This is a genomic window from Actinopolymorpha sp. NPDC004070 (assembly GCF_040610475.1).
In the GTDB taxonomy this organism is placed as follows: domain Bacteria; phylum Actinomycetota; class Actinomycetes; order Propionibacteriales; family Actinopolymorphaceae; genus Actinopolymorpha.
The window spans coordinates 1-115,343 of record NZ_JBEXMJ010000006.1 but is presented as its reverse complement, the minus strand read 5'-3'; the positions used below and the strand labels follow the sequence as shown (position 1 = coordinate 115,343).

Here is a 115,343-nt window from a genome sequence, read left to right as displayed (position 1 = left end):
CGCTGCCGAGGACGGAACCGCCACGTGTCCGACCAGCTGATCATCCGCGGTGCCCGCGAGCATAACCTCAAGGACGTGTCCCTGGAGTTGCCGCGTGACGCCCTCATCGTCTTCACCGGCCTGTCCGGGTCGGGCAAGTCGAGCCTCGCGTTCGACACGATCTTCGCCGAGGGCCAGCGCCGCTACGTCGAGTCGCTGTCGGCCTACGCCCGGCAGTTCCTCGGCCAGATGGACAAGCCCGACGTCGACTTCATCGAGGGTCTGTCTCCCGCGGTCTCCATCGACCAGAAGTCCACCTCCCGCAACCCCAGGTCCACGGTCGGCACGATCACCGAGGTCTACGACTACCTCCGGCTTCTCTACGCCCGGATCGGCCACCCGCACTGCCCGGTGTGCGGGCGCCCCATCGCCCGGCAGACACCGCAACAGATCGTCGACCGGGTGCTGGAGTTCGACGAGGGCACCCGCTTCCAGGTGCTCGCACCGCTGGTGCGCGGCCGCAAGGGCGAATACGCCGACCTGTTCCGTCAGCTCACCACCCAGGGCTACTCGCGGGTCCGGGTCGACGGCGAGGTGTATCCGCTGGGCGAGGTGCCCAAGCTCGACAAGCAGCGCAAGCACACCATCGAGGTCGTTGTCGACCGGCTCGGGCTGAAGAGCTCGGCCAAGCGGCGGCTGAACGACTCCATCGAGACCGCGCTGCACCTCGGCGGCGGGCTGGTCACCCTCGACTTCGTCGACCTGCCGGAGAACGACCCCCACCGCGAGCGGGTCTGGTCGGAGCACCTGTACTGCCCCGACGACGACCTGTCCTTCGAGGAGCTCGAGCCCCGGTCGTTCTCGTTCAACTCTCCCTACGGTGCCTGCCCGGACTGCACCGGCCTGGGCACCCGGATGGAGGTCGACCCCGACCTGGTGGTGCCCGACCCGACGAAGAGCCTGGACGAGGGCGCGCTGGCACCGTGGGCGGGTGCGCACGTCACCGACTACTTCGGTCGGCTGATCGAGGCGCTGTCCACCACCATCGGGTTCCGCACCGACACCCCGTTCGAGCGCCTGCCGGCGAAGGTCCGCAAGGCGCTGCTGCACGGCTACCCCGACCAGGTGCACGTCCGCTACCGCAACCGCTACGGCCGCGAGCGTTCGTACTACACCACCTACGAGGGGGTGATCTCCTACGTCTCCCGCCGGCACTCCGAGGCGGAGTCCGACTCCAGCCGGGAGCGGTTCGAGGGCTACATGCGCGAGGTGGCCTGCCCGACCTGCCAGGGCTCGCGGCTGAAGCCGATCTCGCTCGCCGTGACGATCGGCGACCGGTCCATCGCAGAGGCGTCCTCCCTCCCGATCGGCGACGTCGCGGAGTTCCTGCGCGGCCTGGAGCTCAGCCCGCGCGAGAAGCAGATCGCCGAGCGGGTGCTCAAGGAGATCGGCGAGCGGCTGCGGTTCCTGCTCGACGTCGGGCTGGACTACCTCACCCTCGACCGGCCCTCCGGCTCGCTGTCCGGCGGTGAGGCGCAGCGCATCCGGCTGGCGACCCAGATCGGGTCCGGGCTGGTCGGCGTTCTGTACGTGCTGGACGAGCCGTCCATCGGCCTGCACCAGCGCGACAACCACCGGCTGATCGAGACCCTGGTGCGGCTCCGCGACATCGGCAACACCCTGATCGTGGTGGAGCACGACGAGGACACCATCCGCACCGCCGACTGGGTGGTCGACATCGGCCCGGGTGCCGGCGAGCACGGCGGCCAGGTGGTGCACACCGGCTCGGTCCAGGAGCTGTACGACCACCCCGACTCGATGACCGGGCAGTACCTCTCCGGCCGCCGGTCGATCCCCATCCCCGACCTGCGCCGCCCGATCGACCCGAAGCGGCAGATCACCGTGCACAAGGCGTGGGAGCACAACCTCCGCGACGTCACGGTGTCGTTCCCGCTCGGCACGTTCATCGCGGTCACCGGCGTGTCCGGCTCGGGGAAGTCGACCCTGGTCAACGACATCCTCTACACCTCGCTCGCCAAGCAGATCTACGGCGCGCGTGAGGTGCCCGGCCGGCACCAGAAGATCACCGGCACCGACAACATCGACAAGGTGATCCACGTCGACCAGTCGCCGATCGGCCGCACACCGCGGTCCAACCCGGCCACCTACACCGGCGTGTTCGACCACATCCGCCGGCTGTTCGCGGAGACGCCGGAGGCGAAGATCCGCGGCTACCTGCCGGGCCGGTTCTCGTTCAACGTCAAGGGCGGGCGCTGTGAGGCGTGCTCCGGCGACGGCACGATCAAGATCGAGATGAACTTCCTGCCGGACGTCTACGTCCCCTGCGAGGTGTGTCACGGCGCCCGGTACAACCGGGAGACCCTCGAGGTCCACTACAAGAACAAGACGATCTCCGAGGTCCTCGACATGCCGATCGAGGAGGCGCTGGACTTCTTCGAGGCCATCCCGGCGATCTCGCGGCACCTGCGCACGCTGGTCGACGTGGGCCTGGGTTACGTCCGGATGGGTCAGTCCGCACCCACGTTGTCCGGTGGCGAGGCGCAGCGGGTCAAGCTCGCGTCGGAGCTGCAGAAGCGGTCGACCGGGCGCACGCTGTACGTCCTGGACGAGCCGACCACCGGGCTGCACTTCGAGGACATCCGCAAGCTGCTCGGGGTGCTCGGCAGGCTGGTCGACCAGGGCAACACCGTGATCGTGATCGAGCACAACCTCGACGTGATCAAGACCGCCGACTGGCTGATCGACCTCGGTCCGGAGGGCGGCAACCGCGGCGGTGAGGTGATTGCCGAGGGGACGCCGGAGGAGATCGCCGCCGACGACACCAGCTACACGGGGCAGTTCCTGCGACACGTGCTGCCCGCCTCGTCGGTCGACGCGGGCAGGGGGTCGGTGCGGGCGGCGTCCGCGGCGAGCCGGTCCACCGGCGCCGCCCGCGGCACCACCACGTCGACGGCCACCAAGGCCGCCTCCAAGACCGCGACGAAGTCGACGGCGACCAAGGCCGCCACCGCAAAGGCGACGGCTTCCAAGGCGGCCGCAGGTAAGTCGACCGGCGCCCGCAAGGCGACGAAGAAGGCGGCCCCCGCCGCCAAGCCCGCGGCGGGTGCCCGGAAGACGGCAACCGTGAAGAAGGCTCCGGCGGCGAAGAAGGCGGCAAAGACCAGGAGGGCGTAGGAAGGCGGGAGGCACGTCCGGCCGGGCGCCGCGCCACCACGGCGCGGGGCCGGACGATCACTTGGCCGTCGGTAGGGTCGAACGCATGTCTGCACCCATCGACACCCAGGCCACCGACCACCTGCTCACCACCACCCGGGCGGTCCGCAGGCGACTCGACCTCGACCGCCCGGTGCCGCGGGAGGTGCTGCTGGACTGTCTCCGGCTCGCGATCCAGGCGCCGACCGGCAGCAACCAGCAGGGCTGGCGCTGGGTGATCGTGACGGACCAGGACAAGCGCGCCCGGCTGGGCGAGCTCTACCGCTCCGGCGGCGCCGCCTACATGCGCGCCGTCGGCCAGGCGGAGTCGCGCGGCGCCCAGCAGGACCGCGTGCAGGATTCGGCTCGCTACCTCATGGAGGTCATCGACCGGGTCCCCGCGCTGGTCATCCCGTGCATCGAGGGGCGCATCACCGACGTCCGGCACGCCGCCGGCTTCTTCGGCTCGATCCACCCGGCCATCTGGAGCTTCCAGCTCGCGCTGCGCTCGCGCGGCCTCGGCTCGGCGTGGACGTCGTTCCACCTCGCCCACGAGGAGGAGACCGCGGAGCTGCTTGGCATTCCGCCCGACGTCACCCAGGCCGCCCTGCTGCCGGTCGCCTACACCATCGGCGCCGACTTCAAGCCGGCGAAGCGCCGCCCGGTCGAGGAGATCACCTACTGGGACAGCTGGGGCCACCTGGAGAAGTGAGCCCGGGTCACGCCGTGGCGACTGTTGCCCGGCGGTCGCGCGGCGTGACAAGGTTGCCGGGTCGCCGGAGTCGGGACGGGCGCTGTTCCACCTCGCTGTCACGGCTCGCTGGTCCGACGCGTTTGTCTGCGCCTCGTTTGTCTGTCTCGTCCGACAGGAGTGGTCGACGTGCCGCGGTTCACCCCGGACCCGACGTTCTATCCCTCGCCGCGTGACGCGGCCGCCGCACCGGTGGAGAAGCTCGCCTACGTCGCGGCGTTCGCCCGTCCGGCCGACAAGCCCGACGCGCTGGCCGTGCTCGACGTCGACGAGACCTCCGCCACCTACGGCGAGGTGGTCGGCTGGACGGAGCTGCCGAACCTCGGGGACGAGGTGCACCACTTCGGCTGGAACGCTTGCAGCAGCGCGCTGTGCCCGACGGCGGCGCACCCCCACGTCGAACGCCGCTATCTCATCGTCCCCGGAATCCGCTCGTCCCGGATCTACGTCATCGACACCCGCGACGACCCGACCAGCCCGCGAGTCGTCAAGGTGCTGGAGGCCGACGAACTCGGCAAGCGGGCCGGTTACTCCCGCCCCCACACCATCCACTGCGGGCCGGAGGGCATCTACGTGTCCGCGCTCGGCGGCCACGGCGAGGAGGGGCCGGGCGGGGTCGCGATCCTGGACCACACCACGTTCGAGGTGCGTGGGCCCTGGGAGTCCGACCGCGGCGACCAGTACCTCGCCTACGACCTGTGGTGGCACATCGGCCACGACGTCGCGGTGACCAGTGAGTGGGGCACGCCGTCGATGATCGAGAACGGCGTGGTTCCCGAGCTCCTGCTGGCCAACAAGTACGGCCATCGGCTGCACTTCTGGGACCTGCGCAGACGACGCAACATCCAGACCGTCGACCTCGGCGCGCAGCACCAGATGGCGCTGGAGCTGCGGCCCGCCCACGACCCGAGGAAGCAGTACGGCTTCGTCGGCGTGGTGGTGAGCACGGAGGACCTGTCCGCGTCGGTCTGGCTGTGGACGCGTGAAGGTTCTGCGTTCGCGGTGCGGAAGGTGATCGAGATCCCGGCCGAGCCGGCGGACGCAGCCGACCTGCCGCCCGCCCTGCAGCCGTTCGGTGCGGTGCCGCCGCTCGTGACCGACATCGACCTGTCGGTCGACGACCGGTTCCTGTACGTCTCGGCCTGGGGGACGGGGGAGTTGCTGCAGTACGACGTCACCGACCCCGAGCATCCGCGGAAGACGGGATCGGTCCGGCTCGGAGGTGTCGTCCGGCGTACGCCACATCCCGCCGCGCCGGAACTCGCGCTGTCCGGCGGTCCGCAGATGGTGGAGGTCAGCCGCGACGGCGCCCGGGTGTACGTCTCGAACTCCCTCTACGGCGCGTGGGACGACCAGTTCTATCCCGACGGCGTGGGCGCCTGGGTGGCCAAGCTCGACGTCGACCCGCGCACCGGTGGGCTGACCCCGGACGAGCGGTTCTTCCCGCACGACTCGGACTTCCGGGGCCGCCGGGTGCACCAGATCCGGCTGCAGGGCGGCGACGCCTCGTCGGACTCCTACTGCTTCCCCTGATGACGGCCTGTTCCGGTGCCTGAGTCGATGCCTGCTGTGATGCCGTCCCCGATGTCTGCTCCGGTGCCGCCCCTGCTGCCGAACCTGCCGAGGAGTGCCGCCGCCGACGACCGTCGGGCCGCACTGATCGCCGTCGTCGCGATGACCAGATGACACTGGGAACGACCCTGGCCCTGGCAGGCCTCGGCGCCTTCCACGGACTCAACCCCGCCATGGGGTGGCTGCTGGCGGTGGCGATCGGGCTGCAGGAACGCAGCCGATGGGCGATGGCGCGCTCGCTGGCCCCGATCGGTGCCGGACACCTCGCCTCGATCGCCGCGGTCGCGGTGGCGGTGACGGTTGGTGCGTCCACCTGGACGACCCGGGTGGTGGCCGTCGCGGGCGGTGTGGCGCTGGTCGGCATGGGAACGTGGCGGCTGCTGTCCAAGCGTCACTTCGCCTGGGTGGGGATGCGGCTGTCCGCCTGGCAGTTGGCGTCGTGGTCGTTCCTGATGGCGTCGGTGCACGGCGCCGGCCTGATGCTCGTACCCGTCCTGGCCTCCGGCGGACGTGCGGGTCCGGTGCCTCACCTGGGGCACGCCACGGCAACGGAGCCGGCGGTCTCGGCTGCCGGCTCCGCTCAGCGCACCGCTGGCCTGGGGGAGGCAGCGGTGCACGGCCTGCTGGCGGCCGGTGTGCACACCGCGGCCATGCTCGCGGTCGGCGCGGTGATCGCGTTCGTGGTCTACCAGTTCGTCGGCCTTGCCATCCTGCGAACGGCCTGGATCAACCTCGACCTGATCTGGGCGGTGGCGCTGCTGGCCGCCGGACTCCTCACCCTGGTGGGTGTACTGGTCTGACGCCCGGTCAGTCGGTGCGGTCAGCTGGGCCGGTCGGTGTGGCCGGTCGGTGAGACCGGACAGGGCCCGGGCAGGCCCTGTCCGGACATCCGGTTCATCCGGCCATCCGCTCAGCGGCGGGCAGGCAGCGGGGGCAGCGGTTCGGCCTTTCCGACGATGAACGCGTAGGTGAAGGCACCGATCACGGCGATGATGGCCGCCACCAGGAACGACGGCAGGTAGTTGCCCTCGTACATGTCCAGCAGGACGCCCATGACGTACGGGCTGATGATGCCGGCGATGTTGGACGCGAAGTTCTGGATCCCGCCGATCGAGGCGACGTGCCGGGAACTCGGCGCGACGTCGCCGGGCAGCGACCAGATGCCGGTGGCGGCGACCGCCAGGCTCGTGTAGGAGAAGGCCAGGAACACCAGGGCCAGATAGATCGACGTCGCCATCGCGGCGAACACGATGACCGCCCCGCCAAGCAGGCCGCCCACCATGACCGTCTTGCGCACGCGGGTGACGTCGGCACCCCGCTGGACCGCCCGGTCACCGAGCCGTCCGGCCAGCCAGCCGAGCAGCACCGCGCAGATGCCGGGCACCATGCCGAGCGTGCCCATCTGTGCCAGGTCCATCCCGCGGGCGTCCTTGAGGTAGGTCGGGAACCACGTGAGGAAGAAGTAGATGACGAAGTTCAGGCAGAAGAAGCCGAGCATCATCCCGCGCACCGTGCGGTAGCGGAACAGCGAACGCCACTTGACCTGTGGCGCGTCGGCGTCGTCGGTCTCGTCCAGTCGGGCGCCGTTGGCCAGGATGTACTCGCGCTCCAGGTCGTTGGCGCGGGGGTGCTCGGTGGGGTCGCGGTAGAAGCGGTACCAGACGCACGCCCAGATCACGCCCACCACGCCGAGCACGATGAACGAGAAGTGCCAGCTGACCAGGGCGATCAGACCGGTGACGATGGGCAGCGCGAGAGTGTTTCCGACCCGCGACCCGGAGTCGACGACCGCTGCGGCGAAGGCGCGCTCGTGCCGGGGAAACCAGCGGGAGTTGGCCTTCGTGGCCGCCGGGTAGGCCGGGCTCTCACCGGCGCCGAGCAGGAAGCGCACCGCGAACAGCGACCAGAAGCCGCGGGCGAGGGAGGTGAGGATGGTGAAGATCGACCACCACACCGCCGCGAACGTCAGGGCCCGCCGTGGCCCGGCCCGGTCGGCGAACCAGCCCGCGAGCAGCATGAACCCGTCGTACGCCCAGAAGAACGCTCCGAAGATCAGTCCCTGCTGGGCGTGGCTGAGCTCGATGTGCATGCTGTCCTGCATGAACGGCAGCGCCACCGCGAGGTTCGCCCGGTCGAGGTAGTTGAGCGTCAGTCCGGCGAACGCGATCCACAAGACCATGTAGCGCGCCCGGCTGGCGCCGGCGGGCGGCTTGGGGGCCGTCTCCGTTCTCTGCTGCGAAGACGTGGCCATGCATCCTCCGAACTTCCGTACGGACACTCGAGCGCTGTCGCGCAGATTCAGCTGACCATCAGATGAACCAAAGGAAAGCGGCCGCCATTCTGGATCCTGTCGCGGGGCGCCCGTCAACCAGGCGACGCTCAGGCGGAAGAAAACCTGACCGAATGTGGACGGAATGTAGTCAAAGAGAGGTAAAGAAGGAACTCCTCCGGGCGATCAGGCCCGAAGGAGGTCCAACGCCGCTCCGGTGGTGGGGCCGCCCTCGTGATCGAGGTCGGCCCCACGAGATCGGTTCAGCCCGTGCGGTCGGTGCGGGTTCGGATCAGTCCTTGCCCCAGGTCACCTTCTCCACCTGGCCGGACACCACCGAACGTGCCGCCGTCTCGGCCAGCGCGAGACTGGCCAGGTTGCGGCGCCCGGAGCTCTCCGGCTCCTCGCCGGCCTCGATGGCACGGGCGAACTCCGCCAGCGATCCCGCCCGGCCGATGTAGGGCACGTCGAGCATCGTCACCGGCTCGGCGGTACGGCCGTCGTCGCCGCGCCGGGTCACCCGGATGTCGTCGCCCTCGGCCGAGCCCGCGGGCCCGTCCCGGCCCGTCCAGTAGATCTCGCCGTCCTCGCACTCCAGGTGCCACACACCCGACCAGGGCGTGGGCTCACCCGAGCTCACCCAGCTGCCGCGGTAGCTGACCACGCTGCCCCCGTCGAAGGCGACGGTGAGTACGGCCGATGCCTCCTCCTTGAACCGGCTCCACGGCGGGTCGGTGACCTGCGCGTACACCGACACCGGGTCCTGGCCGAGAACCAGCCGCATCAGGTCGAAGTGGTGGATCGCCATGTCGTACAGCAGCGGATGGACGAGCCGGTAGTGGCGGTGGCCCGCTTCCGGCGCGCTGTTTGCCCACTTGCGGAAGTCGATGTGGACCGTGCCCAGCCGGCCGAGCGCCTGGTCGGCGACCAGCCGGGCGGCGGTGCGGGCAGCGGGGTAGAAGCGGTAGTTCTGGCTCACCATCACGGTGCGGCCGGCCTCTTCCGCCGCGGCGAGCACCTCGTGCGCCTCGGCGACCGTGGGAGCGAACGGCTTCTCCACCAGCACGTGCTTGCCCGCGTGCAGCGCCTCGACCGCCAGCGGGACGTGTGCTCCGACCGTCGCGGTGACCAGCACCGCGTCCGCCTGCACCTTGTCCATCGCCTCACCCAGGGAGGTGAAGCACTGCTCCTCGGGTATTCCGGCTCGCTTGCGTGCCTTGGCCAGCGCGGCCGGATCGGCGTCGACGGCCGCGACGCGTTCGATGGTGGGTACGCGCGGAACGGCGTTGACCGCCCAGTCGCCGCCCCACCCGCCGATGCCTACATGAATCAACCGCAGTGCCACGGTGATGCGCTCCTCGTGTCGTCCGTCCGTCGAGCGGAGCAGCCGCCCGACCGGTCACTGGGCCTGCCAACGCGGGCAGCCCCTACGAGCCTGACGAGGAGTCGGTGCCCAGGGCGAGCCGATGCCCGATGGTGGCCAGCCGGGACGGCACGAGGAGGTAGCGGTCAGGCCCGGCCGTACGCCCTGAGTACGCGCAGTGCGCCGAGTGTGACGATCCCGCGCCACTCCCGGGTCGCCGTCTCACCCGGCGCGTCCCAGGAGATCGGCCAGCCGCCGTCGGCCTGCTGCGCCGCCGCGAGCGCGTCCAGATGCGCCTCCACGGCGTCGTCGGGGAAGAACCGTCGGCGAGGGCTGTCCGGGTGGGGTGCGAACTGCAGTGGCGTGAGGCCGTAGCCGCTGCCCGGCCACAGCTGGAACAACGCGAGCTCGCCCAGCCGGGCACCCAACGCGTCGTAGGCCGGCTCGGCGCGCCCGCGGTCGGGTTCGGTCTCCAGGAACCGGAGCACGCACAAAGCCGTGTGCGCGTCGGCCACCGCGGCGGGGTCCTCCAGCTGCCGCCAGCAGAACGCGGCGGAGTCCTCGACCCAGGGATGGTCGATCCCGAGCGCGCGGAACCGCCCGGCCAGCGCGGCGGTGGGATTGAGCCCGGCCGGGAACTCACCCGCGCCCCAGTGCTCGGCCCGCGCGTGGGCGGCCACCGTGGGCAGCACGATGGGTACGCCGCCGCCGTCCGTGGCCACCTTCGCGAGGTAGCCGCCGGTGTCGGCGAGCAGGTCGCGAGCCGGGTCCGGGTCTCCGGTGGCGACGGCGAGGCCGTCCAGCACGTCGAGGGCGAAGTCGGCGAACAGCGGCTGGCTGTCCGGAGTGCGGGCGTCCGGCTCGAGGGCGTGGCCGAAGCCGCCGTCGGGGTTGAGGTGGGCGCGCAGAGCGGCGATGACGGCGGGTGCGGCGGACCGGTCGGCGTCGAGGTGGACCTGGGCGAGTCGGCGTTCGAGGATCCGGCCCTCGGACCCGATGAAGGCCCGGGCCCGGTCGAAGTCCACCGCTGCCGAGGTGCCGGCCTGGGGATCGGTTGGCGAGGTCATGGCAGGAAGTTATCGTTCGGCGCCGACGCCCGCCTTGTACGAAACGGACGTCCTGCCCGAGCCCAGGTCGAGCCCAGGGTTACGCCTCGGATCCGGGCCGCGAGCCCGGGCCGGAGACGGCGTTCGGATCCAGGTGGGGCCGGGCCGGAGCAGGGCGCTCGGCGTGGCACCGGCCAGCCCCCGGCAGTCCCGGGCGAGGTGCGCCTGGTCGGTGTAACCGGCCGTGGCGGCGAGGTCGGCGAGCGTGGCCCCCGGGTGCAGCCGCGCAAGGTCCCGGACGCGTACCAGCCGGGCGACCCGGGCGAACATCGCCGGTCCGTAGCCCACCGCGGCGCTGAACCGCCGCCGGAACTGCCGCTCGCCCAGCGGGCGCCCCGCCAGGGCATCGTGGACCCGCCGCCCGCCCGCGCCCAGCACCCGCACCACGTGATCGACTTCCCGGTCCGCCTCGCGGATCCCCGAGCCGCCGAGCCGCCGAGCCACGATCTCGGTCAGGTGGCCCGGATCCTCGACCAGCCGCGCCGCTGCCCGCGCACCGGCCGCACCCCACAGGTCGGCGAGACCCACCCGCTGGTCCCGAAGCTCCTCAGCGGGCACGCCGAGAACCCGGGCTGCCCGCCCGATCTCGAACCGCAGTCCGTGCACGGGAGCGCCGAGGTCGTACGGCGACTCCCAGGGCCCGGTGTCGGGGCCGGCCACAATCACCTCGCCGGGCGCGACCACGATGTCCAGGCACCCGTCGGGAAGGATCGGCGAAGTGCCGCCGAACGACGACCGCCACAGGCAGCGCACATCGCCCGCGAGGGCGGCCGGTGCGGGAACCTCGGTGTACGTCGTGCTCACGGCCTCACGCTAACGCCGACCACCCCCAGGCCCCAGGGAGGCGGAGGCCCGCGCGGACCGGGCAACCTTCGCGGACCGCGTGGTCCGGCTGTACAGACAAGCTTGGTGGACCGCGTGGACCGCGTGGGCCGCCCGGGTCGGCGGCACCGGTCCGGATGAACCACACTGGGGCCATGGCTCTCCCCGGCTGGCTGTCCGACCCGATCCGAGGCCTGGTCCGTGGCCTGGGCGGAGACGGCGACCGGGCTCGCCCGCCGGACGCACACACCCGGTCGGCCGCGTTGGCCGCGCTCGGCGGGGACGGCTGCGCGGTGTGCCGGATCGCCTCCGAGGCCGGCCAGCGGTGGTTCTTCGCGTACGAGAACGACACCCGCGTCGATCTCGGCCTCCGCGAGCGCCTGGAACGCTCGTTCGGGTTCTGTGCGCCGCACACCCGGCACCTGCTCGACCTCGGTGCCTCGACCTCCTGGCTGGCCCGCTGGGTGTTCGCCGACGTGGCCCGGGCCGCGGTGGGTGCGCTGGCGGCGCCGGAACCGCCGGCGCCCGGGCCGTGCCCGGCGTGCGAGGCGGTCGAGCGGGCCGTACGGGACGCGGTGCGCAACCTCGCCTCCGGGCTGTTCGACCAGGACGTCCGTGACCTGCTGCTCGCCGGCGACGGCTTCTGCCGCGCCCACGGCCTGGAGATCCTGCGCCGCACGGGACGCGACCAGGCCCGGCTGGTGGCGATGATGCTGGACGAGCGGCTGAGCAAGGATCCGGTGACCGCCCGCGACGTGCTGGTCGGCACGCAGCCCGACGCCCCGCGGCGGCGCAGGCTTCGTGAACGCGCCGCCGCGAGCGTGCTCGCCGCGGAGGAGGCGGGCAGGACCGCCCGGCCACTGGGCGACGCCGACCTCGTACTGGACTGGCCGTGCTGCCCGATGTGTGCCGCCGGCCACCTGGTCGAGTGGCGTTACCTGCACTGGCTGGTCGACCTGTCCGCGGAGGAGGCAGCCGAGCTGCGCGGCGGTGCGACCCTGTGCGCGGAGCACCTGGCCGACCTGGCCGGGGTGCGGATCACCTCCGGTGACGTGGGCGCGGTCCGGATCACCGAGGACGGCCTCCTCGCCCCAGTGGCACAGGTGCTCGACCACGTGGCGCAGCTGTGGAGCAAGGACCTGCGCACGTTCGTCGGCCGCTCGGACGGTGCGTCCGCCGGCGCGGCACGGGCCGCCGCCGCGGAGGTCGGGCAGTGGATCCGCTGCCACCTGTGTGAACGGCGAACGGCGGCGGTCCAGCGCACCGAACGCCTGCTCGGGTTGGTCGCCGCCGACCCCGCGTACGCCGAGCGGCTGCGTGACGCACACGGTGTCTGCCTGCGGCACGGCCTGCGCACCCGGCTTCCGGCTGGGTGGCAGCAGTTGCTGCGGGCCCGGACCGGACTGCTCTGCTACGAGCTCGACGAGGCCGAACGCAAGGCGGGCTGGGACGCGCGGTGGGAGATCCGCGGTGCCGAGATGGCCGTCTGGCGGCGGGCGCCGTACCTCCTGGACGGCCAGGTGCTCGGCCCCGCGCTCCCGAACGTCGGCGACAGCAACCAGGGATGAGCACGCAGCGTCGTGCCGGCGCCGGTCAGAACACCGGTTTCGTGGCGTGCACCCGGATGCGGCGGTAGTCGATCCACCAGCGGCCGTCGCGGTAGAGGCTTCTGCGCATCGTCTCCTCGAGCTTGGCGAAGAACGCGGCCTGGTCGGGCACTTCGGCGATCAGGTCGGAGTAGAACATCCGCACCCAGTTGGCCAGGCCGTCCGGACCCTCCAGTGGGGTGGGACGGTCGAACAGCCAGGCGGCGTCGACCTGAAGCTCGCCCCTGTCCTCCAGCAGGAAGGCGTATTCACCGATGGTCGGGAAGTACCACCGGCGACCGGTCGAGGAGATGTCGAGCCCAACCCTGGTCAGGCCGACGCCGACCTCGATCTTGGCGATGTTGCCGTGTCCTCCGAACTCGGTGACGAACCGGCCGCCGGGCCGCAGCGCGCGGGCGATCGACTCGGTGGCGGCGACCTGATCGGTGACCCAGTGCAGGGTGGCGTTGCTGAAGACCGCGTCGAACTCCGCGTGGTAGTCGAGCGCGCAGACGTCGGCCACCTCGAACGGATGGTCGGGATACTTCTCCCGGGCGCGCGCGACCATCTCCGGGCTGGCGTCGACCCCGATCGCGTCGACGCCGCGGGCGCGCAGTGCCGCCACGTGGTCGCCGGTGCCCGAGCCGACGTCGAGGACGCGCTCGCCGGGCTGGGCGTCGAGGAGATCCAGGGCCTCACCGCCCCGGGCAGCGACGAAGCCGTGCTTGCCGTCGTACAGATCTGCGTTCCACTTCACCGTGGTCATGGGAGGAACCTACTCCTGGAAGTCCATCATGCGAGACTCAAATCTCGCCATTCGGTCAAGGGTCGAAAGGGGAAGCCGTCAGCTCAGGTGGCGCAACGCAGGAATCGCCAAGCCCACTTGGCGATCCGCGTGGAGGCTGGCCAGCGGGTGCCAGGCGACGGCTGTGATCACCTGGGCGTCCGCGGCGAGCTCGGGATCGAAGCCCGGCGTCGCGACCGCCGCGGAATCCACCTTCACCAGGAAGCAGGTCTCCGTCGCCGGCACGCCGTCGATCGTTCGATGGCGCCGAACATAGAGCAGCCCGCCGACAGCCCCGATGAGCCCGGTTTCCTCGCGTACCTCACGGAGTACGGCCTCCTCGAGGGTCTCGCCTTCCTCGACACCTCCACCGGGCAGCGTCCAGTACGCGCGGGTGCTCTCCACGTGCCGGACCATCAGCACCTTCGGTGCGGCCGCGTCGCGGAGAATCACCGCGCACACCCGCCGGCGCCCCGGTTCGGGATCCGGCAGAAGGTCGTCGTGCTCGGCCACGGGCGAGGTCTCAGCCGGGCCAGACCAGGCCGCCGACCGCGAAGCCGAGGAACGCCGCGCCCAGGCCGGCCAGGAGGTTGGCGCCGACGTTCGCGGCGGCCGGGAGAAACGCACCGTCCTCCACCAGGCGCAGGGTCTCGAAACCGAACGTGGAGTAGGTCGTCAACGCGCCACAGAAGCCGGTGGCCAACAGCGCGTACGTGACCGGGCCGAGGATGTGCGCCGCACTGCCAGCGGCGAGCACACCGAGCACCAGGCTGCCGACGACGTTGACGGTGAGCGTTCCCCAGGGGAAGCCGGACTCGTGGCGTTGCTGCACCAGCCGGTCGAGGTGGTAGCGCAGGGGAGCGCCCACCACTCCGCCGGCCAGCACCGCGAGCACCACGCTCATGCGCCCGGCCCGTCCGCGCAGTCCTGTGCGGCGCGACCGACGTACCGCACCACCTCGACGTCCTCGACGATGACCAGACCCTCGGTGACCAGCTCGTCCAGCTGGGGGAGGAACGCCTCGATCCTTTCCGCCGAGTCGACGATCACGATCGAGAGGGGAAGGTCCTCGGACAGGCTGAGGAACCGTCCGGTGTGCAGGTGCCGCGACGCGCCGTACCCCTCGATGCCGCGGACGACGGTGGCGCCGGCGAGTCCGGCGTCCCTGGCCCGGTGGACGATCTCGGCGTAGACGGGCTTGTGGTGCCAGCGGTCGTCCTCGCCGACGAAGACCGTGAGCCGCTTGGCCGGCCCCTTGAGTGGGTTCATCGGGCGTCACCTCGCTGGTTCGCGGTGTGCTGGGACGAGGACCCGGACGTGGTGTCCGCGGCGGCGGTGTCCTCCGCGTCCTCCTCCGGTGGCGAGTCGCGCGCACGGTCGCCGCGGGAACGCCGCGGATACGCGCGTACGGCGGCCCGCGTCAGGTGGGTGCCGAGCCACACCGCCACCAGGGCGGCCGCGACGGTGCCGAACATGTAGAGGAGCCCGGTAGCCGCGTGCCCGGCGTCCAGCAGCCCGCGCGTCTGCACGGCGTACGTCGAGAACGTCGTGAAGCCCCCGAGGAAACCGATGCCGAGGAACGGCCGCCACAACCGGTGCGCCACCCACACCTCGAGCAGGAGCGCCATCAGGACGCCGATCAGGGCGCAGCCGGCGATGTTGACGAAGAACGTTCCCCAGGGAAAGGACCCCGGCCCGTCCCGGACCACCGAGGTCAGCCCGTATCGGGACAGGGTGCCCAGTGCGCCGCCCACGGCGATCGCCGCCGTGGTGCCGGGATGTCCGGTCGCGGTGCGTGTGGTGCGCCTGCTCATCGTTCCTCCTATTGCGCGCGGATACTGCGCAACAGGGACCGTTGGCGGCGCCGGTGCCGCGGTTTGTGCCGGCGAGCCCCACCGCCGGTTGGACCGGTCCTCAGGATAGGGCACGCCGGCACGTCCGGGTCACCAGCCGCGTCACCGGCGCCAGAGCACCGCCGAGGGCTGGTCGGCGGTCAGCGCCACGTCGCCGGACCAGGACACGAACGACGGCTGGGGGAGGTAGTCCTGCCCCAGCAGGAAGCCGCGCTGGATGCCGGTGACGTGGATGGTGGCGCCGGAGTCGGTCCCGACCACCACCCGCTGGGCGGTGATCTCGGCGATGTCGTCCTGCGTCGTGCCGGCCGGCAGTTCCACGGTGGTCGCGGCGGGGTCGTCGCGCTGCAGCGACCAGTCCGGCCGGCCGTGGTGGGACAGGTAGACCGTCTCACCGGACCTCAGGCGTACGCCCAGCGCGACGCCCACCCACGACGAGCCCGAGTTGGGTCCGTCGGTGGACTTCTTCACCACCGCGTACAGGTAGTTGCGCTGGTCGCTGACCTCGGGCGTGGACGGCGTGCCCGGCGACGGCGGTTCGATCTTGCCCTCGCGGATCATCTCCTTGGCCATCACGAGGTAGGTCCAGGGATTGGCGTCCATGACCGCCTCGCGGGCCCGGCCGTCGGGCCTGGTCCCGAGCGCCGAGGGGAAGAACCGCATCGGGTTGTCCACCGCGTCGCAGACGTTGTTGTTGGAGGTGCACGTCTGCAGCTGCGGGTGGTCGCCCTCGTAACTGCCCTGGAAGTGCAGCGTCTGGTGGTTCGGCGCCTGGTAGGTGTCGCTGCCCGGCACCCGCTCGCCGTTCTGGTCCAGCTCGACCGCGTAGATCCACTCGATGTCGGTGGTGCGCCCCCAGCGCGCCATCAGCGCGGGGGTGTTGGTGCCGCCGTCCTCGTTGCTCCAGATGATCGAGTACGTCAGCCGGGTGTGCCCGGGCTGGGCGGCCGACGAGGACTCGTGCCAGGCGATCAGCGGGGTGTCGGTGGTGGCGTTCTGGTTCGCGTCGCCGTACTCCGCGAGGTCGCGGCCGTGCAGGATCGGCGCGAACCGAAGCGCGGAGTAGTCCGCGTCGGAGCGGCCGTGCACGTCGAGGGCGAAGTGGGACACGTCGACCCGCCGCGCGGCGTCCGCCGAACGCTCGTCGGCGAACCTCAGCTCGACGATGTGCGCGCCCCGGTTCAGGTGGCCGAGCGCGACCTGCTGCGCGACCGGAGCGTCGCCGGTGACCACGACGTCGGTCTCGTACCGGCGGTCGACGTACACCGACAGCAGGGCCGACTCCTTGCCGCTCACCGCCCAGTCGGTGCCCGGCGCGGCGACGGTCAGGTCCAGCAGGGCCTCCCCGGAGGTGGCCGCCCGCACGGGGACCCGTACCGGCCGGCCGTCCCGGTGCACCGCGAACGACGACGGTTGACGATCCGACTGGCCCGCCCCGGCGGCGGGTGCGACGGCGGATTCGGCCTTGGCGGCCGGGCCGGCCAGCGCGCTCGCCGGGGCGGCGAGGCAGGTGAGGGCGGCGAGGGACGCTGCTCCCACCGCCGCGGTGAGGACACCGGAACGACGAACACGCATCTGCTTCCTCCAAGCCGGGTGCAAGCCCGGGTTCGAGCCCGGGTCGAGCCGGGCTCCAGGCGGTTGATGCCAAGATCGGGTGAGGGTCACCAGCTTCGTGGGAATCCTTCGGCGGAAACAGCGGACACGGGACGAACTTCTGGCCAACTCCGGTTGCCGCACCGCTACACACGGTCGAGCGCGGGTGCCCCGGCTTCCCCGCCCTCCCGACCTAGGTCGGGAGGTGGAGGGGAATGGGGCCGTATTTCCGATGGGCGTCGGGGGTGGTGCCGGATACCGTGGCTCATCGTGAGTGCATCCAGGACCCCGGCCGCAGCCGTCCCCCAGACCCCCGAGGACCAGACCACCTCCGCCGGGCCGAAGGACAGCATCCTGCGTCCTCCCTACCGCGCACTCACGATCGGCATCGTCGCCCTGGTCCTGCTGGTCGCGTTCGAGGGCATGGCGGTCGGCACAGCCATGCCGGTGGCGGTCAAGGACCTCAACGGCCTGGCCTTCTACGCCTGGGGCTTCTCCGGCTTCATGACGGCCAGCATGTTCGCCACCGTGATCTCCGGGGAGCTGTGCGACCGGCTCGGCCCGCGGATCCCCTTCATCGTGGGCACGATCCTGTTCGGTGCCGGCCTCCTGGTTGCCGGCGGGGCGCCCACGATGGCGCTGTTCGTCCTCGGGCGGATGATCCAGGGGCTCGGCGGCGGCGCGGTCGTCGTCACGCTGTACGTCATCGTCGGCCGCGCGTTTCCCGCACGGCTCCGTCCCCGGGTGTTCGCCGCCATCTCCAGCGCCTGGGTGCTCCCGTCGCTGATCGGGCCGGTGATCGCGGGCACGGTCACCGAGCACTTCACCTGGCGGCTGGTGTTCCTCGGTCTGGTGCCGCTGACGCTGCTGCCCCTCGCCCTGGTGATTCCCCGCCTGAGTGGGCTTCCGACGGTCGAGCCGACGGCCGCGCGTACGGGCCGCAAGCGGCGCGCGCTGGGTGCGGCGGTCGGCATCGGGCTGCTGCAGTACGCCGGTCAGGAACGCGCCTGGTGGAGCCTGCTGCTGGTCGTGGTCGGCGTGGCCGCGCTGGCACTGAGCCTGCCGAGGCTGCTCCCGCCGGGCACGCTGCGGTTCGCCCGCGGCCTGCCCGCGGTGGTCGGCATGCGCGGCATCTTCGCCGGCGCCTTCTTCGGCTGGCAGTCGTTCGTCCCGCTGATGCTCGTGGAGCACCGTGGGCTGTCCACCACCATCGCGGGCCTCACCCTCTCCCTCGGCTCGTTCGGCTGGACGGCGGGCTCGTGGTGGCAGAGCAGATCGTCCCTGCGCGCATCCCGGCCCAGCCTGGTCCGGGCCGGCGCGGTGTTCGTCACCTGCGCGATCGGGGTGTGGATGTTCATCGTGCTGCCGTTCGTCCCGGCCTGGCTGGCGGTCCTCAGCTGCATGCTCGGCGGCCTCGGCATGGGGCTGGCGACGGCCAGCCTGTCGGTGCTGGTCCTCGGATACTCCCGTCCGGAGGAGCACGGTGCCGCCGGTGCGGCCGCCCAGATGGCCGACTCCTTCGGCAACGTCGCGCTCGTCGGGCTCGGCGGCGTCATCTTCGCCACGTTGCACGCACACGCGACGCCCGCTGTGGTGTTCGGCTCGATCTACGCCGTGATGCTCGCCGTGGCGGCGGCCGGGATCGTGCTGAGCCGGCAGGTACGCACGGACACGAACACCGCCCGGCACAACGGCTGAACTGTTCGGCCGGCGACCGGCGACGGAAACTGTCCCCCGTCCGGCCACCGACAGAAACCAACCGACTCACCGATCGGTTTCTGCCTTACCCCGAAGCGATCGCTCCGGATGAGGAGTCGGGCTGCCAGCCCGCGAGCCCCGTGCAATCGTGGGAGTTCCGGGGGGTTGCCGATGAGGCTCAGAACGGCGGTTCAGTTGGCCGTGGCGGCTGTCGCGGTTTCCCTGATCCCTGCTGCCGCCAATCAGCCGTACAACAGTTTCGCCGACATCCAGGGCAGCCAGTCCGCCGCCAACGGTCAACGAACGGCGATCACCACCGTCGAGCCGCCAGGGAGGTCCACGGGCATGGCCCCGCCGTCGGAGTTCGGCATCCCGGGAGTGGTGCTGCAGGCCTACCGCTCGGCCGCCGTCCGGCTCGCCGGAACCACGCCGGCATGCCGGCTGACCTGGCAGATGCTGGCCGGCGTCGGCAAGGTGGAGACCAACCACGCCCGCAACGGCGCGGTCGACGGCGCGGGCACGGCCGTGCGGTCGATCCTCGGCCCGGTGCTGAACGGCCGCAACTACGTCGCGGTCGCCGACACCGACCGGGGCCGGCTGGACGGCAATGCCATCTGGGACCGCGCCGTCGGCCCGATGCAGTTCATCCCGGCGTCGTGGGCGCGGTACCGCGCCGACGGCAACGGCGACGGCGTGGCCGACGTCAACAACGTGTACGACGCGTCGCTGGCCACCGGCAACTACCTCTGCACCGGCCGCCGGGACCTGTCCAACCGGATGGAGCTGGCCACCGCCCTTTACAGTTACAACAACTCCTCGCAGTACGTGCAGAAGGTCCTGTCCTGGATCGACGCGTACACGGCCGGCCGGTCGGCGCCGCTGCCCGGCAGCGACCAGGGCCAGGGTCCGCTGGCCGGTGCGCAGCTGCCCACTTCGGCGCCGACGGGGGTGCCTGCTCCCTCGCCCACGGGGGTGCCCGCGCCCGTACCGACGGCGCAGGCGCCCGTTCCCGTCGTTCCGGGTCAGGTGCCCGTGCCCGTGCCCGCTCCCACCGCTGCTCCCACGACGCCACCGGGCCTGGTGTACCCCTATCCCTATCCGTACGGCTATCCGAACTACCCCGCCTATCCCTATCCCGGCAATCCCTACCCGTACCCCTATCCGTATCCGTACGTCCCGGCGCCGGGGCAGACGTACCCGCCGGCGCCCGGGCAGCCGGGTCAGCCGACGGTGCCCGTGCCCGTCCCGACCGTGCCCGCTCCGGCGCCCGACCCGACCTCGACGGGGCATCCGAGACCGACCGCCACGTCCGACCCGCCGTCGACTCCGCGCCCCACCGTGACACCGACCAGACGGCCGACCGCCAAGCCGACGGCAACGGCGAAGCCGAGCAGGAGACCGACCGCGCGACCGAGCCGCACACCGAGTTCCACACCGAAACCGACCGCGAAGCCCAAGCCCAAGCCGACGGCGACCCCGGAACCGACCCGCAAGCCGGCGCGCACGCCCCGGCAGACGTACACCACGACGCCGACGGACACTGCGACCCCGACGCCGACTCCGACCTCGTCAGCAGGACCTATGTGTACGCCGGACGGGAGCCGCTCGCCGACGCCGACGGTCTCGCGAAGCCCGGGGAGGCGCACGCCGGCACCGGCACCACGTCCCACCGCCACACCGAGGCCCGAACACCCGACCGGGAAACCCACCCCGAAGCCGACGACGAGGCCGACCGCGAAACCCACGCCGAAGCCGTCACCGACACCGACCGGGCACGGCTGTGCGTCGCCAACGGAGAGGGCCCCGGTCAGGGAGTCCGCGCGCGGACCTCGTTGAGAACCTTCTGCAGCGTCCTCTTGTCCTCCGGCGCGCCGGTCAGGCGTACCGCCACATGCTGGTCGACCGGCCCGCCGCGGGTCGCGGCGAACACGTGGCTCATCGCCACCGAGACCTGAAGCTCGGCACCGGCGCCCACCGACCACTCGGCGTAGGTCGTGCTGTCGTCGGTACGCCGCCAGTCGGTCTGCGGGCTGGGCAGTTGGTCACGCAGTTTCGCCCAGGCCGTCCCGTCGCAGGGTGCCGGGCAGCGGCTGACCTCGATGATGCCCCCGGGCGGGGTTCCGGTCCTTCCCGACAGGGCGTAGGAATCGTCGACGCACACCCAGCGCACCACGCCCTCGCCGCTGCGGGGGCTGCGCAGACATCCCCACGAGCCGGGTACCCGGAACTCGAACGGCAGTCCGGCGAGGTTCATCGTGACGGTCGGCTCGCCGGCTCCGAACGTCGGTCCGGCGACCGGTCCGTCAGGGCCGTCCGCCCCGGTCCAGGTCGGCTCCGGCGACGGCGTCCGGGGCCACACCGTGGGAAACGCGCTGGGAACGGCAGTGGGAACGTCGGCCCCCGGTGACCCGCGCGGGTAGCTCGGCGCCGGGGCGGTTCCGGCGGAGCGAACGTCCCGGTTGCCCAGCCAGAGATTCGCGGCGAGTGCACCGCCCACAATGACGGCGAGCCCGGCCGCCACCGCGACGGCGAGGATCGCCAGGGACCTTCGCGTGTTCGCCGGAGGTACGGCATCGGCCGGGGCGCCCGGTGCCGCGGGTGCGGGGCGGCCGGGGGAGGCGAGGGTGTCCGCGGCCACTGTACCCGTCCAGTGGGGCGCGAACTCCGGCCCGCTGGACCGGCCCCACGACCCGCCGCTCGCGACGGCGCCGGGCTGCGCCGCGGCCTCCAGCAGCCCGAGGGCGGGCCCACCCGCCTCGGCAGGGCGGGCCGCGCCCGGACCGGCGTCGGCGACCGCCGCCCACGGCAGCTGTGTGCCGAGGTCGGCCGCGAGTATCCGGCCGGGCTCGCGCACGGAAAGACCGTCCACGGCACGGGCGAACCGCGTGCGAACCGCCGGGTCGGCCGCCGCGCCCGCGTGCAGAACGGTGACCGCCACCGGGCGCCCGGCAGGGTCGTACGCCGCGAACACCACGCCTGCCGCGTGCTGCGCAAGTCGGCCACCTACCCCGAACGGCCCGAACTGCCGCGGGTCGCTGGAGCGCAGCGGGTCGGTCATCGAAACCCCCGTGGTGATCGAGGCCGCCTGGGAAGGGTGCTCGGAAGGGTGCGGAAAGGGAGCGGGCCGGGTGCGGCGCGCGAAGTGATGGCACGCTTGGTCGCGTGGCAGACGATACCGACGTCCCCACGCCCGGAGAGGAATCGCCACATGACGACGCCTGACCGCAGCGAGGCCGAAAGCCAGCCCAAGTCTGACGCCGATCGCCCAACCGGGCATTCCACCGGGCATCCGACCGGGCACCGAACCGGACAAACGTCCGGGCAGGACGTCGCGGGGGCCCCAAACCACCGAAGTGCGCACGAGCCCGCCCACACCGGGAACGGCGCGGCGCCACGCGGCACCGGGGTGCCGGGGGTCGAGGCGTCCCTCGTCGCCGAGGCGCTGGCGGAGATCAAGCGGGTCATCGTCGGCCAGGACCACATGGTCGAACGCCTGATGGTCGCACTCCTGGCTCGCGGGCACTGCCTGCTGGAGGGCGTGCCGGGCGTGGCCAAGACGCTCGCGGTCCGTACGTTCGCCACGGTGGTCGGCGGCGACTTCGCCCGGCTGCAGTTCACTCCCGACCTGGTTCCGTCCGACATCGTGGGCACCCGGATCTACCGCCCGAGCAAGGAGTCGTTCGACGTCGAGCTCGGACCGGTCTTCGTCAACTTCGTGTTGGCGGACGAGGTCAACCGCGCGCCGGCCAAGGTGCAGTCGGCGATGCTGGAGCTGATGGCCGAACGCCAGGTGTCGGTGGGCGGGCGGACGTTCCCGCTGCCCTCGCCGTTCATCGTCATCGCCACCCAGAACCCCCTCGAGTCCGAAGGCGTGTACCCGCTGCCGGAGGCGCAGCGCGACCGGTTCCTGGTGAAGGTCGACGTGCACCTGCCCGACGCCGAGCAGGAGTTCCGGATCCTGGAACGCATGAGCGTCGACCCGCCGAAGCCGCGCAGGGTGCTCGACCCCGAACGCATCATCGCGCTCCAGCACGCCACCGACCAGGTCTTCGTGCACCGACTGGTCGCCGACTACATCGTCCGGCTCGTGCTGGCCACCCGGCGCCCGGTGGAGTACCACCTGCCCGAGCTCGCGCCGGTGATCGAGGTGGGCGCGAGCCCCCGTGCCTCGCTCGGGCTGGTCTCCTCCGCGCGGGCGCTGGCGCTGATGCGGGGCCGCGACTACGTGCTTCCGCAGGACGTGCAGGAGGTGGCCTGCGACGTGATCCCGCATCGGCTGGTGCTGGGCTTCGACGCGGTCGCGGACGGCGTACGCGCGACCAGCGTGGTCGAGCGGGTCCTGTCCGTCGTACCCCCTCCTCGGCCGGTGTGGCGGCAGGAGCCCGGCGACACCGCCGAGCACAACCACCGGTCCGGTCACGCCCCGCAGAGCCAGCAGCCGAACCAGCAGCCGAACCAGACCGATCAGCCCGACCAGACCGCCCAGCCGGGCGACGACGGTGACGTGGGCAACGGCGGTACGCGGCGGCCGGAGTTCCGGTGACCCAGCGGGTTTCCACCAACGAACGCGGTGAGCTCAGCCTGGCTCACCTCGCGCCCGAACGCGCCCTGCGCCGGCTGGAGCTCACCATCGTCCGCCGGCTGGAGGGGTTCCTGCACGGTGAGCACCTCGGTCTGCTGCCCGGCCCGGGCACCGAGCTCGCCGAGGCGCGCGTGTACCGGCCGGGGGAGGACGACGTACGCCGGATGGACTGGTCGGTCACCGCCCGTACCACCACTCCGCACGTACGCGACGTCATCTCCGACCGGGAGCTGGAGACCTGGACCCTGGTCGACATGTCGGCCTCGATGGATTTCGGCACCGCCGCACTGGAGAAGCGCGAGCTGGCGGTGGCCGCGGTCGGCACCGTCGGCTTCCTGACCCACCGGCTGGGCGACAGGTTCGGCGGGGTGGTGCTGCGCGGCGGGCGGGTGCGGCGCTGGCCGGCGCGTTCGGGCCGGCTGGCGTTGTACGGCCTGCTGCGGTCGCTGCTGACCGAGCCGCGCACGCCCGTGCACGAGGCCGATGACGACTTCTCCTCCGCGCTGGACCGGTTCTCCCGCACCAACCCGCGGCGAGGGCTGCGCGTCGTGGTGTCGGACTTCCTGGACGGGTCCGGCGACGATCCCGGCACACCGCTGGCGTGGGAACGCCCGATGCGGCTGCTGTGCGCCCGGCACCAGGTGCTGGTGGTGGAGGTGCTCGACCCGCGTGAGCTGGAGATCCCCGACGTCGGCGTGGTGTGGCTGACCGACCCCGAGACCGGTGACGTGCAGGAGGTGAACACCGGCGACATCAGGCTGCGCGCGAGGTACGCCGAGGCAGCCGCCGCGCACCGTGCACGTGTGCGGACGGCGCTGCGCCACTCCGGTGCGGCCCACCTCACCCTGCGAACCGACCGGGACTGGGTCTCCGACACCGCGCGCTTCGTCCTGGGCCACCGGCGGGTGGCCCAGCGGCTGCATGCCCCGCCCGCGAGAGGAGCAGGCGTATGACGTTCCTCGCCGGTGAGCGGCTGTGGCTGCTGCTGATCGTGCCGGCCCTGGTGGTGGCGTACCTCCTGCTGCAGCGGCGGCGCCGGCGGTACGCGCTGCGGTTCACCAACCTCGCGTTGCTGTCCCGGGTGGCGCCGAGGCGCCCGGCCTGGCGGCGGCACGTGGCGCTGGGGCTGAGTCTTGCGAGCGTGGGGCTGATGGTCACCGCGTTCGCCCGGCCGGAGGCCACGGTGCGCGTGCCCCGCGAACGCGCCACGATCGTGGTGGCGGTCGACGTGTCGATCTCCATGCGAGCCGACGACGTCTCACCCACCCGGCTGAAGGCGGCGCAGGAGGCGGCGAACGCGTTCGTCACCGACCTGCCGGAGAAGTTCAACGTCGCGCTGGTGTCGTTCGCGGGTACGGCGAGCATCCTGGTCCCGCCCACCACCAACCGCGACGACGTGGAGCGCGCCGTGAACGGCCTGCAGCTCGCCGAGTCGACGGCCACCGGCGAGGCCATCTTCACCTCGCTGGACGCGATCAAGCAGGTGCCGTCCGACCCCGACCACCCGCGGGACCCGCCGCCGGCGCGGATCGTCCTGTTGTCCGACGGTTACCGCAACGTCGGCCGCGGCGTGGACGAGGCGGTGTCGGCTGCCAAGGCGGCGAAGGTCCCGATCTACACCATCGCGTTCGGTACGCCGTTCGGGACCGTGGACATCGAGGGCCAGCGCACACCCGTTCCGGTCGACGAGGACACCATGCGCCAGATCGCGCAGGACACCGGCGGCCGCAGCTACACCGCGGAGTCCGGCCAGGAGCTGGAGCAGGTCTACACCGACATCGGTTCCTCGGTGGGCTACACCCGGGAGAAGCAGGAGATCACCTCCTGGTGGACCGGGGTGGCGCTGCTGATGGCGCTGTGCGCCGCCGGGGCGTCGATGCTGTTCCTCGGTCGCCTGCCCTGACGGCTGCTCGGGCGACGCGGCCCGCCGGCGCGCCAGTGAGCCCGCAGTGTCCTAGCGTCTGGTGATGACGGTCCGAGCCTGACCGTCAGGACGTGATCGGGCCTGAGGGGAGTGCGCGCGGATGCCGATCCTGGTGGGGACCTGCGGCTGGATGTACCGCGACTGGCGGGCGAGGTTCTACCCGGAGAAGCTGCCGCAGCGGCTGTGGTTGGAGCACTATGCCGAACGCTTCGCCACGGTCGAGCTCGACAACGCGTTCTACCGGCTGCCGTCGTACGAAACCTTCGAGGCGTGGAACCACCGGCTGCCCGCCGACTTCCCGGTGTCGGTCAAGGCGAGCCGGTTCCTCACCCACATCAAGCGGCTGCGCGAACCGGAGGAACCCGTCCACCGGCTGATGGACCACGCCCGCGGCCTGGCCGGAAACCTCGGGCCGATCCTGGTCCAGCTCCCGCCGAACCTGCGCGCGGAGCCCGAGCGGCTGGACGAGTGCCTGTCGGCGTTCCCGGCCGGTGTCCGGGTCGCGGTCGAGCCGCGGCACGAGTCGTGGTGGACCGACGACGTACGCCGCCTGCTCGAACGCCGCGGCGCGGCGCTCACCTGGACCGATCGGCTGGGCCGCCCGCTCACCCCGCTGTGGCGTACGACGGACTGGGGCTACGTCCGCTTCCACGAGGGGAGGGCGCGCCCGTGGCCGCGGTACGGCCGGGCCGCGCTGAAGTCCTGGGTGGAGCGAATCGCGGACGTCTTCGACGACGGCGCCGACGTCTTCGCGTACTTCAACAACGACCCGGGCTGCGCCGCGGTGGTGGACGCCACGGCCTTCGCCGGGCTGGCCGCGGCCGCCGGCCGGACCGTCACCCGCACGCCCGATCCGCGTTCCCTGGAAGGGATCTGAGCGTTCCGGTCACGACCGCGGATTCCCGGCGGTGCGGGTCTCCCGGGCCGGCGGCCGGCCGGTCCGCCGGGTGCGTGGAGGAGCCGTCCCGCGACTCGCCGAGAAGCGCGACACGCGGGGGCGGATGGCGTACGACGGGAGCATCCGGCAAACTGATCCGGTATCGGACTGCTGATCCGTGTGTCGAGGACGCTGGGGAAGGCGCTCGCTCGACCAGGAGAGGTGGTCTCGGTGACGACACGAGGCGTGCTGTACGTCCATTCGGCGCCGTCGGCGGTATGTCCCCACGTGGAGTGGGCAGTCGCCGGCGTGGTTGGCGTGCGCGTGACCTTCGACTGGACGCCGCAGCCTGCCTGCGTCGGCGCCCAGCGAACCGAGCTGTCCTGGCAGGCCAAACCCGGCACCGCCGCGGCGATCGCGTCCGCACTTCGCGGATGGCGCCAGCTGCGCTACGAGGTGACCGAGGAGCCCAGCCCGGGCTGTGAGGGTGCTCGTTACTCCTACACCCCGACGCTGGGGCTCTTCCACGCCGTCACCGGACCGCACGGCGACATCCTCGTCCCCGAGGACCGGCTGAAGGCGGCGATGGTGAAGGCCCGGCTGGGGGAGTCCCCGCTCGAGCACGAGCTGGAGCGAGTGCTGGGCAAGCAGTGGGACGACGAGCTGGAGCCCTTCCGGCACGCAGGTGAAGGTGCCGCGGTGCGGTGGCTTCACCAGGTCGTGTGAGGTCCGCGAGGGCCGTCACCAGAGGTTTGCGATATTACCGATTGGTTGGGGTTGACCTGACTGCCATGCGTATGGGTAATCTTCCGGTGACGCAGGGCTGCGAGACACAAACATCTCGTCCTCGAAGCTGACCTTCCCGGTCAGAGGTCGGAAAGCTCTGCTCACCAAGGCTCTACTCACCAAAAGACGTGGCCGCGCGGCGGGCCGACTGGGCGACCTCGGCAGCCGAGCAACGCGGCCGCACCACGTGGGGCGTGACCACTTCCGAGTGGTCACGCCCTCGTTCGTTGTCCGGGGTTCCAGCTCCGTCTCCGATGTCCGCGTGCCCGGGTCGCGGCGACGTCGGGACGACCCGGCGACGACGGGGGAGACGGGCGAGGCCGGGTAGACGAGCACCGGCGTGACGGACACCGGAACCACCACCGAGCCCGGCCTCCTCTCTACCGCGACGGCGGCCCCGAAGGCGTCCACCGCCTCCACCTGTGTGCCAGCGCTCCCCTCGAGCGATGGCCAGGGCACCTCGACCAGTTGGGCGGGAAGCTCCTCACCGTCGAACAGGTCGCGCTGCTCGTCCCACACGGCCAGCAGCGGGCCGCCCGCCCCGCGGTCGACGTCGAACGCCGCCACCTCCGGCCGGTCCGGCAGCGGGCGGCGGGTGACGGTCAGGGCCCCGGCGAGCAGCTTGGCCAGCAGGGCGAACGTCTCCGCCTCCGGGTGACGCACGTTCAGCTTCGTACCCTCGTAGTCCAGCAACGGGAGCGTCGCGTACATCAGGTGGGCCATGGTGAGGTGGTCGACGCGACCGGGGACCTCCGGCGCGAGGTCCCAGCAGATCGTGCGCCGCACCCCGGCCGACAACGCCAGCAGGTTGCGCATCACCAGGTCCCGGCAGCCCATCCGGCGTCGCCGGGCCTCCAGGCCAGGTGGGCAGTCCGCCAGGAACATCGCCAGCTCCGGCGGCACGTCCGGCCGGGCGTACAGCGCCCGCATCGCCCTGCGCTCCGGCGTCTCCTGGCCGGCCTGGGCGCGTAGCTCGTCCGTGCTGAGGTCGGCCGGGGCCTCGGTGGCGCCGGCGAACGCGGACATCATCGTCTCGCTGATCACCGCCATCGCCCCGGGAAACCAGAACGGCGTCGGGCCGCGGTACTCACCGACCACCACCGGCTTCTCGTAGCCGTGTGCGCGCATCAGCGACCGGGCGGTCCGGAGATGGAGGCGCTGACCAGGGCGCGCGACACGATCGCGACGTTCGAGCGGTACGACGTGGACACGATCGTGGTCAACGTCGCCGGCGGATCTACCTCATGGACCTCGTGCGCGAGGGCTCGGCGCGCCGCGCTCGGCGCGCCGCGCGCGGCGCGGACTGGCGTGCGGACCTCGCGGGGCTGGCCGCCCGCACCTGGCAGATGATCGTCCGGCACCCGTGGTGGGCCGAACTCGTGCACACCAGGCCGCCGGCCGGTCCGCACCTGATGCGGCGAACGGAGTTCGTCCTGGCGGTGCTGACCGGCCAGGGCCTGCCGGTCGGCCAGGCGATGACGTACGCCGCCCTGCTGGACCGGCACCTGGTCGGCGCCGGGCTGCAGGCGGCCGAGGAGCACCGCATGCGGGTGAGATACGGCCTGGAAGGGGCCGGCGACTTCGTGGCCGCGATCAGGGCGCTGACCGACCTGGCCGACGGCGCGCGGTGTCCGCTGCTGCGCGCCTGGCTGTCGGCACCGACCGGGCCCGGCGAGGACGACAGCGTCGCGCTCGGCGTGGAGTGCATGCTGGACGGCATCGCCGCCCGGCTACCCCAGGGGTGACACGCCGCGGATCGAGGCGTCCACGAGTTCGACCGGGTGCAGCAGCGGTGGCGCCTGCTCGCCGAGGTGACGCCTGATCTGCAGCAGGCAGCCGGGGTTGGCGGTGGCGACCACATCGGGTTGGACCGAGCGGACGTTGGCCACCTTGCGCCGGCCGAGGTCGGCGGCGGCCTCGGGCTCGAGCAGGTTGTAGACCCCGGCCGAGCCACAGCACAGCTCCGCCTCGGGCAGGTCGACGACCTCCAGTCCGGGGATGGTCGCCAGCATCGCCCGCGGCGCGGCCCGAACGCCCTGGGCGTGGCCCAGGTGGCAGGCGTCGTGGTAGGCGACGCGGCCCTCGATCGGGTTACGGGGAGCCCGTGGCTCGAGTTCGGCGAGCACCTCGGTGACGTCGCGCACCTTCGCGCTGAACGCCGCCGCCCGGTCGGCCCAGTCGGCGTCGTCGCGCAGCAGCGTGGCGTACTCCTTCATCGTCGAGCCACAGCCGGCGACGTTGACCACGATCGTGTCCACGTCGTACCGCTCGAACGTCGCGATCGTGTCGCGCGCCCTGGTCAGCGCCTCGGGCTCGCGTCCGGTGTGCATGCTGAGCGCTCCGCAGCAGCCCTGGTCGGGGGGGATCAGCACCTCGCACCCCTCGGCCGCCAGGGTGCGCACCGTCGCCGCGTTGACACCGGAGAAGAAGACCCGCTGCACGCAGCCGGTGAGCACCGCCACCCGGCGGCGGGGTGTGCCGACCGCGGCCACCCGCTCGGGCGGGTCGGCCACCAGGTCGCGGGCCCGGATTGGCGGGAGCAGCGACTCCAGCGCGCGGAGCCGGGCCGGCAGCCGGTCGAGGAATCGCCCACGGCGCAGCAGCCGAGGCAGGCCGCTGCGCTGGTACGCCAGCCCGCCGATCGCCGCGAGGCGGAGCCTGCGCGGGTGCGGGAAGAGCGCGAAGACCAGCTCGCGGAACGTACGGTCGGACCAGCTGCGCTCGTGGTGCCGCTCGATCTGCGGCCGCATCGACTCCAGCAGCTTGTCGTACTGCACACCAGACGGGCAGGCCGTCACGCAGGCCATGCAGCCCAGGCAGGTGTCGAAGTGCCGGACCAGTTGGTCGTCGAAGGACGCCGAGCCCTCGCGTACGAGGTCCATGAGGTAGATCCGCCCGCGCGGGGAGTCCATCTCCTCACCCCACAGGGCGTACGTGGGGCAGGTGGGCAGGCAGAACCCGCAGTGCACGCAGTCGTCGAGGAGGTCCTTGTCCGGCGGGTGGTGGGCGTCGAAGTTGCCGGGCCCGTCCGCCCGGCCCGCACCGGTCGAGGGGTGAAGGTGGCCGAAGATGTCCTCGGACCCGGCGTCGCCCGCGGGGGCGGGCTGGGCGAGATGGTCGGTCATCGCGAACGTCCTCTCGTCAGAACCACGGTGCGAACCGCCCCGGAGCCAGCCGGTGGTCCGCGTCCAGCTGCTGCTTGATCGCGCGCAGCAGCGGCGCCGTCGCGGGCGCGGGACCCCAGGCGGGGGCGCTCTCCAGCACACCCTCCGCCGCGCGGTGCACCGTGACGCTGCCGCCGGCGGCCAGCACCCGTGCCCGCCAGGCGGCGAGCACCGCGCCGTGGCCGGCCGGGGTGCCGCCGGCCAGGGCGACGGTCGAGACGCCCACCCCGACCCCGGCGGTGAGCGCGGCCGTCACGCCGTGCCGGTCGGCGAGGGACCCGAGGAGCTCGGCGAACTCCGCGAGCTGGTCGGGCCGGGTGCCGGCCCGCAGCACGGTCCGGCCCTCCTCGCCGCGTACCAGTGCCGCCAGGCCGGACCAGGCGGCCTCCTCGCTGTCACCGCCGAGGACTTCGCCGCGGCCGAGCAGCTCCCGCGCCTTCTCGGCCCGGGTGGCCGCACCCGCGGCCGTGCCTTCGAAGCGCACCAGCAACCGGCCGTCGTGCCAGTCGACCGCGACGGGTTCCAGCGGTGAGGACAGCACGACGCCCGCCACCGGCACCGCCGCGGTCACCGGACAGGGAACGGCGAGGGTGCGGCTCGCCTCCGGCCTGGGGTGCACCCGCAGCACCACCTCGGCGACCAGCCCGAACGACCCAAGCGAACCGGCGAACAGCTTCGTCAGGTCGTAGCCGGCGACGTTCTTGATCACGTGCCCGCCGCTGCGGGCCACGGTGCCGTCGGCGAGCACCACCGTGATGCCGATGACGAGATCGCGCAGGGTGCCGTAGGAGGCTCGCAGCGGTCCGCCGTCACCGGTGGCCAGCAGCCCGCCGACGGTCGCCCCGGCCGGGATCCGCGCGGCGTCCAGCGCGACCCGCTGGCCCTTCAGCCGGTCCTGCAGGTCGGCCATCGTCATGCCGGCGCCCACCGCGACGGTCATGTCCGCCGGGTTGTACGCCACCAGCCGATCCAGCCCGGTCGTGTCCACCACCACGTCGACGGGCTCGACCGGCGCGCCCCACGACTGGGCGGTGCCCGCCCCGCGCACGAGCACCCGGTGCCCGGCGCGCGCCGCGTCGCGCATCGCGTCCCGCGCCTGGGCCAGGTCGGTCGGGCGTACGGTCGGCAACTCGCCGGTCGAGGTGCGGTCAGAGACGCTCGATGACACCGTCGGCCTCCAGCGGATGGGGTCGGTAGGGTCCTGGCTTCTCCCCGCACAGGCGCGGCGTGGGCAGCACCTTTCCAGGGTTGCACAGCCCGTCGGGGTCGAACGCCCGGCGTACGCGGTCCATGGTCGCGAGGTCGTCCTCGCCGAACATCACCGGCATCGAGCAGGCCTTGTCGGTGCCGATCCCGTGCTCGCCGGACAACGACCCGCCGAGGTCGACGCACAGCTCGGCGATCGCCTTGGACAGCTTCTCGGCCCGCTCGTGCTCGCCCCGCGCGTCGTCGTACAGCACCAGCGGGTGGAGGTTTCCGTCGCCGGCGTGGAAGACGTTGGCGACCCGGAGTCCGGCCTCGGCTCCCATCGCCGCGATCGTGCCCAGCGCCTCGGCCAGCCGGGTGCGGGGGACCACGCCGTCCTGGACGAAGTACTGCGGGCTGATCCGGCCCACCGCCGCGAACGCCGCCTTGCGGCCGGTCCAGATCCGGGCCCGCTCGGCGTCGTCGGCGGCCACCCGGATCTTCGTCGTGCCGTTGCGGTGGCACAGCTCCTGCACGGCCTCGAACAACTCGCCGCACTCGTCGGCCGGGCCGTCCAGCTCGATCACCAGCGCGGCCGGCGTCTCCAGCGTGTAACCGGCTCCGACCGCGGCCTCCGACGCCTCGATCGCCAGCTGGTCCATGATCTCCATCGCCGCCGGGACGATGCCCGCGCCGATGATGTCGGTCACGGTGTTGCCGGCCTGCTCGATGGACGGGAAGTCGGCCAGCAGGGTGTGCACCGCCTCCGGCTTGCGCAGCAGGCGGACGACGACGCCGGTGACGATGCCGAGGGTGCCCTCCGAGCCGACCATCAGCCCGCGCAGGTCGGGCCCGGCGACCTCCGGTGACGGGCCGCCGAGCCAGACCACGCTGCCGTCGGGCAGCACGGTCTCCAGGGCGAGCACGTGGTTGGTGGTGAAGCCGTACTTCAGGCAGTGGGCGCCACCGGAGTTTTCGGCGACGTTGCCGCCGATCGTGCAGACCTGCTGGCTGGACGGGTCGGGGGCGTAGTAAAGGTCGTGGGACGCGACCGCCCGGCTGATCGCGAGGTTGGTGACCCCGGGCTGGACGACCGCCCGGTGGTTGGCCGGGTCGACCTCGACCAGCGCACGCATCCGCTGCAGGGAGATCACCACGCCCTCGGCCACCGGCAACGCGCCGCCGGACAGGCCGGTGCCGGCGCCCCGGGCGACGAACGGCACCTTCGCGCGGTGGCAGGCGCGTACGACCGCGGCCACCTCGGCGGTGGTGGTCGGCAGCAGCACCAGCGAGGGGACCACGCGGTAGCCGGCGAGACCGTCGCACTCGTAGGTGCGCAGCTCGACCGGATCCGAGATCACCCCGGCCGGGCCGAGGACCGTCGTGAGCGTCTCGCGCAGGTCCGCGATGGCCGTCATGTCGCCTCCCCGTCCGCGATCGACATCGTGTTTCCGGATCCTACGTGGCGGCGCCGACCACCGTGCCGCACGAGGGCCAGCAGCAGCAGGACGGCGGCGACCGCGGTCATCAGCCACCCGACGTGGTGCAGCCCCCTGGTGCTGAGATCGCGTTCGAAGACGATGCCGAGGACGCTGGTGGACAGAATGGCCCCGAGATACCGGAACGTCTGGAACAACCCACCCGAGGAGCCCATCCGGTCCGGCGGGCTGGCCTCGTACAACGCGGTCTGCAGGCCGAGGTTGTTGAACCCGCCGGGGACGCCGAACAACAGCGCGGCCACCAGGATCACGATCACCGGACTGGACTCGTGCAGCAGCTGGACGACCAGCGTTCCCGCCAGCAGCACCGCCGAGCCGAAGACCAGCGTGGCCCGCGACCCGCGAAGGCTCACGACCCGGGCGGCGACCGGCGTCATCAGCACACCCATCAGGGCCAGCGGCAGGATCAGCAGCCCCACGGTGTCCGAGCCGAACCCGCGCACCGAACCCAGCCACAGCGGCAGGCCGAAGAAGACGCAGTAGAACACCAGGTTGACCCCGCCCTGCTGGCCGAGGACGGACGAGAGCGCGCGGTTGGCGGCGAGCCCGCGGACGTCCAGGAACGGCGCCGGGGTGGCCAGTTCCTGACGTACCAACGCGGCACCGAGCACGACCACCACGGGAACCAGCCACCACTGCGGCCGGTCCGCGAGTGACAGCAGGAACACCAGCAGGCCGGTCAGGGTGGCACTGAACAACAGCAGCCCGGGCAGGTCGACCGTCCGCAGGAACGGCTCGGTGCCAGCCGTGCCCGCCGTGCGCGGCGGCGCCTTCGGCAGCAGGCGGACGGCGAGCACGATGCCCACGGCGGTGAACGGCACGTTGACCAGGAAGACGGCCTGCCAGCCGGCGAACGCCACCAGGAAGCCGCCGAGCACGGGCCCGAGCGCCGCGCTGGTCGAGGCGGCCACCGTGAGCGCCGCCAGCGCACCCGCCGGGGGACGCGACCCGTTGCCGGAGCTCCCGGACGGGTGCTGCCGGGCCGGGTTCTGCCCGGCCGGACTGCCGGGTGAGTTCTGTCCGGCAGCGGGCTCGGCCCTTTCCACGGCGGCACGGATGAGGACCAGCGCGGCGGGGAATGCAGTCGATGTGCCCACCGCCATCAGCACCCGGATGCCCACCAGCCACCAGAAGCCGGGGGCGAAGGGTGCCGCGGCGCAGACCGCACAGATCAGGCCGAGACCGGCGACGAACAGCCGGCGGGCGCCGAGCAGGTCCACCAGCCGCCCCATCAGCGGCTGGCCCACGGCCGCCGCGAGGTAGAAGCCGGAGACGAGCCAACTGGAGGTCGCCACGCCGACACCGAACTCGTGCTGGAGCGGGACCAGCGCGACCGCGATCATCGAGGAGTTCAGCGGGTTCAGGACTGTGCCGAACGCGAGGGACGCGAGCAGTCTGGTGGGCACCCCGAACCTCGGTGTCGGCACGCGTACGGCTCCCTCCGGTTCGTCCCCGCTGACCCGTCAATCCTCGCCGCTGCCCGGACCCGTCCATCGAGGGGGTGGGACGCAACCGGCGCCGCGGGCGTCCGGGGGTGGTGTGTGCTAGACGTTGCACTGCGCAAGATCCGGAACTGGCCGGAGCTCGGAAACACTCGGGAAGAAGGGTGCAGATCGTGGTCGACATCACCGTCGCGGGCGGACAGGTCGAACGAGGCGAGGAGATCCTCACCGACGAGGCGCTCGCCTTCCTCGCGGAGCTGCAGGAGCGCTTCGGCGCCCGCCGCGACGAGCTGCTGGCCGCGCGCCGGGAGCGGCGGGCGGAGGTCGCCCGCACCGGGCGGCTGGACTTCCTGCCGCAGACCCGCGAGGTTCGTGACGATCCGAGCTGGCGGGTCGCGCCGGCGCCCGCGGACCTGACCGACCGGCGGGTCGAGATCACGGGTCCGACCGAACGCAAGATGACGGTCAACGCCCTCAACTCCGGCGCCAACGTCTGGCTGGCAGACCTCGAGGACGCCAACACCCCGCACTGGGCCAACGTCGTCGGCGGCCAGGTCAACCTCGCCGACGCCGTACGCCGGAAGGTGTCGTTCTCCGCGCCCGGCGGCAAGTCCTACTCCCTGCGCGACGACGGCCCACTGGCCACGATCGTCGTGCGCCCGCGCGGCTGGCACCTGGACGAGCGCCACCTGCTCGTCGGCGGCCGGCCGATGGTGGGCGCGCTTGTCGACTTCGGCCTGCACTTCTTCCACAACGCCGCCGAGCTGCTGTCGCGGGGTAGCGGGCCGTACTTCTATCTGCCGAAGATGGAGAGCCACCTCGAGGCGCGCCTGTGGAACGACGTCTTCACCTTCGCCGAGGAGCGCCTGGGCATTCCCGCCGGATCGGTGCGGGCGACGGTGCTGATCGAGACGATCCCGGCAGCGTTCGAGATGGAGGAGATCCTCTACGAGCTGCGCGAGCACGCCTCCGGCCTGAACGCCGGCCGGTGGGACTACCTCTTCAGCCTGATCAAGTACTTCCGCGACGCCGGGCGCGACTTCGTGCTCCCCGACCGCAACGCCGTCACCATGACCGCGCCCTGCATGCGCGCCTACACCGAGCTGCTGGTGCGCACCTGCCACAAGCGCGGCGCCTTCGCGATGGGCGGCATGGCGGCGTTCATCCCGAGCCGGCGCAACCCGGAGGTCAACGAGACCGCGCTGGCCAAGGTGCGGGCCGACAAGGAGCGCGAGGCCGGTGACGGGTTCGACGGTTCCTGGGTGGCCCACCCCGACCTCGTGCCCATCTGCAAAGAGGTCTTCGACGCCGTGCTCGGCGACCGGCCCAACCAGTTGGACCGCCTGCGCGACGATGTGCAGGTCACCGCCGCGCAACTGCTCGACGTGAAGGCGACGCCCGGCGAGGTCACCGAGGAGGGGCTGCGCAACAACATCTCGGTGGCGTTGCAGTACCTCGCGTCCTGGCTCGGCGGCAACGGCGCGGTCGCCATCTTCAACCTGATGGAGGACGCGGCCACCGCGGAGATCTCGCGTTCGCAGATCTGGCAGTGGATCGCCAACGAGGTCCGGCTGGACACCGGCGACGTGGTCACGGCAGACCTGGTCCACCGCATCGAGGACGAGGAGCTGGCCAGGATTCGCGAGGCGCTCGGCGCGGAGGCCTTCGACGCCGCACCGTTCCAGGCGGCCCGCGAGCTGTTCGAGACGGTCGCCCTCGCCGAGCACTACGCGGACTTCCTGACCGTCCCGGCGTACGAACGCATCGACTGACCCGCCCAATCGCCGGCGGGTTCGGCCCGCCGGCGGTCAGGGGTTCAGGCCTCGCCCATCACCAGGCCCTCGATGGTGTGCTTCTGGGTGATGGGTGTGAGCTCGTCGACGACCGGGCACGCCAGGTGGTCACGCACGCGTTGCGGGAGCTTCTCCCAGTAGCCCCTGGTCACCGCGAGGTCGTGGTGCTCGGCGTTGCCCGCGCCCGGCGCGTCCAGCCCGAGCACCAGCACCGGCCTGGCCTTCTGGGAAACGTGTTTGGTGCCACGGTGGATGGTGAGTGCCGAGCGGGCCGAGATGTCGCCCATCCGCGGAAACGTGCGCACAGTGCGTTCCTCGTAGCGGCCGTAACGCGCCTTGCTCGGGAACATCCCGTGCTCGAACTCCTCGCCGCGGTCCCACTGGGTGCCGGGCGCGATCTCGAACGGGCCCATGTCGGGCTCGGTGTCGACCAGGGTGACGTTGAAGGCCAGGCTGGTCAGCCGGTGCTCGTCGCGGGTCTGCGCCGGCATCGGGAAGTCCCGGTGCCACGGCTGGTTCATCGCGCCGGGTCCCGGAACGTCGAAACCGACCTCGACGATCTGGTAGTCGGGGCCGAGTACCGCCTCGGCGACGCCCCTGACCCACGGGTGGTCCACCAGTTCCACGAAGCCGCGCAGGGCTTCGGGGTGGATCTCGACGTAGTAGCGGTTCGGACCGCGCCCGACGGCGCCACCCTCACGGGAACGGGCGTCCTCGAACGCGGCGTCCACGTCCTCGCGCACCTGCTGGACGAACTCCCGGGACAAGGCGCCCTTCCTGCCGATGAACCCGTCGGTCATCAAGGCGTCCACCGCCTCCTGGCGTTCGGCCTCGGTGATCGTGCCGGCCGCGGTCTGGGACATGAGTCCTCCTGTCGAGCTCCGCCGAGATCGTTGGCCCGAACCTACCTTCGCCTCGCGGCCTTCGTGCACCCTCAGAAGAGGGTGAACCCGCCGTCGACGACGACGACCGAGCCGGTCATGAAGCTGGACGCGTCGCCGGCCAGGAAGACCACGGCCGGCCCGAGCTCGTCCGGCAGGCCGTAGCGCTTCATCGCGGCGGGTTCGACGCACCACTGCTGGTACTCCGGCTGGTCGACGGGTGACGCCTCGGTCAGGAAGTAGCCGGGAGCGAGGGCGTTGACCCGGATGCCGTACGGCGCCCACTCGGCGGCCAGCGCCTTGGTGAGCTGGTGGACGGCGGCCTTCGACGCGAGGTACGGCGGCTGCCAGCGCGGCTGGTTGACGATCATCGCCGACATCGAGCCGATGTTGACGATGGTGCCGGAGCCGCGTTCGACCATGCCGCCGCTGCCCGCCGCGACCGCCCGGCTGCAGCGCCACACTCCGTCGAGGTTGGTGGCGAGCACCTCCCGCCAGGTCTCCTCCGAGGTCTCCAGGGCTGTGCCGGGGACGCTGATGCCGGCGTTGTTGACGAGTACGTCGACCGGGCCCAGTTCGCCGGTCACCTCCGCGACCATCCGTTCGACGTCGGCGGGGTCGGTGACGTCCGCCTGCACCCCATGTGCCCGGATGCCCTGCGCGCGAAGCTCCTCCGCGGCCCGGCGTACGCCGTCCGCGCCGCGGGCGGTGACCGCCACCGCCGCACCGGCCTCGCCGAGGGCCTGCGCCATCGCCCGGCCCAGGCCGCGGCTCGCCCCGGTGACCAGCGCCACCTTGCCCGACAGGGAGAACCTGTCCAGCACCCTGGTGGAGCCGGGGGTCCGGGCGGTGGGCTGTCTGGTCGGGTCGTTCGAGGTCATCGGGTCGCTCCTTCGGCGCTGGGATCGAGAACGGGCAGGGGCATGCCGAAGCCCGGGGTGTCCGGGAGGTGCAGCGCGCCGTCCACCAGTCGGTAGCCGGACGCGTCGACGCCGTCGGTCTGCCCGGGCACACCCTCCACGATCGGCACCCCGCCCAGACCGGCGGCCAGGTGCGCGGCGTACCGCGTCTTCAGCGGCTGGCCCCACGCATGCGGCGAGATCCGCACGCCGAGCGACCGCACCCGCGGCCACAGCCGCCGCCACGCGGTGAAGCCGAACGACACCACGTCCATCAACAGCACGTCCACCAGGCCCTCGGCGGCGAGGTCGAGCAGGAGGGGCACGTCCGGCTCGTACTCTCCGTCGGCGACCAGTGCCGAGCAGCCCAGCCGGGCGAGCTCGGCCCGCAACCGGGTCAGGTCGGCGTGGTTCTCCGGGAACGGCTCCTCGATCCAGTACAACCCGCAGTCGGCAACGGCCTCCAGGTAGGCGACCAGCCCGTCGGGGGAGTAGCCGTCGTTGGCGTCGACGAGGATGCGGGCGGCGGGGTGCTGCGCCCGGACGGCACGGGTGACCTCGATGTCCCGGCGCAGACCTTCGCCGGTGGACATCCAGCGGTTGCCGCGGCCGATCTTCAGTTTGAACGCTCGGTGGCCGGCCCGCTCGTCGGCGCGGCAGTTGGCCAGCACCGCCTCCACCCCGCGAGGGGCGTCGGCGGGGTCCAGATCGTCGAAGTAGATGGCCGCGTCGTAGCAGGGAACCGGTCGCGGCCCGGTCGCACCGAGCATCTCGTACACGGGCTGCCCCAGCAGGTGGCCGGCGAGGTCGTGCAGCGCGAGGTCGAACGGAAGAGCCGCCGGGTCGGTGACACCGACCTCGGGAGCGAAGAGGTCGGCGACCGCTCGTCCGGGAAGTGATCGGGCCGCCGCCTCGACTGCGGCCGGAGATCCCAGAGCCATCCCCCATCCCCGGGCGCCGCCGTCGGTGGCCAGGCACACCGCGGTGACCGGCCCGCCGTCGCCGTGCGATCCGAGCCGGGCGTTGCGGCCGATCGTGCGGGGGTAGCGGTCACGCGTTCGGACGATCCGGATCTCGGTGACGCGGTGCTCGCCGAGCGGAGACATCAGGCCCTCCCGGGGGTTCGCCGGCGGTCGCGAAAAGTGGCGGCGGTGATTCTGTTCGTGATGCCGGAGCTGGAGATTTCGGGCTTTCCGCAATGCTTCGGACCGAACATTTCGTCGCTTTTCCCCTCCGCTTCATGACCGTGATGATTTCGCTTTTCGAGCCGTCCGCGGGCGGTTGTGCGCCGATCGAAGACCCGCCGGAATCCAACCCAGGAAGGGGTGTCACCATACGGGCTTCGCCGCGCCGGCGGTGACAATCGTGCGGAGAGTCGGACGGCCGAAAAAGGCCAGTTCGCGATATCGCCCACCGTTCCTTCGGCGCGGAAAGGAAGTGGAACCGAACGAAGGAAAGTGGTCGGTCACCGTGCGCGGACGTACCTATCTGATCGCCCTGGCATCCCTGGCGCTCGTGCTCGCGGGTTGCTCGTCGCTCGGCTTCGGTGGCACCCGCAACGCCTCGGCCGGTGGCCCCGCAGCGCGCCGGACCGCCGCCCCGTCACCGTCCCACACTTCACCGGCGGCCACCCCGCACACCGCCACGCCCACCCCGACCACGCCGTCCCCGTCCCCGGCGAAGTCCGCGCACCGGAAGAGCCCGCGGCCCACTCACGCCAAGCACCACCGTCCGCCCACCGCCCGTGCGGCCGAACCCGCCAAGCCGCTTGAGGCCTCCAAGCCGGCGAAGGCCGCCAGGCCCGCCTCGCGCGTCCGGCCGACCAAGGTGCTGGTGATCGTGGAGGAGAACGAGGAGTACGGCTCGGTGCTGAACGGCGGCAACGCGCCGTACATCTCCAAGCTCGCCCGCACCTACGGCACCGCGACGAACTACCAGGCCGGCTACTCCACCGGCTGTCCGTCCCTGCCCGGCTACCTGTTGCTGACCAGCGGCTCCACCCACGGCATCTGCGACGACGCCGACGCCTACTCCCACCAGATCAGCGGGCCGAGCATCTTCTCCCAGGTGCAGACGTCCGGTCGTCAGTGGCGGGTGTACGCGGAGTCGATGCCGCAGGCGTGCGCCAAGGGCAACTCCGGCACGTACGTGCCCCGGCACGCGCCCGCGCCGTACTACAGCTCGATCGCCAACCGGTGCGCCGACTGGGACGTTCCGCTGGGCACCACCGGCTCAGGTGCGCTGCGCAACGGCATCGACAACGGCCTGCCGGCGTACTCCTTCGTCGCGCCGGATCTGTGCAACGACATGCACGGCGCGTCCGGGTGCGACGGCGGCCGGATCGGTACCGGTGACGACTGGCTGGCCCGGTGGGTTCCGCGCATCCTCGCCGGACCCGACTACCGCGCCGGCCGGCTCGCCGTCGTGATCACCTGGGACGAGGGCTCCTCCTCGTCCAACCACATCCCGACGATCGTCATCTCCCCGCACACCAAGCAGGTGTCCACCGACCGCGCCTTCACGCACTGTTCGCTGTTGCGGACCACGGAGGAGATTCTCGGCGTGTCAACACTGGGTTGCGCGGCGGACGCCTCGTCGATGCGTTCGGCGTTCGGCCTGTAGAAGAAGCTCCGTTCGCAGGCGTTAGCCTGGCAAACCATGGAGAGGCCCGAGGTCACGCGTGCGATCGCGGCTGTCACGTCGATCGCCGCATCGCTCGGCCTGGCGGCCGATGACGCGGTTGTTCTCCACAACTCGAACAAGCTGGCGCTGCGGCTGACGCCGTGCGACGTCCTCGCCCGGGTCGCTCGCGTGGGGCAGGAGGTCGCGGGGTTCGAGGTCGAGCTGGCTCAACGGCTGGCCGAGGCCGGATGCCCGGTTGCCACTCCGGATCCTCGGGTGGACCCGCTCGTGTACACCCGCGACGGCTTCGCGGTGACGCTGTGGACCTACCACGAGTCCGTGACACCCCAGGTCCGCCCGGCCGACTTCGCCGGGGCGCTGGAGCGGCTGCACGCAGGAATGCGCGAGATCGAGCTGACGAGCCCACGGTTCACGGACCGGGTCACCGAGGCGGAAGCAATCGTCGCCGACAAGGATCTCTCACCGGAGCTCGCCGGCGCGGACCGCGTCTTCCTCGGCAGCAGACTGCAGAGCCTGCGACAGGCGATCGAGGACCGCGGCGCGGCGGAGCAACTGCTGCACGGTGAGCCGCATCCGGGCAACGTGCTCAGCACGGGGAACGGCCCGTTGTTCATCGACCTCGAGACGTGCTGCCGTGGCCCCGTCGAGTTCGATCTCGCCCATGTTCCCGAGGCTGTGTGCGAGCACTATCCCGGCGTGGACCACGGCTTACTGGACGAGTGCCGGCAGCTGGTTCTCGCGATGGTCGCGGCATGGCGCTGGGACCGTGGCGACCAGTTTCCGAACGGCAGGCGGTTCGGCGAGGAACTCCTGCGCCTGCTGCGCGCCGGCCCTCCGTGGCCGACCCTCGACATGTTGCGCCTGGACGATCTGTAGGAACCCGTCACAGCGGGATGTTGCCGTGCGCGCCGCGCTTGTCCGGCGCCTCGGCAAGAGCCGCGGCCAACCGGCTACGGGTGAGCGCGGGCTCGACCACCTCGTCGATCACCCCGATCGACAGGGCCTTGTCGAGGCCGCCGACGAGTTGTTCGTGCTCGGCGGCGAGTTCGGTCTCGACCCGCGGGCGGACCGCCGGCTCGACCTCGGCCAGTCTGCGGCGGTGCAGGATGCGGATCGCGGCGACCGAGCCCATCACCGCGATCTCCGCGGTCGGCCAGGCGAGCACCTTCGTCGCGCCGAGCGCACGCGAGTTCATCGCGATGTACGCACCGCCGTAGGCCTTCCGGGTCACCAGCGTTACCCGCGGGACGACGGCCTCCCCGAACGCGTGCAGCAGTTTCGCGCCCCGCCGCACCACGCCGTCCCACTCCTGGCCGACGCCGGGCAGGTAGCCGGGCACGTCCACGACCACCACGAGGGGTACGCCGAACGCGTCACACATCCGCACGAACCGCGCGGCCTTCTCCGCGGACGTGGAGTCCAGGCAGCCGCCCAGCCGGAGTGGGTTGTTGGCGACGACGCCGACCGTGCGCCCGGCGAACCGGCCCAGCGTGGTGACGATGTTGGGCGCCCAGCGCGGGTGGAGTTCGAGCGCGGTGCCCTCGTCGAGCAGGTGGTCGATCAGGGGATGAACGTCGTACGCCCGGCGCGGTGAGTCCGGCAACAGGTCGGACAGGTCGGCGTCGGTCACCGAGGAGGTGTCAAGCTCTCCTTGCGCGCCGAGCAGACCGGCCAGCCGGCGGCCCTCGTCGAGCGCGGCCTGCTCGGAGTCGGTGACGACGTGCACGACGCCGGACCGGCGCCCGTGCGGCTCCGGACCGCCGAGCCGGAGCATGTCGACGTCCTCGCCGGTGACCGAGCGGACGACGTCCGGGCCGGTGACGAAGATGCGGCCCTCCGGCCCCAGCACCACCACGTCGGTGAGCGCCGGACCGTACGCCGCACCTCCGGCCGCGGGGCCGAGCACCACCGAGATCTGCGGGATCCGGCCGGACGCCCGCGTCATGGCGTGGAAGATCCGGCCGACGGCGTGCAGGGACAGCACGCCCTCGGCGAGCCGGGCGCCGCCGTTGTGCCACAGGCCGATGACGGGTACGCCGTCGGACAGCGCACGGTCGTACGCCCGCACCACGACGTCGCAGCCCTCGTGACCCATCGCACCGCCCTGGATGGTCGGGTCGGAGCAGAAGGCGACGACGGGAGTGCCGTCGACGGTGCCGGTGACGGCGAGCATGCCGCTTCGGTCCTCGGGTGTGAGGAGTTCGAGACTGCCCGGGTCGAGCAGTCCCGCGAGCCGGTTGCGCGGGTGGCGCGGGTCCTGCTCGCGGGGCGGCCTGTCTCGCGTGGCCGGCGTCCTCGGCTCGGCGGCGGGGTTGCCGTCCGCCGGCCTCGCGCCGGTGGGGTTCTCGGTGACGGTCGCGTCCCTTCTGCTCAGACGCTCCGGACGGCGATCGTGAGGTTGTGACCACCGAACCCGAACGAGTTGTTCAGGGCGGTGAGGGTGCCGTCGGGAAGCTTGCGCGGCTCCACGGCGATGTCGAGGTTCACCCGCTCGTCGACGTCCACCAGGTTCGCGGTGGGCGGGACGATCCGGTGGTAGAGCGACAGCACGGTGGCGATGCACTCGGCGACGCCGGCCGCGCCGAGCATGTGCCCGAGCGCCCCCTTGGGTGCGGTCACCACCACGTCGTCGGCCGCGTCCCCGAGCACGGCCCGGATCCCGGCCGCCTCGGCGAGGTCGCCGACGGAGGTGGAGGTGGCGTGCGCGTTGATGTGGGTGACCTCGCCGGGTGCGATCCCCGCGTTGTCGAGAGCCTCGGCCATGGCGGCCGTGTTGCCCTTGGCGTCGGGGTCCGGCTGCACGATGTGGTGGCTGTCGGCCGACGCGCCGGCGCCGGCGATCTCGGCGTACACCCGCGCGCCACGCCGCTCGGCGTGCTCGGCGGACTCCAGCACCATCACCGCGGCGCCCTCGCCGAGCAGGAACCCGTCGCGGGACTTGTCGAAGGGCCGGGAGGCGTGCTCGGGGTCGTCGTTGCGCCGCGACAGCGCCATCATCGCCCCGAACGCCGCCATCGGCAGCGGATGGATGATCGCCTCCGCGCCGCCGACCACCACGACGTCGGCCTTGCCGGAGTGGATGAGGTCCAGCCCGTGCCGGATGGCCTCGTTGCCGGACGCGCAGGCGGCCACCGGTGTCTGCACGCTGGCCTTCGCCCCGAACTCCAGGCCCACCAGGGCCGCGCCGCCGTTGGGCATGAGCATCGGGATGGTGAACGGCGTGACGTGGCGGGGGCCCTTGGTCCGCAGTACGTCGTAGGTGTCGAGCAGGCTGATCAGGCCGCCGATGCCGGAGGCGATCGAGACGGCCAGCCGCTCACCGGGAACCTCGTCCTTCTCCAGCCCGGAGTCGGACCAGGCCTCGCGGGCGGCGATCACCGCGAACTGCTGGTAGCGGTCCATCTTGCGGGCCTCGACCCGGCGAAGTACCTCGCCGGGCTCGATCGCGGCCGGTGCCGCGATCCGGGAGGGCAGGTCGGCGTACTCCGGCGCGGTCAGGGCCTTCGCTCCCGACCGTCCGGCCAGCAGGCCGTCCCAGGTCGAGGGGACGTCACCGCCGAGCGGCGTGGTGGCGCCCAGGCCGGTGACGACAACTTTGGTGCTCATCGGGTTCTCCTTGCGTCTCCGCGTCCTACGCCGGGTAAGGGTGGCCGGGGCCCGAGCCGGTGGGTGCCGGTCGGCGCCGCGGGGCGTCGGTGTGACGGGTCACGTCACCTCGTCCGCTCCCGCGGGCCGGCCGAGCCACCGGCCACCCGTCGTCCTCAGCCCTGCGAACGCTCGATGTAGCCGACCGCGTCCCCGACGGTCTTGAGGTTCTTCACCTCGTCGTCGGGGATCTTGACGCCGAACTTTTCCTCGGCGGCGACGACCACCTCGACCATCGACAGGGAGTCGACGTCCAGGTCGTCGGTGAACGACTTGTCCATCTGCACGTCGTCGGCCGGGATGCCTGCGACCTCGTTGACGATCTCTGCAAGCCCGGCGCGGATTTCCTCGGTAGTGGCCATGCCTTGGTGCTCCTTCTTCTCGTGGATGCCGCTTTTCAGGTGCCGCGCCCGCGGGGGACGAGGGCGGGGGCGCTGGGTACTTCAGGGAATTCGGATGACCTGGGCGGCGTAGACCAGCCCGGCTCCGAAACCGATGACGAGCGCGATGTCGCCGCTCCTGACCTCCGACGCGGCCAGCAGCCGGTCGAGGGCGAGTGGGATGGACGCCGCCGAGGTGTTGCCCTGCTCGGCGATGTCGCGTGCGATCACGACGTGGCCGGGCAGCTTCAGGGCCTTGACCATGGCGTCGGTGATGCGGTTGTTGGCCTGGTGGGGGACGAAGGCGTCCAGGTCCTGTGCGGTGACGCCGGCCCGGTCGAGCGCCTGCTGGGCGACCTTCGCCATCTCGTACGACGCCCACCGGAAGACCGGGTTGCCCTGCATGGTGAGATGCGGGAAGTCGCCGTCGGACACGGCCTCGTCCCAGGTCTCCTTCTGCCGGATGACCTCTGCCTGGGCGCCGTCGGAGCCCCACACCACCGGGCCGATGCCCGGCTCGTCGGCGGGGCCGACCACGGCAGCACCCGCACCGTCGCCGAACAGGAACGCCGTGGACCGGTCCTCGGGGTCGGTGAGGTCGGACAGGCGTTCCACCCCGACGACCAGGACGTACGTCGCGGTGCCGGAGCTGACCATGGAACGGGCGAGCTCGAGGCCGTAGCAGAAGCCCGCGCAGGCGGCGGAGATGTCGAACGCGGCCACGCCCTGCGCACCGAGTTCGGTGGCGATGACCGGCGCCGCGGCCGGGGTCTGGGACAGGTGCGAGACCGTGGCCACCAGCACGCAGCCCAGCTGGTCGGCCTGGATCCCCGCGGCAGCCAGTGCCTTGCCGGCAGCCGCGACCGACATTGCGGTGACCGTCTCCTCCGGGCCGGCCCAGCGCCTGCTCACGATGCCGGAGCGGGTGCGGATCCACTCGTCGGAGGAGTCGATCCGCTCACAGATCTCGGCGTTGGTGACGATCCGGTGAGGCCGGTACGAGCCGATGCCCAGCACGCCGGCGTGGCGGGTGCCGTCGAAGGTGCGGATCGCACCCGTCACTGGGCGCTCACCGCCGTCGGGTGCAGGCGTACCAACGGCTGGCCGGGGGAGACCGGGTCGCCGTCCTCGACCAGCCACTCGACGATCGTGCCGCCGTGCGGCGCGGCCACCTGCAGGTCGTCGCGCAGGCTCTTCACGCTGCCCACGACCGCGCCCGGGGCCAGTGCGGCGCCCGCGGGCTGCTCGGCGGCCAGGCTGAACACGCCCTTGGCCGGTGCGACCAGCAGCCGCCAGGTCGGGTTGCCCTCCAGCGGGCCGCCCTCGCCGTGCTTCTCCACGAACGCACGCGCGTCGTCGAGTTGGTCCGGCGTCTTCAGCGCGAACGTCTCCACCCCGCGCAGGGCGCGGCGGGCGATCCCGGTGAGGGTGCCGGCAGGCGGCATCTCCAGCATGCCGGTGACGCCGAGGTCCTCCATGGTGCGCATGCACAGGTCCCACCGCACCGGGGAGCTCACCTGGGTGACGATCCGGTCGAGGACCTCGCGGCCGTCGTGGACGACGTGGCCGTCGCGGTTGGACAGCAGGCGGGTGCGCGGATCGTGGGTGGTGATGGCCCGGGCGAAGCCGCCGAGCAGGGGGACCGCGTGGGCGACGTAGTTGGTGTGGAAGGCCCCCGCGACCTGCAGCGGGACGAGCCGGGTGCGGGTCGGCGGGTCGGCGCTGAAGCGTTCCAGGGCCTCCAGGGTGCCGGCGGCCACCACCTGGCCGGGGCCGTTGTTGTTGGCGGCCACGAGGTCGTGCCGGGCGATCGCGGCGAGCACCTCCTCGGGGTCGCCGCCGAGGACGGCCATCATCCCGGAGCGGTGCTCGGCCGCTGCCGCGGCCATCGCCTTGCCACGCTGGCGGACGAAAACCATCGCCTGCTCCGCGCTGATCACACCGACACCGGCGGCCGCGGTGATCTCACCGACGCTGTGGCCGGCGGCGAGGTCGATGGTGCGGAACGCGTCGGCGGGGTGCGGGAACAACGCGAGCGCGGCGACGAGTCCGGACGCCACCAGCAGGGGCTGGGCGATCGCGGTGTCGCGGATGGTGTCCGCGTCCGCATCGGTGCCGTAGTGGGCGAGGTCGGTGTCGCAGACCGCGGACAGCCAGTTGATGCGGTCGGCAAAAGTCGGGTCCTCGAGCCACGGTGCGAGGAATCCAGGCGTTTGCGCCCCTTGTCCAGGCGCGACGATGACGAGCACGAAATCCACCTTGACGGCTGAACGGTCCCGAAGGGCGCCCCGGGCAGACGAAAGTTTCGCGAACTTCTCTGTAGGAACCCTACAAAGTCAGTGCGGGGACGCTTCCTGGTGGGCGTGCAGGCGGCCCAGGGTGAGCGCGATCCGAAGCGTGTACGCATGGCGCGGGTTCGACGGAGAGTAACCGCTGAGCTCGGTGATCCGCCGGAGCCGATAACGCACGGTGTTGGCGTGCACGAACAGCATCCGGGACGTGGCCTCCACCGAGCCGCCGTTCTCGAAGAACGCCGCCAGCGTCTCCAGCAGCACCGGGCCGGCCTGCGCGAGCGGGGTGTAGATGTCGACGACCAGCTGACGGCGGGCCGTCTCGTCCGCCGACAGCGCCCGCTCGGGGAGCAGTTCCTCCGCGCCGACGGGGCGCGGCGCGTCCAGCCACGCCGGTGCGGCGAGGTATCCCGCGATCGCGGCGCGGGCCGCCCGGGACGCACCCATCAGGTCGGTCACCACCGGCCCGTAGACGACCGGGCCCGGACCGAAGTGGGCCGCGAACCGGGCGGTGGTCTTGGCCGGGTCGGCCTCGCCGCCGAGGATGACGATCAGCCGGTCGCCCTGCACGCCGGTCAGGACGTCCAGCCTGGCCTGCCGGGCGTCCCGCCGGATCAGCTCCACACCCGCCTCCGGGTCACCCGCGGGAGTGGCGCCCACCACCACCAGGACGGGCGCGGACTCCGACCATCCGAGGGCCGCCACGCGGGACCGCACCGCGTCGTCGGTCTCGCCACGCAGAACGGCGTCCACGATGAGCGCCTCCAGTCGGGCGTCCCATGCGCCGCGCATCTCCGCCGCCCGGGCGTACAGCTCGGCTGCGCTGAAGGCGATCTCCCGGGAGTACAGCAGGACCGCCTCGCGTACCCGGGCCACGTCCTCCTCTGGGACGATCTGGTCGACGCGTTCCTCGGCGACCTCGATGCCGATCCGGATCATCTCGACGGTCTGGTGCAGGGTGACCTTGCGGGTCAGCTCGCGGGGCGCGGTTCCGAGGACGTCCGCGGTGAAGATCGGGCCCCGGCCGGGGTCGCGGAACCACGCGACGAACGCCGCGAAGAACGTCTGCGCGACCAGGCCGATCCAGGATCTGTCCTGCGGGTTCATCCGGCGGAACCACGACAGGCGTTCCCCCATCCGTTCGATCGTGGCGGAGGCGAGCACCCCGCTCGCGCGCTCCAGATGTCCCGCGGTGGACGTTCGGTGAAGACTCGGCACCTGCGAAGTGTCCCACGCACCGTGTCCCGACACCCACGCTCGTGGTGACACATGGTGAGCGTCGGCCGGGCCGGCGGGGGACACGGCCACGACGTCGTACGGCAATCCGGCCTGACCGGTGGCTTTTGTCCGATCTGCTGAGGTTCTGCTGGTTCGCACGTTTTCAAGCCGTTTTCTCGGTTGCGCGCGCTGTCACGGTGTGCCGTGCCGGGGCGCGGTCAGCCGGGCCGGTCCCGCGGCAGCGTGGATCAGGTAGCCGTTGGCGCCGTGCAGTTCCACCCCGTCGAAGCCGGCGTCGACGGCGTTGCGGGCGGCGGCCACGCGGCCGGCCACGGTCTGCCGGATGTCCGCCTCGGTCAACTCCCGCGGAGTGACGAAGCCGCGCATGCCGTCGGGGGTGAACACCTGCCCTCGCGCGGCGACGGCCGACGGCGCGGGCTCGAGCCCGCCGGGAAGCAGAGCGGGGTGGCCGATCCGGCCGGTGTGCAGAAGCTGGGCGAAGATTCTTCCGCCGGCCGCGTGCACCGCGTCGGTGACCTTGCGCGAGGCGGCGACCTGCGCGGCGGAGTACAGCCCCCGGGGTGAACGGACATCCCTGGCCGACCACCGACGGCCGTGTGTGCCCTCGCTGGGTCATGCGGCTGTGGCGCGACCTGGCGGAGGAGACCGTCACCGGGCTGCCCGAGGAGACGGTGGCCGGGCTGCCGGGCATCCTCGGGCACCGACCGAAAACGTCGACCGACAACGTCGACACCAGGCGCGCCCCGGTCATCCACACGCCGGCCGACGCGTTCGCACCGCCGGCCGGGAGCATTAGTGTGGGCGGGTGACCGCGACCGAGGCGATCGACCAGCTGCGCCGTATCGCGTTCCTGCTCGAACGCGGGCGCGCCGAGACCCCGCGGGTGCGGGCGTTCCGGAGGGCCGCGCAGACCCTTGCCGAGCTACCTGAGGACGAGTTCGCCCGCCGGGTCGGGGACGGAACGCTCACCGAGCTGGCCGGCATCGGGCCGTCGTCGGCGAAGGTCGCCACCGAGGCGTACGCGGGGGAGACCGCGGGCTACCTGGCCCGGCTGGAAGGCGAGCACGCGCCACTGGTGACAGGTGGGGTGTCCCTGCGCGCGGCGCTGCGCGGTGACCTGCACACCCACTCCGAGTGGTCCGATGGCGGCAGCCCGATCGAGGAGATGGCCCGCACGGCCCGCGACCTCGGCCACGAGTACGTCGCGCTCACCGACCACTCGCCCAGGCTGAAGGTCGCCAACGGACTGTCCGCGGAGCGGCTGCGCCGGCAGCTGGAGGTCGTCCGCGACCTGAACGCCGAGCTCGCGCCGTTCCGCATCCTCACCGGCATCGAGGTGGACATTCTCGAGGACGGCTCGCTGGACCAGGATCCCGAGCTCCTCGCGTCCCTCGACATCGTGGTGGCAAGCGTGCACTCCAAGCTGCGGATGCCGGCATCGGACATGACGCCCCGAATGGTGGCCGCGATCGCCAACCCGCTGGTCACCGTGCTGGGCCACTGCACCGGCCGGCTCGTGACCGGTGGGCGCGGCACCCGGCCGGAGTCCTCGTTCGAGGCCGACATCGTGTTCGAGGCCTGCCGGAGGTTCGGGGTCGCGGTGGAGATCAACTCCCGGCCCGAACGCCTGGACCCACCTCGACGGCTGCTGCGGCAGGCGGTCGAGCAGGGGTGTGTGTTCTCCATCGACACCGACGCGCACGCGCCCGGTCAGCTGGACTGGCAGCCGTACGGCTGCGCCCGCGCCGAGGAGTGCGAGGTCCCGGCCGACCGGGTGATCAACACGCTGCCGGCGGCCGACCTCCTGGACCGCAACCGCGACCGCCGCGAGCGGCGCGCCGCCAGGTCAAGCGCCGGTTGACACCCTGCCCGGCCACCGCCCAGGCCCCGACGGGCAGGGACAGCCCAGGACAGCAGCGCGGGACTTGCCACAACGCGTAGGTCCCCGGCTCGTGAGCCGGGGACCTTCGTGGTTTCGCGAATCTGCCGTACGAACTCCTACGCGTCGCCGCCCTCCTGGGCCACGTCGGCGACCGCCGTCGGGTCGGTGATGGCATACCTGTCGGCGGCCTCGCGTACGGTCGACTGCTTGACCTCACCGCGGCGCGCCAGCGCGGCCAGCACGCCGACCACCACCGAGGCGGCGTCGACGTTGAAGAACCGCCGCGCCGCCGGCCGGGTGTCGGCGAAGCCGTATCCGTCGGTGCCGAGTGAGGAGTAGTCGCCGGGCACCCAGCGCGAGATCTGGTCGGGCACCGCCCGCATCCAGTCGCTGACCGCCACGAACGGACCGGCCGCACCCGCGAGCTTCTGCGAGATGTAGGGCACCTTCGCCTCGCTGTCGGGGTTGCGGAGGTTCCACTTCTCCGCCTCCACGGCGTCCCGGCGCAGCTCGTTCCACGACGTCACCGACCACACGTCGGCGGCAATGCCCCAGTCCTGCGACAGCATCCGCTGCGCGTCCAACGCCCATGGCATGCCCACGCCGGAGGCGAGGATCTGCGCCCGCGGAGTGCGGTCGTCGACCTCGCCGGTGTGCTCGGAGTAGCGGTAGACGCCGCGCAGGATGCCCTCGACGTCGGCGTTCTCCGGCTCGGCCGGCTGCACCAGCGGCTCGTTGTAGACGGTGAGGTAGTAGAAGACGTCCTCGCCGTTCGGGTGCTCCTCACTGGAGCCGTACATCCGCCGCAAGGCGTCCTTGACGATGTAGGACAGCTCGAACGCGAACGCCGGGTCGTAGGCCACACAGGCCGGGTTGGTCGAGGCCAGCAGGTGGGAGTGCCCGTCGGCGTGCTGCAGACCCTCGCCGGTGAGCGTGGTGCGCCCGGCGGTGGCACCGATCAGGAAGCCCCGGGCGAGCTGGTCACCGAGCGCCCACATGAAGTCGCCGGTGCGCTGGAACCCGAACATCGAGTAGAAGATGTAGACCGGGATCATCGGCTCGCCGTGAGTGGCGTAGGCCGTGCCCGCCGCCGTCACCGAGCCCATGGCGCCGGCCTCGCTGATGCCCTCGTGCAGCAGCTGGCCCTTCTCCGACTGCTTGTACGACAACAGCAGCTTGCGGTCGACACCTTCGTACGTCTGACCGAACGGGTCGTAGATCTTCGCCGTCGGGAACATCGAGTCCATGCCGAACGTGCGGAACTCGTCCGGTGCGATCGGCACGAACCGCGCGCCGATGCCCTTGTCGCGCATGAGGTCCTTGAGCAGCCGTACGAACGCCATCGTGGTGGCCACCCGCTGCTTGCCCGACCCCTTGCGCAGCTCGCTGTACACGGCGTCGCCGGGCAGCTTCAGCGGCGTGGGGCTGACCCGGCGCTCCGGTGCCGGCCCGCCGAGCTGGCGGCGGCGTTCGAGCATGTAGGCGATCTCGTCGGAGTCCTTGCCAGGGTGGTAGTAGGGCGGGAGGTCGTTCTCGTCGATCTCCTTGTCCGAGATCGGGAGATACAGCCGGTCCCGGAACTTCTTGACGTCGTCCTTGGTGAGCTTCTTCATCTGGTGGGTCGCGTTGCGGCCCTCCAGCGCCTCGATCGTCCAGCCCTTGATCGTGTGCGCCAGGATGACCGTCGGCTGGCCGACGTGCTCGGTCGCCGCCTTGAACGCGGCGTAGACCTTGCGGTAGTCGTGGCCGCCGCGCGAGAGCTTGCGCAGGTCGTCGTCGGACAGCCCCTCGACCATCTTGCCCAGACGCCGGTCACCGCCGAAGAAGTGCTCGCGGATGTACTCCCCGGTCTCCACCGAGAACGTCTGGAACTGACCGTCGGGGGTGGTGTTCATCTTGTTGACCAGCACGCCGTCGACGTCCTGGGCCAGCAGCGGGTCCCAGTCGCGGCCCCAGATGACCTTGATGACGTTCCACCCGGCGCCCCGGAAGTAGGACTCCAGCTCCTGGATCACCTTGCCGTTGCCGCGCACCGGACCGTCGAGCTGCTGGAGGTTGCAGTTGATGACGAACGTGAGGTTGTCCAGCTCCTCCCGCGACGCCACCCCGATCGCGCCGAGGGACTCCGGCTCGCTCATCTCGCCATCACCGAGGAACGCCCACACGTGCTGCTGGCTGGTGTCCTTGATCCCGCGGTTGCGGAGGTAGCGGTTGAACCGCGCCTGGTAGATCGCGTTGACCGCGGTGAGCCCCATCGAGACGGTGGGGAACTCCCAGAAGTTCGGCATCAGCCGCGGGTGCGGGTAGCTGGACAGGCCGTTGCCGGCGCCCTGCGACACCTCCTGGCGGAAGGCGTTCAGCTGGTCCTCGCTCAGCCGGCCCTCCAGGAACGCGCGGGCGTAGATGCCCGGGGACGCGTGGCCCTGGATGAAGATCTGGTCGCCGCCGCCGGGGTGGTCCTTGCCGCGGAAGAAGTGGTTGAAGCCCACCTCGTACAGGCTGGCCGCGGACTGGTAGGTGGCGATGTGCCCGCCGACCTCCAGGCCCTTGCGGTTGGCGCGCGACACCATGATCGCGGCGTTCCAGCGGATGTAGGCGCGGATGCGGCGTTCGACGTGCTCGTCGCCGGGGAACCACGGCTCGCGGTCGGGCGGGATGCTGTTGATGTAGTCGGTGCTCCGCAACGCGGGGACGCCCACCTGCCGCTCGCGCGCGCGTTCCAGCAGGCGCAGCATCAGGTAGCGCGCACGCTCCTGTCCGCGCTCGTCGAGTACCGCGTCGAGCGACTCGATCCATTCACGGGTCTCGTCCGGATCGATGTCGGGGAGCTGGGTGGGAAGTCCATCTGTGATGATGGGCCTACGCTCTGCTCCGGAAGCCACGGCGATCCCTTTCTCGGGGGTGTGGGGGTGCTCCCACCAGGTAGTGCCAGGTAGTGCATCGTCGTCCTGACTCTCATAGTCTCTCGCGGGAGAGCAGGAGTCGTCCCCGGTCCCGGTGGTGCCTTTCCGGGGGCCGAACGCCGACACCGGGCCATGGTGGCGGCCCGTGGCCTCGACCCAGAGCCCGCACCGGCGTCAGGGCGAAACCGGGAGCCAACCCTACGTCGTCCCATCCGCGGGCGGGTACCAGTGTCTGGTCTGTTTCCGGACTCGGGCACCATGCCGGAAACCACCGTTGCGGTCAGTACTCACCCAAAGTTGTCCGTTCTCGACCGCTCTCGCCCCGAAAGGCCGATATGCGCAGTGAGATCGTGGAGGTCCGCACCGGCTCCGGCGAGGTGGTGCTCGACCTCACCGACGAGTGCGAGCGGTTCCTCGCGTCGGCCTTCGACGGCGCTGACGGCGCCGACGGAACCGAGGATGCCGACGGGCTCCTGCACGTGTTCGCCCCGCACGCGACCGCCGGCGTGGCCGTGATCGAGACCGGCTCCGGAAGCGACGACGACCTGCTCGCCGTGCTCGGCGCGGTGTTGCCGGCCGACTTCGGCTGGCGGCACCGGCACGGTTCGCCCGGACACGGCCGCGACCACGTGGTGCCCGCGTTCGTTCCGCCGTATGCAACGCTTCCTGTCGTGGCCGGCCGGTTGGCGCTCGGCACCTGGCAGCGCGTGTGCCTGGTCGACACCAACCGCGACAATCCGCGGCGAAAGGTCCGGTTGTCACTGCTCCGGGGCTGAGACTGCCCGAGACTGTCCGTATGAGCGACAAGTCGCGACGGGTGGACGCGGGGTACGACACACCGTGGGCACTTGCGTACGACGCGCCGGGGCGCTGGACTACCGGCCAACACGTAATTCGGAGAAATGGAGGGCGGGACTCGTGAGCGCGACCGCAGGCGAGGCCGAAGGCCAGTCTGGGCCAGCAGAGCGGCTGGGTCTACGGCCCGGCATGGTGGTGCAGGAGCTCGGTTGGGACGAGGACTGTGACGAAGACCTGCGCCGGGCGATCGAAGAGCACACCGGGAACGACCTCGTGGACGAGGACTACGACGAGGTGGTCGACGCGGTCATCTTGTGGTGGCGGGAGGACGACGGCGACCTGGTGGACGCGCTGGTCGACACCAAACCGGACCTCACCGACGGCGGTGTCATCTGGCTGTTGACACCGAAGGTGGGCCGGGACGGCTACGTCGAGGCCAGCGACATCTCCGAGTCGGCGCCCACCGCGGGTCTGGCCACGACGACCAGCAAGTCCGTGGCGCCGGACTGGCTCGGCACCCGGCTGGCCACGCCGAAGTCCCGGCAGCGCTGAGGACCCGGCAGCGCTGAGGACCCGGCAGGCGCTGAATCGTGTGTGCGGCGGCGTTCGCCGGCTGTGGGACGACGGCCGGCGAACGCCTTACGCGTGAACCGGGCATCCGGAACCCGGGAGAGGGAGGGACGTGCCGTGGACGCGGCCACGACGCAGCACCCGCAGCATCCGCAGATGCCGGGGGTCGGTGCGCAGGCGCCGGACTTCGCGCTGAACGACCAGCACGGGGCGCAGGTACGCCTCCTCGGGGACGAGGCCCAGGGCACGGGCCGCTCGGGTGACACGGCCGATGCCGGCCGGGCGGCAGCCCTGCACACCGTCGTGGTCTTCTACCCGTTCGCGTTCACCGGGGTTTGCACCGGGGAGCTGAAGGCGCTGCAGAAGGCCCAGCCGCGGCTCGCTTCTCTGGACGCCCGGGTGCTCGCGATCTCCTGCGACTCGATGTTCTCGCTGCGGGTGTTCGCCGAACGCGAGTCGCTGACGTTTCCGCTCCTGTCGGACTTCTGGCCGCACGGCGCGGTGGCCCGGGACTACGGCGTCTTCGACGCCGACCGCGGCTGCGCGCTGCGCGGCACCTTCGTGATCGACCGGACCGGGACGATCCGCTGGCAGGTCGTCAACGCCATCCCGGACGCCCGCGCGGTCGGCGACTACCTCACCGCCCTGGAGCGGCTGTAGCCGCGGGACCGCACGGGACGCCCTGGTGCGGGGTTGATCGCCGGACCGGGTAATCTGTCGCCTCGACCCGGGGGCCGTAGCTCAGTGGTAGAGCATCGCGTTTACACCGCGAGTGTCGGCGGTTCGATCCCGTCCGGCCCCACCCCTTGCCGACCCGTTCACACAGCTCGTCGAACCGCTCAGTCGAGCGGGGAGACGCGGACGAGGTTGCCGTCCGGGTCGGCCACGACGAACGTACGGCCGAAGACCTCCTCGTGTGGTTCCTCGACGACCGTGACGTCCTTGGCGGCCCACTTCCTGAAGGTGTCGTCCACGGTGGTGGCCGGCACCATCAGGCCGACCTCGGACGAGCGCGGTGCGGTGGGTGTCACGGTGTCGCCGCGTCCACTCCACAGCGCGAACAGCACTCCGGGCGCGACCTCGAACGGCACGTAGCGCGGGGTGGTGACGATCGGCTCGATCTCGAACAGCTGGGAGTAGAACCGGGTCGATCGCTCGACGTCGGTGACGTAGATCAGGAACAGGTTCGGGGCGCTCATGCCGCCGTCCTCCTTCTTCAGGGTCTTCTTCAGGCTGGTTCAAGGGACATCTCGGGTTTCGGGCCACGCACGGCTACGCTCACATCAATAGGTGACAATCCATGTCTCCATTTGGGTGGGACCGGCCGGATGAGCGTGGTGGGATGGATCGTCCGCAACGGCTGCTCGCGATACTCGTCGCCCTGCAGGCGAGCAGGCAGCTGACCGCCGACGAGCTCGCCGGGCAGTTCGGGGTCTCCAGGCGGACGATCCTGCGGGACGTGGACGCACTGGCCGCGGCGGACGTGCCGGTCGTGGCCGAGCGAGGCCGCTACGGCGGCATCACCCTGCTCCCGGGCGTGGACATCGACGTCGGCCGGCTGACCCCGACGGAGACCGACGTGCTGCAGGTCATCGGCGTCGACGTCACCCGTGCCCGGCAGCTCGGGGTCGACGCGGCGGCGCGCAGCGCGGCGCACAAGCTCACGTCCCGGTCCCGCCGCCCGGACCCCGCCCGGGGCCGGAGAGGTCGGAGGGGTCAGGAAGCCCTGGCGCTGACCGATGTCGTCGCCATCGACAACGCCCGCTGGTTCGCACCTCACGAGCCGGTCGACCTCGCGGCACTGATCGAGGACCTGCGACGCGGCCGGCGGTTGCGGATCGGCTACCGGTCCAGTGGCGAGCGCGCCGTACGGGAGCGCGTCGTCGACCCCTACGGCGTGTCCGCGCGCGGTGGTAGCTGGTACCTCGTCGCCGACGTGGACGGACGCCCGCGGATGTTCGCCCTCGCCCGGCTGAGCTCCTGGAGCGTGCTCGACGAGGACCGTCGCATCCGCCCCGGCGTCAGCCTCGCCGAGGTCGCCCGCGACCTCGCGACCGCGCTCGAGGACCGGCACGAGGTGATCGTGACGGCTTTCCTGGACGCCGACCGCGAGGACATCGCCCGCCGGATCCTCGGCAGCAGGCTGCGTTCGGTGGAACCGGCCGACGTCCCCGAGCGGGTGCGGATCACCGTCGGATACGACCAACTCGACGGGGTGCGCCAGTTGCTGCAGTTCAGTGACCACATCGAGGTGGCCCACCCGCCGGAGGCGCGCCGGCTGGTCGCGAACATGGCCGAGGCGATCGTCCGGCGGCACCGCGACCAGGACGAGAGCGACTGACTGCTCGGCCGTGTCCGGATCGGCAGCACGCGCCGGTCCCGGACGGTGGTGGCCGTCTCCGGCACACCGGCCCCACACGCCGCGAAAAGTCTGCGACGTTGACGGCGAGGGATCGCGCGGACCGTGGAGGTCGGGGATGACGACGCCGCACACGACACCGGACACGACGCCGGACACGAGGGCCGAGGGCGGCCAGGAGCCACTGCGGGTGGGGATCCTGGGTACGGGGATGATCGCGACCACCGCGGTGGGCGTACTCCCGAACATGCGGTGGATCGCGGAGAAAGTGACCGTGGCGGCGGTCGCCGACGTGGTGTACGAACGGGCCCAGGCGGTGGCGAAGGAGTTCGGCGTCCCCGCCGCCTACCCGAGCCTGGAAGCCATGCTCGAGCACGCGGACCTGGACGCGGTGGTCAACCTGACACCGATCGGGTTCCACGGCAAGACGTCGCTGTCGATCCTGCGTGCCGGCAAGCATCTGGCCACCGAGAAGCCGCTGGCCAACACCATGGACGAGGCGGACGAGATCATCGAGCTCGCCGCCGCCGGCAACCTGACGGTGGTGTGCTCGCCGCCCGACGCGTTGTTCCCCACCTACCAGGAGGCGCGCCGGCTGCTCGACCTGGACGCCATCGGGAAGGTCGCGTTCGCCCGGGTGCGCAGCTCACACGCCGGCCCGGGCGGCGGGCCGTACGGCTGGCCCACCGACCCGAGTTGGTTCTACCAGCAGGGTTCGGGGCCGCTGCTGGACATGGGCGTGTACGGCATCCAGGAAATCACCGCGCTGCTCGGGCCGGCGAAGCGGGTGGTGGCGTTCTCCGGCATCACCGAGCCCACCCGTACGGTGCGGGGCACCGGGCCGTTCGGCGGGACCGTGGTGGACGTGACGACCGACGACAACACGCTGTTCATGCTGGACTTCGGCGGGGCGACGTTCGCGGTCGTCGACGGCACCTTCAACGTCCAGGCGGCGAAGAGTCCCAAGGTCGAGATCTTCGGCCGCCGGGGCACGCTGAACATCAAGGACGGCCGCGGCGGTGACTCGCCGCTGGAGGTCTTCCGTGTCGACGCGCTGCCCGGCATGGACGGCTGGGTGCAACCGTCCGGGTGGGGTCACCTGCGGGCGAGCCAGGCGCGGCACGACCTGCTGCACCGCGCGGTGCTGGTCGAGCACCTCGCCGACTGCGTGCGGACGGGGGAGCGGCCCACGCTCAGCGCCGAGCACGGCCGGCACGCCCTGGAGATCATGCTGAAGGTCGCCGAGTCCGCCCGGACCGGTCGCGCGCTGGAGCTGACGACGACGTTCTAGCCGGAACGCCGGAACGCCGGAACGCCGGAACGCCGGAACGCCGGAACGCCGGAACGCCGAACCGCTCAGTCCGTGGCGCCGTCGGCGTGCGCCTGGACCCGGGCGCCGCGGGCGCGGAACCTCGCCAGCCGCCCGGCGGTGAGCAGGTAGAGCAGGCCGGAGACGAGTGCCGCCGCGGGCGGGCGTACGGCCGAGTGCGGCATCCGGTGCCGGCCGGGGTCCAGCGACGCCGGGGGCACCCGGATGGCGAGCGCGCCCGGGCCCATGCCGGGTTCGTGCCGGGGCGCCGGACGCGAGGACTCCGCCGTGGGCGCGGCGGCCTCGGCGGTCGAGGCGGGTTCGCGGACGAGGGGAGGCAAGGAGGTCATGTGCCGGGCTCCTGGGAGGTCTCCGTCACCGCCGGGCTCCGCAGCGGGGCGGGCACGATCGACGACGACGCGGGTTCGCCAGGGGCTGGGGCAACGCGACGGAAATGTTGCAGGCATGCACTTGCCGTGGTGCATTACCCAGGATGAAACCCGCCCAACCGGTTCGTACCGTTCGCGGACGCGCCGGTCCGCGAACGCGGCGGGGGACCGCCCGAGTGGACGGTCCCCCGCCGCGATGCTGCCTCCTGTCCCGGTCGGTCGCCGGTCGGTCGCCGGTCGGTCGCCGGTCGGTCGGAGGTGCAGCCCGTCCGGCCGGGAGTCAGCCGGTCAGCTCGGTGAGCGCCCGGCGTACGCCGGCCACCAGCTCGGCGTCGTCGGCCAGCGCCGGGTCGAGGACGGCGAGCACCCGGGGTACGACCTCCTCCACCGGGCCGCCGGCCAGGCCGACGAGCTCCTCCCCGCGCGGATCGCGTACGCGGGACCCGTCCCGCAGGTGCGCCAGCCAGCCGGCGAGCGCGACCACTCCGCCCTCGGGAAGCACACCGTCCGCGCGCTCGCGGGTCAGCACCGGCAGCACCCGGATCGGCAGCTTCTGCGACCCGTCCATCGCGATCTGCGCCAGCGCGTGCCGGATCCTCGGGTTGGCGAACCGCTCCACCAGGTCGGCGCGGTACTTCGCGATGTCCGGCTCCTCCAGCGGCAGGTGCCGGGCCGCCGCGTCCCACCAGGCGTCCACCCAGCCCCGGCACACCGGGTCGGCGATCGCCTCCGCCACCGTCTCGTGGCCGCGGGTCGGGCCCGCGTACGCCAGCAGGGAGTGTGCTCCGTTGAGCAACCACAGCTTGCGCTGCTCGAACGGCCGTACGTCGTCGACGAACCGCGCGCCCGCCTGCTCCCAGGCGGGCCGCCCGGCCGGGAAGTCCCCGGCCAGTACCCACTCGGTGAACGGCTCGGTGACCACCGGCGCCTGATCGGCGAACCCGCTCAGGGAGGCGACCACCTCGCGGTCTCCCGGTGTGGTCGCCGGCGTGATCCGGTCGATGGTGGTGGAGACGAACGACACGTTCGCGCGTACCCACGCGGCGAGGTCCGCGTCGACCGCGTCGGCGACCCCGGTCAGCACCCGCGCGACCGTGGCGCCGTTGTCCACGAGGTTGTCGCAGGGTACGACCGCGAGCGGGCCGGCGTCGGCCGCCCGGCGCGCGGCCAGCCCGGACAGCAGCCGCCCCGGTGCCGTGGACACGTCGGAGACGCCGGCACGCAGCCGCTCCACGTCGCCGGCCAGTCGCGGGTCGGCGAGGTCGGGCGCGCCGTCGGCGGCCCGCAGGTAGCCGGCCTCGGTGATGGTGAGGGTGACCGCCGTGACGGCCGGGTCGGCCAGCGCGCCGTCACGCCGCTGCGCTTCGGCTCCGTCGTACGCACCGGACAGGCTGGTGACCAGCTCGGTCCGGTCGCCGTCGCGGTCGCGGACCAGCAGGTGGTAGAGCCCGTCCTGGTCCGCGAGCGGCCGGGCGGCGTCGGGCCGCCGTCCGGTGAACGCCGCGATGCCGGCCGGCTCACCGGTGGTGTCCGAAACGTTCGCCCGGTGGGTGTACCACGCCTGGTGCGCCCGGAAGAACGCGCCGAGGCCGAGGTGCACGACCCGGACCGGAGCCGGGCCGCCGAGTCCGGCCTCGGCCCTCGTGAGCCCCCTCATGCGACGCGGAAGGTCGAGGCGGGCAGGCGGTAAGCGAGGTCGGCGGCGGTGTCGGCCGCCTCGTCCTCGGGCAGCCGGTGCTCGGCGACCAGCCGGGCGAGGTACCCGCAGTCGAGCCGGCGGGCCATGTCGTGGCGTACCGGAATCGAGCAGTAGGCGCGGGTGTCGTCGACGAAGCCGGCCGTCTTGTGGAAGCCGACCGTGTCGGTAACCGCGTCGCGGAACCTCCGGATGGCGTCCGGGGTGTCGATGAACCACCACGGCGCGCCGACGAACACCGACGGGTAGAAGCCCGCAAGCGGCGCGATCTCCCGGGAGAACACGTCCTCGTCCACGGTGAACAGCACCATCCGGAAGTTCGGGTGGGTGCCGAAGCGCTGCAGCAGCGGCCGCAGCGACCGGGTGTACTCCGTGGTCATCGGGATGTCCCCGCCCACGTCGCGGCCGTACCGGTCGAAGGTCCCGGTGTGGTGGTCGCGCAGCACCCCCGGGTGCACCTGCATCACCAGGCCGTCCTCGCAGGCCATCCTGGCCATCTCGGTGAACATGTGCCGGCGGAACGCCGTGGCCTCCTCCGGCGTGGCGGCGCCGGTGAGCGCGGCCGCGTAGATCCGGTTCGCCTCGGCCGGCTCCAGCGGCTGGCTGCCAGCGTCGGCGTGGCCGTGGTCGGTGGCGGTGGCGCCGTTGCGCTTGAAGTACGCCCGCCGCTGCTCCAGCGCGGCGACGTAGCCGGCGTAGCCGGTGGTGTCCTCGCCGGTCACCTCGCCGAGCTTCGCCACCCCCGCGGGCCAGTCCGGCCGGGCGGGCTCGAGGTAGGGGTCGGGGCGGAAGGTCGGGACCACCCGGCCCTTCCAGGCCGTGTCGTCGGCGAGCTTCCGGTGCGCCGCGAGGTCGTCGGCCGGGTCGTCGGTGGTGGCGAGGACCTCGATCCCGAAGCGTTCGTACAACGCGCGCGGGCGGAACTCCGGCGCGGCCAGCCGCTCGCTGAGCTGGTCGAAGATCTCGTCGGCGGTCTCGGCCGAGGGCCGCAGGTGAACGCCGAACACGTCCACCAGCTCCGCCTCCAGCCAGTACCGCGAGGGAGTGCCGCGGAACGCCCACCAGTGCGAGCAGAACGTCCGCCAGATCTCCCGGGGAGAGGCGTCGCCCTTCGGTGCGCCGGGCGGTACGCCGAGGGCGTCGAACGACACCCCGTGCGCGTGCAGCAGCCGGGTGACGTAGTGGTCGGGTACGACGAGCAGGTTGGCCGGGTCGCCGAACGGCTGGTCCTCGGCCAGGATCGCGGGATCCACGTGACCGTGCGGGGAGATGATCGGCAGCCCGGCCACCTCGTCGTACAGCCGGCGGGCGATGGACCGCACGCTCGGGTCGGTCGGGAACAGCCGGTCCGGGTGGAGTTCGATGTCGCTCATCCGGTCCCTTCTTCTGGTTCGCTCGGGGTCAGGACTTCGGGGTCTACGGGGGCTCCGGGGCGCGTGCCCGGCTTCCCCGGGCTCGCCGGTTCGTCAGCGCGCGGCCGGGACCAGCTTGCGCATGTACTCCGCGTACTGCGGGATCGCGACCTCCGGCTCCTCGATCTCGGGGTGCCAGGCCTTCTCCCACTCGAAGCTCAGGTAGCCGGTGTAGCCCTCCCGGTCCAGCAGCCCGACGAACTCACCGATCGGCATCGTGCCCTCGCCGGTGAGCCGGAAGTCGAAGTCGGTGGGGGAGTAGGAGCCGGAGTCCTTGAGGTGGACGTGCCTGATCCGGTCGCCCAGCGCCTGCCAGGTCTGCTCCAGTGGCTCGCCGTGGCGGTAGGAGTGCAGAACGTCCCACAGGATGCCGAGGTCGTCGTTGGGTGCGTACGACAGGAGCTCGCCGACCTGGGCGGAGGTGCAGAAGCTGTCGTGTGTCTCCAGCACCGCGGTGACGCCCTCGGCGCGGGTGGCGGCGGCCGCCTCGGCGAGCCCCTCGGCGATCCGCCTGGTGGTCTCCGTACGCTCCGGTCCCTCGTCGGGGACCGCGCCGCCGAAGACCCGGATGTACTTCGAGCCGAGCTCGGCCGCGATCCGGGCGTAGGTGCGGGCCGACTCGAGCTGCTTGGCGCGTTCGTCCTTGTCGGGTGAGGTGAACCGGACGCTGGTGTCCAGGCAGGCGAGCTCCACCCCGGCCTGCTCGAACCTCGCCCTCGTGCGGGGCAGACCCTCGGCGGAGAACTCCTCCAGCTCGTGCAGGCCGACCTCGCCGCGCAGGAAGCGGAGTTCGACGCCGTCGTAGCCGTTGCCGGTCGCGGTGGAAAGAACCTGGTCCAGGGTGTACTTCGGACAACCGAGCGTGCTGAAGCTGAGTTTCATCACGTACACCTTCCGATGGTGGTGGGTGTGGTCGTCGAGCCGGATCGTCGTGCCTGGTGTCGGCTGGGGCGTGCGGAAACGGGGGAGCCGGGCGAGGTCAGCGGCTGGCGCCCACCGCCCTCGCGGTACGCCGGTCGGCCGCGGCCCGCTGGCGCGGGGAGCGGCCCCGTGCGCTCCCGGCGGGTGCCGGGCCGGTGCTCTCCCGGATCGTCAGCCTGGTGGGGAGTACGACGTCCTCGGGGCCTTCGGCGCTGTCGGCACGTGGACGGTCCGGCCCGCCGGAGGCGAGCAGGCCGAGCAGGAGGTCGACCGCGGCCCGGCCTGCGGACTCGATCGGCGCGGCCAGCGTGGTCAGCGACGGGTGGCAGAAGTCGGCGCCGAAGATGTCGTCGCAGCCGACCACGCTGATCTGTCCGGGTACGTCGATTCCCCGGTCGCGCAGCCGGCGCAGCACCCCGATGGCGAGCAGGTCGTTGAACGTCACCACCGCCGTCACGTCGTCCAGGACGGCGGAGTCCGCAGCGGCCATCCCGCCCTCGACCGTGGGGGCGAGCGGGCCGATCCGGACCACCTCGAGGTCGCGGTGGCGGGCGAGTGCCTGCAGCGTGCGCCACCGGCGGGCGTCGGACCAGGAGGCGCGCGGCCCGGCCAGGTAGGCGATCCGCCGGTGGCCGAGCGAGGCCAGGTGCTCGGCGGCCTGCCGGGTGCCGTGGGCGCTGTCGATCAACACGCCCGGCACCGGACGGACCCGGCGGTTGACCACCACGAGCCGGGTCTTGGCGTGCACCTCGCGCAGCCGCTCGTCCGAGGCCCGGGAAGAGGCCAGCACGAAGCCGTCCACGGCGCCGGTGAGCCGCTCCACCACGGTCGTCTCCTGCTGGCTGGTCTCCTCGGTGTCGGCCAGCACCAGGGTGTAGCCGGCCGCCGCCGCGGCGCGTTCGGCACCGCGGATCAGGTCCAGGAAGAACGGGTTGGTGATGTCGGGGACCAGCAGCCCGAGGGTGCGGGTGCGCCCGGACGGCAGCGCCCGGGCGATGGCGTTCGGCCTATAGCCCATCTCCGCGGCGATGGCGTGGATCCGGTCCCGGGTGGCCGGGCTGACCCGCTCGGGCCTGCTGAAGGCCCGCGACACCGTGGAGGCGTTGACCCCGCAGCGGGCGGCCACGTCGTGGATCGTCGGCGTCCGGTCGCTCACCAGGTCGCTCCCTCCACGTCTGGGTCACCGGGTCACCGGCGCGTCACCGGGTCACCGGCGCGTCACCGGGCGGTGACGGCCGCTCGGTGACGGCTGCCGTTGTCGGACGGCCTAGTCTCACCCCTCTTGACAAACTTTGGCAACCGGTTGCCATAGTTGCCACAACCAGTCGTGTGTCGTACGGCTGGGACCGACCCGACCACCCGAGGAGCACGACGCCACGATGTGGACCCTCTCCGGATTCGCCGACGAGATCGACTCCGACCCGCACGTCCAGTTCCGCACGCTCAACGAGCTCGGCATCCGGTATGTCGAGTTCCGCAGCGCCTGGGGCACCAACGTCCTCGACCTCGACGACGACCAGATCGGTGAGCTGAAGCGGATCCTCGCGCAGTACGGCATCGGGCTGTCCGCGGTGGGTTCGCCGATCGGCAAGGTCGGCATCCACGACGACTTCGACGAGCACCTCGCGAGGTTCGACCGGGCGCTGTGGGTGGCCAGGGAGCTGCAGGCGCCGTACATCCGGATCTTCTCGTTCTGGATGCCTGACGGTGACGACCCGGCCAAGCACCGCGACGAGGTGCTGCGGCGGATGTCGGCGCTGGCGGAGCGGGTGGGCGACCAGGACGTCATCCTCGCCCACGAGAACGAGCGCAAGATCTACGGCGACGTCCCCTCCCGCTGCCTGGACATCGTGGAGTCGGTCGGTTCGGACAGGCTGCGCCTGGTGTGGGACCCCGCCAACTTCGTCCTGTGCGACGTGGCACCGTTCACCGACGGCTTCGCCGACCTGCGCCCCTACATCGACTACCTGCAGATCAAGGACGCGGTCGCCGCCGAGGGCCGGGTGGTCCCGGCCGGCGAGGGCGACGGGCAGATCCCGGAGACCATCCGCGCGCTGAAGGCCGACGGCTTCGACAGCTACTTCTCGATGGAGCCGCACCTCGCCTACATGGGCGAGTCCGGCGGGTTCTCCGGTCCCGAGCTGTTCGCCACCGCGACGAAGGCGTTCACCGGGCTGCTCGACGCCGAAGGCATCGCGTACCACTAGGAACGTCCCGGACCAGCCACACCAGCTCACCAGCACAGCGCGACGAAACGCCCACCAGCAAAGTGCGACGGAGCCCGGCAGGGTTCCACAGAAGGGGTACTGATGCGATTCGCAGTGATCGGCGCCGGAGTGATCGGCCGCACCCACGCCCAGACCATCCAGTCGCTGCAGCCGAGGGCGGAGCTGGCCGTGGTGGCCGACGTCGTGCCCGAGCGCGCGCAGGAGCTGGCCGGCAAGTACGGCGTCGACGCGGCGAACTCCATCGAGGAGGTGCTGGAGCGTTCCGACGTGGACGTGGTGACGATCGCCACCCCGAGCGGGCTGCACGCCGACGGCGCGGTCGCTGCCCTCGACGCCGGGAAGCACGTCATCATCGAGAAGCCGCTGGACATCACCCTGGACGCCGCCAAGCGGGTCCTGGAGGCGGAGAAGCGATCCGACCGGACCGCGATGGTGGTGAGCCAGCACCGGTACGACCCGGCCAGCCAGGTGGTGCACCAGGCCGTACAGCAGGGGAAGTTCGGCCGGATCACCTCCGGCAACGCGATCATGTCGTGGTGGCGCAGCCAGAGCTACTACGACTCCGGTGACTGGCGCGGCACCTGGGAGCTGGACGGCGGCGGCGCCCTGATGAACCAGGGCATCCACACCATCGACCTGATGACGTGGTTCCTCGGCGACCCGGTCGAGGTGTACGCGTGGGCGGACTGCCTGGCGCACGAGCGGATCGAGGTCGAGGACACCGCGGTCGCCACGGTGCGGTTCGTCAGCGGCGCGCTCGGCGTGGTGCACGGCACGACCGCGGCCTACCCGGGCCTCACCACCAAGGTGCACGTGCACGGCGACCAGGGCTCTGCGGTCATCGACGCCAACAAGCTCACCTACTACCACTCCGCCGGGGACAGCGAGGAGGACTACGCCTACGGCGCGGGCTCCTCGGCCAACCAGGCGCAGGAAGCACTGGCCGCGGCCGGGTTCGCCCCGGTCGAGGAGAAGAAGGACGAGCCCACGGTCGCTGGTCTGACGGCGACGTCGCACACCACGCAGTTCCAGGACTTCCTCGACGCGCTGGACGACAAGCGTCCGCCGCTGGTCACCGTCGCCGAAGGGACCAAGACGCTCGCCCTCATCCGCGGGATCTACGAGTCCGCGCGGACGAAGGGTCCGATCCGGATCGAGGAGCTGACCCGATGAGCGCGACCGGTTCGTTCAAGTTCGCCGTCTTCACCGCGAGCCTGCCCGAGTGGACTCCGGAGGAGGCGGTCGGCAAGCTCGCCGAGCAGGGCTGGGACGGGATCGAGTGGCGGATCGTCGACCAGCAGCCGCCGGCCGGCGCGTCGGGCTTCTGGCAGGGCAACAAGTGCACCTGGCCGCTGACGACGTTCACCGAGGACGTACCCCGGATCAAGGAGATCACCGAGAAGGCCGGCCTCGGCATCCCGTCCCTCGGCGCGTACGCCCGCTGCGACGAGATCGAGAACGTCGAACGCCTGATGCAGGGTGCGGCGGCCCTCGGGGTCACCCAGATGCGGGTGCCGGTCGGCAAGCCCGGGCCCGAGGGCTACAACGCGGCGTTCGCCCAGCGGCGCAAGGAGTATCGCCGGGTCGCCGAGCTCGCCGAGCAGTACGGTGTGAAGGCCCTGATCGAGCTGCACCACCAGTCGCTGACCTCCAGCGCCTCGTCGGCGGCCCGCTTCGTGGAGGGCTTCGACCCGCGTCACGTCGGTGTCATCCACGACATCGGCAACATGCTCCAGGAGGGGTACGAGTACGACCCGTGGAGCCTGGAGATCCTCGGCGAGCACCTGGCGCACGTGCACGTGAAGAACGCCGCGCCGGTGGCCACGCCGGTCGAGGGCGCCGACCGTACGGACTGGAAGTGGGGCTGGGCGCCGATGCGGCACGGCGTGGGCAACCTGCCCAGGCTGTTCGCGGCGCTGCGCGAGCACGGCTACTCCGGCTGGGTGTCGGTGGAGGACTTCTCCACCGAGGTCCCGCTGGAGGAACGGGTACGCGACAATCTGGCGTACCTGAAGGAGATCGCCGGCTGACGCCGGTGTCCGGGCACCGGCCGGTGCCGGTGCCCGCACGCGCCGGTGGGAACGAACGCAGGGGAGTGACACGTGAGCGCTGACCTCATCGGCGGACCGGGCGGCACCGACGCGCCGAGCACGACAGTGCCGGCCGAGGAGGCCGCCGCGTTCGTCGCCGAACGACTCGCCGGCGTCCCGCTGGAGGGGCGCAACCTGTGCGTGGTCGTTCCCGACTCCACCCGCAGCTGCCCGCTGCCGCTGCTGCTCGGCGCCGTGCACCGGGCGGTGCACGGCCGGGTCGCGCACCTGACCGTGCTGGTCGCGCTGGGCACCCACCCGGCGATGCCGGAGGAGGCGCTGGCCGCCCACCTCGGCTACCGGCCCGGTGAGCTGGAGGCCGCCTATCCGGGCACCACGGTTGTCAACCACGAGTGGTGGATCCCGGAGGCGCTGGTCTCCCTCGGCGACATCCCGGCGGCCGAGGTGGCGGAGGTGACGGAGGGCCGGTTCGAGGAGCCGGTGACGGTCCGCATCAACCGGCACGTCGTCGACTCCGACGTGGTGCTCGTGCTCGGGCCGGTGTTCCCGCACGAGGTGGTCGGCTTCTCCGGCGGCAACAAGTACTTCTTCCCCGGTGTGGCCGGCCGGGAGATCATCGACCTGTCCCACTGGCTGGGCGCCCTGATCAGCAACGTCGAGATCATCGGCACGCCGGGTGTGACACCGGTGCGGGCGCTGATCGACCGGGCCGCCGCACGGATCCCGGCCGAACGCCTGTGCCTCGCGGTGGTGGTCGCGTCCGGTACGAAGGACCTGCACGCGCTGGCGTTCGGCACACCGGAGGAGGCGTGGGCGGCCGCGGCGGAGGTGTCGGCGCAGACCCACGTGCGCTACCTCGACCGGCCGGTGCGCCGGGTGCTGTCCCTGGTGTCGCCGCGCTACGACGAGCTGTGGACCGCGTCCAAGGGCATGTACAAGGTCGAACCGGTGGTCGCCGACGGCGGCCAGGTGGTCCTGTACGCGCCGCACGTGCACGAGGTCAGCCGCACCCACGGCACGCTGATCGAGAAGATCGGCTACCACTGCCGCGAGTACTTCACGGGCCAGTGGGACCGGTTCGCCGACATGCCACGCTCGGTGCTCGCGCACTCCACCCACGTCCGCGGGGCGGGCCGCTTCGACGCCGAGCACGGTGAGCGCTGCCGGATCACGGTGACGCTCGCCACCGGCCTGGACGAGCAGCGCACCCGGGCGCTGAACCTGAACTACCTCGACCCCGCGGCGGTGGACGAGGAGGAGTGGGCCCGCGACCCGGAGACGCTGGTGGTCCCGAACGCGGGCGAGGTGTTGTTCCGGCTGCGATCGTGACGGCCCTCGAGAGGACGGCGATGACCTCCACCGACAGCGGTACCGACAGCTCCACCGGCGGCGTCGCGGACAGCCTCGCGGGCAGCGCCGCGGGCAGCACCGGCGACCTTCCGCTCGGCCGGCTGCCCGTGCCCGAGGCGGAGCTGTCGGTGCCCGGCGGCCTGCCCGACCCGCTGGTGTGCGCGGACGGCACGCCGGTGCGCACACCCGCGGACTGGTGGGAGCGCCGCCGGCCGGAACTGCTCGCGGCGTTCGAGGAGCACGTCTACGGACGTACGCCCGACGGCGCGGTCGAGGTCGGCACCCGGCTGCTCGGCGAGGACTTCGTGCTGGACGGGCGGGCGATCCGGGTGGAGACGCGGCTGACGTTCCGCCGCCCGGCTGCGTCCTCCGATGCGGGCTCGGCCGCCGCTCCGGTGGCGGTGACCGTCCTCACGTACCTGCCCGCCTCGGCGTCGGCGGCCTCGCCCGTTCCGGTGTTCCTGGCGCTGAACTTCCGCGGCAACGACGTGGTGGAGAACGGGTCCTCCGGCGATGCCGACCCCGTGCAGCACCCGTGGCCGCTGGCGGACCTGGTCGACCGCGGGTACGGCGTGGCCACCGCCTGCTACCAGGACATCGACCCCGACGTGGACGACTTCGGCAACGGCATACACCCGCTCTTCTACGCCCCCGGGCAGACACGGCCCGGCGAGCACGAGTGGGGCGCGCTCGGCGCCTGGGCCTGGGGGCTGTCCCGCATCCTCGACCACCTGCGCGACGACGAGCGCGTCGACGGCGGCCGGGTGATCGTCGCCGGGCACTCCCGGCTGGGCAAGGCCGCGGTCTGGGCCGCGGCACTCGACGAGCGGTTCGCGATGGCGGTGTCGAACAACTCCGGCTGCGGTGGCGTGGCGCTGTCGCGGCGCCGGGTCGGGGAGACCGTCGAGGCGATCACCAGCGGGTTCCCGCACTGGTTCTGCCCGGCGTTCACCGCCTACGCCGGCCGGGAGGAGACGCTGCCGGTCGACCAGCACCAGCTCCTCGCCCTGGTCGCCCCGCGTCCGGCGTACGTCGCCAGCGCGGAGGAGGACACCTGGGCCGACCCGGCAGGGGAGTTCCTCGGCGCGAAGTACGCCTCCCCGGTCTACGAACTGCTCGGCGCGGAAGGGCTCACGGCCACCGAGCAGCCGTCGGTGGACCGTCCCGTCGTACCCAGCCGGCTCGGCTACCACATCCGGCCCGGCGGCCACGCGATGACCGACGGTGACTGGGCGCGGTTCGCCGACGCGGCGGACCGGCATCTGCAGCAGCCGGCGGCCCGCCCGGTGGACGGGTCCGGACCCGTCCACGCCTGACGCTAGGGTTGCCGGGTGGTGACGCTCGCGCAGGTGGTGGAGGTCCTCGACGGGTTGTACGACCCCCGCTGGGCCGCCGACTGGGACGCGGTGGGGCTGGTCTGTGGCGACCCCGACGCGGAGGTACGCCGGATCCTGTTCGCCGTCGACCCGGTGGCCGAGGTGGCCCGGGAGGCACTGGACTGGCCGGCCGACCTGATCGTCACCCACCACCCGCTCTTCCTGCGCGGCGTGCACGGCGTGGCGGCGACGACGCCGAAGGGCCGGCTGGTGCACTCGCTGATCCGCGCCGGCATCGGCCTGCACGTCTGCCACACCAACGCCGACGCGGCCGATCCCGGGGTCTCCGACGCCCTGGCCGGCGCGCTGGGACTGACCGACCTGCGCCCGCTCGACCCACGCCCGGACACCCCGTGGCTCGGCGTCGGCCGGGTCGGCGTCCTGCCCACCCCCGAGCCGCTGGCGGCGTTCGGCCGCCGGGTGGCCGCCGCCCTGCCGCCCACCGCGCACGGCGTCCGCGTCGCGGGCGACCCGGAGCGGACCGTGGCCACGGTCGCGGTCTGCGGCGGCGCGGGCGACTCCTACCTCGACACCGTGCGGGCCCTCGGCGTGGACGCCTACGTCACCGCCGACCTGCGCCACCATCCGGCCTCGGAGGCCGCCGAACACCCCGGCGCGCCCGCTCTGCTGGACGTCGCCCACTGGGCCGGCGAGTGGCCGTGGCTGGACGACGCCGCCGACCGGCTCCGCGCCGGGCTCACCGAGCGGGGCACTACGGTGGAGACCCGCGTCTCGACGCTGTGCACGGACCCGTGGGTGAGCCAAGCTGATCAGGGAGGGACCCTCTGAACGCCGACCCGTTCATCCAGCTGCGGCTGCTCGACGTCCAGGCGCTGGACCTGCGGCTCGACCAGCTTGCCCACCGCCGCCGGACGGTTCCCGAGGTCGCCGAGAGCGAGCGCCTGCGGGCCGAACGCGCCAAGCTCGCGTCCGAACTCGCCACCGCCCAGGCACAGGTGAGCGACCTCACCCGCGAGCAGCGCAAGGCCGAGTCCGACGTGGAGCAGGTCCGCACCCGGCGGGCTCGTGACGAGCAGCGGCTGCAGTCCGGCCAGGTCGGTTCGGCCCGCGACCTGGAGAGCCTCCAGCACGAGATCGAGTCGCTGCAGCGGCGCCAGTCCGACCTCGAGGACGTCGAGCTCGACGTGATGGAACGCCTCGAGGCCGCCACCGCCCACGAGGAGCAGTTGTCCGCCCGGGAGACCGAGCTCGGCGCGTTGCTGACCGAGATCGACCAGGCCGTCGAGCGTGCGTACGCCTCCATCGACGCCGAGGTCGAGCAGGTGCGCCGCGAGCGCACCGACACCGCGGCCGGGGTGTCCGACGACCTGCTGAATCTGTACGAGAAGCGGCGCGCGCAGCACGGTGGTGTCGGCGCCGCGGCGTTGCGCCAGCGCCGCTGCGAGGGCTGCCGGATGGAGCTGGACGCGCGCTATCTCGGCCAGATCGCGGCGAAGCCGGACGACGCCGTGCTGAGCTGTGAGGAGTGTGGCCGGATCCTGATCCGCACGCTGGAGTCCGGTGTCTGATCGGCTGTTCGAGCACGAGCCCCGGGCAGCCACGGCAGGCGCGTCCGGGCCGGGCACGCGGCGACTGGTCGTCGAGGCGGACGGTGGCTCGCGCGGAAATCCCGGCCGGGCGGCGTACGGCGCGGTGGTCCGCGACCCGGAGTCCGGCGACGTCATCGCCCGCGCGGCGGAGCGGATCGGCACCGCGACCAACAACGTCGCGGAGTACAACGGCCTGATCGCCGGCCTGAAGCTGGCCCGCGAACTCGACCCGGACGCGGCGGTCGAGATCCGGATGGACAGCAAGCTGGTCATCGAGCAGATGGCCGGTCGCTGGAAGGTCAAGCACGCCGACATGCGCCGGCTCGCCGAGCAGGCCCGCGCACTGGTGCCGGCGGACCCGACCTGGACGTGGGTGCCGCGCGAGCGCAACAAGACCGCCGACGCGCTGGTGAACGCCGTACTCGACGGCGGTCCGCCGGTGTGGGAGGTCGGCGCCCTGGCGGCGGCGCCTGAAGCCGAGCCGGCGGGGGAGTCCGCGGCGGCCGATGAGGTCCTGGCGGCCGACGATTCCGTCCCGGCGCGCGGCTGGGGCGGGGATGCCGGCAGTGCCATGACGTTGTTGCTGTTGCGGCACGGCGAGACCGAACAGTCACAGGCCAAGCGGTTCAGCGGCTCCGGCGGCGCGGACGTACCCCTCACCGAGCGGGGTCGCGCCCAGGCCGCCGCTGCCGCACGGTCGCTGGCCGGCCGGCTCGGTGTCGCCGCCGTGGTGAGCTCGCCGCTGCGGCGGACACGGGAGACCGCCGAGGTGGTCGCGGCCGCCCTCGGGTTGCCCGTGGAGCTGGAGCCCGGCCTGGCCGAGACCGCGTTCGGCCAGTGGGACGGCTTCACCTTCGCCGAGGTCGAAGAGCGGTGGCCGGCCGAGCTCCAGGCCTGGCTGGCGGACACGTCGGTGGCGCCGCCGGGCGGTGAGGCGTTCGAGCAGGTGCTCATCCGGGTGCGAGCCGCGCGCGACCGGCTGATCCGGGCGTACGGCGACAAGACCGTCGTGGTGGTCACGCACGTGACGCCGATCAAACTGCTCACCTGTCTGGCGCTCGACGTGCCGATCCGCGCGGCGTACCGGATGGAGCTCCCACCGGCCGCGCTCACGGAGGTGCGGTGGTTCGCCGACGGCGCCGCGTCTCTGCGGTCGTTCGGCGTGCCGGTGAGCGAGCCCGGGAACGGCGAACTGCTTCACGGCTAGCGGCGTCTGCACACTTCGTGGACGCGATCACGGGTGCATCACCCTGCCGACGCCGGAACGCGCCGCGAAGACCACCGGCCGGCTGGAGCGCACATGGTCTCGTTCGGTGCCGGCCCGCGGGGGGACGAGACCGTGGGCCTCGGCGTGATCCAGAAGTTTCCGTTCCACCGCCTCCAGCTGTGCTCGCACGTAGCTCAGCTGCTCGAGCATCTCCATTCTCTCGTCGGCTGTCAGTGACTCGACAGGTGTGCGGGAGAGATGGTCCAGTGCGGCGTCGATCTCGGCAAGTACGACGGTCAGCTTCCGTCCGAACTCACTGTTCACCTGAGAAACCTCCTTGGTCGAAAACATGTTCGGACCTTACTGGCCGCCACCGACAAGTCCGCGTTGTCCACAAGACGATTTCTCATGCCCACGTCGAGGTAGAGGGAGGGAACCGTCTTCGTCGGTCCGGCGGGTGATCCCGCCGGGCTCCGGCCGGGCCGGTCGGGCCTCGCGCCGTGTGTGGGAGGCAGCGGTGCTGGCGCACGAACTCGACGCGTTCAGCCGGGCACGTCCTGCGGGGACGCGGTGGGATCGAGGACCACAGAACGGTCACCCGGCCCGCCGAAAAGTCCCGAGTAGAACGCGGATTCTTCCGCGGAAGAATCGCCGCGGCTCGGCGCTCGCTCCTCAGTGCTCGTCTTCGGGGCCGTGCCCGTGGCCATGTCCATGGCCGTGCCCATGGCCGTGGCCCGGCAGAGGCGGCATCGAGGACAGATCGGGCGCGGCGCCCGGCCAGACGAGCAGCACCGCACAGGGCGCGTGGTCGACGACGAACCTCGTCACGTGCCCGAGGCTCTCCGGTCCGAGCCGGTCGGTGTCGCCGGTACGCGCGCAGACGAGGAGCCGAGCCTGTCCGGCGAGGTCGACGATCTCGCGCTCGACCCGGCCCCGGCGTTTGACCGTACGCACCGGACCGGGGCGCGGGCCGATCCGCTCCGCGGCGGCGGCGAGGAGCTCGCGGGCGCTCTCCCCGGCGAGTTCGTCGATGCGGGTGGCCGGGTCGCGGTCGTGGTGGTGCCTGCCGAGGAGCGCGCCGAACGCACCTTCGGCCGCGCCGTGGAGTTCGGCCGGCGTGACGTGGGCGAGTACGACGGCCTCGGCCGGGTCGGCGACCTCACCCGCGGCAGCCACGCAAGCCGGCCAGGTGTCTTCGGTCACCCAGACGAGTACGGTCATCGTGGTTGCCTTCCGGGAAGCACCGGGACCACCGGGAGCAGGGAGCGTTCGGGTGGAGCGTCAGACCCCGGCGACGACGAGTGAGCACCAGAGTGCCACGACCGCGAGCACCAGGGTGAGCGGAACGCTGGCCGCCCCGAGGGTGAGGAAGTCCCGCAACGCCGGCTCCACGCCACGCAGCCGCAGCGTCCGCCGCCACAGCAGGGTCGCCAGCGAACCCACGTAGGTCAGGTTGGGGCCGACGTTCACCCCGATCAGCGCGGCGAGCACCGGCCCCGGCCCGGCACCGGCGAGCAACGGCAGCAGCAACAAGACGGCGGGCAGGTTGTTCACCAGGTTGGCGAGCAGGGCCGCCACCGCCGCGACACCCAGCAGGGCCGGCAGGGACGTTCCGCCCGGCAGCACCGCACCCACCGCGTCGCCGAGTCCGCCGGCCGCCACCGCGCTGACCACGACGCCGAGCCCGAGGACGAACACCGCGAAGTCCAGGCCGGCGGCCCGGACCACCCGTCGCGGCGACACCAGCCGCCTGCCCAGACCGCGTACGGCGAGAACGACCGCGCCGGCGACCGCGAACCACACCGGTTCCAGCCCCAGCGGCTGGGCCACGGCGAAGCCGAGGAGTACGACGGCCACGACGACCAGCGGCACCCGCGGCAGCGGGACCCGCTCCGGCCGCTCCTCGGGATCGGGTGCCTCCCCGGCAGTGGCGCCGGTCCGGGTCGGCGCCCCCGCTCTGCGCAGGTCGGCGGCGAAGAAGCGGCGGAACACGACGTACTCCACCGCGATCGCCACCAGCCACGGCCCGGCCATCAGCCCGGCGAAGGCGAGGAAGGACAGCCCGGACGCCGCCAGGGCCAGCAGGTTGGTGAGGTTGGAGACCGGGAGCAGCAACGACGCGCTGTTGGCGAGGTGGGTGCACGCGTACACGTGCGGGCGGGCCGGCACCCTCGTCCGCAGGGCCGCCGCGACGACCACCGGAGTGAGCAGTACGACCGTGGCGTCCAGGCTGAGCACCGCCGTGGTGAGCGAGGCGACCACGAACACCTGGGTGAGCAGCCGGCGCGGCGAACCGCGCGAGGTCGTGGTGAGGATCGAGCCCAGCGCGGTGAACAGCCCCTCCGCGTCACAGGCGTCGGCGATCACCAGGATCGCCACCAGGAAGACGACCACCGGGGCGAGGTCGAGGATCTGGTGCCAGGCCGCGGCCGCCGACAGCCCGCCGGTGAGGACCACCAGGACCGCCGCCGGGACCGCCGCGACGGCCTCGGGGTAGTCCCGCGGCCGGGCGACGGCGAACGCCAGGACGCCGGCCAGCGCCAGGACCGCGACCACCTCGGGCCAGTTCACGCCCACGCCCGGGTGGCCGCCGACATCGTCACGGCCGAAGCGTAGAAGACCACGCGCCGCGCCCTCTCGCCGCCGGTCCCGGCGGCTGTCTACGACGACGATCCACGGCGGCTGTCCGAGGCGGCGACTCCCGTCGTCGCCTCGGCAGGTGTGCACACCGAAGCCTGTTGCGGCCGGGGGCCGGATCGCCGAAGCTTTGCGCGTGCCCCGACGCCAGCTTCGCCTCGCCGCGGCGGACGGAGCCGACGTACGAGCCGGGTTTGTACGGATCCGTACCGAACTCGACCTGCCCGACGGCTTTTCCGAGGTCGTCGGCGCCGCCGCCCGGGAGGCCGCGGCGGCCACCCGCCCGGCCGGAGCCGGACGCGTCGACCGCACCGACCTGCCGTTCGTGACGATCGACCCGGCCGACTCCCGCGACCTCGACCAGGCCGTCCACCTGGAACGCCGGAACGAAGGCGGCTACCGCGTCCACTACGCGATCGCCGACGTGGCGGCGTTCGTCGCACCCGGCGGTCCTGTGGACCTGGAGGCTCACCGGCGGGGCGTCACGCTCTACGCACCGGACCGGCGGATTCCCCTGCACCCGGAGGTGCTCTGCGAGGACGCCGCGAGCCTGCTGCCCGGGGTCGACCGACCGGCCCTGGTGTGGACGATGGACCTCGACGCCGACGGGGAGGGCGTCGGAGTCGAGGTGCGGCGGGCCGTGATCCGCAGCCGCGCGAAGCTCTCCTACACCGGTGTGCAACGCGCACTTGACGACGGCCGGGCCGACGAGCAGGCGCTGCTGTTGCGCGAGGTCGGCCGGCTGCGGGAGGAACGCGAGCACGACCGCGGCGGCGTCGACCTGCCCAGCCCCGAGCGCGAGGTGGTGCAGGACGGGTCGGGCTGGACGCTCGTCCTGCGCGCGCCGCTGCCGGTGGAGCGCTGGAACGCCCAGATGTCGCTGATGTGCGGGATGGCCGCCGCCCAGCTGATGCTGTCCGGCGGGGTCGGCGTCCTGCGGACGCTTCCGCCGGCCGACCCGCGCGACCTGGCCCGGCTGCGGCGCTCGGCGCGGGCGCTCGCCGTTCCCTGGCCGGAGGAGACGTCGTACGCCGACTTCATCCGTGCGCTCGACCCCTACCAGCCCTCGCACGCGGCACTGCTGGCCTCCTCCACGGTGACCCTGCGCGGTGCCGGCTACACCTCCTTCGAGGGCGGTGCCCCCGACCAGCCGCTGCACGCCGCGCTGGCCTCCGCGTACGCCCACGTCACCGCCCCGCTGCGCCGGCTGGTCGACCGGTACGCCGCGGAAGTGTGCGTCTGCCTGTGCGCCGAGCGGGACGTGCCCGAATGGGTCCGGGCCGGCCTGACCGTGGTGCCGAAGGAGATGGCCGAGGCCGACCGCCGCGCCCACCAGTACGAACGCGCACTCGTCGACCTGGTGGAGGCTGCCCTGCTGCAGAACCACGTCGGCGGCCACTTCACCGGCGTGATCACCGAGGTGGACGAACGCGCGGCCAAGGGCACGGTCCAGTTGCGCGACCCCGCGGTGGAGGCGAGGGTGACGGGGGAGCGGCTCCCGCTGGGCGAGGTGGTCAGGCTCCGGCTGGCGGAGGCCGACGTCACCCGCCGGCGGGTGCACTTCGAACTGGCCTGACGCCGCCTGGGCTGACGACTTCGGACCTGACGCCGCTAGGCTTGGCGGCGGACGAGCCGGCCGGGCGGCCGCGTCGAGCGTCTCGCGACGTTCGTCGAGGAAAGTCCGGACTCCGTAGAGCAGGGTGGTGGGTAATACCCACCCGGGGCGACCCGCGGGACAGTGCCACAGAAAACAGACCGCCAGCGGCCCCGGCTCCACGAGCCGGGGTGCGGGTAAGGGTGAAACGGTGGTGTAAGAGACCACCAGCACCTGGGGTGACCCAGGTGGCTCGGTAAACCCCACCCGGAGCAAGGCCAAGAAGGGACCGCACCTTCGGGTGCGGTTCCGCGCAGGCGTTCGAGGGCTGCTCGCCCGATGCCTGCGGGTAGGCCGCTAGAGGTCGTCGGCAACGGCGACCCGAGAGGGATGGCCGCCGATCACAGAATCCGGCTTACAGGCCGGCTCGTCCACCTCGATTCCAGTCACGGGCCGGCCGGGCCGCGCATGTCAACGCCGGCTTGCGCCCGTCCCTCGGTGCCGAGAACCGCCTTGTATCGCGGGCGTATCGAGATTCGCGTACGCCACCGCAACAGCCTCCCGGCTTCGGTGGAGGCATGAACCACCGCACATCACGGCCGGCGCCGGCCCACCCCGCGGGCAGGGTCGTGCTCGTCGGCCTGGCGATCCTGGGAGTGACGGTCGCCGCGTTCCTCATGCGGCGATCGCTGGAAACCGCGTCCCATCCGTCCAACATGTCGAACACAGCGACCACGACGAGTACGACAGCCGGATCGAACGGGCCGAACGGGCCGAACGGGCCGAGCGGGCCGAGCGGGCCGAGCGGGTCGAGCCCGACGGCCGAGGTGCGCCGGCTGCCGACCGGCCCCCGGGCACACACCGCGTTGGGATCAGACGACGGTGTCGTTCCCGACGGAACGACCGTCTCGGTGTTCGACCAGGCAGTACCGGCCGTGGGCAGGCTCGATCCGGATTTGCTCGCGGCCCTGCGGGGGGCGGCGCGGGCAGCGGAAGCCGCCGGCGTCCGGATGCACGTCGACAGTGGCTGGCGCTCGCCCGAGTACCAGCAGCGGTTGCTGGACGACGCCGTCGCGGAGTACGGCTCGCTGGAGAAGGCCGCCCGGTGGGTGGCCACTCCGCAGACGTCGGCCCATGTCCTGGGCGAGGCGGTCGACCTCGGCCCGTACGCCGCCACCGCCTGGCTGTCCCGGCACGGCGCCGCCTACGGGCTGTGCCAGATCTACGCCAACGAGTCCTGGCACTACGAACTACGTCCCGATGCCGTCGGTGACGGTTGCCCGGCGATGTACGCGGACCCGACCGAGGACCCGCGGATGCGCCGGTGAGGCGGACACTCCCGGGAACACTCTCGAGGGCTCCCAAGCCCCCGAACCCGCGCCCCGAGCCGGCCCGCCGGCCGGTCACTTCAGGTGCCGGTCGAAGAACCGGTTCCCGTCGTCGACCTCGAACCACGGGGTGCCGGTGTGCCCGCCCAGGTTGGCGTGCAGCGTCTTCTCCGCAGAGCCGAAGGCGTCGAACAGGTCCAGCGCCTGCTGCCGGTTGTTCACCGCGGAGATCGTTGCGGCCCGCCGCCGGAGTCCTCGCTGCCCCGGGTCCGGTTCGGATATGCCCGCGATATGTGGTGCGGCCTAGGCTTCGGACATGCGCGTTCTGGTCGTGGAGGACGAGCCCTACCTGGCCGAGGCCGTCCGTGACGGTCTGCGGCTGGAGGCGATCGCCGCCGACATCGCCGGTGACGGCGACGCCGCCCTGGAGCTTCTCGGCACCAACTCCTACGACCTCGCGGTCCTCGATCGCGACATTCCCGGACCATCCGGGGACGAGATCGCCCGGCGGATCGTCGCCTCCGGCAGCGGCATGCCGATCCTCATGCTCACCGCGGCCGACCGGATCGACGACAAGGCCTCGGGGTTCGAGCTCGGCGCCGACGACTACCTCACCAAGCCGTTCGAGCTCCGGGAGCTCGTCATGAGGCTGCGGGCGCTGGACCGCAGGCGTGGGCACTCCCGGCCCCCGGTACGCGAGATCGCGGGCCTTCGGCTGGACCCGTTCCGCCGGGAGGTCTTCCGCGACGGACGCTACGTCGCGCTCACCCGGAAGCAGTTCGCCGTACTGGAGGTCCTCGTCGGCGCCGAGGGCGGTGTCGTCAGCGCCGAGGAGCTGCTGGAGCGCGCCTGGGACGAGAACGCCGACCCGTTCACCAACGCGGTCCGGATCACCGTCTCCGCCCTGCGCAAACGGCTCGGCGAACCCTGGCTCATCGCGACCGTGCCCGGTGTCGGCTACCGCATCGACGAAGGCCCCGGCGGCGGACGTGAGGAATCGGATGACCAGGGGTAGGCCGCCCGGCCTGAGTGTCCGGCTCAAGCTCGCTCTGAGCTACGCCGGGTTCCTGATGGTCGCCGGTGGCCTGCTGCTCGCCGTGGTGTGGGTCTTCCTGCTGCGCTACGTCCCGGACGGGCAGTTCTGGATACCGGGCCCGCACGTCCCCAACCGCTCCGATCTCCAGCGCGCGTTCGCCCCGCGGGCACTGCAGGCGCTGGCGTTCCTGCTGGTGTTCGGTCTGGTGGGCGGGTGGATTCTCGCCGGCCGGATGCTCGCGCCGCTGACCCGCATCACGAACGCCACCCGCAGGGCCGCCACCGGGTCGCTCTCCCACCGGATCCAGATGGAGGGTCGAAGAGATGAGTTCCGCGAACTCGCCGACGCCTTCGACACCATGCTCGCGCAGCTCGAGGCGCACGTGGAGGAGCAGAAGAGGTTCGCGGCCAACGCCTCCCACGAGCTGCGCACCCCGCTGGCGATCACCCAGACCCTCCTCGAGGTGGCCCGAAACGACCCGAACCGCGACACCGGCGAACTCGTCCGCATCCTGCATGCCGTCAACACCAGGGCGATCGACCTCACCGAGGCACTGCTCCTGCTCAGCCGGGCGGACCAGCGGGCCTTCACCCGGGAACGCGTCGACCTGTCCCTGCTGGCCGAGGAGGCCGCCGAGACGCTCCTCCCGCTCGCGGAGAAGCACGGCGTGACGCTGGAGACGTCCGGAGACGTCACGCCCACCACCGGCTCACCGGCGCTCCTGCTGCAGATGATCACGAACCTCGTGCACAACGCGATCGTGCACAACCTCCCCGCCGACGGCACCGTGACGGTCCGCACCGAGTCGCAGGCCGACGCGAGTGTGCTGTGGGTCGAGAACACCGGTCGCCGGCTCCGCCCGGAACTCGTGCCGACCCTCACCGAACCCTTCCAGCGCGGGACCAGGCGCGTCCGCACCGACGACGAGCACGCCGGCGTGGGGCTAGGGCTGGCGATCGTGAACAGCATCGTCCGGGCACACGACGGGACTCTCACTCTCACCGCCCGGCCCACCGGCGGTCTCGTGGTCAGGACCCGTTTCCCCCGGCCGACAACCTCCGTTCAGCAGGTCACCCGGTCCGCGGCGTCCTCCACCGTCCGGGCGGAGCTCCCCCCACCCAGGCCGCGCCGACGGCACCGGTGAGCCGCCTACGACCTGGCCCGGGAGATCCGCGCCGGCCTGGACCTGACGAACACCCGGTGACCTCGCGGCCTGCATGGAGCGGGGTCAGGCGTGCGAGCGCGCCTGCATGGCGTACAACTCGGCATACAGCCCGGCCCGCTCCATCAGGTCCGCGTGCGTGCCCGCCTCGGCGATCCGGCCCCGGTCGACCACGAGGATGAGGTCGGCCGACCGGACCGTCGAGAACCGGTGGGACACCAGCACGGTCACCGCCCCGGCCGCCCGGCCCGCTCGGGCGGCCGCGGCGTAGCGCTCGAACAGCGCGTGCTCGGTCGGGGCGTCCAGGCTCGCGGTCGGCTCGTCGAAGCAGACCAGCAACGGGGCCGGCCGCATCAGCGCCCGGCCGAGCGCGAGTTGTTGCCACTGGCCGGTGGACAGGTCCACACCACCCGGCCAGGTCGAGCCGAGCTGGGTGGCCGGCCCCTGCGGCAGCGCGCTGAACAGGTCGGTGGTGGTCGCCCGGGCGAGCGCGGCCCGCACGGCCGGGAGGTCGTCGCGGTGGGGCAGGTCGCCCAGCCCCACCGCGTACGACGCGGCGAACTCCGGCCGGGCGAAGTCCTGGAACGCGCCGGACACCCGTCGCCGCCAGTCCTGCGGTGACACCTCGGCGAGCTCCGTGCCGGCCACCAGCACCCGGCCCCGGGTGGGTTCGTACAGCCTGGTCAGCAGCTTCACCACCGTCGACTTGCCCGCGCCGTTCTCGCCGACGACCGCGACGACCGTTCCGGGCGGGATCCGCACCGAGACGTCGCGCAGCACCCACGTCTCGGTGCCGGGGTAGCGGAAGGACACCTCCGACAGCTCGATGCCCGAACCCAGGCTGTCCGGCGCCGGCCGATCGCCCAGGCCGGCGGTGGCGGCGGCCGCGTGGGCACGCAGCCAGCGCAGCCTGCCGGCGGCCCGCAGCACCCGTCCCATGCCGGCCAGCCCGTACGCCGGTCCCAGGACCTGGTTCTGCACCTGCTGGCAGACGACCACCGCGGTGACCACCTCGCCGGCGTTCGCCTGCCCGCGCGCGGCCCGCCACAGCACGAACCCCACGGCGAGCGCGAAGCCGACCGCGAAGACGAGGGACCGTACGGCGGAGATGCCGAACGCCACCGCCTGCGCCCGGTGCAGCGGCCCGCGGGCAGCGGTCCACGCACGGTCCAGGCGCTCCAGCACCTCCGGTCCCAGCCCGAGGACCCGGAGTTCGGGCGCGGCCCGGGGATCGAGAGCCAGGCCGCGCAGGTGCCGGGCCAGCCGGGCCGGCGCGGCGGAGGCCTCCTCGGCACGCGCGTGACCGCGCTGCTGCAGCGCCGCGAGCGGAAGCGCCGGCAGCGCGAACAGCACCAGCAGCAGGACCAGTGGGTGCACCAGCACCAGGACGACCGCGGTGCCGAGCGCGCCGACGACCGCGTTGGCGGTGGAGACCACGTGGTTGAGCGACTGACCGAGCGCGCCCTGGCTCTGGCGCAGCAACTCCAGCCGGTCGCGGTAGCCGGTGTGCTCCTGGTGGGCGAGGCCCGGCAGCCCCCCGGCCAGCCGGGCGATCTCCTCGTCGAACGCGAACCCCACCCGCTCGGCCAGCCCGGTGCGGATCGCTGTGCCGGCGTACGCCGCGACGTAGCGCAGGGCGATCGTGGCCAGCAGTCCCGCGGCGGCGGTCCTCAGCCGGGCGTCGTCGTGGGTCAGCAGGCCGTCCACCAGCAGGCCGAGGAACCAGCCGAACAGTGGGAACATCAGGCTGCCCAGGGGCTCCAGCAGGCTGCCGAGGGAACGCCACGGGTCGGTGCGCACAGCCGTGCGCACCAGCAGGACGAGGTCGGCCCAGTGCTCACGCATCGACTGCTCCCGTCGCCTCGGCAACCCCGGTCGCCCCATCCGGGTGGTCCGCGAACCGCTCGGCCTGCAGCCGGAACATCCGGGCGTACTGGCCTCCGGCAGCCAGCAACGTGTCGTGGTCGCCGTCCTCGGCCACCCTGCCGTCGGACAGGACGACGATCCGGTCCGCGTGCCGGACGCCGGCCAGCCGGTGCGTGACGAGAATCGTCGTGACGTCGCGGGTGAGGGACAGGAAGCGGTCGAAGAGTTCGGTCTCCGCGCGGACGTCCAGGTTGGCAGTCGGCTCGTCCAGGATCAGCAGCCCCGCCCCACCGCGCACCGCCACGAGCGCGCGGGCCAGCGCGACCTTCTGCCACTGACCGCCGGACAGGTCGACACCGCCGTCGTAGCCGCGCGCCAGGACGGTGTCCCATCCCGCCGGGAGGTCGGTGAGGAGGTTCGCCCCGCCCGCGTCGCGGAGCGCCTCCCCGAGAGCCCGTTCGTCGCCCAGCAGCGGGAGGCTGCCCAGGCCCACGTTGTCGCGCAGCGACAGCTCGTACCGCAGGAAGTCCTGGAAGATCACCGCCACCCGGCCCGCCGGGCCGTGGGCCGTGCCGCCGGGTCGGTACGCCCGCGGGTCCACGCCGTCCAGCAGGACGCTGCCGCCGCCGGGCGGAAACAGCCCGCAGACCAGCTTCGTCAACGTCGTCTTGCCCGCGCCGTTGGCGCCCACGACGGCCACCGACTGGCCGGGCGGAATTCGCAGGTCGAGGCCCCGCATCACCGGCGCGGTACGGCCGGGATAGCGGAAGGACACGTCGGTCAGGCGTACCTCCACCGGCGCCGGTACGCGCGGAACCGCTGTGGCGGGCGGCGGCTCGGGTCGCGGGTCGGTACGCGGCGCGTCGAGCGGAGGGCCCAGACGTTCGGACAGGTCCAGCGCCTGCCGGGCCAGTGCCGTCGCCCGGGCGACCCGCCACTGCGGCGGGCCGAGGAAGCCGAGCTCCCCGACTCCGATGACCGACAATCCGTAGACGGTGACCGCCCCGGCGCCGAGGCCGCCCCGGCCGGTCCGCTGCACCAGCGCCGCGAGCACCACGCCGTGGCAGGCCAGCAGTGCGGCGGTGCCGAGGACGAGCGACCACGCGTTGGTACGCCGAGCCCGCCACACCACCTCCATCGCCGCCCGCCAGGTGCGGGTGTATTCCTCGCCGAGCCAGCCGGCCAGGCCGAAGACGCGAACCTCCGCGGCCGCCGGCGGGTCGACCAGCAGCCCGCGCAGATAGTCCGCCCGCCGCAGCGCCCCGCCGCTGTCCTCGCGTACGGCGGTGAATCCCCGGCGCATCCAGCGGTGGGACGCCAGGTTGGTGACCGACCAGCCGGCCACCAGCACCACCGGCGCCCACCAGGCGAAGGTGGCGAGGATCCCGGCCGCGCACAGCCCCGCCGTGCGCATGGTGAGCAGCATCCGTACCGACCAGGCGGTCTGCAGGTGCAGGTCGGAACGCTCGAACTCCTCGACCGCGGCGAGGTCGGCGGTGACGGTGGGGTCGGCCAGCCGGGTCAGGTCTGCGGTGCCCAGGGCGGCCCCGCCGACCGTGGCGGCGAGGGCGTGGGTGAGCCGGGTGTTCATCAGCTCGCACAGCAGCCGGGAGCCGGCCAGGCCCACTCCGCCGGCGAGGAAGCCGAGCGACACCAGGCCGAGCCAGGTCAGCGCCTCCCGGCCCGCCGGGGACGCCGGACCGTGGCCCACCGCGCCGGGAACGGACCCGACGAACGCCCCGCTCGCCACCGCCGTCGCGTTCGGCAGCACACCGAGCACGACGGTCAGGAACGCCAGCCAGAGGGTGAGCCGACGGTCGGCCCGCCACAACAGGATCGCCAGTGCGCCCGCGTTTCGCAGCCGGTTTCGAACGCGCCCGAACGCGCGCACACGAAACCGTTCGGGCACTGGCCGGGGACGTCGCGAAGGTGGTCGCGCCAAGGCCGGAACTCTCCGTTTCGCTCGCCCCGGTTCGCGGGCAGATGCCCTGCGGACAGCGCGGAACCCGAACCAGGGTTGAAGAATCGGGTGCCGGAGACGCCGGACACGGAATGGCCGGATGGTGCCAATTCCTTCGTGCGAGGTGCACCCGATGATGTGCTGCGGACGTGAAGCCCGCCCGCGGCGGCATGCCGCCCAGTCACGACGGAGACAGGAGCCGCCGATGTCCCGCAGGTGCAGCATGGCAGACGAACCCGGGCACGAACACCCCTTCGCGGCGGTCCCTTCCCGCGGGCCGGCGTCGTGACCGGCGGAAACGCGGGGCGCGGACCGCTCGACGGAGTGCTGGTGGTCGACCTGTCCCGAGCGCTGGCCGGGCCGCACGCGGCGATGATGCTGGGCGACCTCGGCGCGCGGGTGGTCAAGGTCGAGCACCCCGACGGCGGTGACGACTCACGCGGGTGGGGGCCGCCGTTCGTGGGCCCGCCCGACGCGACCGAGGCGACGTACTTCCTGTCCTGCAACCGCAACAAGGAATCCGTCGTCCTCGACCTGAAGTCCGAGGAGGGCCGGCGCGACCTCGGCCGGTTGCTCGCCCGCGCCGATGTCCTGGTGGAGAACTTCCGGCCGGGCGTACTCGACCGGCTCGGCTTCTCCGTCGAGTCGCTCACCTCCGCCAATCCGCGGCTGGTGGTGCTGTCCATCACCGGGTTCGGCCACGACGGGCCGGAGGGTCAGCGCGCGGGCTATGACCAGATCGCCCAGGGCGAGGCCGGGCTGATGTCGGTGACCGGGCCCGGGCCGGGTGAGCCCGTGCGGGTCGGCGTACCGATCGCGGACCTGCTGGCCGGGATGTACGGCGCGTACGGCGTCGTCGCCGCCCTGCACGAACGCCACACCACCGGCCGCGGCCGGGTGGTGCGCACCTCGCTGCTGGCCGCCGTGGTCGGCGTGCACGCCTACCAGGGAACGCGGTACACCGTCGCCGGCGAGGTACCGCAGGCGCAGGGCAACCACCATCCCTCGATCTGCCCGTACGGCCTGTTCCACTGCTCCGACGGACTGGTGCAGATCTCGGTCGGCAGCGAACAGTTGTGGCGGCGGTTCGCGCCGGCGTTCGGGCTGCCCGTGGACGAGCCCGGCTTCGCCACCAACGCCGACCGCGTCGGCGCGATGGACCGGGTGGTCGCCGCGGTGGAGGCGGCGTTCGCGTCCTGGCCGGTGAGCCGGCTGCTGCCGCGGTTGGCCGAGGTCGGCGTACCGGCCGGCGAGGTGAAGACCATCGACCAGGTGTACGAGTGGGAGCAGACCCGGTCCCAGGGACTGGTGATCGAGGTCGACCACGCCACGCTGGGCCGGATCAACCTGCCCGGCCCGCCGATCCGGCTGGACGACGAACGTCAGGCGGGCGGGCGGCAGACGCACCTGGCCCCGCCGACGCTCGGGCAGCACACCGCCGAGGTGCTCGCCTGGCTGGACGAACTCGACCGCGACCCTGGTCAGCCGTAGGCGCCGGACACTCAGCCGTAGGCGCCGGACACGCCGTCGACGCGAAGGTCGGCACGGCGCCGGGTGTCCTCCGCGGCGAAGTGGTCCCGCTCGGCCTTCGCCCACGCGTCCCAGTACGGCTCGAACGCCCCGCCGTCGCGGGCGGCCGCCCGGGCGCGGCGCACATCCTCGGGCGCCTCCACCCACAGCTTCGAGGTGGCCAGGCCCTCCACCACCCGGCTCGCCGACCCGACGCCCTCGACCACCAGCGCGGGACGTACCGGCACCTCGTGCCATTCGGCGTACTCACCGCGCGGCCAGTCGAAGCGGCGGTAGCGTCCGGGCCGTCCCGCACCCAGTGGTTCCAGCAGCCAGGTACGCAACCGGCCGGCCACCGTGGGCAGGCCGTCCCAGCCCTCGTACAGGTCGTCCATGTGCACGGTCGGCACGTCGCCCAGGGCCTTCGCCAGCCTGGCGGCCAGCGTGGTCTTGCCCGAACACGCCGGGCCGTCGACGCACACCAGACGGACCGGTCCCAGCCGCGGCGGCGCGGCGAGCACCCGTGCGGCGAAGGTGTCCGGCCGCGCCAGTGCGGGCCGCAGCGGGGGAGAGGAGGACGGCACGCGAGCAGCGTAGGGCTTTCGGGTGCGCCCGTTGCCGTACGCCCACGTCCTACGGCAACGCGCCCGCGTCTGTACGGCCGCGTCGTACGGCCGAAGCCGTTAAGGTCGCGCCATGCCGAGTCGCCGACGCGTTCGCCTGGCCGCACTCGTGTCCTGCGTCCTCGCGCTGGCGACCGCTCTCGGAGGCTGTGCGAGCCTCGGTGGACACGGCCGCGACCGGACCGCCGAGGCCAGGGTGGGCACGCCCACCCCCGGCGCGACTCCTGCGTCGCCGGCCACCTCCGGGCCGCCCGGTACCCGGCACCCGGGCGCGCTGCCCCGTCAGGTCCGCCTCGCCGACGGCCGCACGTACGTCCTGCCCACACCGGCACCGGCTCCCTGGGGCGCGCGCCGCCCGCTGCTGCTCGTCCTCCACTCCTTCGGCGGCACCTGGCAACGGATGGAGCACATCGGGCAGTTCCAGACGCGGGCCGCCCGACGCGGCTACGTGGTGGCGTACGGCGTCGGCGCCAGGCGTTCCTGGGACGCCGACGGCTGCTGCGGCTGGAGCAACGCCCACCACGCGAAGGACGTGGAGTACCTCACCGACGTGGTGGCCGACGTCCGCCACCGGGTGCCGGGGATCGATCCCCGGCGCATCTACCTCATGGGCTTCTCCAACGGCGCGATGATGACGCTGCACACGCTGTGCGAACGCCCGCACCTGTTCGCCGCGGGTGTCGGCGTGGCCGGTGCGCTGGTCGGCCGGTGCCGCGGCGGCGCACCCATCCGTTACCTGGAGATCCACGGGACCTCCGACGAGGTGGTCCCGTACGACGGCGGCCGGATCGACTGGCTGCACGCGACGTTTCCGCCCGTTTCGGACCTTCCTCGCACGATCGCGGCCCGCGCTCCCGGCTCGGTGGTGGAGATCCGTTCCCACCCCTGCGCCCACGTGTGGCCGGTGGGCGGGCGGTGCCGGCTGGACGCGGCCACGATCGGGTGGGAGTTCCTCCGGCGGTACGCCCTGCCCTCGCCGGCTCACCACCCGGCCCGGACCGGGCGGTAGGCGGCTCGTCCCCGCGCCTGGTAGGGTTGCCGGTGGCCGATCCGGTAGGTGGGTCTCCCATCAGGCCGGGTCACAAGCGGAGGTCCATCTCCCACCCGCATCGATCGTCAGGTCGTCGGGTTCCGGCCGGCCGCCGAAGGCACCGATCTCCGGATCTTCCTCGGCGTCCAGCGCGACACACCCGGCGGGTGAGGTCGCGCACCGGATCGATGGCTTCCGCGAGTGGTAGGCGCGGGAGCCTTTTTCGCGTCCGCGGCCACCGTGGATGCCCCGCATCCGGCGGTGCCTGACGAAGAAGTCGCACCACACCACAGGAGGGTCCCATCGCCACAGAGCTTCGCATCAACGAGCGGATCCGGGTTCCCGAGGTCCGGCTCGTAGGGCCGAACGGCGAGCAGGTCGGCATCGTGCGCATCGAGGATGCGCTGCGGCTGGCTCAGGAAGCCGACCTCGATCTCGTCGAGGTCGCACCGACAGCCCGGCCGCCGGTCTGCAAGCTGATGGATTTTGGGAAGTTCAAGTACGAGACCGCGCAGAAGGCCCGGGAGTCGCGACGCAACCAGGCCCAGACGGTCATCAAGGAAATGAAGCTCCGGCCGAAGATCGACCCGCACGACTACGACACCAAGAAGGGTCACGTCGTCCGGTTCCTCCGGCAAGGAGACAAGGTCAAGATCACCATCATGTTCCGTGGCCGGGAGCAGTCGCGTCCCGAGCTCGGGTTCCGGCTGCTGCAGCGGTTGGCGGAGGACATCGCGGACCTCGGGTTCGTGGAGTCCCAGCCCCGCCAGGACGGCCGCAACATGATCATGGTGGTGACTCCCCACAAGCGAAAGTCCGAGGCTCGCGCCGACGTCGAGGCCGACAAGGCCAAACGCGCCGCCGAGCGGGAGGCCGATCGGGAAGCCGAGCGGGCCGAACGCACCCAGCACGCCGCTGCCGCCAGCCAGGCTCCCGGCAGCGAGGGCTGACCCGGGCGCATCGGACAGTTCGGGCGCGCCGGGCGGGCAACCGTCCGGGGCGGTCGGTCTGCCGTGAGTGACGCGCGGCACCGCATGACAGACTGCGGAGCCGCGCGTGTGAACCGGTGCTGACCCGTCGCGGGGCAGCACCAGGACAGCTGTCAGGTGTGCACGAGGCGCCCCTGCACCGTCGAACCAAGGGACGACTATGCCGAAGATGAAGACCCACAGCGGGGCCAAGAAGCGCTTCCGCGTCACCGGGTCCGGGAAGCTCATCCACAAGAAGGCCAACCGGGGTCACATCATGGAGAAGAAGAACTCCAAGCGTGCCCGTCGTCTGGCCGCTCCGAGCGAGGTCGCCCCGGCCGACGCCAAGAAGGTCAAGCGGCTGCTCGGGCTCTGAGCCGACCGTTCCGAGTCAGGCTCACCCGGTCCCACCGCACCACCACGGTCCGTACGCGGACCCGTCCCAGGTCCCGATGAAGTTTTCCCCCGCCCGGTCGTCCGGAGCGGGGCAGTCTGAGCAAGGAGTTCGCCAGTGGCACGCGTGAAGCGGGCGGTCAACGCCCACAAGAAGCGTCGCGAGGTCCTCGAGAAGGCCAAGGGGTACCGCGGCCAGCGATCGCGCCTCTACCGCAAGGCGAAGGAGCAGGTCACCCACTCGCTGGTCTACTCCTACCGCGACCGCCGCGCCCGCAAGGGTGACTTCCGCCGGCTGTGGATCACCCGGATCAACGCCGCGGCCCGCCAGAACGGCATCACCTACAACCGCCTGATCCAGGGCCTGAAGGCCGCCGGCGTCGAGGTCGACCGCAAGGTCCTCGCCGACCTGGCCGTCACCGACGCCCCCGCGTTCACGGCGCTGGTCGAGGTGGCCCGGAAGGCGCTGCCGGCCGAGACCGAGGCCGCGGCCTGACGACGGCGAGGCGGCCGTCCACCGACCGCCGGGCCGATCCCGTCAGCACAGCCCACCCCACACCGAACGTGTCGCTCTCCACCCGCCTGACAGGCCCCGAGCTCACCGACACCCGCTCCAGCCGGGTGACGGCGGCTCGGCGCCTGGTCAAGCGTGCCTTCCGGGCCCGCGGCCGCCAGTTCCTGGCGGAGGGACCGCAGGCGGTGACGGAGGCGCTGGCGCTGCCCGGTGTGGTCCAGGAGCTGTTCGCCACCTCACCGGCGGCCGAGCGCAACCCCGACGTGGTGGCCGCGGCCGTGGCCGGCGAGGTGCCGGTCCGGCTGGTCTCCGGTGAGGTGTTCGACTCGCTCGCGCAGACGGTCACCCCGCAGGGTGTGCTGGCGGTCTGCCGGTTCGTCGACGTGCCGTACGCCGAGGTGCTGGCCGCCCGGCCGAAGCTGGTCGCGATGCTGGCGCAGGTCCGCGACCCCGGCAACGCGGGCACGGTCCTGCGCTGCGCGGACGCCGCCGGTGCCGACGCGGTGGTCCTGTCCGACGCTTCGGTCGACGTCTACAACCCCAAGTGCGTACGCGCCTCGGCGGGCAGCCTGTTCCACCTGCCGGTCGCCGTGGGCGTGCCCGCTCCGAGCGGCGTGGACGGGCTGCGCGAGGCCGGCGTCACGGTGCTCGCGGCCGACGGCGCCGGCGAGCTCGACCTCACCGAGGCCGGTGAGCGCGGACTGCTGTCCGGGCCGACTGCCTGGATCTTCGGCAACGAGGCGTGGGGTCTGCCCCCGGCGACCCGGGCGCTGGCCGACGCGGTGGTCCGGGTGCCGGTCTACGGCCGGGCCGAGAGCCTCAACCTCGCCACCGCCGCCGCCGTCTGCCTGTACGCCTCCGCCCAGGCACAGCGGGCACCGGGCGGCTGCCGTTCCGGCGAAGACGAGAGCGGTACATAAACTTTCCGGGCGTACGGCCTGGTTGCCGGTCGTACCCCACCTCGGCGTACGACTGGATGAGGGGAACTCCGCGGAAGATGTCGGGCCCGAACACCAACTACGACCCGGTCGAGGTCACGCCGCTGCACGCCGACGAGGTGGAGCGGATGCGGGCCGAGGCGGTCGCCGCGATCGAAGCCGCCACCGACCTGGACGCCCTGCGCGCCGCCCGGCTCGCCCACGCCGGCGACCGCAGCCCGCTCGCGCTGGCCAACCGGGAGATCGGTGCCCTGCCACCGCAGGCCCGCAAGGACGCCGGCATGCGGGTCGGCGCCGCCCGCCGGGCTGTCAACGAGGCGTTGTCGGCCCGCCAGGCCGTCCTCGAGGAGGAGCGCGAGGCGCGGATCCTGGTCGAGGAGGCCGTCGACGTCACCCTTCCCTGGGACGTCGAGCCGCGCGGCGCCCGGCACCCGCTGACCACCACCCAGGAGTTCGTCGCCGACGTGTTCGTGGCGATGGGCTGGGAGGTCGTCGAGGGGCCCGAGGTCGAGGCGGAGTGGCTCAACTTCGACGCGCTGAACATCCCGCCGGACCACCCGGCGCGCACCACGATGGACACGTTCTTCGTCGACCCGCCCGAGGCCGGGCTGGTGCTGCGTACGCACACCTCGCCGGCGCAGGCCCGCACGATGCTCACCCGCAAGCCGCCCATCTACGTCGTGGCGCCGGGCCGGGTCTACCGCACCGACGAGCTGGACGCGACGCACACCCCGGTCTTCCACCAGGTCGAGGGCCTGGTCGTCGACGAGGGCATCACGATGGCGCACCTGAAGGGCACGCTGGACCACTTCGCCGAGGCGATGTTCGGGCCGGGCCTTTCCACCCGGCTGCGCCCGTACTACTTCCCGTTCACCGAGCCGAGTGCCGAGCTCGACCTGCAGTGCTTCGTGTGCCGGGGCGAGTCGGTCGGCAACCCGGACCGTCCCTGCCGCACCTGCGCCAGCGAGGGCTGGATCGAGTGGGGCGGCTGCGGCATCGTCAACCCGCGGGTGCTCACCGCCTGCGGCGTGGACGCCGAGCGCTACTCCGGTTTCGCGTTCGGCATGGGCATCGAGCGGACGATGATGTTCCGCAACGGCATCGAGGACATGCGCGACATGGTGGAGGGTGACGTCCGGTTCACCCGTCCGTTCGGAGGGGAGATCTGATGCGGGTCCCGATGTCGTGGCTGCGCGAGCACGTCGACCTGCCGGCCGGCGTCACGGCCCGGGAGGTCGCCGACGCGCTGATCCGGGTGGGCCTGGAGGTCGAGGCGGTCGAGCCGGTCGGCGCCGACGTCAAGGGCCCGTTGACGGTGGGCCGGGTGCTGGAGTTCGCCGAGGAGGCGCAGAAGAACGGCAAGACGATCCGCTGGTGCCATGTGGACGTCGGCGAGGGCGAGCCGCGCGGCATCGTCTGCGGCGCACGCAACTTCGCCGTCGGCGACCTGGTGGTGGTGGCGCTTCCGGGCGCCACGCTGCCGGGCGACTTCACCATCACCGCGCGGAAGACCTACGGCCACGTCTCCGACGGCATGATCTGCTCGGCCAGCGAGCTTGGTGTCGGCGACGACCACGCCGGCATCATGGTGCTCGACCCGGCCGAGGGCGCTCCCGGCGACGACGCCGCGCCGATCCTGCACCTGCGCGACGACGTGCTCGACATCGCCGTCACCCCCGACCGCGGCTACACCATGTCGATCCGCGGCGTGGCCCGGGAGGCGGCGACCGCGTTCGGGGTGGGCTTCTCCGACCCGGTGCGCACCGACCTGTCCGTGCGGGCGTCCGACGCGGGGTACCCGGTGCGGGTCGAGGACCCGGCCGGGTGCTCGGTGTTCGCCGCGGTCACGGTGCGCGGCTTCGACGCCGCCGCGGCCAGCCCGCGCTGGTTGGCCCGGCGGGTGCAGCTGGCCGGCATGCGGCCGATCTCCGCGGCCGTCGACGTCACCAACTACGTCATGCTCGAACTCGGCCAGCCCATCCACGGCTACGACCGCTCCCGGCTGGCCGGGCCGATCGTGGTCCGCCGGGCCGAGCCTGGGGAGAAGCTGCAGACCCTGGACGGCGCGACCCGCGAACTCGACCCCGAGGACCTCCTCATCACCGACGACTCCGGGCCGATCGGCCTGGCCGGGGTGATGGGCGGCGCGACCACCGAACTGTCCGGGGACACCCGCGACGTGGTGATCGAGGCCGCCCACTTCGACGCGGTCGCGGTGGCCCGCACGTCCCGGCGGCACCGGCTGTCCAGCGAGGCGTCCAAACGCTTCGAGCGGGGTGTCGCGCCGGGGATGCAGGCGTACGCCGCGCAGCGGGTCGCCGAGCTGCTGGTCGCCGTGGGCGGCGGGCAGGTCGAGCAGGACGCGACCGTGCTGGGCGCGCCGCCCGCCCCGCCGCGGGTCACGCTGCCGGCCGACCACTCCGCGCGGGTCGCGGGCTACGCCATCCCCGTCGAGACCACCGTCCGCCGGCTCCGCGAGGTGGGCTGCGAGGTCGAGGTCGCCGGGGACGAGCTCGTCGTGACGCCGCCGTCGTGGCGACCGGACCTCACCGACCCGAACGACTTCGCCGAGGAGGTCGTCCGCCTCGAGGGCTACGACGCGGTGCCGAGCGTGCTCCCGGTCGCACCGCCCGGGCTGGGGCTCACCGCCGACCAGCGGCTGCGGCGGGCCATCGGCCGGCTGCTCGCGGGCCCGGGATACGTCGAGGTGCTGGCGTACCCGTTCGTCGGCGAGGCCGACTTCGACCGGCTGCGGCTGCCCGCCGACGACGCGCGCCGCCGCGCGCTGGCGCTGGCCAACCCGCTGTCGGAGGAGGAGCCGCTGCTGCGGACGACTCTGCTCCCCGGGCTGCTGGCGATCGCCCGCCGCAACGTCGGACGGGGTACGACCGACCTGGCGCTGTTCGAGCTCGGCGCGGTGTTCCGCCCGCGTCCGGACACACCCCCGGCACCCCGGCTGCCGGTCGGCCACCGCCCGGCCGACGAACAGCTCGCCGCCCTGAACGCCGCACTCCCCGACCAGCCCCGGCGCGTCGCGGTCGTCCTTACCGGCGACCGTGCGCCGGCCGGCTGGTGGGGCCCGGCCCGGCCGGCCGGCTGGGCCGACGCGATCGAGGCCGCCCGCACCGTCGCCCTCGCCGCCGGCGTCGAGCTGACCGTGCGCGCGGACGACCACGCACCCTGGCACCCCGGCCGCTGCGCGGCGCTGTACGTCGGCGACACGCTCGTCGGGCACGCCGGGGAGCTGCACCCGAAGGTCGTCGAGGCGTACGGCCTGCCGTCCCGGGCCGCCGCGATGGAGCTGGAGATCGACCGGCTGCCGGGGGAGCGGGCTACCGTCACCGCGCCGAGGATCTCCGCCTACCCGCCGGCCAAGGAGGACGTCGCCCTGGTGGTCGACGCCGCCGTACCGGTCGCCGAGGTCGCCGGCGCGCTGCGCGAGGGCGCGGGCCCGCTGCTGGAGTCCGTCCGGCTGTTCGACGTCTACACCGGCGAGCAGATCGAGGCGGGCACGAAGTCGCTGGCGTTCGCGCTGCGGTTCCGCGCACCCGACCACACCTTGACCGAGGCGGAGGTCGGGGCCGCCAAGCAGGGTGCCGTCGACTCGGCCGCCCGGCGTACCGGCGCGGTGCAGCGCGGCGCCTGACCATCGGTCCTCGGTCGGGGCGACCCGACCGGCCGACCCCGAGCACGTACGACGGAAAGGATCGGCCGCGATGCCCGGCAACGCACCTGCCAACGCCGGAGACGCCGGGAACGCCCGGAACGCCCGACCGGAGAGCCGGGTCGCCCTGGTCACCGGCGCCAGCCGGGGGATCGGGCGGGAGGTCGCGCTGGCGCTGTCCCGGGCCGGGCTCGCCGTCGGACTGACCTCGCGGTCGGCGAAGCCGCTGGAGGAGGTCCGCGAGGAGTGCCTCGCCGCCGGTGCCCCGGCGGTCGCGGTGGCCGCCGCGGACGTCACCCGGCCGGCCCACGTCACCCTCGCCGTCGAGCGGGTCAGCTCCGAGCTGGGGCCGGTCGACCTGCTGGTCAACAACGCTGGCCGGATCGAGTCCACCGAGGTGCCGGTGTGGGAGTCCGACCCCGACGAGTGGTGGTCGGTGGTGGAGACCGACCTGCACGGCCCATACCTCTTCTGTCGTGCCGTACTCCCCGGCATGGTCGAGGCAGGCCACGGCCGGGTGGTCAACGTCACCACCGGCGCCGCGGTCCGCGACAGCGCGATCTACTCCGCGTACGGCGTCGCCAAGACCGGCCTGCTCCGGCTCACCGGCTCGATCGTGGCCGCCGGGGCCGACGCCGGCATCACCGCGTTCGACCTCGCGCCCGGTGTCGTGGTGACCGACATGACCCGCTCCATGGCGATGCACGACGACCGGACCGACTGGACGCCGGTCGAGGAGTTCACCGACCTGGTGGTCGCGGTGGCCAGGGGCCGGCTGGACCCGCTGTCCGGCCGCTACCTGCGCGCGGGTGCGGACAAGGTCGACGACCTCCTCGCGGCGGCCGGCGACCTCGCCCGCACCGACGCGCGCACGCTGCGGCTGCGGCCCTTCGGCGAGGGCGACCCGCTGGCCTGAGTGCCGCCTGCGCGCACCGACCGCCGTACTTGCCCGCACGGAATTCGCCGGACCGAAACGCCCCCTGACCCGCGTTGATGAGGAAATTCTCATCAACGTGGGTCGGCCGGACGTGGCCGACTTGTGATCGTCACTAATGGCCGGTAGTCGATCGGAGGTGCCGGTACTTTCTGAGAAGCACCTCATCCATGAGAGACCAGCGGGGGAGTTCTCATGAAGGTCACCTCGATCGGGCACGCCGGTTTCTACGTCGAGACCGTTGCGGGCACAGTTCTGTGCGACCCGTGGGTCAATCCCGCGTACTTCGCCTCCTGGTTTCCTTTCCCGGACAACTCCGGGCTGGACTGGGCCGCGTTCCGGCACCCCGACTACCTCTACGTTTCCCACCTTCACCGGGACCACTTCGACCCCGACCACCTGCGCGAGGGTGTCTCCCACGACACGACGGTGCTGCTTCCGGACTACCGCACCCCCGACCTCGAGGACACCCTGCGCGGGATCGGCTTCACCCGCTTCGTAACGGTCCCGAGCGGGCAGCCGGTCGAGCTCGACGGCGGCCTGCGGGTGATGATCGTGGCGCTCACCTCGCCCAGTGACGGGCCGATCGGCGACTCCGCGCTGGCGCTGGACGACGGCACGGCGCGCATTCTCAACCAGAACGACGCCAAGCCGGGCAACCTCGAGCAGCTGCGTGCGTTCGGCCCCTACGACGTGCACTTCCTGCAGTTCTCCGGCGCCAACTGGTGGCCGATGGTGTACGACCTGTCCGACGCGGCGAAGATCGCGTTCGGCACCAGCAAGCGCGCCAACGGGCTCGCCCGGGCCTACCGGTACGTCGAGGAGGTCGACGCGAGGTACGTCGTACCCTCCGCCGGCCCGGCGGCGTTCCTGGACCCCGAGCTGATGGCGTACAACGATCTCGACGACTCACCGGCCAACCCGTTCCCCGACCACCCGGCCTTCGTGGAGTACATGCACGCGCAGGGGCGCGACAACGCGAAGCTGATGGTCCCGGGCAGCGTGGCGACGATCGCGGACGGCAAGGTCGACGTGGTGCACCCGGGGGAGGACGCGTTCCGGCCCTACCACGAGAAGGCGAAGTACCTCCGCGCCTACGCCGAGCGCCGGCGCGCCCAGATCGGGGCGGAGAAGGCCTCCTGGCCGGCGCCGGGGATCGACTTCCTGCCCGCGATCAAGGAGTGGTTCGAGCCGCTGCTGGCGATGGCCGACCACATCTGCGCCGGGGTGGGCGCGATGCTGCTGCTGGAGATCGGTGACCACACCCAGATCGTGGTCGACTTCGTCGAGCGGGAGGTACGCCCGTGGGCGGGCGAGCGCTGCCGGTACCGCTTCCGGTTCGCCCAGCCGATGGTCGAACGCCTGATCGCCGACCACGAGATCGACTGGGTGAACAGCCTGTTCCTCAGCATGCGGTTCAGCGCCGCCCGGGTCGGCCCGTACAACGAGTTCGTCTACACGTTCTTCAAGTGCCTCTCGCCCGAGCGCATGGCCTACGCCGAGCAGTGGCACGCCACCCAGGAGGACGAGCTGGAGGAGATCCAGCTCGGTAGCTGGCTGGTGCAGCGCACCTGCCCGCACCGGCAGGCCGACCTCGGGTACTTCGGCGAGGTGGAGGGCGACACGCTGCGCTGTTCCATGCACGGGTACGAGTTCGACCTGAAGTCGGGCAAGTGCCTGACCGCGAGCGACCGGCCGATCCGGGCCCGGCGGGCGGCGGCGGACGCCGAGCCGCTGCACGACGAGCGGCACGAGGTGCCCGAGGACTGACCGGCGGACGGCCGTGCGGCCCGGCCCGTCGAGCGGGCGCGGGCTGCCCGGCCCTCCTCAGCCTCCGCTCAGCCCGGCGGGCTACGGTCGCGCCATGGCGGCTGCGGACGACCTCGGTCAGGTGTGGCAGGACGTGCTGGGCACCCAGCCGCGGCTGTCCGACGCCGCGCTGCTGGCCTGTGCCGCGGCGGCTCTGGTGGCGGTCTGGGTCCGCCGGCTGTGGCGGGTGACGCGCCAGGTGGTCACGATCGTGCACGAGGGCGGGCACGCGCTGGTGGCCCTGCTGGTCGGCCGCCGGCTGGCGGGGATCCGGCTGCACTCCGACACCTCCGGGGTCACGGTGTCCAAGGGCCGTCCCACCGGGCCCGGGATGGTGGCCACCGCCGCTGCGGGATACCTCGCGCCGTCGGTGCTCGGGCTGGCGTACGCCGCCATGCTCGCCGGCGGCCGGATCACCGCCCTGCTGTGGCTCAGCGTCGCGCTGCTGGCGGTGATGCTGGTGGCGATCCGCAACGCCTACGGCGTGGTCGCGGTGCTGGTGACCGGCCTCGGCCTGTTCGTGGTGTCGTGGTACGCCCCGGCACGAGCGCAGGCCCTGGTGGCCGGTGCGTTCACGTGGTTCCTGTTGCTGGCGGCCTTCCGCCCGCTCACCGAACTCCAGCGCAAGCGTGCCACCGGCCGGGCTCGCGACTCCGACGTCGACCAGCTGGCCCGGCTGACCCGGATACCGGCGATGGTGTGGGTCGCGGTGTTCGCGCTGGTGGCGACCGGCGCTCTGGTCCTCGCCGTCACCTGGCTGCTTCCGGTGGCAGCGGCCCGTACCTGGGCTGTCGGCGGCTGACCTGAGCGGGCGTCACCCGACACGTCACGGCAACAGGCGGCCGACTCGTGCCGGCGTCGACTCACACACTGCGGCTACAGGCGGCTGACCCGGGCCGGCCGACCCCCCGGCGGCGTTCACGTCCAGTTGTGGACGTACGACGGTGGGCAAACGGACGTAACTGTTGTCTGGGTGGATTCCGTCCCTTATGTTCGCCGGACCGGCCCCACCCACACCGCGAGGTTCGGTGAGTTCTTCGCGGCCCCCGGGTGTGCGACCGGTGTGATGCACGGTCCGGACAGCTCGAGTTCCCCTTGTAGGCACAGCCTGGGAGAGCGCTTACCTGACGTGTGGGGTGGCGTTCCGAGGGCCCGAATCCTGGAGGTGCGCGATGACGCCATCCGACACCCCGCGTCCCAGCCGCAGAGACCTCCTGACGTGGGGAGGCGGTGCGCTCGCCACGGCCTCGCTGTCCGGTTGTTCGTTCCTATCCACGGATCCGAGCGACAAGAAGGCCGCCGCCGGCGGAGCCGCCCAGGAGGCGAAGAAGGGCAAAGAGGCGCCCATGCTGGCGCAGCTGGTCAAGGACGGGAAGCTGCCCAAGGTCGAACAGCGGTTGCCGAAGACGCCGCTTGTCGTGCAGCCGACGGAGAAGGTGGGCATCTACGGCGGGACCTTCCGGGCCGTTCTGGTGAACGCCGCGGACACCTCCTGGCTGGGCCGCACGATGGGGTACGAAGCCCTGATGCGGTTCGACCCCACCGGGCGGAAGGTCATCCCGAACATCGCGGTGTCGGTCACTCCCAACGCCGCCGGCGACGAGTACACCATCAAGCTCCGTGAGGGCATGAAGTGGTCCGACGGCAAGCCGTTCACCGCCGACGACCTCGAGTTCGGCTTCAACGACTGGCTGCTCAACTCCGAGCTCAGCCCGGTGGTGCCCGACTGGATCAGCAGTGCCGGGAAGCCGGCGAAGCTCACCAAGGTCGACGACGTGACGGTGAAGGTGACCTTCCCGCAGCCGAACGGCCTCTTCCTCTCCAAGCTGGCGTACAACACCTTCTTCGCGCCCAAGCACTACCTCCAGCAGTTCCACAAGAAGTACAACCCCGACGCGCAGAAGCTCGCCAAGCAGCAGAAGATGACGGCCTGGACCGACCTGTACGGCGCGAAGAACGACCACTGGGGAAACCCGGAGCTGCCGACGTTGTGTGCATGGGTGACGAAGAACCCCCTGGGCACCGGCAGCCGGGTGACGTTCGAGCGCAACCCGTACTACTTCAAGACCGACCCCGACGGCAGCCAGCTTCCCTACCTGGACCGGGCCAACTTCGACGTCACCTCCGACGTCCAGGTGATCCTGCTCAAGGCGTCGGCCGGCGAGCTGGACATGACGACCCGGCACATCAACACCCTGCCGAACAAGCCGGTCCTGGCTCGCGGGCGCGAGAAGGGGCAGTACCACTTCATCACGCTGGAGAACACCGTGATGAACGACATCGTGATCTCGCTGAACCTCAACCACAAGGACCCCGTACTCCGGAAGATCTTCCAGGACAAGAACTTCCGCGTCGGGCTCTCGCACGCGATGAACCGGCCGGAGATGATCCAGTCGGTCTTCCAGCGCCAGGGTGTGCCGTGGCAGGCGGCGCCGGACGAGCGGTCGGAGTTCTACGACGAGGAGTTCGCCAAGCAGTTCACCGAGTACGACGTGGCGAAGGCGAACTCCTACCTCGACAAGGCCGGATTGACGAAGAAGGACCCTGCGGGCTTCCGGCTGCGCCCGGACGGCAAGCGGCTGAGCTTCCAGGTCGAGGTGGCGAGCCCCTCCCTCACACCGTCCTGGGTCGACGGCACCCAGCTGGTGGTGCAGTACTGGCAGAAGGTCGGCGTCGACGCGAAGATGAAGAACGAGGACCGCACGCTCTTCTACGAGCGCAAGGACCCGACCGCCAACGAGCACGACGCCGGGGTCTGGATGGGTGACGGCGGTCTGCTGATCGAGAAGCTCGAGCCCCGGTGGTACTTCCCCTTCAGCAGCGAGTCCATCTACGCCGAGCTGTGGCAGCAGTGGTTCAACACCTACGGCAAGGAGGGTGAGGAACCGCCGCCGGAGACGCGCAGGCAGATGGAGCTGTACCGCAAGCTCATCGACACCATCGACCAGCAGGAGCAGAAGGCGCTCTACAAGCAGATTCTGCAGATCGCCAAGGAGCAGTTCTACTGCATCGGCTGCGTCCGCATCCCCAACTCCTACGGCATCGTGAAGAACAACTTCCACAACGTGCCGGCCAAGATGCCGGAGGCGTCCATCATGGCGACCCCCGCCCTGAGCAATCCCGAGCAGTGGTACAAGTCCTGACCCTGACGACTGCCCACACGAGCGCGGTGCGAGGAGGTAGCCGGACGTGTTGACGTACATGGGGCGGCGGATCCTGTTGATGATCCCGACCGTCTTCGCCATCTCCGTGGTGGCGTTCATCATCATCCAACTGCCACCGGGCGACTACCTGACCACCATCGTCTCCCAGCTGCAGTCGCAGGGCGACCAGATCGACAAGGCGCAGTTGGCGGCGCTGTCGGCGAGGTACGGGCTCGACCAGCCGGTGTACGTGCAGTACCTCAAGTGGATCGGCGGCATCCTGCACGGCGACTTCGGCATGTCGTTCGCCTGGAACAAGCCGGTGTCGGCGCTGCTCGGCGAGCGGCTGGGCCTCACCATCGTGCTGGCCATCACCACGCTGCTGTTCACCTGGGCCGTTGCGTTCCCGATCGGCGTCTACTCCGCGGTCCGGCAGTACTCCGTGGGCGACTACCTCGCCACCACGCTGGGGTTCCTCGGCCTGGCGGTCCCGAACTTCCTCATCGCGCTGGTCCTGATGTGGGTGGGCCTGAACTACTTCGGGCTCAGCGTCGGCGGGTTGTTCTCCCAGGACTACGTCGATTCCGCGTGGAACCTCGGAAAACTGATCGACCTCCTCAGCCACCTGTGGGTGCCCGTGGTCGTCCTCGGGGCGGCCGGTACGGCGGGTCTGGTCCGGGTCCTGCGGGCGAACCTCCTGGACGAGTTGCACAAGCCCTACGTCGTCGCCGCCCGGGCGCGCGGAATGCCCGAACGCCGGCTCACGGTGAAGTATCCGCTGCGCGTCGCGCTGAACCCGTTCGTGTCCACGATCGGGTGGGTGCTTCCGGGGCTGGTGTCCGGTGAGGTCATCGTGGCGCAGGTGCTGTCGCTGCAGACGACCGGACCGCTGCTCCTGGACGCGCTGAAGAGCCAGGACATGTACCTCGCCGGCTCGATCATCCTGATCGTGAGCGTGCTCACCGTGATCGGCACCCTGATCTCCGACATCGCCCTGGCCTGGCTGGACCCGCGGGTCCGGCTCAGCCACCGGTAGGCGGGAGCGACGATGACACAGCAGACACTTCCTGCGGACGAGGGAACCGGACCGGTCGTCGAGCCGGACGGCCCGGCCGCCGAGGCGGGTGCGAAGGGCGACACCGCGATCGCCGTCGCACCGCAGTGGAAGCTGGTGTGGTGGGGCTTCAAGCGGCACAAGCTCGCCATGGCCGGACTCGTCGTGACCGTGGTGATCTACCTGCTCGCGATCTTCGCCGAGTTCCTCGCGCCGTACTCCAGCGGGCACTACAACCCCGACTACGCCTACGCGCCGCCGCAGCGGCTGCACTTCGTCGACGACGGCAAGTGGGGCATGTACGTCTACGGCTACAAGTCCAAGCAGGACCCCACCACGCTGGAGCTGACCTGGACCACCGACGAGAACAAGAAGGTGCCGGTGAGCCTGTTCGCCAAGGGCGAGTCGTACAAGCTGTTCGGGCTCATCCCCGGCGACCGGCACCTGATCGGGCCCAGCAAGGGGGCGAAGGGCCCGCCGATGTACCTCATCGGCGCCGACCGCAACGGCCACGACCTGCTGTCCCGGATCATTCACGGGTCCCGGGTGTCGATGTCCATCGGCCTGGTCGGGGTGGCGTTCGCGTTCGTGCTCGGCGTGGTGCTGGGCGGGGTGTCCGGCTTCTTCGGCGGCGTCGTGGACACGCTCATCCAGCGCGCGGTGGAGTTCTTCATGTCCGTGCCCACGCTGCCGCTGTGGCTCGGCCTGGCCGCCGCGGTGCCACCCGGCTGGGGTCCGCTCAAGCGATACTTCGCGGTCACCGTCATCTTGTCGATGATCGCCTGGACGCACCTGGCCCGGGTGGTACGCAGCCGGTTCCTGTCCCTGCGGGAGGAGGACTTCGTGACGGCGGCGACGATCGACGGCGCCAGCCAGCCGCGGATCATCTTCCGGCACATGCTTCCATCGTTCTCCAGCTATCTGATCGCCTCGCTCACGCTGTCGATCCCGGGCATGATCCTCGCCGAGACGTCCCTGTCGTTCCTCGGCCTGGGCCTGCAGGCGCCGGTGGTGAGCTGGGGCGTCCTGCTGCAGGAGGCGCAGAACATCCGCGCGGTGGCCACCGCGCCCTGGCTGCTGCTGCCCGGTGCGACGGTCGTGGTCGCCGTCCTGGCGCTGAACTTCCTCGGTGACGGCCTGCGTGACGCGGCGGACCCGTACAAGCACTGACATCCGTGGTGGAGGCTCGCATGAACCAGTCCAGTCGCTCCGAGGTCGCCGAGGGCGGCGGTCGCCGCGGTCGTGCCCGCGGCCGTGGCCCGGGTGCGGCGCCGGCCGCCACGTCGAGTCCGGCTGCCGACCCGTCGACGCTGCTGCGCATCACCGACCTGCACACGCACTTCACCAGCCGGGAGGGCGTCGTCCGCGCGGTGGACGGAGTCGACCTGACGGTGCCCAAGGGCCGTACGGTCTGCGTCGTCGGTGAGTCCGGCTGCGGCAAGTCGGTCACGGCGCGGTCCATCCTGCAGCTCGTCGACCGGCCCGGGGCGATCGCCGGCGGCCGGATCGACTGGCGTCCGAGCACCGACGCGGGCTGGACCGACCTCGCCAAGCTCGACCCGCGTGGTGAGGAGATCCGGCGGGTGCGCGGCGCCGAGATCGGCATGGTGTTCCAGGAGCCGATGGCCTCGCTCTCGCCGATGTACACCGTGGGCGACCAGCTCATCGAGGCGATCCAGCTGCACCTGCAGCTGCCCAGGCAGGAGGCGCGCGAACGGGCCGTCGCCCAGCTGCGCCGGGTCGGCATCCCGCAACCGGAACGCCGGATGGACGCCTACCCGTTCCAGCTGTCCGGCGGCATGTGCCAGCGGGTGATGATCGCGATCGCGCTGTCCTGCGACCCGGCGTTGCTGATCGCGGACGAGCCGACCACCGCGCTGGACGTGACCACGCAGGCACGCATCCTCGACCTGCTGAAGGACCTGCAGGACCAGACGGGGATGGCGATGGTCTTCATCACCCACGACCTGGGCGTGGTGGCGGAGATCGCCGACGAGGTGACGGTCATGTACCTCGGCAAGGTCGCCGAGCACGGCACCGTACGCGAGATCTTCGACGAGCCGAAGCACCCGTACACCCAGGCCCTGTTGCGTTCGATCCCCACCATGCGCGGCGCGGGCCGGCAGGGACGCCAGCGACTGGCCGCGATCCGCGGGATGGTGCCGCACCCGCAGAACCGCCCGGCCGGCTGCCCCTTCCACACCAGGTGCGACCGGGTGATCGCCGGGGTGTGCGACAAGCAGGACCCGCCGCTGGTGCGGTTCGGACGTGACCACCTGGCCCAGTGCCACCTGTACCGCGGGTCGGGCGAGCCGGCCGCCGTGGGCGCCGGCGCGCCGGGCGGACGTACGGCCAACGGCGACCAGGCACCGTCGGGACCGGTGGTGCTGGAGACACCGAAGGTGCCGGCCGGTGGCGCGGGTGGCGCACCGGTCGAGGTGCGGGAGCGTCCGGCCGGCCCGCCGTCCCGGTCGCAGCACGCGTCGGGCTCGGCGCTGGTCGAGGTGCGCGACCTGTCGATGCACTTCCCGATCAAACGTGGCATGTTCGGCCGCACCACCGGTGCCGTGCGCGCGGTCGACTCGGTGGACCTCACCATCGCGCCGGGGGAGACGCTGGGCCTGGTGGGGGAGTCCGGGTGCGGCAAGACGACCCTCGGCCGCTGCCTTGCCCGGGTGCTCCAGCCCAGCTCCGGCGAGATCCGGTACCGCCGGGCCAACGGTGAGACCGTCGACCTGGCCCGGCTGCGCAACCGTGAGCTCGCGCCCTACCGCCGGGAGATCCGGGTCATCTTCCAGGACCCGTTCTCCTCCCTGAACCCCCGGATGACACTGCTGCAGCTGGTGGGGGAGCCGCTCCGGACGAACAACCTCGCCCAGGGTTCGGAGCTGCAGGACCGGGTGGCGGACATGCTGCGCCGGTGTGGTCTGCGGCCGGAGTACATGCGGCGCTACCCGCACGCGTTCTCCGGCGGTGAACGTCAGCGGATCAACATCGCCCGCGCCCTGATCACCGAGCCCCGGCTGGTGATCGCGGACGAGGCGGTCTCGGCGCTGGACGTGTCCGTGCGGGCGCAGATCCTCAACCTGCTGGCCGACCTCCAGTCACAGTTCGACCTCACGTACCTGTTCATCTCCCACGACCTGTCCGTGGTGGAGCACCTGTGCGACCGGGTGACGGTGATGTACCTCGGCTCGATCGTGGAGACCGCCGACACGTCCTCGCTGTACACCCAGCCGCACCACCCCTACACCGAGGCGCTGCTGAACGCCGTGCCGCTGCCGGACCCGCACAACCGGCGGGCCCGGCACGAGCATGGCCTGCCCGACGACCTCCCGGACGCGGCGAACCCGCCCTCGGGGTGCCTGTTCCACACCCGCTGCCCGCACGTGCAGCTGGACCGCTGTGGCTCGGAGGTGCCGGAGCTGCGGCAGACCGGTGCACACCATCTCGCGGCCTGCCACTTCGCGGAGGAGCTCACGCTGAGCGGCGCCACCCGGAAGTGACCCGACGTGGCGGGTGTGGCGGGTGGCGGGTGGCGGTGTGGGGGCGGGTGCCGGTGCGGGGAGGTACCGGACGCGCGGGTGAATATGTGAGAGTCGCCGACCTCGGTTGCATGGCCATGCATGATCGGGCATACTCATGCAGAACCAACCGAGGGGTGACGTGACCATGGGTTTCAGTGCGGCGGTGGCAGGTGCGAGCGGCTATGCCGGTGGCGAGCTGCTGCGCTTGCTCCTCGCCCACCCCGAGATCGAGATCGGCGCGGTGACCGCCGGCTCCAACGCCGGCACACCGCTGGGTCAGCACCAGCCGCACCTCACCCCGCTCGCCGACCGGTTGCTGGGGGAGACCACCACCGACACCCTGGCCGGCCACGACGTGGTCTTCCTGGCTCTCCCGCACGGTCAGTCCGCGGCCGTCGCCGCGAGCCTGCCCGACAACGTGCTGGTCGTCGACTGCGGTGCCGACTTCCGGCTCACCGAAGCCGCCGACTGGCAGCGGTGGTACACCGGCGACCACGCCGGCACCTGGCCCTACGGCCTGCCCGAGCTGCCCGGCCAGCGTGACCTGCTGCGTCCGGCCCGCCGGATCGCGGTCCCCGGCTGCTACCCGACCGTCTCGACCCTCGCGCTGCTCCCGGCCGTGGCCGCCGACCTGGTGGACGCCCGCGACGTCGTGGTGGTCGCCGCGTCGGGCACCTCCGGTGCCGGCCGGTCGGCGAAGCCGCACCTGCTCGGCAGCGAGGTGATGGGCGCCATGTCCGCCTACTCCGTGGGCGGCACCCACCGGCACACCCCCGAGATCGAGCAGAATCTCCGGCTGGTCTCCGGCTCGCCGGTCACCGTGTCCTTCACGCCCACCCTGGCGCCGATGCCGCGCGGCATCCTCGCCACCTGCACGGTGCGCGTCCGTGACGGCGTGGACACCGCGGCCGTCCGCGAGGCCTACGCCCAGGCCTGGGCCGACGAGCCGTTCCTTCACCTGCTTCCGGAGAGCGCCTGGCCGAGCACGGCGGCGACGCTCGGTTCCAACGCCGTGCACGCGCAGGTGGCGGTGGACGACCGGGCCGGGAGGCTGGTCGCGGTCGCGGCGCTGGACAACCTCACCAAGGGCACCGCGGGTGGTGCCGTGCAGTGCATGAACCTCGCGCTCGGCATCGCCGAGACCACCGGTCTGAGCACGGTCGGGCTGGCGCCATGAGCAACCACTGCGGATCCTCCGCCTGCGAAGGACAGTGGACCGGGCATCGCTACCGGCGACGACGAGGCCGGCCCCGCCGATAGCCCGGCTTCGCCACCGTCGCCGGGCGGTCTCGGCGGACACCCGTCGTCCGTACCCGATCCTCGCCCCCGAAAGGCACTCCCTTGTCCGTCACCACCCCCCTCGGCTTCCGGGCATCCGGCGTGACCGCCGGCCTCAAGCCGAGCGGCAACCCCGACGTCGCCCTGGTCGTCAACGACGGCCCCTCCTTCACCGCCGCCGCCGTGTTCACCGACAACCGCTGCAAGGCCAACCCCGTCCTGTGGAGCGAGCAGGTCTGCAAGGACGGGCAGGTTCGTGCCGTCGCCCTCAACTCCGGCGGAGCCAACTGCTACACCGGTCCGGCCGGCTTCCAGACCACCCACGCCAGCGCGGAGCACACCGCGCAGGCGCTGACCGCCGCGGCCGTGCCCGGCGCGGACGCCACCGCCGCCATCGACGTCGCGATCTGCTCGACCGGCCTGATCGGCGAGCTGCTCGACCGCGACAAGCTGCTGGGCGGCCTCACCGAAGCCGTGGCGACGCTGTCCGACGACGGCGGTCAGGCGGCCGCGACCGCGATCATGACCACCGACACCCGGTCCAAGCAGGCGACGCACGCCGGGGCGGGCTGGTCCATCGGGGGCATGGCCAAGGGCGCGGGCATGCTCGCGCCCTCGCTGGCGACCATGCTCGTGGTGATCACCACCGACGCCATCCTCGACCCGGTGGCGGCCGATCTCGCTCTGCGTGCGGCCACGTCGGTGACCTTCGACCGGCTCGACTCCGACGGGTGCATGTCGACCAACGACACGGTCCTGTTGATGGCCAGCGGCGCCTCCGGGGTCACCCCCACCCACGAGGAGTTCACCGCCGGGCTGACCGCCGTCTGCCACGACCTTGGCCAGCAGCTGATCGGTGACGCAGAGGGCGCCGAGCACGACATCGCGATCGAGGTGGTGCACGCCGCGACCCAGCAGGACGCGCTGGACGCCGCCCGGGCCATCGCCCGGAACAACCTCTTCAAGTGCGCCGTCTTCGGCAAGGACGCCAACTGGGGCAGGATTCTCGCCGCGGTGGGCACCACCCGGGCGGCGTTCGACCCGGCCACCCTGGACGTCGCCTTCAACGGCGTGTGGGTCTGCCGCGACGGCGGGATCGGCGAGTCCCGGGACCTGGTCGACCTCTCCGCGCGCCAGGTGGAGGTGACCGTCGACCTCAAGGCGGGGCAGGAGTCGGCGACCATCTGGACCAACGACCTGACTCATGCCTACGTCCACGAAAACTCCGCGTACTCCACCTGAGCCAGTCCTTCGACCAGTGCACCACGAGCCACGCATGGGACGTGCCGACGCATGAGCACCACACCGACCACACCCAACGCACCAGGCCCACAGAGCACCCTGGGCGCGCCGAGCGGGGCCACGACGGCGAAGGGGCCCGCCCAGGTCCGGACCAGGGACCGCCTGCAGGCGATGCGCAAGGCCGAGACGCTGATCGAGGCGCTTCCGTGGTTCGAGCAGTTCCACGGTTCCATCGTCGTGATCAAGTACGGCGGCAACGCCATGACCGACGACGCGCTGAAGCGCGCCTTCGCCCAGGACATCGTGTTCCTGCGCTACGCCGGCCTGCGGCCGGTGATCGTGCACGGGGGCGGCCCGCAGATCAGCGAGATGCTCAACCGACTGGACATCCCCAGCGAGTTCCGGGGCGGTCTGCGGGTGACCACACCGGAGGCGATGGACGTCGTCCGGATGGTGCTCGTGGGCCAGGTCGGGCGGGAGCTGGTGGGGCTGGTCAACTCCCACGGTCCGTTCGCGGTCGGCCTGTCCGGTGAGGACGCCGGTCTGTTCACCGCCGAACGCCGCACGGCCACCGTCGACGGCGAGGCGGTCGACATCGGCCTGGTCGGCGACGTGGTCTCCGTACGCGCCGAGGCGGTCCGCGACCTGATCGAGGCCGGTCGTATCCCGGTCGTGTCGAGTGTCGCGCCCGACGTCGACGGGCAGGTCCACAACGTCAACGCCGACACCGCCGCGGCCGCGCTCGCCACCGCGCTGGGAGCCCGCAAGCTCATCGTTCTCACCGACGTGGAGGGCCTCTACCGCGACTGGCCCGACAGCGACGAGGTGATCAGCGAGCTGGACGTCCACGAGCTCGCCGGACTGCTGCCGTCGTTGGCCTCGGGCATGGTGCCGAAGATGGAGGCATGCCTGCGGGCCGTACGAGGTGGGGTGCCCCAGGCACACGTGATCGACGGGCGGGTCGCGCACTCGCTGCTGCTGGAGATCTTCACCGACGAGGGCATCGGCACCATGGTCGTGCCGGCGCAGCAGGAGGGAACCTACGCATGAGCGTCTGGCCGCAGTACGACACCTGGGCGGAGCGGTTCTCCACCGCTCTGATGCCCAACTACGGCGTCCCGCCGGTGGCTCTGGCCCGTGGTGAGGGATGCACGGTCTGGGACCTCGACGGCAACAGCTACCTCGACTTCATCGCGGGCATCGCGGTGTCCTCTCTCGGGCACGCGCACCCGGCACTGGTGGAGGCCGTCTCGACCCAGGTCGCCACCCTCGCGCACACCTCCAACCTGTTCCTCCACCAGCCCGAGGTGCTGCTCGCCGAGCGCCTGCTCGCCCTGCTCGGCCACGACGGCCGGGTGTTCTTCGCCAACAGCGGGACGGAGGCCAACGAGGCCGCGCTCAAGCTGGTGCTCCGCAACGCCGCCGACACCGGCCGCAGCTACGTCGTGGCCGCCGACAACGGCTTCCACGGCCGCACCATGGGCGCCCTCTCCCTGACCGGGAAGGCGGCGATCCGCGAGCCCTTCGGGCCGTTCGGCATCGACGTGCGGTTCGTCCCCTACGGCGACGCCGACGGGTTGAAGAACGCCGTCACCGACGAGTGCGCAGGCGTCTTCCTCGAGCCCACCCAGGGCGAGGCGGGCGTGGTCCCGCCACCGCCGGGTTACCTCACCGCCGCCCGGGAGATCTGCGACGCGACCGGTGCCGTGCTGGTCCTCGACGAGATCCAGAGCGGGATCGGCCGGACCGGCACCTGGTTCGCCCACCAGCACGAAGGCGTACGCCCCGACGTCCTCACCCTCGCGAAGGGGCTCGGCGGCGGGCTGCCGATCGGCGCCTGCATCGGCGTCGGCCGGTTCGGGCAGACGTTCGCGAAGGGCGACCACGGGTCGACCTTCGGCGGCAATCCCGTCGCCGTCGCGGCCGCAATCGCCGTGCTGCACACCATCGAGGCGGAGGGCCTGCTGGACCACGTGGCGAAGGTGGGCACCGAGCTCGCGGACGCTATCTCGGCTCTGCCGCACCCGCTGGTCTCGGGAGTCCGCGGCCGGGGCCTGTGGCTGGCGGTCGTGCTCGCCGAGCCCAGGGCCGCGCAGGTGCAGGCCGCCGCCCAGCGGGCGGGGTTCCTCGTCAACGCCGTGCAGCCGAACGCGATCCGGCTGGCGCCACCGCTGATCGTCACGTCGGAGCAGGCGCGATCCCTGGTCGACGCGCTGCCCGGCATTCTCGACACCGCTTCCACCGAGGAGTCCTGATGGTGCGGCACTTCCTGCGGGACGACGACCTGAGCGGCGCCGAGCAGGCGCAGGTGCTCGACCTCGCCGACACGATGAAGAAGGATCGCTTCGCGTTCCGCCCGCTGGAGGGGCCGCGGGTCGTGGCCGTGCTGTTCGACAAGTCCTCCACCCGCACCCGGGTCTCCTTCAGCGTCGGCATCACCGAGCTGGGCGGCTACCCGATGGTGATCGACGCCCAGAGCGCCCAGCTCGGGCGCGGCGAGTCGATCGCGGACACCGCCAGGGTGCTGGACCGGCAGTGCGCCGCGATCGTCTGGCGTACCGCCGGTCAGGACCGCATCGAGGAGATGGCCGCCGTGAGCACGGTGCCCGTCGTCAACGCGCTGACCGACGAGTTCCACCCGTGCCAGATCCTCGCCGACCTGCAGACCGTTCGCGAGCACAAGGGCCGGCTGGCCGGCATCCGGCTCAGCTACCTCGGCGACGGCGCCAACAACATGGCGCACTCCTACCTCCTCGGCGGTGCGATCGCGGGAATGCACGTCCGCGTCGGCACCCCGCGCGGTTACCAGCCGGACCCGTCGGTGCTGGCCCGGGCCACCGAGATCGCCGCCGCCGGCGGCGGGTCGGTCGCAGTGGTGGCGGATCCCCGCGAGGCACTCGAGGGTGCCGACGTGGTGGCGACCGACACCTGGGTGTCGATGGGGCAGGAGGAGGAGGCGACCAACCGGTCCGCACCGTTCGTCCCGTTCGCCGTGACCGAGCAGGCGATGAGCCACGCGGCATCCGACGCGATCGTGCTGCACTGCCTGCCCGCCTACCGTGGCAAGGAGATCGAGGCCGGCGTCATCGACGGCCCGCGAAGTGTCGTCTGGGACGAGGCCGAAAACCGCCTGCACGTGCAGAAGGCCCTGCTCACCTGGCTGCTGGAGCGGTCACGAGAAGAGCATCCGGGTCAGGAGGTGTGATGAACCACGACACGACCACCGACCAGGTCCCGGCCAAGGGATCACGATCCCGGCCCAGCAGGGACGAGCCCTCCCCGACCGGCGACCAGGCGCTTGCGATGACCGGCCGGAAGGCGACGAGATCCGCGGGGCCCAAGGTCGGCGACGTCGACCTGACCACCCCGCGTCCCGGCACCGACGTGCCCCGCGTGGCGATGACGAAGACCGCCCGCCACCAGTACGTCGTGGAGGTGCTGTCGCGTACCGAGGTGAGGTCGCAGGCGGAGCTTGCCGACCGGCTGGCCGAGGAGGGCATCGCGGTGACGCAGACCACCCTGTCCCGCGACCTGGACGAACTCGGCGCGGTCCGGGTGCGCACCGCCGGCGGCGCCCTCGTCTACGCCCTGCCCGGCGAAGGCGGCGACCGCACACCGCGAGCCACCCCGGACGCACCCTCGGTGGCAGAGGCGAGGCTTGCGCGGGTCTGCGGCGAACTCCTCGTCTCCGCGGTCCCGTCGGCCAACCTCGTGGTGCTGCGGACCCCGCCTGGCGCGGCCCAGTTCTTCGCCTCCGCCCTCGACCACGCCGAAGTCCCCGGTGTCATCGGCACCATCGCCGGGGACGACACTGTGCTCGTGGTCGCCCGCGAACCCGACGGCGGCACCGGTGTCGCCGACCAACTGCTTGCGCTCGCTCGCAAGAACCAACCCACGAAGGAGCAATGACATGACCGAGCGCGTGGTGCTCGCCTACTCGGGCGGGCTCGACACTTCCGTGGCGATCGGCTGGATCGCCGAGCAGACCGGTGCGGAGGTCGTGGCCTGTGCGATCGACGTCGGCCAGGGCGGAGAGGATCTGGACACGATCCGCAAGCGCGCCCTGGAGTGTGGGGCGGTCGAGGCCGTCGTCGTGGACGCCAAGGACGAGTTCGCCGACGGCTACTGCTTTCCGGCCCTCGCCACCAACGCCCTGTACATGGAGCGGTACCCCCTGGTCTCCGCCCTGTCCCGGCCGCTGATCGTCAAGCACCTCGTCCAGGCGGCCAGGCAGCACGGGGCGAGCGTCGTGGCGCACGGTTGCACCGGCAAGGGCAACGACCAGGTCCGGTTCGAGGTCGGCGTCGGCGCGCTGGCTCCCGACCTCAGGGTTCTGGCTCCGGTCCGCGACTTCGCCTGGACCCGCGAGAAGGCGATCGCCTACGCCGAGCAGCACGGGCTGCCGATCGACGTCAGCAAGAAGTCGCCGTTCTCCATCGACCAGAACGTCTGGGGCCGGGCCGTGGAGACCGGGTTCCTCGAGGACCTGTGGAACGCCCCCACCGAGGATGTCTACGACTACACCCAGGACCCCGCGGTCGCCCGGGAAGCCGACGAGGTGGTGGTTTCGTTCGAGGCCGGCCGTCCGGTCGCTCTGGACGGCAAGCCGGTGACGATGCTGGAGGCGATCCAGCAGCTCAACGCTCGCGCCGGCGCTCAGGGGGTCGGTCGCCTCGACCTGGTGGAGGACCGCCTGGTGGGCATCAAGAGCCGCGAGATCTACGAGGCGCCGGGTGCGATCGCGCTGATCACCGCGCACCAGGAGCTGGAGAACGTCACCGTGGAGCGCGACCTCGCGCGGTTCAAGCGCCAGGTGGAGCAGCGGTGGACCGAGCTGGTGTACGACGGGCTGTGGTTCTCGCCGCTGAAGCGGGCCCTGGACAGCTTCGTGGACGCCTCGCAGGAGCAGGTCTCCGGTGACATCCGGATGACCCTGCACGGTGGCCGGGCGGTCGTGAGCGGTCGCCGGAGCGCCGCCTCGCTCTACGACTTCAACCTCGCGACCTACGACGAGGGCGACGTGTTCGACCAGTCGCTGGCCCGCGGGTTCGTCGAGCTCTGGGGGCTCCCCAGCAAGATCGCCGCCAAGCGTGACCTCGGGAAGTCCTGAGTCACCTGCACCACGACGAGGAAGGAACTCCGTGATCGAGGAGCACCTGCCGGGCGATCAGCCGACCCGGCTCTGGGGCGGCCGCTTCGCCGCCGGTCCCGCCCAGGCACTGGCCGCCCTGTCGAGGTCGGTGCACTTCGACTGGCGGCTGGCGCCGTTCGACCTGGCTCAGACCCGTGCCCACGCCCGGGTGCTGCGCCGAGCGGACCTGCTCACCGATCCGGAGCTGGCCCGGGTCGAGGAGGCGATCGACGTGCTCGCCGCTGAGGTGGCGGCCGGCACGTTGGCGCCGCGACCTGACGACGAGGACGTCCACACCGCGATCGAACGCGAGTTGCTGGACCGGCTCGGCCCGCTCGGGGGCAAGCTGCGGGCCGGCCGGAGCCGCAACGACCAGGTGGCGACGGACTTCCGGCTGTACCTCCGCGCACAGGCACGGGTGCTGGTCGCCCTCGTGGCCGACCTGCAGGAGGCGTTGCTGGAGCAGGCCGGGCAACACGCCGCGTCGCCGGCACCCGGCTTCACCCATCTCCAGCACGCGCAGCCGGTCGCCTTCGGGCACGAGCTCGCCAAGCACGTGCACGCACTGGCCCGGGACGTCGACCGGCTGCGTGACTGGGACGACCGGGCGGCTACCTCGCCGCTGGGGGCCGGCGCGCTCGCCGGCTCCTCGCTTCCGCTCGACCCGGAAACGGCCGCCGCCGACCTCGGATTCCTCCGGGCGTCGGAAAACTCGCTGGACGCGGTGTCCGACCGCGACTTCGTGGCGGAGTTCCTCTTCTGCACGGCGATGCTCGGCGTCCACCTTTCCCGGCTGGGCGAGGAGTACTGCCTGTGGGCGTCCACCGAGTTCGGCTGGGTCCGGCTCGACGACGCGTTCGCCACCGGTTCGTCGATCATGCCGCAGAAGAAGAATCCCGACGCCGCGGAGCTCGTCCGCGGCAAGTCCGGCCGGTTGATCGGGCACCTGACCGGAATGCTCACCACGTTGAAGGGCATGCCGTTCGCCTACAACCGCGACCTGCAGGAGGACAAGGAGCCGGTCTTCGACACGGTGGACCAGCTCGTCCTCGTTCTGCCCGCCATCACCGGCATGGTCGCGACCAGTACGTTCGACACCGACCGGATGGCCGCGGCCGCTCCACTCGGCTTCGCGCTCGCCACCGACGTGGCGGAGTGGCTGGTACGCCAGGGCGTGGCCTTCCGAGACGCGCACGAGATCGCGGGCGCCTGCGTACAGGAGTGTGAGCGTCGCGGCGTCGACCTGCCTGACCTCGGCGACGACGATCTGGCGGCGATCTCGCCCCATCTCACGCCGCAGGTGCGCACCGTGCTGAGCGTCCAGGGCGCGCTGGACGCACGCTCCGCGCTCGGCGGTACGGCGCCGGTCCGGGTGCGCGACCAGCTGTCCCGGCTCCGGCCGCGCACGGAAGAGGCTCGGGAGTGGGCGCGCGGGGGATGACCGACGATCTGCGCGCGCTGCTCAGCCGACCCGTGCTCGAGGTGGCGCCCGCTCTGCTCGGCCGGGTGGTCGAACACCGGACCGCCGAGGGGCTGGTCGCCGTCCGGCTGACGGAGGTGGAGGCCTACGACGGCCCGAACGACCCCGGCTCGCACGCCTACCGCGGCCGCACCGCACGCAACGCGGTGATGTTCGGCCCACCAGGCCACCTCTACGTCTACTTCACCTACGGCATGCACTGGTGCATCAATCTCGTATGCGGGGACAACGGGCACGCCAGTGCGGTCCTGCTCCGGGCCGGCGAAGTGATCACGGGGGAGGACCTCGCGAAGTCCCGCCGGTCGGCGGCCCGCTCGGCTCGCGACCTGGCCCGCGGACCGGCCCGGCTCGCCCAGGCGCTCGGCGTGGACCGCGCGGGCAACGGCCTGGACACGTTCGCCCCGTCCTCGCCCGTACGCCTCGGGCCAGGCGAGCCGGTGGCGGCCGCGAGCATCCGGCGCGGACCCCGGGTCGGGTTGGCAGCTGCCGCGGACCGGCCGTGGCGGTTCTGGGTGGACGCCGAGCCCACGGTCTCCGCCTACCGCCCGCACGCGCCCAAGCGCCGGCGGAGCGCCGCCGCACCCGGCCCCACCACCGCCGCCGCACCCGGCTCGGGCACTCTTGGAGTCGAGGCAGCCACCGCCCAACCATCGATCCGACCGAGGAAGGAACTACGGTGACCGGTCCCGGGGACAACACAGAGCAGCAGGCGGCGCGGTCAACGCCGTCGGCACAGTCGGTGCTGGACGACCTGCGCTGGCGCGGGCTGCTCGCGGAGTCGACCGACGAGGCCGCGCTCCGCGCCGCGCTCGCGGAAGGACCCGTCACCTATTACGTCGGTTTCGACCCGACCGCACCGAGCCTGCACCACGGCAACCTCGTCCAGCTCGTCACCGCTCGGCGGCTGCAGCAGGCCGGCCACACGCCACTGCTCCTGATCGGCGGGTCCACCGGCCTGATCGGCGATCCCAAACCGGACGCCGAACGCACCCTGAACGACCCGGAGACGGTGGCCGGCTGGGTCGAACGCCTGAAGCGGCAGGTCACGCCCTTCGTCGACTTCGACGGGCCGAACGCCGCGCAGATCGTGAACAACCTCGACTGGACGGCACCGGTCAGCGTGCTGGAGTTCCTCCGCGACATCGGTCGGCACTTCCGGGTCAACAAGATGATCCAGAAGGAGGTCGTGAAGGCGCGGCTGGACACCGAGCAGGGAATCGGGTACGCCGAGTTCAGCTACCAGATCCTGCAAGCGTTCGACTACCTCGAGCTGTTCCGCCGGTACGGCTGCACCCTGCAGACCGGTGGCAGCGACCAGTGGGGCAACATCACCGCCGGTGTCGACCTCATCCGCCGGGCGGAGGGCGCCACCGTGCACGCGATGGCGACGCCGCTGCTCACCCGGTCCGACGGCACCAAGTTCGGCAAGAGCGCAGGCGGCCTGACCGTCTGGCTGGACCCGGAGATGATGTCGCCGTACGCCTTCTACCAGTTCTGGTTCAACACCCCGGACGCCGACGTCGGTCAGTACCTCCGCGTCTTCAGCTTCCGTTCCCGCGAGGAGCTGGAGGCACTGGAGAAGACCACCGCCGAACGCCCGGCCGCTCGGGAAGCCCAACGAGTCCTGGCCGAGGAGCTCACCACGCTCGTCCACGGCGCGGACGAGTGCGCCCGGGTGATCGCGGCCTCCGGTGCCCTCTTCGGCCGAGGTGCCCTCACCGACGTCGACGGCCGGACCCTGGACGCCGCGCTCCGTGAAACGCCCCACGTCCGCGTCGAACGCGACAGCGAGGGCGCGCTCCCACCGCTGGTCGATCTCCTCGCCGAGACCGGCCTGGTGGCCAGTAGATCCGCTGCGCGGCGGACCGTCGACGAGGGTGGCGCCTACCTCAACAACGAGCGGGTCACGTCGGTCGAATCCGTGCCCTCCACCGACGACCTGCTCCACGGCCGGTGGCTGGTGTTGCGCCGCGGACGGCGCAACGTCGCGGGCGTGGAGGTGGCCCCGTAGGTTCCACTCCTCGTGCTCCGGAGCCACCGGGCACGGCCTGCGCTGTGCGTGTCATGCCCCACTTCGGAGTAGCTGGAACGCCGTCATCTGGAGGATCGGCGGGCACGACTTGACGGCCCGCATCAAGCTCCGTATAGTTCAACTCGCTCCGCACGGGTCGCGGGACGCCAACTGGCGGCCGGTCCGGCGGGGATCCTCTGGAGCCGACGCCGTTCGTTCGGTGCACTGCTTGTGCACGGCGAGTGGATCGAGACGAGGAGCCGAGCTCCGCAGGGCCCGATTTGCGGGTTTGCGAAGAGGTCGGTAAGGTAGCTCGAGTCGCTGCGAAGCGCGGGACACCGATAGGTGGCCGGCCCGGTGACATCCCCCCAACGAAACAACACCTGACGCCGGAGTCTGCGGACATCGGAAGAGGGTTATGCTTCATGGGGTGAATCGGTTCGAAATCACCCGATTTGCCTGGGTGAGAGCGAATTGCTAAGCTAGAACGGTTGCCCCAAGAACCGGGCTGAGAGGTCGGGTTCTGGTGTGTGTCTGATCCTTGAGAACTCAACAGCGTGCCGAAAGTCGATGCAGTGTTTTTTGCCCCGTTGGCAGGATGCTGTGCGGACCTGATGGTTTGTGTGGTGTTTTGTCGCGGATTCCTTTGGTGACGGCAGCTCCTTTTTGGGGTTGTTGTTTGCTGGGGTGGC

General features: G+C 71.9%; 100 protein-coding genes, 1 tRNA gene and 1 other RNA gene. 62 read left to right on the top strand and 40 right to left on the bottom strand.

The genetic code is table 11. The features are described 5' to 3' along the window. Window positions 1–24: 24 nt before the first annotated feature. From uvrA to ABZV93_RS13035, 4 genes are all read left to right on the top strand, one after another. Window positions 25–3,174: an excinuclease ABC subunit UvrA gene (uvrA, locus tag ABZV93_RS13050; protein WP_354934261.1), complete on the top strand. Its 3,150-nt coding sequence runs from the start codon at window positions 25–27 to the stop codon at window positions 3,172–3,174. Window positions 3,175–3,259: 85 nt separating this feature from the next. Continuing rightward, window positions 3,260–3,904 carry a nitroreductase family protein gene (locus ABZV93_RS13045; protein WP_354934258.1) on the top strand — a complete coding sequence of 215 codons (645 nt, stop codon included), beginning with the start codon at window positions 3,260–3,262 and terminating at the stop codon, window positions 3,902–3,904. Window positions 3,905–4,072: 168 nt separating this feature from the next. Beyond that, on the top strand, window positions 4,073–5,476 hold the full coding sequence (locus tag ABZV93_RS13040) for a selenium-binding protein SBP56-related protein (RefSeq protein ID WP_354934255.1): 1,404 nt from the start codon (window positions 4,073–4,075) through the stop codon (window positions 5,474–5,476). Between the two features lie 149 nt (window positions 5,477–5,625). Further along, the gene (locus ABZV93_RS13035; protein ID WP_354934252.1) at window positions 5,626–6,315 is read left to right on the top strand and encodes a hypothetical protein; all 690 of its coding nucleotides are present in this window, start codon (window positions 5,626–5,628) and stop codon (window positions 6,313–6,315) included. 110 nt (window positions 6,316–6,425) lie between these two features. Here ABZV93_RS13035 and ABZV93_RS13030 read toward each other — a convergent pair whose 3' ends face one another. The 4 genes from ABZV93_RS13030 to ABZV93_RS13015 all read right to left on the bottom strand — a co-directional run bounded on the left by ABZV93_RS13030 (window position 6,426) and on the right by ABZV93_RS13015 (window position 11,057). Next, window positions 6,426–7,766, bottom strand: a complete 1,341-nt coding sequence (locus tag ABZV93_RS13030; protein WP_354934249.1) for an MFS transporter — start codon at window positions 7,764–7,766, stop codon at window positions 6,426–6,428. 310 nt (window positions 7,767–8,076) lie between these two features. Further along, entirely contained in the window at window positions 8,077–9,129 is a 1,053-nt protein-coding gene (locus tag ABZV93_RS13025) for a Gfo/Idh/MocA family oxidoreductase (RefSeq protein WP_354934246.1), read from the bottom strand. Between the two features lie 164 nt (window positions 9,130–9,293). Next, on the bottom strand, window positions 9,294–10,214 hold the full coding sequence (locus ABZV93_RS13020) for a hypothetical protein (protein ID WP_354934243.1): 921 nt from the start codon (window positions 10,212–10,214) through the stop codon (window positions 9,294–9,296). Between the two features lie 9 nt (window positions 10,215–10,223). After that, window positions 10,224–11,057, bottom strand: coding sequence for a helix-turn-helix domain-containing protein (locus tag ABZV93_RS13015; protein ID WP_354934240.1), 834 nt, complete (start codon window positions 11,055–11,057; stop codon window positions 10,224–10,226). Window positions 11,058–11,230: 173 nt separating this feature from the next. Here ABZV93_RS13015 and ABZV93_RS13010 point away from each other — a divergent pair, with 173 nt between their 5' ends. Beyond that, entirely contained in the window at window positions 11,231–12,643 is a 1,413-nt protein-coding gene (locus ABZV93_RS13010; protein WP_354934237.1) for a hypothetical protein, read from the top strand. A gap of 25 nt (window positions 12,644–12,668) precedes the next feature. Here ABZV93_RS13010 and ABZV93_RS13005 read toward each other — a convergent pair whose 3' ends face one another. The 6 genes from ABZV93_RS13005 to ABZV93_RS12980 form a co-directional block, all read right to left on the bottom strand. Further along, window positions 12,669–13,427 (bottom strand): methyltransferase domain-containing protein, encoded by a 759-nt coding sequence (locus tag ABZV93_RS13005; protein ID WP_354934234.1) that lies wholly within the window; start codon window positions 13,425–13,427, stop codon window positions 12,669–12,671. Window positions 13,428–13,505: 78 nt separating this feature from the next. Then, window positions 13,506–13,958: an NUDIX hydrolase gene (locus ABZV93_RS13000; protein WP_354934231.1), complete on the bottom strand. Its 453-nt coding sequence runs from the start codon at window positions 13,956–13,958 to the stop codon at window positions 13,506–13,508. Window positions 13,959–13,968: 10 nt separating this feature from the next. Then, a complete protein-coding gene (gene crcB, locus ABZV93_RS12995) occupies window positions 13,969–14,349 on the bottom strand; it encodes a fluoride efflux transporter CrcB (protein WP_354934228.1) in 381 nt (126 codons plus the stop codon). Then, window positions 14,346–14,714 carry a DUF190 domain-containing protein gene (locus ABZV93_RS12990; protein WP_354934225.1) on the bottom strand — a complete coding sequence of 123 codons (369 nt, stop codon included), beginning with the start codon at window positions 14,712–14,714 and terminating at the stop codon, window positions 14,346–14,348. The genes crcB (ABZV93_RS12995) and ABZV93_RS12990 overlap by 4 nt, the downstream gene beginning before the upstream one ends. Next, window positions 14,711–15,259 carry a fluoride efflux transporter CrcB gene (gene crcB, locus ABZV93_RS12985; protein ID WP_354934222.1) on the bottom strand — a complete coding sequence of 183 codons (549 nt, stop codon included), beginning with the start codon at window positions 15,257–15,259 and terminating at the stop codon, window positions 14,711–14,713. The genes ABZV93_RS12990 and crcB (ABZV93_RS12985) overlap by 4 nt, the downstream gene beginning before the upstream one ends. Window positions 15,260–15,400: 141 nt before the next feature. Continuing rightward, window positions 15,401–16,873, bottom strand: a complete 1,473-nt coding sequence (locus tag ABZV93_RS12980; protein ID WP_354934219.1) for a hypothetical protein — start codon at window positions 16,871–16,873, stop codon at window positions 15,401–15,403. Window positions 16,874–17,161: 288 nt separating this feature from the next. Here ABZV93_RS12980 and ABZV93_RS12975 point away from each other — a divergent pair, with 288 nt between their 5' ends. Then, window positions 17,162–18,589, top strand: a complete 1,428-nt coding sequence (locus ABZV93_RS12975; protein ID WP_354934216.1) for an MFS transporter — start codon at window positions 17,162–17,164, stop codon at window positions 18,587–18,589. 345 nt (window positions 18,590–18,934) lie between these two features. Next, a complete protein-coding gene (locus tag ABZV93_RS12970) occupies window positions 18,935–20,425 on the top strand; it encodes a lytic murein transglycosylase (RefSeq protein WP_354934213.1) in 1,491 nt (496 codons plus the stop codon). Here ABZV93_RS12970 and ABZV93_RS12965 read toward each other — a convergent pair. Then, window positions 20,397–21,647 (bottom strand): hypothetical protein, encoded by a 1,251-nt coding sequence (locus ABZV93_RS12965; RefSeq protein ID WP_354934210.1) that lies wholly within the window; start codon window positions 21,645–21,647, stop codon window positions 20,397–20,399. The two genes, ABZV93_RS12970 and ABZV93_RS12965, sit on opposite strands and share 29 nt — an antisense overlap. A gap of 348 nt (window positions 21,648–21,995) precedes the next feature. Between ABZV93_RS12965 and ABZV93_RS12960 the strand changes: the two genes are divergently transcribed. The 5 genes from ABZV93_RS12960 (at window position 21,996) to ABZV93_RS12940 (ending at window position 26,698) form a co-directional block, all read left to right on the top strand. Continuing rightward, entirely contained in the window at window positions 21,996–23,132 is a 1,137-nt protein-coding gene (locus ABZV93_RS12960) for a MoxR family ATPase (protein WP_354934207.1), read from the top strand. After that, window positions 23,129–24,124, top strand: coding sequence for a DUF58 domain-containing protein (locus ABZV93_RS12955; RefSeq protein WP_354934204.1), 996 nt, complete (start codon window positions 23,129–23,131; stop codon window positions 24,122–24,124). Before ABZV93_RS12960 ends, ABZV93_RS12955 begins: the two co-directional genes overlap by 4 nt. Next, window positions 24,121–25,074 carry a VWA domain-containing protein gene (locus tag ABZV93_RS12950; RefSeq protein ID WP_354934201.1) on the top strand — a complete coding sequence of 318 codons (954 nt, stop codon included), beginning with the start codon at window positions 24,121–24,123 and terminating at the stop codon, window positions 25,072–25,074. Before ABZV93_RS12955 ends, ABZV93_RS12950 begins: the two co-directional genes overlap by 4 nt. 121 nt (window positions 25,075–25,195) lie before the next feature. Beyond that, a complete protein-coding gene (locus ABZV93_RS12945) occupies window positions 25,196–25,972 on the top strand; it encodes a DUF72 domain-containing protein (protein ID WP_354934198.1) in 777 nt (258 codons plus the stop codon). A 231-nt stretch (window positions 25,973–26,203) separates the two neighbouring features. Next, window positions 26,204–26,698, top strand: a complete 495-nt coding sequence (locus ABZV93_RS12940; RefSeq protein WP_092658010.1) for a DUF3145 domain-containing protein — start codon at window positions 26,204–26,206, stop codon at window positions 26,696–26,698. Between the two features lie 15 nt (window positions 26,699–26,713). On the opposite strand, the gene ABZV93_RS12935 is transcribed toward ABZV93_RS12940, so the two are convergent. Beyond that, window positions 26,714–27,886, bottom strand: coding sequence for a hypothetical protein (locus ABZV93_RS12935; protein ID WP_354934195.1), 1,173 nt, complete (start codon window positions 27,884–27,886; stop codon window positions 26,714–26,716). Window positions 27,887–28,002: 116 nt separating this feature from the next. Here ABZV93_RS12935 and ABZV93_RS12930 point away from each other — a divergent pair, with 116 nt between their 5' ends. Further along, window positions 28,003–28,503 (top strand): TetR/AcrR family transcriptional regulator C-terminal domain-containing protein, encoded by a 501-nt coding sequence (locus tag ABZV93_RS12930; RefSeq protein WP_354934192.1) that lies wholly within the window; start codon window positions 28,003–28,005, stop codon window positions 28,501–28,503. On the opposite strand, the gene ABZV93_RS12925 is transcribed toward ABZV93_RS12930, so the two are convergent. Genes ABZV93_RS12925 through ABZV93_RS12910 form a run of 4 tightly spaced genes read right to left on the bottom strand, consistent with a single transcriptional unit; the run spans window position 28,489 to window position 34,033 of the window. Next, a complete protein-coding gene (locus ABZV93_RS12925; RefSeq protein WP_354934189.1) occupies window positions 28,489–29,883 on the bottom strand; it encodes a heterodisulfide reductase-related iron-sulfur binding cluster in 1,395 nt (464 codons plus the stop codon). The two genes, ABZV93_RS12930 and ABZV93_RS12925, sit on opposite strands and share 15 nt — an antisense overlap. A gap of 16 nt (window positions 29,884–29,899) precedes the next feature. Continuing rightward, entirely contained in the window at window positions 29,900–31,090 is a 1,191-nt protein-coding gene (locus ABZV93_RS12920) for an FAD-binding oxidoreductase (RefSeq protein ID WP_354934186.1), read from the bottom strand. After that, on the bottom strand, window positions 31,071–32,525 hold the full coding sequence (locus ABZV93_RS12915) for an FAD-linked oxidase C-terminal domain-containing protein (RefSeq protein WP_354934183.1): 1,455 nt from the start codon (window positions 32,523–32,525) through the stop codon (window positions 31,071–31,073). The genes ABZV93_RS12920 and ABZV93_RS12915 overlap by 20 nt, the downstream gene beginning before the upstream one ends. After that, the gene (locus tag ABZV93_RS12910) at window positions 32,522–34,033 is read right to left on the bottom strand and encodes an MFS transporter (RefSeq protein WP_354934180.1); all 1,512 of its coding nucleotides are present in this window, start codon (window positions 34,031–34,033) and stop codon (window positions 32,522–32,524) included. The genes ABZV93_RS12915 and ABZV93_RS12910 overlap by 4 nt, the downstream gene beginning before the upstream one ends. A 188-nt stretch (window positions 34,034–34,221) precedes the next feature. On the opposite strand from ABZV93_RS12910, the gene aceB reads away from it, so the two are divergent. Then, a complete protein-coding gene (aceB, locus tag ABZV93_RS12905) occupies window positions 34,222–35,820 on the top strand; it encodes a malate synthase A (protein ID WP_354934177.1) in 1,599 nt (532 codons plus the stop codon). Window positions 35,821–35,864: 44 nt separating this feature from the next. Here aceB and ABZV93_RS12900 read toward each other — a convergent pair whose 3' ends face one another. From ABZV93_RS12900 to ABZV93_RS12890, 3 genes are all read right to left on the bottom strand, one after another. Next, entirely contained in the window at window positions 35,865–36,704 is an 840-nt protein-coding gene (locus ABZV93_RS12900) for a phytanoyl-CoA dioxygenase family protein (protein WP_354934174.1), read from the bottom strand. Window positions 36,705–36,775: 71 nt separating this feature from the next. Next, entirely contained in the window at window positions 36,776–37,603 is an 828-nt protein-coding gene (locus tag ABZV93_RS12895) for a 3-oxoacyl-ACP reductase family protein (RefSeq protein ID WP_354934171.1), read from the bottom strand. Beyond that, window positions 37,600–38,727: an enolase C-terminal domain-like protein gene (locus ABZV93_RS12890; protein ID WP_354934168.1), complete on the bottom strand. Its 1,128-nt coding sequence runs from the start codon at window positions 38,725–38,727 to the stop codon at window positions 37,600–37,602. The genes ABZV93_RS12895 and ABZV93_RS12890 overlap by 4 nt, the downstream gene beginning before the upstream one ends. 364 nt (window positions 38,728–39,091) lie before the next feature. On the opposite strand from ABZV93_RS12890, the gene ABZV93_RS12885 reads away from it, so the two are divergent. Both ABZV93_RS12885 and ABZV93_RS12880 read left to right on the top strand, forming a co-directional pair. Next, complete coding sequence (locus tag ABZV93_RS12885; RefSeq protein WP_354934165.1) at window positions 39,092–40,243, top strand: alkaline phosphatase family protein; 1,152 nt, start codon at window positions 39,092–39,094, stop codon at window positions 40,241–40,243. Between the two features lie 36 nt (window positions 40,244–40,279). Next, the gene (locus tag ABZV93_RS12880) at window positions 40,280–41,140 is read left to right on the top strand and encodes an aminoglycoside phosphotransferase family protein (protein WP_354934162.1); all 861 of its coding nucleotides are present in this window, start codon (window positions 40,280–40,282) and stop codon (window positions 41,138–41,140) included. 7 nt (window positions 41,141–41,147) lie between these two features. Here ABZV93_RS12880 and ABZV93_RS12875 read toward each other — a convergent pair whose 3' ends face one another. The 7 genes from ABZV93_RS12875 to ABZV93_RS12845 all read right to left on the bottom strand — a co-directional run bounded on the left by ABZV93_RS12875 (window position 41,148) and on the right by ABZV93_RS12845 (window position 48,371). Continuing rightward, the gene (locus ABZV93_RS12875) at window positions 41,148–42,488 is read right to left on the bottom strand and encodes a carboxyl transferase domain-containing protein (RefSeq protein WP_354934824.1); all 1,341 of its coding nucleotides are present in this window, start codon (window positions 42,486–42,488) and stop codon (window positions 41,148–41,150) included. A gap of 146 nt (window positions 42,489–42,634) precedes the next feature. Further along, window positions 42,635–43,870, bottom strand: a complete 1,236-nt coding sequence (locus tag ABZV93_RS12870) for a beta-ketoacyl-[acyl-carrier-protein] synthase family protein (protein ID WP_354934159.1) — start codon at window positions 43,868–43,870, stop codon at window positions 42,635–42,637. A gap of 155 nt (window positions 43,871–44,025) precedes the next feature. After that, window positions 44,026–44,271 carry an acyl carrier protein gene (locus ABZV93_RS12865; protein WP_092655512.1) on the bottom strand — a complete coding sequence of 82 codons (246 nt, stop codon included), beginning with the start codon at window positions 44,269–44,271 and terminating at the stop codon, window positions 44,026–44,028. An 81-nt stretch (window positions 44,272–44,352) separates the two neighbouring features. Continuing rightward, window positions 44,353–45,351, bottom strand: coding sequence for a beta-ketoacyl-ACP synthase III (locus ABZV93_RS12860; protein ID WP_354934155.1), 999 nt, complete (start codon window positions 45,349–45,351; stop codon window positions 44,353–44,355). After that, window positions 45,348–46,538, bottom strand: a complete 1,191-nt coding sequence (locus ABZV93_RS12855; RefSeq protein WP_354934152.1) for an acyltransferase domain-containing protein — start codon at window positions 46,536–46,538, stop codon at window positions 45,348–45,350. Before ABZV93_RS12855 ends, ABZV93_RS12860 begins: the two co-directional genes overlap by 4 nt. 87 nt (window positions 46,539–46,625) lie before the next feature. Further along, a complete protein-coding gene (locus ABZV93_RS12850; RefSeq protein ID WP_354934149.1) occupies window positions 46,626–47,798 on the bottom strand; it encodes a helix-turn-helix domain-containing protein in 1,173 nt (390 codons plus the stop codon). Window positions 47,799–47,990: 192 nt separating this feature from the next. After that, a complete protein-coding gene (locus tag ABZV93_RS12845) occupies window positions 47,991–48,371 on the bottom strand; it encodes a hypothetical protein (protein WP_354934821.1) in 381 nt (126 codons plus the stop codon). Between the two features lie 8 nt (window positions 48,372–48,379). Here ABZV93_RS12845 and ABZV93_RS12840 point away from each other — a divergent pair, with 8 nt between their 5' ends. Next, a complete protein-coding gene (locus ABZV93_RS12840; RefSeq protein WP_354934146.1) occupies window positions 48,380–48,628 on the top strand; it encodes a hypothetical protein in 249 nt (82 codons plus the stop codon). Further along, window positions 48,625–49,680: a PHP domain-containing protein gene (locus tag ABZV93_RS12835; protein ID WP_354934143.1), complete on the top strand. Its 1,056-nt coding sequence runs from the start codon at window positions 48,625–48,627 to the stop codon at window positions 49,678–49,680. The genes ABZV93_RS12840 and ABZV93_RS12835 overlap by 4 nt, the downstream gene beginning before the upstream one ends. Before the next feature lie 137 nt (window positions 49,681–49,817). Here ABZV93_RS12835 and aceE read toward each other — a convergent pair whose 3' ends face one another. Beyond that, entirely contained in the window at window positions 49,818–52,583 is a 2,766-nt protein-coding gene (gene aceE / locus ABZV93_RS12830; RefSeq protein ID WP_354934140.1) for a pyruvate dehydrogenase (acetyl-transferring), homodimeric type, read from the bottom strand. Window positions 52,584–52,939: 356 nt separating this feature from the next. Between aceE and ABZV93_RS12825 the strand changes: the two genes are divergently transcribed. From ABZV93_RS12825 to ABZV93_RS12810, 4 genes are all read left to right on the top strand, one after another. Next, window positions 52,940–53,380: a YjbQ family protein gene (locus ABZV93_RS12825; RefSeq protein ID WP_354934137.1), complete on the top strand. Its 441-nt coding sequence runs from the start codon at window positions 52,940–52,942 to the stop codon at window positions 53,378–53,380. A 142-nt stretch (window positions 53,381–53,522) separates the two neighbouring features. Continuing rightward, on the top strand, window positions 53,523–53,954 hold the full coding sequence (locus tag ABZV93_RS12820; protein ID WP_354934135.1) for a DUF3052 domain-containing protein: 432 nt from the start codon (window positions 53,523–53,525) through the stop codon (window positions 53,952–53,954). Between the two features lie 135 nt (window positions 53,955–54,089). Further along, window positions 54,090–54,632 carry a peroxiredoxin gene (locus tag ABZV93_RS12815; protein ID WP_354934132.1) on the top strand — a complete coding sequence of 181 codons (543 nt, stop codon included), beginning with the start codon at window positions 54,090–54,092 and terminating at the stop codon, window positions 54,630–54,632. Between the two features lie 70 nt (window positions 54,633–54,702). Then, a tRNA-Val gene (locus tag ABZV93_RS12810) sits at window positions 54,703–54,774 on the top strand. Window positions 54,775–54,811: 37 nt separating this feature from the next. On the opposite strand, the gene ABZV93_RS12805 is transcribed toward ABZV93_RS12810, so the two are convergent. After that, complete coding sequence (locus ABZV93_RS12805) at window positions 54,812–55,171, bottom strand: VOC family protein (protein ID WP_354934129.1); 360 nt, start codon at window positions 55,169–55,171, stop codon at window positions 54,812–54,814. A gap of 143 nt (window positions 55,172–55,314) precedes the next feature. On the opposite strand from ABZV93_RS12805, the gene ABZV93_RS12800 reads away from it, so the two are divergent. Both ABZV93_RS12800 and ABZV93_RS12795 read left to right on the top strand, forming a co-directional pair. Beyond that, window positions 55,315–56,313, top strand: coding sequence for a WYL domain-containing protein (locus tag ABZV93_RS12800; protein WP_354934126.1), 999 nt, complete (start codon window positions 55,315–55,317; stop codon window positions 56,311–56,313). 136 nt (window positions 56,314–56,449) lie between these two features. Then, complete coding sequence (locus ABZV93_RS12795; RefSeq protein WP_354934123.1) at window positions 56,450–57,622, top strand: Gfo/Idh/MocA family oxidoreductase; 1,173 nt, start codon at window positions 56,450–56,452, stop codon at window positions 57,620–57,622. Between the two features lie 65 nt (window positions 57,623–57,687). On the opposite strand, the gene ABZV93_RS12790 is transcribed toward ABZV93_RS12795, so the two are convergent. The 5 genes from ABZV93_RS12790 to ABZV93_RS12770 all read right to left on the bottom strand — a co-directional run bounded on the left by ABZV93_RS12790 (window position 57,688) and on the right by ABZV93_RS12770 (window position 63,214). Then, entirely contained in the window at window positions 57,688–57,990 is a 303-nt protein-coding gene (locus ABZV93_RS12790) for a hypothetical protein (protein ID WP_354934120.1), read from the bottom strand. A 319-nt stretch (window positions 57,991–58,309) separates the two neighbouring features. Further along, window positions 58,310–59,686, bottom strand: a complete 1,377-nt coding sequence (locus tag ABZV93_RS12785) for a mannitol dehydrogenase family protein (protein ID WP_354934117.1) — start codon at window positions 59,684–59,686, stop codon at window positions 58,310–58,312. Further along, complete coding sequence (gene uxaC / locus ABZV93_RS12780) at window positions 59,683–61,098, bottom strand: glucuronate isomerase (protein ID WP_354934114.1); 1,416 nt, start codon at window positions 61,096–61,098, stop codon at window positions 59,683–59,685. The genes ABZV93_RS12785 and uxaC overlap by 4 nt, the downstream gene beginning before the upstream one ends. A gap of 93 nt (window positions 61,099–61,191) precedes the next feature. Continuing rightward, entirely contained in the window at window positions 61,192–62,019 is an 828-nt protein-coding gene (locus ABZV93_RS12775) for a sugar phosphate isomerase/epimerase family protein (RefSeq protein WP_354934111.1), read from the bottom strand. 97 nt (window positions 62,020–62,116) lie between these two features. Continuing rightward, window positions 62,117–63,214 carry a LacI family DNA-binding transcriptional regulator gene (locus ABZV93_RS12770; protein ID WP_354934108.1) on the bottom strand — a complete coding sequence of 366 codons (1,098 nt, stop codon included), beginning with the start codon at window positions 63,212–63,214 and terminating at the stop codon, window positions 62,117–62,119. A gap of 223 nt (window positions 63,215–63,437) precedes the next feature. On the opposite strand from ABZV93_RS12770, the gene ABZV93_RS12765 reads away from it, so the two are divergent. From ABZV93_RS12765 to ABZV93_RS12730, 8 genes are all read left to right on the top strand, one after another. After that, complete coding sequence (locus ABZV93_RS12765) at window positions 63,438–64,265, top strand: sugar phosphate isomerase/epimerase family protein (RefSeq protein WP_354934105.1); 828 nt, start codon at window positions 63,438–63,440, stop codon at window positions 64,263–64,265. Between the two features lie 102 nt (window positions 64,266–64,367). Further along, window positions 64,368–65,459, top strand: a complete 1,092-nt coding sequence (locus ABZV93_RS12760; RefSeq protein ID WP_354934102.1) for a Gfo/Idh/MocA family oxidoreductase — start codon at window positions 64,368–64,370, stop codon at window positions 65,457–65,459. Next, a complete protein-coding gene (locus ABZV93_RS12755) occupies window positions 65,456–66,316 on the top strand; it encodes a sugar phosphate isomerase/epimerase family protein (RefSeq protein ID WP_354934099.1) in 861 nt (286 codons plus the stop codon). The genes ABZV93_RS12760 and ABZV93_RS12755 overlap by 4 nt, the downstream gene beginning before the upstream one ends. Window positions 66,317–66,388: 72 nt before the next feature. Continuing rightward, window positions 66,389–67,666 (top strand): lactate racemase domain-containing protein, encoded by a 1,278-nt coding sequence (locus tag ABZV93_RS12750; RefSeq protein ID WP_354934096.1) that lies wholly within the window; start codon window positions 66,389–66,391, stop codon window positions 67,664–67,666. Window positions 67,667–67,686: 20 nt separating this feature from the next. After that, window positions 67,687–69,003 (top strand): acetylxylan esterase, encoded by a 1,317-nt coding sequence (locus ABZV93_RS12745; RefSeq protein WP_354934093.1) that lies wholly within the window; start codon window positions 67,687–67,689, stop codon window positions 69,001–69,003. Between the two features lie 15 nt (window positions 69,004–69,018). Next, entirely contained in the window at window positions 69,019–69,852 is an 834-nt protein-coding gene (locus tag ABZV93_RS12740; protein WP_354934090.1) for a Nif3-like dinuclear metal center hexameric protein, read from the top strand. Between the two features lie 167 nt (window positions 69,853–70,019). Continuing rightward, on the top strand, window positions 70,020–70,592 hold the full coding sequence (locus ABZV93_RS12735) for a C4-type zinc ribbon domain-containing protein (protein ID WP_354934087.1): 573 nt from the start codon (window positions 70,020–70,022) through the stop codon (window positions 70,590–70,592). Then, complete coding sequence (locus tag ABZV93_RS12730; RefSeq protein WP_354934084.1) at window positions 70,585–71,820, top strand: bifunctional RNase H/acid phosphatase; 1,236 nt, start codon at window positions 70,585–70,587, stop codon at window positions 71,818–71,820. Before ABZV93_RS12735 ends, ABZV93_RS12730 begins: the two co-directional genes overlap by 8 nt. A gap of 27 nt (window positions 71,821–71,847) precedes the next feature. Here the strand turns inward: ABZV93_RS12730 and ABZV93_RS12725 are convergent, their stop codons facing one another. The 3 genes from ABZV93_RS12725 to ABZV93_RS12715 all read right to left on the bottom strand — a co-directional run bounded on the left by ABZV93_RS12725 (window position 71,848) and on the right by ABZV93_RS12715 (window position 74,391). Beyond that, window positions 71,848–72,144 carry a hypothetical protein gene (locus ABZV93_RS12725; protein WP_354934082.1) on the bottom strand — a complete coding sequence of 99 codons (297 nt, stop codon included), beginning with the start codon at window positions 72,142–72,144 and terminating at the stop codon, window positions 71,848–71,850. A 348-nt stretch (window positions 72,145–72,492) separates the two neighbouring features. Further along, complete coding sequence (locus ABZV93_RS12720) at window positions 72,493–73,041, bottom strand: universal stress protein (protein ID WP_354934079.1); 549 nt, start codon at window positions 73,039–73,041, stop codon at window positions 72,493–72,495. A 60-nt stretch (window positions 73,042–73,101) separates the two neighbouring features. Further along, window positions 73,102–74,391 (bottom strand): SLC13 family permease, encoded by a 1,290-nt coding sequence (locus ABZV93_RS12715; protein WP_354934076.1) that lies wholly within the window; start codon window positions 74,389–74,391, stop codon window positions 73,102–73,104. Window positions 74,392–74,593: 202 nt separating this feature from the next. On the opposite strand from ABZV93_RS12715, the gene ABZV93_RS12710 reads away from it, so the two are divergent. The 3 genes from ABZV93_RS12710 (at window position 74,594) to ABZV93_RS12700 (ending at window position 77,379) form a co-directional block, all read left to right on the top strand. Beyond that, a complete protein-coding gene (locus ABZV93_RS12710; RefSeq protein WP_354934074.1) occupies window positions 74,594–76,033 on the top strand; it encodes an RNB domain-containing ribonuclease in 1,440 nt (479 codons plus the stop codon). A gap of 52 nt (window positions 76,034–76,085) precedes the next feature. Next, window positions 76,086–76,485: RNase P RNA component class A (gene rnpB, locus ABZV93_RS12705), an RNA gene on the top strand. Window positions 76,486–76,629: 144 nt separating this feature from the next. Then, window positions 76,630–77,379, top strand: coding sequence for a M15 family metallopeptidase (locus ABZV93_RS12700; RefSeq protein WP_354934072.1), 750 nt, complete (start codon window positions 76,630–76,632; stop codon window positions 77,377–77,379). A gap of 75 nt (window positions 77,380–77,454) precedes the next feature. Here the strand turns inward: ABZV93_RS12700 and ABZV93_RS12695 are convergent, their stop codons facing one another. Beyond that, a complete protein-coding gene (locus ABZV93_RS12695; RefSeq protein ID WP_354934070.1) occupies window positions 77,455–77,601 on the bottom strand; it encodes a hypothetical protein in 147 nt (48 codons plus the stop codon). 94 nt (window positions 77,602–77,695) lie between these two features. On the opposite strand from ABZV93_RS12695, the gene ABZV93_RS12690 reads away from it, so the two are divergent. Together ABZV93_RS12690 and ABZV93_RS12685 are read left to right on the top strand one after the other, a co-directional pair. Beyond that, entirely contained in the window at window positions 77,696–78,394 is a 699-nt protein-coding gene (locus ABZV93_RS12690; RefSeq protein ID WP_354934068.1) for a response regulator transcription factor, read from the top strand. Beyond that, window positions 78,381–79,559: a HAMP domain-containing sensor histidine kinase gene (locus tag ABZV93_RS12685; RefSeq protein ID WP_354934065.1), complete on the top strand. Its 1,179-nt coding sequence runs from the start codon at window positions 78,381–78,383 to the stop codon at window positions 79,557–79,559. Before ABZV93_RS12690 ends, ABZV93_RS12685 begins: the two co-directional genes overlap by 14 nt. An 84-nt stretch (window positions 79,560–79,643) precedes the next feature. On the opposite strand, the gene ABZV93_RS12680 is transcribed toward ABZV93_RS12685, so the two are convergent. Both ABZV93_RS12680 and ABZV93_RS12675 read right to left on the bottom strand, forming a co-directional pair. Next, complete coding sequence (locus tag ABZV93_RS12680; protein WP_354934062.1) at window positions 79,644–81,422, bottom strand: ABC transporter ATP-binding protein; 1,779 nt, start codon at window positions 81,420–81,422, stop codon at window positions 79,644–79,646. Next, window positions 81,415–83,334, bottom strand: coding sequence for an ABC transporter ATP-binding protein (locus tag ABZV93_RS12675; RefSeq protein WP_354934059.1), 1,920 nt, complete (start codon window positions 83,332–83,334; stop codon window positions 81,415–81,417). Before ABZV93_RS12675 ends, ABZV93_RS12680 begins: the two co-directional genes overlap by 8 nt. Window positions 83,335–83,688: 354 nt before the next feature. Here ABZV93_RS12675 and ABZV93_RS12670 point away from each other — a divergent pair, with 354 nt between their 5' ends. Next, window positions 83,689–84,894: a CoA transferase gene (locus ABZV93_RS12670; protein WP_354934057.1), complete on the top strand. Its 1,206-nt coding sequence runs from the start codon at window positions 83,689–83,691 to the stop codon at window positions 84,892–84,894. 11 nt (window positions 84,895–84,905) lie between these two features. Here the strand turns inward: ABZV93_RS12670 and ABZV93_RS12665 are convergent, their stop codons facing one another. Beyond that, entirely contained in the window at window positions 84,906–85,496 is a 591-nt protein-coding gene (locus ABZV93_RS12665) for a uridine kinase (RefSeq protein WP_354934054.1), read from the bottom strand. A gap of 112 nt (window positions 85,497–85,608) precedes the next feature. On the opposite strand from ABZV93_RS12665, the gene ABZV93_RS12660 reads away from it, so the two are divergent. The 24 genes from ABZV93_RS12660 (at window position 85,609) to tyrS (ending at window position 114,651) form a co-directional block, all read left to right on the top strand. Continuing rightward, window positions 85,609–86,544, top strand: a complete 936-nt coding sequence (locus ABZV93_RS12660) for a PHB depolymerase family esterase (RefSeq protein ID WP_354934051.1) — start codon at window positions 85,609–85,611, stop codon at window positions 86,542–86,544. Window positions 86,545–86,867: 323 nt separating this feature from the next. Continuing rightward, window positions 86,868–87,515, top strand: coding sequence for a translation initiation factor IF-3 (gene infC, locus ABZV93_RS12655; protein ID WP_354934819.1), 648 nt, complete (start codon window positions 86,868–86,870; stop codon window positions 87,513–87,515). Between the two features lie 199 nt (window positions 87,516–87,714). Beyond that, window positions 87,715–87,909: a 50S ribosomal protein L35 gene (gene rpmI, locus ABZV93_RS12650; RefSeq protein ID WP_354934048.1), complete on the top strand. Its 195-nt coding sequence runs from the start codon at window positions 87,715–87,717 to the stop codon at window positions 87,907–87,909. Window positions 87,910–88,044: 135 nt separating this feature from the next. After that, window positions 88,045–88,422: a 50S ribosomal protein L20 gene (rplT, locus tag ABZV93_RS12645; protein WP_354934045.1), complete on the top strand. Its 378-nt coding sequence runs from the start codon at window positions 88,045–88,047 to the stop codon at window positions 88,420–88,422. A gap of 68 nt (window positions 88,423–88,490) precedes the next feature. Further along, on the top strand, window positions 88,491–89,360 hold the full coding sequence (locus tag ABZV93_RS12640; RefSeq protein WP_354934042.1) for an RNA methyltransferase: 870 nt from the start codon (window positions 88,491–88,493) through the stop codon (window positions 89,358–89,360). Window positions 89,361–89,437: 77 nt separating this feature from the next. Beyond that, on the top strand, window positions 89,438–90,547 hold the full coding sequence (gene pheS, locus ABZV93_RS12635) for a phenylalanine--tRNA ligase subunit alpha (protein WP_354934040.1): 1,110 nt from the start codon (window positions 89,438–89,440) through the stop codon (window positions 90,545–90,547). Beyond that, complete coding sequence (pheT, locus tag ABZV93_RS12630; protein ID WP_354934037.1) at window positions 90,547–93,024, top strand: phenylalanine--tRNA ligase subunit beta; 2,478 nt, start codon at window positions 90,547–90,549, stop codon at window positions 93,022–93,024. Before pheS ends, pheT begins: the two co-directional genes overlap by 1 nt. Before the next feature lie 70 nt (window positions 93,025–93,094). After that, entirely contained in the window at window positions 93,095–93,958 is an 864-nt protein-coding gene (locus ABZV93_RS12625; protein ID WP_354934035.1) for an SDR family oxidoreductase, read from the top strand. A gap of 213 nt (window positions 93,959–94,171) precedes the next feature. Then, window positions 94,172–95,746 (top strand): Rieske 2Fe-2S domain-containing protein, encoded by a 1,575-nt coding sequence (locus ABZV93_RS12620; protein WP_354934032.1) that lies wholly within the window; start codon window positions 94,172–94,174, stop codon window positions 95,744–95,746. A 94-nt stretch (window positions 95,747–95,840) separates the two neighbouring features. Continuing rightward, complete coding sequence (locus tag ABZV93_RS12615) at window positions 95,841–96,587, top strand: M50 family metallopeptidase (RefSeq protein ID WP_354934030.1); 747 nt, start codon at window positions 95,841–95,843, stop codon at window positions 96,585–96,587. Between the two features lie 370 nt (window positions 96,588–96,957). Beyond that, window positions 96,958–98,928: an ABC transporter substrate-binding protein gene (locus tag ABZV93_RS12610; protein ID WP_354934027.1), complete on the top strand. Its 1,971-nt coding sequence runs from the start codon at window positions 96,958–96,960 to the stop codon at window positions 98,926–98,928. A 46-nt stretch (window positions 98,929–98,974) separates the two neighbouring features. Beyond that, entirely contained in the window at window positions 98,975–99,964 is a 990-nt protein-coding gene (locus tag ABZV93_RS12605; protein WP_354934025.1) for an ABC transporter permease, read from the top strand. Between the two features lie 12 nt (window positions 99,965–99,976). Further along, window positions 99,977–101,152, top strand: coding sequence for an ABC transporter permease (locus ABZV93_RS12600; protein ID WP_354934023.1), 1,176 nt, complete (start codon window positions 99,977–99,979; stop codon window positions 101,150–101,152). A 20-nt stretch (window positions 101,153–101,172) separates the two neighbouring features. Next, on the top strand, window positions 101,173–103,488 hold the full coding sequence (locus tag ABZV93_RS12595; RefSeq protein ID WP_354934021.1) for an ABC transporter ATP-binding protein: 2,316 nt from the start codon (window positions 101,173–101,175) through the stop codon (window positions 103,486–103,488). Window positions 103,489–103,654: 166 nt separating this feature from the next. After that, window positions 103,655–104,686, top strand: coding sequence for an N-acetyl-gamma-glutamyl-phosphate reductase (gene argC / locus ABZV93_RS12590; protein WP_354934019.1), 1,032 nt, complete (start codon window positions 103,655–103,657; stop codon window positions 104,684–104,686). A gap of 164 nt (window positions 104,687–104,850) precedes the next feature. Then, the gene (gene argJ / locus ABZV93_RS12585; RefSeq protein WP_354934017.1) at window positions 104,851–106,029 is read left to right on the top strand and encodes a bifunctional glutamate N-acetyltransferase/amino-acid acetyltransferase ArgJ; all 1,179 of its coding nucleotides are present in this window, start codon (window positions 104,851–104,853) and stop codon (window positions 106,027–106,029) included. A gap of 171 nt (window positions 106,030–106,200) precedes the next feature. Further along, complete coding sequence (gene argB / locus ABZV93_RS12580) at window positions 106,201–107,079, top strand: acetylglutamate kinase (protein ID WP_354934816.1); 879 nt, start codon at window positions 106,201–106,203, stop codon at window positions 107,077–107,079. After that, window positions 107,076–108,284, top strand: coding sequence for an acetylornithine transaminase (locus tag ABZV93_RS12575; protein WP_354934015.1), 1,209 nt, complete (start codon window positions 107,076–107,078; stop codon window positions 108,282–108,284). Before argB ends, ABZV93_RS12575 begins: the two co-directional genes overlap by 4 nt. After that, window positions 108,284–109,234, top strand: coding sequence for an ornithine carbamoyltransferase (gene argF, locus ABZV93_RS12570; protein ID WP_354934013.1), 951 nt, complete (start codon window positions 108,284–108,286; stop codon window positions 109,232–109,234). The genes ABZV93_RS12575 and argF overlap by 1 nt, the downstream gene beginning before the upstream one ends. Continuing rightward, window positions 109,234–109,938 (top strand): arginine repressor, encoded by a 705-nt coding sequence (locus ABZV93_RS12565; RefSeq protein WP_354934011.1) that lies wholly within the window; start codon window positions 109,234–109,236, stop codon window positions 109,936–109,938. The genes argF and ABZV93_RS12565 overlap by 1 nt, the downstream gene beginning before the upstream one ends. Before the next feature lies 1 nt (window position 109,939). After that, entirely contained in the window at window positions 109,940–111,139 is a 1,200-nt protein-coding gene (locus ABZV93_RS12560) for an argininosuccinate synthase (protein ID WP_354934010.1), read from the top strand. A 31-nt stretch (window positions 111,140–111,170) separates the two neighbouring features. Further along, window positions 111,171–112,601 carry an argininosuccinate lyase gene (argH, locus tag ABZV93_RS12555; RefSeq protein WP_354934008.1) on the top strand — a complete coding sequence of 477 codons (1,431 nt, stop codon included), beginning with the start codon at window positions 111,171–111,173 and terminating at the stop codon, window positions 112,599–112,601. After that, entirely contained in the window at window positions 112,598–113,320 is a 723-nt protein-coding gene (locus tag ABZV93_RS12550) for a DNA-3-methyladenine glycosylase (protein ID WP_354934006.1), read from the top strand. The genes argH and ABZV93_RS12550 overlap by 4 nt, the downstream gene beginning before the upstream one ends. A gap of 59 nt (window positions 113,321–113,379) precedes the next feature. Then, on the top strand, window positions 113,380–114,651 hold the full coding sequence (gene tyrS / locus ABZV93_RS12545) for a tyrosine--tRNA ligase (protein WP_354934813.1): 1,272 nt from the start codon (window positions 113,380–113,382) through the stop codon (window positions 114,649–114,651). Window positions 114,652–115,343 lie beyond the last annotated feature (692 nt).

What these genes read in the sequence shown, in the direction of transcription:
- ABZV93_RS13045 (WP_354934258.1), top strand. Translation starts at nt 3,260, where the DNA reads ATGTCTGCACCCATCGACACCCAGGCCACCGACCACCTGCTCACCACC.
- ABZV93_RS13035 (WP_354934252.1), top strand. Translation starts at nt 5,626, where the DNA reads ATGACACTGGGAACGACCCTGGCCCTGGCAGGCCTCGGCGCCTTCCAC.
- ABZV93_RS13030 (WP_354934249.1), bottom strand. Translation starts at nt 7,766, where the DNA reads ATGGCCACGTCTTCGCAGCAGAGAACGGAGACGGCCCCCAAGCCGCCC.
- ABZV93_RS13020 (WP_354934243.1), bottom strand. Translation starts at nt 10,214, where the DNA reads ATGACCTCGCCAACCGATCCCCAGGCCGGCACCTCGGCAGCGGTGGAC.
- ABZV93_RS13010 (WP_354934237.1), top strand. Translation starts at nt 11,231, where the DNA reads ATGGCTCTCCCCGGCTGGCTGTCCGACCCGATCCGAGGCCTGGTCCGT.
- ABZV93_RS13005 (WP_354934234.1), bottom strand. Translation starts at nt 13,427, where the DNA reads ATGACCACGGTGAAGTGGAACGCAGATCTGTACGACGGCAAGCACGGC.
- crcB (WP_354934228.1), bottom strand. Translation starts at nt 14,349, where the DNA reads ATGAGCGTGGTGCTCGCGGTGCTGGCCGGCGGAGTGGTGGGCGCTCCC.
- ABZV93_RS12990 (WP_354934225.1), bottom strand. Translation starts at nt 14,714, where the DNA reads ATGAACCCACTCAAGGGGCCGGCCAAGCGGCTCACGGTCTTCGTCGGC.
- crcB (WP_354934222.1), bottom strand. Translation starts at nt 15,259, where the DNA reads ATGAGCAGGCGCACCACACGCACCGCGACCGGACATCCCGGCACCACG.
- ABZV93_RS12980 (WP_354934219.1), bottom strand. Translation starts at nt 16,873, where the DNA reads ATGCGTGTTCGTCGTTCCGGTGTCCTCACCGCGGCGGTGGGAGCAGCG.
- ABZV93_RS12970 (WP_354934213.1), top strand. Translation starts at nt 18,935, where the DNA reads ATGGCCCCGCCGTCGGAGTTCGGCATCCCGGGAGTGGTGCTGCAGGCC.
- ABZV93_RS12965 (WP_354934210.1), bottom strand. Translation starts at nt 21,647, where the DNA reads ATGACCGACCCGCTGCGCTCCAGCGACCCGCGGCAGTTCGGGCCGTTC.
- ABZV93_RS12950 (WP_354934201.1), top strand. Translation starts at nt 24,121, where the DNA reads ATGACGTTCCTCGCCGGTGAGCGGCTGTGGCTGCTGCTGATCGTGCCG.
- ABZV93_RS12945 (WP_354934198.1), top strand. Translation starts at nt 25,196, where the DNA reads ATGCCGATCCTGGTGGGGACCTGCGGCTGGATGTACCGCGACTGGCGG.
- ABZV93_RS12935 (WP_354934195.1), bottom strand. Translation starts at nt 27,886, where the DNA reads ATGCGCGCACACGGCTACGAGAAGCCGGTGGTGGTCGGTGAGTACCGC.
- ABZV93_RS12930 (WP_354934192.1), top strand. Translation starts at nt 28,003, where the DNA reads ATGGACCTCGTGCGCGAGGGCTCGGCGCGCCGCGCTCGGCGCGCCGCG.
- ABZV93_RS12925 (WP_354934189.1), bottom strand. Translation starts at nt 29,883, where the DNA reads ATGACCGACCATCTCGCCCAGCCCGCCCCCGCGGGCGACGCCGGGTCC.
- ABZV93_RS12915 (WP_354934183.1), bottom strand. Translation starts at nt 32,525, where the DNA reads ATGACGGCCATCGCGGACCTGCGCGAGACGCTCACGACGGTCCTCGGC.
- ABZV93_RS12900 (WP_354934174.1), bottom strand. Translation starts at nt 36,704, where the DNA reads ATGTCCCAGACCGCGGCCGGCACGATCACCGAGGCCGAACGCCAGGAG.
- ABZV93_RS12895 (WP_354934171.1), bottom strand. Translation starts at nt 37,603, where the DNA reads ATGACCTCGAACGACCCGACCAGACAGCCCACCGCCCGGACCCCCGGC.
- ABZV93_RS12890 (WP_354934168.1), bottom strand. Translation starts at nt 38,727, where the DNA reads ATGTCTCCGCTCGGCGAGCACCGCGTCACCGAGATCCGGATCGTCCGA.
- ABZV93_RS12880 (WP_354934162.1), top strand. Translation starts at nt 40,280, where the DNA reads ATGGAGAGGCCCGAGGTCACGCGTGCGATCGCGGCTGTCACGTCGATC.
- ABZV93_RS12870 (WP_354934159.1), bottom strand. Translation starts at nt 43,870, where the DNA reads ATGAGCACCAAAGTTGTCGTCACCGGCCTGGGCGCCACCACGCCGCTC.
- ABZV93_RS12865 (WP_092655512.1), bottom strand. Translation starts at nt 44,271, where the DNA reads ATGGCCACTACCGAGGAAATCCGCGCCGGGCTTGCAGAGATCGTCAAC.
- ABZV93_RS12825 (WP_354934137.1), top strand. Translation starts at nt 52,940, where the DNA reads ATGCGCAGTGAGATCGTGGAGGTCCGCACCGGCTCCGGCGAGGTGGTG.
- ABZV93_RS12805 (WP_354934129.1), bottom strand. Translation starts at nt 55,171, where the DNA reads ATGAGCGCCCCGAACCTGTTCCTGATCTACGTCACCGACGTCGAGCGA.
- ABZV93_RS12800 (WP_354934126.1), top strand. Translation starts at nt 55,315, where the DNA reads ATGGATCGTCCGCAACGGCTGCTCGCGATACTCGTCGCCCTGCAGGCG.
- ABZV93_RS12795 (WP_354934123.1), top strand. Translation starts at nt 56,450, where the DNA reads ATGACGACGCCGCACACGACACCGGACACGACGCCGGACACGAGGGCC.
- ABZV93_RS12790 (WP_354934120.1), bottom strand. Translation starts at nt 57,990, where the DNA reads ATGACCTCCTTGCCTCCCCTCGTCCGCGAACCCGCCTCGACCGCCGAG.
- ABZV93_RS12785 (WP_354934117.1), bottom strand. Translation starts at nt 59,686, where the DNA reads ATGAGGGGGCTCACGAGGGCCGAGGCCGGACTCGGCGGCCCGGCTCCG.
- uxaC (WP_354934114.1), bottom strand. Translation starts at nt 61,098, where the DNA reads ATGAGCGACATCGAACTCCACCCGGACCGGCTGTTCCCGACCGACCCG.
- ABZV93_RS12775 (WP_354934111.1), bottom strand. Translation starts at nt 62,019, where the DNA reads ATGAAACTCAGCTTCAGCACGCTCGGTTGTCCGAAGTACACCCTGGAC.
- ABZV93_RS12765 (WP_354934105.1), top strand. Translation starts at nt 63,438, where the DNA reads ATGTGGACCCTCTCCGGATTCGCCGACGAGATCGACTCCGACCCGCAC.
- ABZV93_RS12760 (WP_354934102.1), top strand. Translation starts at nt 64,368, where the DNA reads ATGCGATTCGCAGTGATCGGCGCCGGAGTGATCGGCCGCACCCACGCC.
- ABZV93_RS12755 (WP_354934099.1), top strand. Translation starts at nt 65,456, where the DNA reads ATGAGCGCGACCGGTTCGTTCAAGTTCGCCGTCTTCACCGCGAGCCTG.
- ABZV93_RS12745 (WP_354934093.1), top strand. Translation starts at nt 67,687, where the DNA reads ATGACCTCCACCGACAGCGGTACCGACAGCTCCACCGGCGGCGTCGCG.
- ABZV93_RS12720 (WP_354934079.1), bottom strand. Translation starts at nt 73,041, where the DNA reads ATGACCGTACTCGTCTGGGTGACCGAAGACACCTGGCCGGCTTGCGTG.
- ABZV93_RS12700 (WP_354934072.1), top strand. Translation starts at nt 76,630, where the DNA reads ATGAACCACCGCACATCACGGCCGGCGCCGGCCCACCCCGCGGGCAGG.
- ABZV93_RS12690 (WP_354934068.1), top strand. Translation starts at nt 77,696, where the DNA reads ATGCGCGTTCTGGTCGTGGAGGACGAGCCCTACCTGGCCGAGGCCGTC.
- ABZV93_RS12685 (WP_354934065.1), top strand. Translation starts at nt 78,381, where the DNA reads ATGACCAGGGGTAGGCCGCCCGGCCTGAGTGTCCGGCTCAAGCTCGCT.
- ABZV93_RS12680 (WP_354934062.1), bottom strand. Translation starts at nt 81,422, where the DNA reads ATGCGTGAGCACTGGGCCGACCTCGTCCTGCTGGTGCGCACGGCTGTG.
- ABZV93_RS12660 (WP_354934051.1), top strand. Translation starts at nt 85,609, where the DNA reads ATGCCGAGTCGCCGACGCGTTCGCCTGGCCGCACTCGTGTCCTGCGTC.
- rpmI (WP_354934048.1), top strand. Translation starts at nt 87,715, where the DNA reads ATGCCGAAGATGAAGACCCACAGCGGGGCCAAGAAGCGCTTCCGCGTC.
- pheS (WP_354934040.1), top strand. Translation starts at nt 89,438, where the DNA reads ATGTCGGGCCCGAACACCAACTACGACCCGGTCGAGGTCACGCCGCTG.
- pheT (WP_354934037.1), top strand. Translation starts at nt 90,547, where the DNA reads ATGCGGGTCCCGATGTCGTGGCTGCGCGAGCACGTCGACCTGCCGGCC.
- ABZV93_RS12625 (WP_354934035.1), top strand. Translation starts at nt 93,095, where the DNA reads ATGCCCGGCAACGCACCTGCCAACGCCGGAGACGCCGGGAACGCCCGG.
- ABZV93_RS12620 (WP_354934032.1), top strand. Translation starts at nt 94,172, where the DNA reads ATGAAGGTCACCTCGATCGGGCACGCCGGTTTCTACGTCGAGACCGTT.
- ABZV93_RS12615 (WP_354934030.1), top strand. Translation starts at nt 95,841, where the DNA reads ATGGCGGCTGCGGACGACCTCGGTCAGGTGTGGCAGGACGTGCTGGGC.
- ABZV93_RS12610 (WP_354934027.1), top strand. Translation starts at nt 96,958, where the DNA reads ATGACGCCATCCGACACCCCGCGTCCCAGCCGCAGAGACCTCCTGACG.
- ABZV93_RS12600 (WP_354934023.1), top strand. Translation starts at nt 99,977, where the DNA reads ATGACACAGCAGACACTTCCTGCGGACGAGGGAACCGGACCGGTCGTC.
- ABZV93_RS12595 (WP_354934021.1), top strand. Translation starts at nt 101,173, where the DNA reads ATGAACCAGTCCAGTCGCTCCGAGGTCGCCGAGGGCGGCGGTCGCCGC.
- argC (WP_354934019.1), top strand. Translation starts at nt 103,655, where the DNA reads ATGGGTTTCAGTGCGGCGGTGGCAGGTGCGAGCGGCTATGCCGGTGGC.
- argB (WP_354934816.1), top strand. Translation starts at nt 106,201, where the DNA reads ATGCGCAAGGCCGAGACGCTGATCGAGGCGCTTCCGTGGTTCGAGCAG.
- ABZV93_RS12575 (WP_354934015.1), top strand. Translation starts at nt 107,076, where the DNA reads ATGAGCGTCTGGCCGCAGTACGACACCTGGGCGGAGCGGTTCTCCACC.
- argF (WP_354934013.1), top strand. Translation starts at nt 108,284, where the DNA reads ATGGTGCGGCACTTCCTGCGGGACGACGACCTGAGCGGCGCCGAGCAG.
- ABZV93_RS12565 (WP_354934011.1), top strand. Translation starts at nt 109,234, where the DNA reads ATGAACCACGACACGACCACCGACCAGGTCCCGGCCAAGGGATCACGA.
- ABZV93_RS12560 (WP_354934010.1), top strand. Translation starts at nt 109,940, where the DNA reads ATGACCGAGCGCGTGGTGCTCGCCTACTCGGGCGGGCTCGACACTTCC.
- ABZV93_RS12550 (WP_354934006.1), top strand. Translation starts at nt 112,598, where the DNA reads ATGACCGACGATCTGCGCGCGCTGCTCAGCCGACCCGTGCTCGAGGTG.